The following is a 112,481-nucleotide window of genomic DNA, read 5'->3' on the forward strand; positions in this document are numbered from 1 at the left end:
GGCGGTCGGCTCGCGCTCCAGCACGTAGGCGTGCAGCTTGGTCGGCTCGCCGGCGATCTCTGGATAGGGATTGTCCTTCACCAGCCGCTCGAACCAGCCGGCGTCGCGCACCATGATGCGCGAGTTGAAACCCCATTTCTTCTCGAAGGCCGCTTCCAGTAGCCCGGTCAGCACCGCCGCGTCGCCCTTCTTCGCCCGGAACACGACATTGCCGCTCTGCACATAGGTCGCGACATCGGTGAAGCCGAGGTCTTCGAAGAAGGCTTTGAGCTCCGCCATCTTGACGATGCGGTTGCCACCGACATTGATGCCGGAAAACAGCGCGACGAAGACTGTACCCTTTGCGCTCATATGATGAACCCCGCCAGCGTCTCGTTGTCGGTGATGTCCTGATATTGCACGCCCTCGGCGTCGAAATTAGCTTTCAGCAGGTCGAAATTGCGCCGGTCCTTGGTCTCGATGCCGATCAGCACCGAACCGAAATTGCGCGCCGACTTCTTCAGATACTCGAAGCGCGCGATGTCGTCGTCGGGCCCGAGCATTTCGAGGAAATCGCGCAGCGCGCCCGGCCGCTGCGGGAAGCGGATAATGAAATACTTCTTCAAGCCCTCGAAGCGCAGCGCCCTCTCCTTGACGTCCGGCAGCCGTTCGAAGTCGAAATTGCCGCCGGAGACGACGGCGACAATCGTCTTGCCCCTGATCTCCTTGCGCGAAAAATCCTTGAGCGCGTCGATCGCCAATGCGCCGGCCGGCTCCAGCACCACGCCCTCGACATTGAGCATCTCGATCATCGTCGCGCAAAGCCGGTTCTCAGGGACGAGCCTGACGGCATCGGCGGTAAACTCCTTGAGATGGCGCAGCGGTTCGCGGCCGATTTCGGCCACCGCAGCGCCGTCGACGAAATTGTCGACCTTTGCGAGCTTGACCCGCTTGCCGCCGGCAAGGCTCTCGGCGAGGCTCGGCGCGCCCGCCGGCTCGCAGAACACGAAGCGCGGGTCGCGATGCTGGTCGGCGAAATAATGCGTCACTCCGGCAGCCAGGCCGCCGCCGCCCACGGGCAGCATGACGATGTCGGGCGCGCGGGCGCCCGGCATCTGGAACGCGATCTCGTAGGCGACCGTCGCCTGGCCCTCGATGATGTCCTTATGATCGAAAGGCGGCACCATATGCGCGCCGGCGGCCTCGGTGAATTCGAAGGCGGCGCGGTAGCAATCGTCGAAGAAGTCGCCGACTAGCCTGATCTCGACGAAGTCGCCGCCGAACAGCCGCGTCTTGTCGATCTTCTGCTGCGGCGTCGTCACCGGCATGAAGACAACGCCCTTTTTGCCGAAATGCCGGCAGACGAAAGCGAAGCCTTGCGCGTGATTGCCGGCCGAGGCGCACACGAACAATTCCGCATTGTTGCCGGCGGCGAGCGCCTTGCGGAAGAAGTTGAAGGCGCCCCTGATCTTGTAGGAGCGCACGGGCGTCAGGTCCTCACGCTTCAAAAGGATGCGGGCGCCAGTCTTCTTCGACAGATAGTCGTTCTCCTGCAGCGGCGTTTCCGGGAAGATTCCGCGGATCGCTTCGGCAGCCACGGCAACACGGGCGGAAAAACTGTTCACCGAAAATCCCTCGTTTCGATCGCCGGCACGCGGCGGAATGGCCATTGCCCGTGCCGGAAAACCTTCCTGCCGCCCTTTTGGCTTTCGCGCAACAGTGCGATGGCCGTCGCCCGACGCCGAGCCAATTTCCGCTGGACACGACTTACTTTAGCCGCACTTGGGCTGTCCGGGAGGTTTTCGCGGAGGTGGGCGGCCAATCGTGGCCGGAGTGGAAATGCCAGTGGAAGTGTCGACGTGCGGTTGAAGACAATTCTGATCATCGCCTTTGCCCTGCTGATGGCGGGCTGCGCGGGCCAACAGACGCAGGAAATCCTCGGCAGCGTCGTCGTGCCGACGCAGGCGACCGAGATCGCCGGCAACCACTCGATCTTCATCGCCACCACCCGCAAGCGCTCCGACGACCCGAACAAGGTCTTCGACGGCGAGCGCTCGGCGACGCTCAACTATGCGCGCGTCAACGTCACCGTTCCGCCGGTCCACCAGACCGGCCAGATCGAGCGCCGGTCGCGGGGCAAATCGGACGATCCGACGAAATATTTCATGGCCTCGGAAGTCGTCGGCTACGACGCGCAGCCGAAATTCGCCAGCGCCCTCAATGCCGATATCGACGCCCGCGGCGGCCGCGTCATGGTTTTTGTCCACGGCTACAACACCGGCTTCGACGATGCCGTCTACCGGCTGACCCAGATCGTCCATGATTCCGGTTATCCGGGCACACCGGTGCTGTTCTCATGGGCTTCCGGCGCCAAGACCACCGACTATGTCTATGACAAGGAAAGTGCGGCCGCCGCCCGCGACCAGTTGGAAGTGACGCTCAGGATGCTGGCGCAGACCGGCGCCCGGCGCATCGACATCGTCGCCCATTCGATGGGAACCTGGGTGACGATGGAGACGCTGCGCCAGCTCGCCATCACCGGCGACCGCGATCTCAGCGGCAAGCTCGGCGACGTCGTGCTTGCCTCGCCCGACATCGACGTCGACGTCTTCAAGAGCCAGATGCGCCGCTATGGCAAGCCGGACAAGCCCTTCATCCTGCTCCTGTCGGACGACGACCGGGCGCTGAGGCTCTCCGGCCTGATCGCCGGCTCGCGGCCGCGCGTCGGCGATTATCGGGATGCCGACGACCTCGCCTCCTACGGCGTCACGGTCGTCGACCTCTCCAAGATCAAGGGCAATGACAGCTTCAACCACACCAAATTCGCCGACAATCCGATGATGGTGCAGATGATCGGGCAGCGGCTGCGCGAGGACGACGGCTTCGCCAGCGATCGCGATGTGACGGACCGCATCCGCCAGTTGGCCGCGCAGTAACCCTATCGGTGCGGGTTTCCGCATCGCACGGACTTTGAACTGGACCCGGCAGCCCTCTGGCTTTATCGAAGTAATAGAGAGGTTTGCCACCCTTGGGGGACCCCGGGTGACTGTGCATGTGAAGATCGTTGTCGTCCTTGCATTCGCGCTCGCCCTCGCCGCCTGCGCCGGTCCCACGCACGATCTGCTCAACCGCAAACGTGTCTCCACGCCTGCCTCCGACATCGCCGCCAGGCATGAGATCTTCGTCGCCACGACCCGCCAGCAGGCGACCAAGGATCCGCGCCAGGTGTTCGACGGCGACCGTTCGCTGACCACCAGCTACGCCCGTGTCGACGTCACCGTGCCGAAGATCCACCAGGTCGGCGCGATCGAGCGCGCCAAGGGCTCGGCCGACGCCAACCCGGCCAAGCAATTCACCGCCACCGACGTCGTCCACTATGGCGACGCGCAGCAATTCGCCAAGGCCGTCGGCGCCGACATTTCCTTGCGCGGCGACCGCGCCCTGGTGTTCGTGCACGGCTTCAACAACGGTTTTGACGACGGCATCTACCGGCTGACGCAGATCGCGCACGACACCAACTATCCGGGCACCCCGGTGCTGTTCTCATGGGCATCGAGCGCCAAGGCGACCGGCTACATCTACGACAAGGACAGTTCGACCGCCGCGCGCGACGACCTCGAGGCGACGCTCAGGATGCTTGCCAGGACGAAGGTCAAGAGCATCGATATCATCGCCCATTCGATGGGCACCTGGCTGACGATGGAGGCGCTGCGCCAGCTCGCCATCACCGGCGACCGCGATCTCGGCGGCAAGCTCGGCTACGTCATCCTCGCCTCGCCCGACATCGACGTCGATGTCTTCAAGAAGCAGATGATCCGCTACGGCAAGCCCGACAAGCCTTTCGCCATCCTGCTTTCGGGCGACGACCGGGCGCTTAAGCTGTCGAGCTTCATTTCCGGCGACAAGCCGCGCGTCGGCGACTATGGCGATGCGGCCGACCTCGCCAATTACGGCGTGACGGTCGTCGACCTGACCAAGATCAAGGGTGGCGACGGCGGCCTGAACCATGCCAAGTTCGCCGACAATCCGATCCTGGTGCAATTGCTGGGCAACCGGCTGCGCACGCCGGCCGGGCTTGCCTCGGACGAGCCCGACCCGGCGCAGCTCAACAATATCGGCCAAGGCCTCGGCAAGGCGGTCGGCTCGGTCGCCGAGGTCGTCATCACGACGCCGTTCAAGGTCCTGACCATCGCCACCGGCGGATAGCCGGCGAACGCCTCAGATAAAAAGATCCACTTTCTGGAACGTCGTCACGTCGACAAGGCCGACGTCCGATATCCTGAGCTCCGGAATGACCACCAACGCCAGCAGCGAGTGCTGCATGTAGGCGTTGTTGAGCGAGCAGCCGACCTTGCGCATGGCCTCGGTCAGTTGCTCGGCCTTCGCCGCGACGATCTCGGCGCGTTCGTCGGACATCAGGCCGGCGATCGGCATCTCGACCAGCGCCAGTTCCTTGCCCTTGGAATAGAGCACCACGCCGCCGCCGACCTCGCTCAGCCGGTTGACGGCCAGGGCCATGTCTTCCTTGTTGGTGCCGACGACGATGATGTGGTGCGCGTCATGCGCCACGCTGGACGCCATCGCGCAGTCCTCCACATAGCCGAAGCCGGAGACGAAGGCGTTGGTGACGCCGCCCGTGCCGCGATGGCGCTCGACCAGGGCGATCTGGCAGATGTCGTTGCGCCGATCCATGGCGACCAGCCCGTCCTCGACGGCGAGATCGGCCTCCAGCGCCCGCGTCGGCGCCTGGTTCTCGATCACGCCGATCACCCGCGCGCGCACCTCGTTGGCGCCTTGCGGCGCGGAAATGTCAAAATCCTTCGCCGCGAGCGTCTTGCCGAGCTTGACCGTGTTCTTCGCCGATTGCGGATAGTCATAGGCGGGAATGTCGATCTCGAGCCTGCCGGCCTTCGCCAGCCGGACGCCGCGGGCATAGACCTCGTCTATGGTCATCTGGGCAAGGTCCGAAACGATCAGCAGATCCGCCAGCCGTCCAGGCGCGATGGAGCCGATCTCGCGTTCCAACCTGAAATGCTGCGCGGTGTTGAGCGTCGCCATCTGGATCGCCGTCACCGGCTTCAGGCCCTGGCCGATCGCATGCCGCACCACCCGGTCCATATGGCCTTCATGCACAAGCGTGCCGGAATGACTGTCATCGGTGCACAGGATGAAGTTGCGCGGGTCGATCCCGCCTTCGGTCACCGCCTTGATCTGCGCCGCGACATCGTACCAGGCCGAACCCAGCCTCAGCATCGCCTTCATCCCCTGGCGCACGCGCGCGATCGCGTCCTCGGCGCGCGTGCCTTCATGGTCGTCCTCCGCCCCGCCCGCGACATAGCCGTGGAACGGCAGGCCGAGATCGGGCGATGCATAATGCCCGCCGACCGTCTTGCCGGCCTTGACCGTCTCGGCGATCTCGCCCGACATCACCGGATTGTTGGCGGCGACCCCCGGGAAATTCATCACTTCGCCGAGCCCGATGATGTTTTCCCAGGTCATGGCCTCGGCCACGTCGGCGACCGTCAATTCGGCGCCGGCATGCTCCAGCCCCGGCGCCGAGGGCACGCAGGACGGCATCTGCACATGCACGTTGATCGGCATCGCGACCGCCTCGTCATGCATCAGCCGTACGCCCGGCAGCCCGAGCACATTGGCGATTTCGTGCGGATCGATGAACATCGAGGTGGTGCCGTGCGGGATGACCGCGCGGCAGAACTCCGTGACCGTCACCATGCCGCTCTCGACATGCATGTGCGCGTCGCAGAGGCCGGGCACCAGATAGCGCCCGCCGGCATCGACGACCTTCGTCCCCTGCCCGATGGCATGGCCGGCATTCGGCCCGCAATAGGCGAAGCGGCCGGCGGCAACAGCGATATCGGTGCCGGGGATGATCTCGCCCGAATGGACATTCACCCAGCGACCGTTGCGGATGACCAGGTCCGCGGGTTTTCGGCCCATCGCGACATCGACCAGATGTGTCGCCACCTCCGTCCACGGCTTTGGCTTTGCGGCGTTTATCGGCTTGGCGTTGGTCATTGGCTGAGTCCTCTATGTAGGCCAGTTTGGCAAATGTCGGCGCCCGGAGCCAGAGCCGTCCGCCGGGCATCCGGCGCTTGTTGACTATTCCAGGCAAAAGGCGATGCTGACCGCGGAGCCGTCCATCGGAGGGGAAGATGATCCGTTTCTGGAAAGCGTTCGCCACCATCGTCCTGTTGGTCGCGTCGACCGCTCTCGCCACCGCCGAAGAGCGCTGGCTGACCTTGCCGGAGCCGGCTGTGATGCCCAAGCCGGACGACAGCGGCTATGCGCCGGTCAACGGCATCCAGATGTACTACGCCGTGTTCGGCAAGGGCGACCCGGTGCTGCTCATCCACGGCGGCCTCGGCCACGCCGACATCTGGGCAAGCCAGGTGGCGACGCTCTCCAAGGCCCACCAGGTCATCGTTGCCGACAGCCGCGGCCATGGCCGCTCAACCCGCACCGAGGAACCCTTTGGCTACGATCTCATGGCGTCGGACTACCTGGCGCTGCTCGACCATCTCAAAATCGAAAAGACGGCGCTCGTCGGCTGGAGCGACGGCGGCATCATCGGCATCGACATCGCGCTTCATCATCCGGAGCGTCTGACGAGACTGTTCGCGCAGGCCGCCAACGTCACCACCGACGGCGTCGACCCAGGCGTGCTGACCAACAAGACTTTTGCCGCCTATATCGACCGCTGCGGCCGCGACTACAAGAAACTGTCGAAGACTCCCGATCAATATGAAGCCTTCGTCGCGCAGATCAGCCACATGTGGGAATCCCAGCCCTCCTGGACAAAGGAGGAGTTGGCCAAGATCACCACGCCGACAGCCATCGTTGCCGGCGATCATGACGAGGCGATCAAGCGGGCGCATACCGAATACATGGCCTCGGTCATCCCTGGCGCGAAGCTGATCATCCTGCCCAATGCAAGCCACTTCGCCATGCTGCAGGCGCCGGACGAGTACAGCCAGGCGGCGCTGGATTTCATCGACGCCAAATAGATAGCGTCTTGAGCAGTCATCGACATGCCCGCTCTCTGGCCACTCGGATCGGCGTGAGATGGCTCAGACCGTCAGGTTCATGATCTTCGTGCTGTCGGCGGCTCTTGCCGGCCTGGCGTTCTTTGCCCTGCATTCATTTTGGACGTGGGCCGCGCCGATCCTGGTCTTTGTCGCCGGCTCCATTATCGCCGAATTCGCCTTCAACAGGCTGGCCTCGCCGGCGCAGAAGCAGCGCGACCTGGAAGACCGCGCGCGACCAATGACGTAAACCACTGTTGCAGATATACAATTCCGTTTCGCGGCGATTGCGGCTAGTCTGCGCCGAGGAGTCTTTCGAAACCGCCATTTCGGAGCGCTCGATGCGTCGACTGACGCTTGCCAGTGCCGGCTTTCTTGCCCTGCTGTCCGGGTCTGCCCGGGCGGCGGATTTGGGTAGCGATCTGCCGATGACCGCGCCCGGATTCGACTGGACCGGTTATTATGCCGGCATGCAGGCCGGCTATGGCTGGGGCCGGTCCGAAATCACCGGCGACGATGGCGGCCCGTTTTCGGTGAAGCCCGACATCAACGGTGGTTTCGTCGGCGGCCATGTCGCGGGGCTATGGCAGTTTGACCAGGCCGTGCTCGGCGCCGAGGCCGACCTCAACCACGCTTCGATCGACGGCACCGCCAACGCCGGTCCGGCAAACACGTTCGGCACGGACATCAAGTGGTTCGGATCGATCAATGCCAAAGCCGGCTACGCCATGGATCGCGTGCTGGTCTACGGCATAGGCGGCGTCGCTTTCGCCGGCATCGAGACCTCGCAGGCGGCAGGCTCGGCCTTTGCCCAAACGCGCACGAGCACCGGTTGGACGCTCGGCGCCGGCGTCGACTATGCCTTGACCAACAATGTCGTCGTCGGCGCGCAATACCGCTACTACGATTTCGGCAAGGAGCATTTCGACGCTTCGGACACTTTCACCGAGCGCGACCAGGACGTGAAGCTGCAAACGCTGGGCGTGAATTTCAGCTATAAATTCTGAGGCTTGCGGCGCCCTGTCGATGCGCAAGGCCTACCGCCTCATGTCTTGAAAATTCAGGTGGCCGGCGCCCGCAGGGGGCGGGGGAATGGGTAGGGGCCTGATAGACGCCGGCCACGGCGGATCGATCCGCCGCGTGCAAACATGAGCGTTCCCGCGGCAGACCGTAATTCCGCGATCGCGCCACTTTGCCACCCTATGGACGAACTTGGCCGATATGCTTCGCCGAAAGGTTGCGGCCGGTCGGTCAGGAGCCGAGCGAAACCTTCTTTCCCTCGGGCATCGCCTCGAGGCATTCCTCCAGCCGTCGAAGCCGCGCCTTTTGCCAGCGCAGCGCGTGCGCGACTTCATGCAGGTTCCATTTGGCCTTCGAATTGGCGGCCTCGATCAGGCCGCGTTCGAGCCGACCGATCTCGTTGCGCAGTTGCTGCGCCTCGGCCTCCCGCAGCCCCTTGATCCAACCTGCCCCGCGCATGGTTCCACCATCAAAGCCAACCAGATACTCGCACACAAACGCTAATGAGATCGGTTTGGAGTGCCTAGTATTTTAAATATCGCTAATATTACATTGCTCGGCGAAGGATCAGGACAGCGGCCATACAAAGTCCAACCGATCCGAAACATGGCTTGACGGCTCATATCAGGCGTCTGAAAAGGGCACGCCTGCGGACGTGGCGGAATTGGTAGACGCAAGGGACTTAAAATCCCTCGATCTCTGATCGTACGGGTTCGATTCCCGTCGTCCGCACCACCCCTTCGCTCTGTGAGCTTCGGGTGGCGGGCTGCAGCGTCTCGCCATTTCCGTAAATCGGTGAACCGCTCGCTCGCATCCGCGCAATGCCGTCAGGACTTGAGATAGCCCGCCGCAACCCGCGCCCTCGTCGTCTCAAACCTTCATCGGATTGAGCTTCAGGTGCTGAATCAGGATGATCGTCTTGGCATCGACGATGCGGCCGTCGGCGATACCGGCCAGCGCCTCGTCCAACGGCATTTCCAGAACCTCAATGTCCTCGCCCTCCTCCGGCGCGCCGCCGCCGTCGGAAATGCGGTCGGCCGGCGAATAGCACGCGGTGAAGAACCAGAGCCGTTCGGTCACGCTGCCCGGACTCATGAACGGCGCGAACAGCCGCTCGACGCCTTGGAGGCGGTAGCCCAGTTCCTCTTCCGCTTCCTTGCGAATGGCGGTTTCGGGATCGTTTTCGTCGAGCAGCCCGGCGCAGGCCTCGATCAGCGGCTCGCGGTGGCCCACGGCGTAAGCCGGGAAGCGGAATTGACGCACCAGGAGCACGGTCCGGCGCTCAGGATCGAAGGGCAGGATCACCGCGCCGTCGCCGCGATCGTAGGTCTGGCGGGTCTGCGTCTCCCATCGTCCGTCGCGGCGGCGATAGTCGAGCACTGTCTTCTTCAGCACCGCCCAGTCGTCCGAAAGGACCTCCTCCGAACGGATGCGAATGCGATCTTCCATGACGACCTCCGTGTTGGCGGCAAAGGGGTAACGACGAAAGCCGACCGGCGCAATCCTCGAAAACGACTGCCTGGGAAACCGACTGGTCCAGCAGGAGTTTCACCGGCTCGTGTCTGGCGCGACGCGCCACGACTGCCTAGATAGCGGTATCTTCCCAGGAGCCCGTTTCATGACGTCATCGCTTTTCCAGCCGATCACCCTCGGCGGCCTCACCTTCCCCAACCGCATCGCGGTCGCCCCCATGTGCCAGTATTCGGCCGAGGACGGCTCGGCCAGCGACTGGCATCTGTATCATTGGATGAACCTGGCAATGTCGGGCGCCGGCATGGTTACCGTCGAGATGACCGATGTCGAGCGGCGCGGACGCATCTCGCATGGCTGTCTCGGGCTCTATTCCGACGACAACGAGGCGGCCGCCAGGCGTACGCTCGACGCCGCCCGGCGCGTCGCCGCGCCCGGCACGAAATTCGGCGTCCAGCTTGCCCATGCCGGCCGCAAGGCCTCCAACCGCAAACCTTGGGAGGGCGGCGGTCCGCTGCAGCCTGGCGAAGATCCCTGGCAGACGGTTTCGGCCTCGGCCGTCGCCTATGACACGGGCTGGAATGTGCCGCATGCGCTGGAAGATGACGAGATCCTTGAGCTTATTGCGCGTTTTGCGCAGTCGGCCGTGCGCGCCGAACGCGCCGGCTTCGACTTTGCCGAGCTGCACGCCGCGCATGGCTATCTGATCTTCCAGTTCCTTTCGCCGCTCTCCAACCAGCGCACCGACCGCTGGGGCGGGTCGCTGGAAAACCGCATGCGCTTCGCCCTCGAAATCGCAAGGGCGGTGAGGAAGGCCGCCCCGTCCATAATGCTGGGGGCGCGCCTTTCGGTGAAGGAATGGGTCGACGGCGGTTTCGACGTCGAGGACGCGATCGAGGTGGCCAAGGCGCTGAAGGCCGAAGGCGTCGCCTATCTGTGCTGCTCCAGCGGCGGCAATTCGCCCCTGCAGCAGGTGCCGCCCGGCCCCGGCTACCAGGTGCATCTGGCGGAAGCCGTGCGCAAGGGTGCCGGCATCCCGACGCGCGCCGTGGGATTGATCGACGACCCGAGCCAGGCCGAGGCGATCGTCGCCGACGGTCGTGCCGACATGGTGGCGCTGGCGCGCGCCTTCCTCGCCGACCCGCGCTGGGGCTGGCGCGCGGCGGCGGCCTTCGGCGAGGAAATCCATCCGGCGCCGCAGCTGGCGCGTTCAGTGACGACGATGCGGCATTGGATGAAGGCCGCCGGCTAGAGCATGATCCCGAAAGGTGGGCACCGGTTTTCGGAGAAAGATCATGCTCCGACAAAGGGTTAGATCGTGATGGCGATTCAACGAAACGCCATCACGGTCTAGAGCAATTCCAGGAAAGGTGTGACATGGTTAGGCTCGGCGACTTCGCCGTAGCCTGCCGTCCGGAATTGCGTCAAAACAGACCGGAAATCAGCGGGGTCCTGAGACGTTTGGGCGCAGGATCCTCGCCACAACTGCAACCAATTTGGCCGCTCTACGTTGCGGCCATGATGGACAACAAACCCTTTGAAAAGCCGGTGGTGGTCGAGCTCGGCCATGTCGGCAAATACCGCCAGATAAGCAGCACCCGCGAGGCCGCCGAGTGCCTGATGACAGTTTGGCCGCTCAATCGCGGCGATCGGCATCGTGATGCTCTCGACACTTGCCTCAAAGCCCTAGAAGGTTATCGTTCGACAGCGGACGCGCGTCGCGCCCTCGTCGAGGCGGCCAGGGAATCGGAAGTTCTGGTTCCCGAAGACAGGCTGCCCGACGGCAAGCTGCATTGAGCATGCGTCTTAACCGGAGGATTCCATGGCGAAGCTGACTTACAAGATCGTCGAGCATGATGGCGGCTGGGCCTACAAGGTCGGCTCGACGTTTTCCGAGACTTTCCGCACCCACCAGGAGGCGCTGCGCGCCGCCGAGATTGCCTCGTCCGAGCAACAGGTCGCCGGCGCCACCGATGGCATCCAGTACGAGGATGCCGAAGGCAAGTGGCATGACGAACTTGCCGACGGCCGCGACCGCCCGCAGACCGAGGTCTCCGACTAGGAATTGGAACCGCCCCGCGACCGGCAAAGCCTTGAAGCTTCATGCCGGCTGCCGCGACCGTCGGCTGAAATCAATTCACGCCGGCGAAGGCGCGCGCAGCGATCCGTTGGACAAAGGCGACGACCCGTTCGGGCTCCGCAAATTGCGGCATGTGGCCGAGACCTTCGATCCGTTCAAAGTCGAGGCCCTCGATCTTGTCCAGCATCGGTTCGCCATGCACGGCCTCGCCGATCACCTGGTCGCCGGTGCCGAACAGAATGCCTGCCGGCATCGTTATTTCGCGGTAACGCTTTTCGATTTGGCCAAGGTCCCGTTCGACGGCCACGACATCGGTGGACGTGGCGAAATAGTGGGGCGGACGCAACCCGAGCCAGCCGCCGCCGCTGATCATGTAATCCGCCGGAACCGCTTGCGGCGCGAAAATGAAACGCAGCGTCGGCTGCGCGTAACGAAGGCTGAGCGGTATCGCCACCGTATGGGCCAGGACACGGCGCAGCAGCCGTGACGGAACATAGAGCAGGTCAAATCCCTGACGCCCCGTCGCTTCCAGATGCGTCAGCGGCGAAACCAGCGCAATACCGGAAATCGCTGTCGGATGCCCGGTCGCCAGCGCGAGCGCGATGGCCCCGCCGAGCGAATGGCCGACAACCAAGGGCCGCTCCAGGCGCAATTCCTCGATGAAGCGCCGCACGACATCCGCCTGTTCGGGCAGCCGTCCGGTGGCGCCGCTTGCCTGAACCGAATAGCCCGAGCCCGGCCGGTCGAGCGCGATCAGCCGGTAGCCGGCGCCGAAGCGGCCGAACAGCGTGTGGCGGAAATGGTGGAGCTGGGCGCCGAGCCCGTGCACGAAGACGATCGGCCTGCCGTCGCCCTCTTCCACATAGTGGATGCGGTTGCCGTCGATCTCGACGAATTTCCCGCAAGCCGGCACCAGTCTTTCGGCCTTTGCCGCGATGCGCCAGGTCGCAATCATCAGGGCAAGCACGACGATGGCCACCGCAACGAGCAAGCCGGCAAGCAGCCACGAGACAACCGATATCAGCACGCTTTCACCTCAGGCCGACCGACCGCACCATATCCGCAACGGCCGCCGCCACAAGCGGCTATCCTGCTTTCGCATTGCGGCCGGCCGCCGGCCGCGTTATCTCAGGCGACCTTTTGCGCCGGAGCCCGTCATGCCTGAAATCGTCACCGCCGCCATGCTCGTCATCGGCGACGAGATCCTCTCCGGCCGCACCAAGGACAAGAATATCGGCCACCTCGCCGACATCATGACGGCGATCGGCATCGACCTGAAGGAAGTGCGCATCGTCCCCGACGAGGAGGACGAGATCGTCGCGGCGGTGAATGCCGTGCGCGCCCGCTATACCTATGTCTTCACCACCGGCGGCATCGGCCCCACGCATGACGACATCACCGCCGACTCCATCGCCAAGGCCTTCGGCGTGCCTTGCGAATACGACGCCAAGGCCTACGCGCTGCTCGAAGCAAGCTATGCCGGGCGCGGCATCGAATTCACCGGAGCGCGCAAGCGCATGGCGCGCATGCCGCGCGGCGCCGACCTCATCGACAATCCCGTCTCCGTCGCGCCGGGCTTCCGCATCGGCAACGTCCATGTGATGGCCGGCGTGCCGTCGATCTTTCAGGCTATGCTCGACAATGTCGTGCCGACGCTCAAGGCCGGCACCAAAATGCTGTCGGCCACCGTGCATTGCCCGTTCGGCGAAGGCCTGATCGGCGGGCCGCTGGCCGATATCCAGAAAGCGCATCCCGACACCATCATCGGCTCGTACCCCAAATATGGCGACGGCAAGTTCTGGACCGAGCTCGTCGTCCGGACCCGCAGCGAGGAAGCCCTCGAGGCCGCCCGCAAGGACGTCGAGGCGATGGTGGCGGGGTTCACCGAGGCGGGCTGACAGGCGGTTCGGCTGGAACCAGTCAACGCGCTGAGGCGTTCCCTTTGCCGCGCGGATGCGCAGGGCAACAATTGAGGGACCGGTCATGCGCTTCAAGACAATCGTCGCCATCTTGCAGAACGAACAGGACGCCGAGCGCGTCCTCGATTGCGCCCTTCCGCTTGCCGACAAGTTCGAGAGCCATCTCGTCGGCATCCACGCCGAGGCGCTTCCGGTGCCCTACACGTCGGCCACCGGCTTCCCGGATACCGAATTCCTGCAGGTCTCGGCCGAGATGAACAAGGAACGCGCCGACAAATTGCAGGCCTATTTCCTGCAGCGGATCGAGGAATCCGGCCTGTCCTTCGAATGGCGAAGCTTGGAAAGCTTCTCCGGCGACAGCGCGCTGACCGGCATATCGAGCGTGCGCGCCGCCGATCTGATCATCGCCGCGCAGCGTGACACCGGCGGCGACCCGAGCGCCGACGTCGACACGCTGGTCTACGATGCCGGCCGGCCGGTGCTGGTCGTGCCGCATGGCGGACCGCTGGTCACCACCTTCAGACGTGTGCTGCTTGCCTGGAACGGCAGCAAGGAAGCGGCGCGCGCCGCGTTCGATGCCCTGCCCTTCATCGCCGAGGCCGACAAGACGGACATTCTCGTCATCGATCCGCCCGAGACGCTGGATGAATCTCCGGAAGCCGCCGGCGCCGAGATCGCCGCGGCGTTGTCCCGCCACGGCGCCAATGTCAGCGTCTGCGTGCAGAAATCCGGCGGCGCTTCGGTCGACGACATGATTCAGGCCAGGATCGTCGAATCCGGCGCCGATCTTCTGGTGCTCGGCGCCTACAGCCATTCCTGGCTGCGCCAGCTTCTGTTTGGCGGCGTCACCCGCACGGTGCTGCGCACCACGAACGTGGCGGCTTTCCTGTCGCGCTGATTCATTTTGGCGCGGCGCAGCTTAAGTCCACAGCCATCGCCGGTCCCTGCCCTTGCCAAGCCTGGCGCTTTCCGGCTAATTCCGCCTGCATTCCAGTGTTTTCTGCGCGCCGACGGCGCGCCTTGCGGAGTGCGCGAACCATGTCCCTTCCCGAAAAAGCCTTTCCCGTCTCCTGGGACCAGTTCCATCGCGACGCCCGCGCGCTTTCCTGGCGGCTGTCCGGCGCCAACAAGGGACAATGGAAAGCGATCGTCTGCATCACGCGCGGCGGCCTGGTGCCCGCCGCCATCATCGCGCGCGAACTCGGCATCCGCGTCATCGAGACGGTGTGCGTCGCCTCCTACCATGATTACACCAGCCAGGGTCAGTTGCAGGTCCTGAAGGAGATTTCGCCTCCACTGCTTGCCGATGATGGAGCCGGCGTGCTGATCATCGACGATTTGACCGATACCGGCAAGACGGCGGGCATTGTGCGCGCCATGATGCCGAAGGCGCACTTCGCGACGGTCTATGCCAAGCCGAAGGGCCGCCCGCTGGTCGACACGTTCGTCACCGAAGTCAGCCAGGACACCTGGATCTACTTTCCCTGGGACATGGGCTTCACTTACCAGAAGCCGATCGCGGACGATCACGCCGGCTGAACGGCCATCATATCTTCCAGAGAATCTGCCTTGAACCTTGGTCGCGCAGCCGATCTGAAGGGCACGACTACTTGCGAGATCGACTTTTTCTGGTGGGGTTTTCCGGCGGAGTGAAGTTTTTTACTTTTAAAGTCCATAATTCGCCGTAAGATTCGTAAGGTGGCAAACGATTCTGGAGGCTGGGGCAGCTTCTTACCATGTTGACGAGGCCGACGACGCACAATCAGATGGCTGAAAGGGTCAGGCGGCTCTTCGGCGTCGCGCCTTGTCGCCTGCAGGTTGCCGCCTTGCCTTGGCGCGAGGGCGACAACGGCGTCGAGATCATGCTGATCACCAGCCGCGACACCGGCCGCTGGGTGCTGCCCAAGGGGTGGCCGGAAGCCAGGGAACCGCTTTGTAAGGCGGCCGCTCGCGAAGCAGGCGAGGAAGCCGGATTGCGCGGCTCCGTCTCGCATCTTGAGGCCGGCCGCTATTTCTATGCCAAGGTCCTCGCCTCCGGCGAGGAAGTGCCTTGCGAGGTGCTGGTCTTTCCGCTGCATGTCGACCGTGTCGCGGATCGCTGGAAGGAAAAGCGCGCACGAACGCGCAAATGGGTTGGCCCGAACGAAGCCGTCCGGATGGTCAACGAACCCGATCTTTGCCAGATCATTGCCGACTTCTGCGCCGCGCCGCACAAATTCGCCTGATTCAAAGCAATTCCAGTAAGCTCGGCGACTTCGCCGCAGCCCTTGGTCCGCGTCATATCGGATGATCGTCAGACGCGGCCGAAATCGTCGGAACTGAGCCGGGTCCAGCGATCGCCCATCAACCCGCCGATGAAGATGTCGCCCGCGCGGACCGCTTCCCTGACCTCGGCGATGCGTGAACGCACCATCGTGCCCCCGGCATAGCGGAAGAAGAGACCGTTGTAGTTGAAGAGTTGCGGCATGACCGTGCTCTGGGTCTGCCCGGTAATGCCCGCACAACCCATATCCCGCGCCGCCGCGATGAGGGCGTCCAGCGTCGCGCCCCAGAGGGATCCAGACGCCTGGATCTGCAGCAGGTTCGCTATGCCGCCGGCTTGGCCATAAAAGGCATAGCAGCCCAGCATCTTGCCCGTTTCGTCGTAAGTTCCGCCGAATCGAAGTGGACCGTCGGCCCGCTTCTCGGCCGCCAGCGCGAGCAGCCGCGGCAACTCGCCGTCCCGCCAACTCGGCCGCAGCGAGTAATCGGTCATGAGGACAGGCAGTTGCTGCGCAAATCGGGCCGCGTCGATCGGCTCGCGGTGGATCCGTTGGGATGAATGCTGGGACGATGGCTCGAACCTTTTTCTTGCAAGAGCGTCAAAGGCTTTCGCGCCAGGGTCGAGAGCCAGGCGAGGCAGCCCCGGCCATTTGCGGCGCAGCATGGCGGCGGCCATGGCGCCGGGTCGGAAAACGCAGGTCCATTCCAGGCAGTGCACCGGCAGGAGCTGATACTTCATCGGACGCGCGAAGGCCAAGGATGTCCGATTGGCGGAATCGGTCAGGTAGAGATCAAATTCGCCTTGATGCAGGGTGCGCAGCAATTGCGGCCCGGCCCAACCGTGATCGGTGCTGGAATCGGTCATGAAGGGACCGATGATGGCCGCGTTCAATGCCGTTCCGTTGAGCTCGTAGCGGGCTTTCAGAACACCCATGAAGCCACCCAGGCGGCCCTGCGGGTTGATCTGGACAAGAGCCTTGCTCTCATCCCCGTCAAGGTAGAGCTTCCTCATATAGTCCGCCGTCTGCGCGATCGCGCGATCGCGCAGGTGGCGACGATGGCGAAACTTCCTCAGGAAGAGCGCGGCGACGTGCTCGAGGTCCTCGACGGCTAGAGGCCGAACCGAGCCATGCTGGGTTTCCAGCGCCGACGGCGCAGCCATCTTTCCCGGGCCGGTCATGCGTCCCAACGAAAATCTCCGTTCAACCGGCATTCCTACAGAAACGAGAAATCCTGGAGGCCATCGCCTACCATATCCGATTTGCTTTTCTGTAAATATACAACGAACGTTGCTTCAAAAAGTGGGCGACGATCAAATTTAATAGAACAAATACTAAAATATTCAATGTATAGAAAGAAAATTGAATAGCAGATTACGCAGACCTATCCGCATAACGCGAAGGCGGTTGCAAACGTCGAAATGGCAGGCCTGGGTCGCTCCGAAGACCATGCCCTGACTGCGGCCGGCCGGAGCCGGGCGCCATCCTTTCCTCAGGCAACGAGGCCCTTGGTCAACTCGAGCGCCTGACGCTCGAACAGCCGCCGGTAGATGCCGCCGTTCAGCCGGATCAGCTCGTCATGCGAACCCTCCTCGGCGATACGCCCGCGATCGAAGACCAGCAGCCGGTCGAGCGCCCGCACCGTCGAGAGCCGGTGCGCGATGACAAGGGTCGTGCGCCCGACCATCAGCCGCTCCATCGCCTTCTGGATCAGCACTTCCGATTCCGAATCGAGGCTCGACGTTGCCTCGTCCAGGATCAGAATGCGCGCGTCGGCCAGGAAGGCGCGGGCGATCGCCACGCGCTGGCGCTCGCCGCCCGACAGTTTCACGCCACGCTCGCCGACCAGGGTTCCATAGCCCTTGGGCAGGCTGGTGATGAAGTCATGCGCGCTGGCAAGCTTGGCCGCGTGCTCGATCTCGGCCTGGCTGGCGCCGGGCCTGGCATAGGCGATGTTCTCGGCAAGCGAGCGGTGGAACAGGATCGGCTCCTGCTGGACGATGGCGATCTGGCCGCGCAGCGAGGCCTGCTCGACCTGCGCGATGTCCTGCCCGTCGATCAGGATCCGCCCGGCGTTCACGTCATAGAGCCGCTGGATCAGCTTGACGAAGGTCGTCTTGCCCGAGCCCGAATGCCCGACCAGTCCGATGCGCTCGCCGGCCTCGATATCGACCGAGAAATCGCGGTAGAGCGGCAGAAGGTGATTGCCGTAGTGGAACGTCACCTTGTCGAACGCGATATGCCCATCGGTGATCCGGATCGGCTGAGCGCCGGGCCGATCCTCGATGCCGAGCGGCTCGGACTGGAAGTCGACCAGTTCCTCCATGTCGTTGATCGAGCGCTGCAGGTTGCGGATATGCGTGCCGATGTCGCGCAGATAGCCCTGCAGCACGAAGAACGAGGTCAGCACAAAGGCGACATCGCCGGCGCTCGCCTGGCCCCAGGCCCACAATAGGAGGGCAAGACCGATCACCGCAGCCCGCATCAGGAGCAGCAGCGCCCCTTGCGTGGTGCCGTTGGCGGTGCCGCGCATCCAGGTGCGGCCAGTGCGCAGGCGCCATTTAGCGACGACGCGCGCCAGCCGCGCTTCCTCGCGAGCCTCCGCGCCGAACCCTTTGACGACGGCATTGCAGCTCACCGCGTCGGCCAGCGAGCCTCCGAGGCGCGTGTCCCAGCTGTTGGCGAGCCGCGCGGCGGGCGCGACATAGCCGAGCGACAGCATCGCCGTGACAGCGATGAACAGCACCGAGCCGGCGGCCACGACGGCCCCCATCAGCGGCCAGAACCAGCCGAGCAGCAGCGTCGATCCGACAAGCATGACGACCGACGGCAAAAGCGCGATCAGGATCGTGTCGTTGAGCAGGTCCAGCGCCCACATGCCGCGCGTTATCTTGCGCACCGTCGATCCGGCGAAGCTGTTGGCGTGCCAGTCCGTCGAGAAACGCTGCACCCGATGGAAGGCATCGGCGGCGATGTCCGACATCATCTTCAGCGTCAGCTCGACGATCCACAGGAAGGCGACATTGCGCAGCACGATCCCGGCTAGCGCCAACGCCATCAGCATCGAGAACGCCGTCATTGCCGCGTTCCAGGCAACCTCATCGGTTCCGGCGCCGTTGGCGACCGCATCGACGAGGCGGCCAGAGTAAAAAGGTGTCAGCACGTCGGCTAGCGTCGACAGCAGGAAGGCGCCCATGATGAGCGAAAGCCGCCACGGCTGGTGGCGCCAGTGGCCGAATGTAAAGCCAAGCACGCTGCGAAAGGCGCTCGCGCGCAGGTCGATCTTGAAACGAGCCATGATGTCATCCGGGCGCAAACGAGCCCGGTCCCGGTAAAATCAAATTGGAAAACCCGCGTCCGCGCCTGCGGCGCTCCAGAGAACGGGAGGTTCAGTATGGTAGGCCGCCTGCCCTGAGGCGGCGACCGGCAGCGGCAAATGCCTGTCCTGCGTCTGGCTCTCCGAGAAACTCAGAGCGCCGGCGCCGACCTAGGCTTCGCGGCCTCGCATAACGATGTCAAATCCTGCCATACGGTCCTCCCGGAAGGGAATCGCGGAGAAGCTCTTATAGGGAGGCATCAGCCGATCGCCAAGCCGGCCTATCGCCAAAACGACATCTGGTCCAAGCACTGAGACGAATTTGCAACAACGGCGTTGCCCTCGCGTCCCAGGTCAGACTGCCGGCTTGCGCTCCAAGCGCATGTAGTGCCCATCGGTCGACGCCTTGAAGCCGAACTTCTCGTAGAGGCTATGGGCGTCGTCGGTCGACAGGCTCCAATGCGCCACCGACGCGACCTCCGGGTGATCGATCAACGCCTGGACGAGCCGCTTGCCGATTCCCCGCCCGCGATGTTCGGGCCAGATAATGACATCGGCGACATAGGCAAATACCGTATAGTCGGTGATCGCGCGGGCGAAGCCGACCTGCCTGCCGTCGAGATAGGCGCCGACGCAAAGCGAATTGTCGAAGGCGCGATGGTTGGCATCGTCGTTTCGTGACGCTCCCCAATAGCTTTGCATGAGTTGGTCGGAGGTCGCCCGGAAATCCATCCGCGACAGGTCGAAACTGATTTCAATATCCTGCATGCTCGGCACTGCAGCAATCTCAGGGTCGAGGACTAGCCACGATCCCGGAACCGGTTGGTGATCGGATAGCGGCGGTCGCGGCCGAAATTTTTCCGCGTGATCTTCACGCCGGGCGCCGCCTGGCGGCGCTTATATTCGGCGATGTAGAGCAAGTGCTCGACGCGTGTCACCGTCGCCCGGTCGTGGCCGCGCGCGACGATGTCGTCGACGCTCATCTCGTTCTCCACCAGGCATTCGAGAATGTCGTCCAGCGCCGGATAGGGCGGCAGCGAATCCTGATCGGTCTGGTTCTCGCGCAGCTCCGCCGACGGAGCCTTGTCGATGATGTTCTTCGGGATGACCTCGCCGGACGGTCCGAGCGCGCCCGGCGGCACATGCGAATTGCGCCAGCGCGACAGCGCATAGACCTGCATCTTGTAGAGGTCCTTGATCGGATTGAAGCCGCCATTCATGTCGCCGTAAAGCGTGGCATAGCCGACCGACATCTCGCTCTTGTTGCCGGTGGTGACCACCATCGAGCCGAACTTGTTCGAGATCGCCATCAGGATCGTGCCGCGCGCGCGGCTCTGCAGGTTCTCCTCGGTGATGCCTTCCTGGGTGCCTTCGAAGAGCTGGGTCAGCGCATGCTTGAAGCCTTCGACCGGCTCGGAGATCGGCACGATGTCGTAACGGCAGCCGAGCGCCCTGGCGCAGTCCTCGGCGTCCTTCAGCGAATCCTTCGACGTATAGCGGTAGGGCATCATGACGGTCCGCAACCGCTCTTCGCCCAGCGCGTCGACGGCCAAGGCCGCGCAGATCGCCGAGTCGATGCCGCCGGAAAGGCCGAGCACGACGTTCTTGAAACCGTTCTTGTTGACGTAGTCGCGCAGGCCGAGCATGCAGGCCCGGTAGTCCGCCTCTTCGCGCTCCGGTATCTTCGACATGGGGCCTTCCGAGCAGACCCAGGTCTCCCCCTTTCTTTTCCAGGTGGTGACGTCGACCGCGTCCTCGAACTGGCTCATCTGGAAAGCCAGCGTCTTGTCGGCCCCGATGGCGAACGAGGCGCCGTCGAAGATCAGCTCGTCCTGGCCGCCGAGCTGGTTGGCGTAGATCATCGGCAGCCCGGTTTCGATGACTTGGCGGATCACGACCTGGTGGCGGACGTCGATCTTGGCGCGATAGTAGGGCGAGCCGTTCGGCACCAGCAGGATCTCGGCGCCGCTTTCGGCCAGCGTCTCGCAGACGGCGATGTCGCCCCAGATGTCCTCGCAGATCGGAACGCCGATGCGCACGCCGCGGAAATTGACCGGGCCCTGCAGTTCCGGTCCGGCCTGGAACACGCGCTTCTCGTCGAACTCGCCATAATTCGGCAGATCGAGCTTGTAGCGCTCGGCGATGATCTTGCCGCCGTCGGCGAAGACGATGGAGTTATGCGTACCGGTCTTGCGCTTCAGCGGCGTGCCGATGATCACGCCTGGACCACCGTCGGCCGTATCCTTGGCGAAATCCTGCGCCGCCTTCTCGCAAGCCATCAGGAAGGAAGGCTTCAGCACCAGGTCTTCCGGCGGATAACCGGCGAGAAAGAGCTCGGTGTAGAGCACCAGATCGGCGCCCTGCCGCGCCGCGTCCGCCCTCGCCTCGCGGGCTTTCGCCAGATTGCCGGCGACGTCGCCGACGGTCGGGTTGAGCTGGGCAACGGCGATGCGCAGGATATCGGGAGCGGTCTTGGTCATGCAACGGATTTAGCGTGGCTGAAATCGCCCCGCAATGGCGATTGCTTGTACCAAATAGGACTAATCGGCAAAGCCGATTATGTCCCTGATCGATCGAAGATCGTATCCCGACTAATCAGCAAAGCCGATTATGTCCCTTATCGATCGATTGTGGCAGGCCTAGTCGCCCATATACTCGCGCAACGCCTCTGCCGAACGGTTCTCGCCGATCGACATCGCCAGGATGCGCGAGATGTGGCGGCGCGGCAGGCCGCTCTCGGCCGACCATCGGTTGATCTGCGCCTGGATCTTGTCGAGGTCCCGTTTCGAGGTCGGGCTTTCGGCGATATCGAGGCCGGCGTCGCGCAACGCCGCCGCCATGTCGGTGGAGATCACAAACGTGTCCCATTCCAGCCAGCGCAGGAAATACTGGCCGGTGTTGCCGCCGAGCCGGCTGCCATGCTTGGCGAGATAGGCGGTCAGGCCGACCTGATCGTCCGCCGGCCACCCGGCAATGAATTTGCCGAAGCTGCCATGCTCCTTCGAGACGCGATCGACGAAAGCGGCATTGTCGCGCACCGACTTGATCTTCTGCGGGTTGCGCACGATGCGGCTGTCGGACGCGAGTTCGTGCCAGAAGTCGTCCGGCTGGAACAAGAGCCGCTTCGGCTCGAAGCCGAGGAACGCTTCCTCGAACCCCGGCCATTTCTGCTCGATGACGCGCCACACGAAGCCGGCGGCGAAAATGCGCTCGGCCATGGTGGAGAGAATGCGGTCGTCGGGGATCTTCGCTACCGCCGTGTTGTCGGGCGCCGGGCCGAGCAACGGCGCCAACACGGCATCGCCGCCCTTGCGCTTTGCCGCCCGTGCGTGGATTTTCTTGAAATCGAGCATCGTTGTCCCTCGCCTGTCACAGCAATCTATCACTTCACGTCCGGCCCGGCAGCCTCTACCTCTATCGAGGCGTGCTGGTGATGGAGAGGACGATGAACAAGACGGTCGAGGATCTGGCGAACCGCTGGCTGAGGCGAAAGCCTGACGGCCTTAGTGCCCTGGAAAGCCGGGTGCTGCAAAGCGCTATCGATCGCACAACCGTCACCAGAGATACCAACAAGGCCGTGGCCTTCCACGAGACCTATGGCGACCGCATCGCCGACAGCATTGCCAGGGTCGGCGGTTCCTGGTCCTTCATCCTCGCCTTCCTGGCCTTTTTGGTTGTTTGGACCGCCGGCAATGCCTGGCTGCTCACGCGCGACGCCTTCGACCCCTACCCTTTCATCTTCCTCAACCTTGTGCTGTCGATGCTGGCGGCGATCCAGGCGCCCGTGATCATGATGTCGCAGAACCGCCAGACCGAGCGCGACCGCATCGACGCTGCGCATGACTACGAGGTCAATTTGAAGGCCGAGATCGAGATCATGGCCCTGCATGAGAAGCTCGACGAGTTGCGCCACAGCGAGATCATCGGCATGCGGGATGAAATCCTGCGCATGGCCGAGCAGATCAGGCGTATCGACGAGAAGCTGTCGGCGCGACCCGTAACAGAATGAACGAGACCATCCACCATCTCATCGAGCAATATGGGCTGATCGCGGTCTTTCTGGGCTGCGTGGCCGAAGGTGAAAGCGCCGCAATCCTCGGCGGCTTCTTCGCCCATCAGCATGTTTTCGTGCTGTGGCAGACTTTCCTGGCGGCCTTTGTCGGCGCCTTCGCCGGCGACACGTTCTTCTTCACCCTGGGGCGCAGCTTCGCCGAGCATCGCTATGTGAGAAGGCTGCGCAGGCGTCCGGGCTTCAGCCGCGCCTATCGCCTGCTCAACACCCATCCCAACATTTTCGTGCTGACCAACCGCTACATCTACGGCATGCGCCTGGTCGGCGGTGTCGCCGCCGGTCTGTCGACGGTGCCAGTGCCCCGTTTCGTCGTCCTGAATGCCATCTCTTCCGCGGTCTGGGCGGCCCTGTTCAGCGGCATCGGCTATGTCTTCGGCCTGGGCGCGGAGCAGATGGTTGGCCAGGCGTTCGCCCGGCATGAACGCCTGCTCATCGCCCTTGGCGTCGGCGCGGTCGTGGCGATTGTTGCCTGGCTGGTCGGCCATCACTTTGCCAGCCGCGAACGCGCCAAGGAAGACCGGGCGGGACCCTGACCCGCGAGAGCGTTTCACCGCTTCACGGAAACGGCGAACCGCTCTAACCCTTTGTTTTTACGCAATTCCCGACGGAAGGTTACGGCGAAGGCGCCGAACCCAACCGCTCACACTTTTCCTGGAATTGCTCCAGGATCAGATCGGCGCGCCGATAAGGCGTTCGATGAGGGCGATGCCCCAGACGCCGCCGGCGATCACGATCGAGATAAGCACCGCCAGCGAGCCGCAATCCTTGGCGAGTTGGATCTCGATGTGGAATTCGCGCGAGATCGCGTCGCAGGCGGCCTCGATGCCGGTGTTGAGCACTTCGACCATGATCAGGAGCAGCACCGCGCCGATCAGCAGGGCATAGCCGCGCCAGGAGACCGAGATGAACCAGCCAGCCGGCAAGGCAAGAGCAAGCAACAGCAATTCCTGCTGGAACGCCTTTTCGTGGGCGGCCAACTTGCGGAAGGCCCGCACTGAATTGATGAACGCATCGATCAGCCGCTGCATGCCTCTGCCCCTTTGCGAGTCACCGGCTGGGGATATCGCAATGGCGGGATCAAGGGAATAAGGCCGCCGCCGCAAAATTCATCCGTCCGCGACCTTTATCGACGGTGTCGATTTCTCGAACTGCGGCAACCCGTCCTCGATCGAATAGTAATCGCCCTTGTCGCCGACGAAGATGTGGCTTTCCGCGGACAGACCGCTCGGCCTCTCGAAGGAGCCGGCCATGATCGAGATCGTGTCCAGTTCATTGTGCTTCCAGAACAGCAGCGAACCGCAGGTGCGGCAAAAGCCGCGTTTCGCTATGTCGGACGCGCCGTACCAGTTGAGCGCGTCGGTGCCTTCTATGACGATATCGACGTCCTTGGAGGCGGTTGCCGCGACGAAATGGCCGGTTTGCCGGCGGCACTGCGAGCAGTGGCAGTAGACGACGCCGCGTAGCGGCCCGCTCGTCCTGAACCGCACCGCCCCGCACAGGCACGATCCGCTGTGGTTGTCGTCCATTCCGGCCTCCGTCGACATCATGCGCCCCGTTCATTGCGGAATAGAATTTCAGTTTTGAGATGGCCGGGCACCGGCAAATGCGACACCGAGGCGACGCGTTTCAGAAGCCGCGCCCTGCACCGCCTTGCACCCTGTGGTAGCAAGGACAATGAGGAAATGCGGGCTATTAAGGAAACTTTAGCGGGACTGCATTTATGATTCCCACAAGCGATGGTCGTGTTGGGGACGCGCCGTTGCATCCGCATTTCTGATTCCAATCCCCGCGCGAGCGACTCCCGGCGGTGGCAGGTCTCCGGTCGCACTGAAGGGGTAGTGAACACAACATGCAGCCGGCAGCCATTCCGACCGACAGGAATACCGACATCGCCAGCACGGTAGTGGCGACGATGCGACAGCTCGGCGTGCTCGGCCTGCCGCGCAACTATGAAATCTTCTACGAGGCGCTCAGCGGCAGCAATCACGAACTCAGCCTTGCCGTCGTCTCGTTGAGCAACCGCCCGACCCAGGAGGACCTCGACCGCATCGGGCGGGCCTTCTTTCCGCAACACCACGGCCCCGCCATTGTCGAGCACGCCCGCGAGATGATCGCCAAGGAGCTTGAGGATATCGCCACGCTGCTACGCAGCGAGCACTCGCATATCGAGAAATACGGCCGCATCCTCGACGAGACCTCGATCGGCCTCAGCAATCGCAGCCTGCTCTCGCAGGAGCTCCTGCAGAAGATCGCCGGCGCCATGTCGGCCGCCACCAGCTCGACGATCGACCACGGCCGCCAGATCGCCAGCACGCTCAGCGAAAAGACGGCCGAGCTTGAAAGCGTCAAGTCGAAGCTCGAGGAGTACAAGCGGCTCGCCGACACCGACCCGCTCACGCAGTTGTGGAACCGCCGCGCCTTCGACAAGGAGATCACCCGGATCTACAACAGCAATCGCGGTATCCTGTTCAACGCCTTGATCCTTGCCGATATCGACCATTTCAAGGACATAAACGATCGCTACGGCCACCCGGTCGGCGACAGGATCCTGCAGATCATCGCAGAGATCTTCCAGTCCAGCGTGCGTTCCGACATGTTTGTCGCGCGCACCGGCGGCGAGGAGTTTGCGCTTATCGTCGAGGGCGCCAGCGAGGATGCCACTTACGAGATCGCCGAGCGCATCCGCGCGCTGATCGAGCAGACCCCGTTCGCCAGCAGCCAGAGTGGCATCAACTACGGCACCGTTACCGTATCGCTGGGTATCTGCATGGCTTCGGAGGCGGAAAACCCCGAAGACCTCTACACCAAGGCGGACCGCGCGCTTTATCGCTCCAAGGTCGGCGGCCGCAACCGGGTCACCAGGCATTCGACGACGGCGGGGCGCCCCGCCAAGGGCTGGCTGCTTTACAAGAAAGACTGACACGCCCCTTTCCAGAAGAATTTTTGTGGACTATATTTTCCACAGAAATGAAAGGGTGCGCTTATGCAACGTCCAGTCGCGGCCGCGACGGCGGCCGAAAACGCCGTCATCACCAAGGCCACGCTGCGCGCGGCCGACCTGCTCGACATCACCGCCAGGACCCTCGCTTTGGTCATCGGCGTGTCGGAGGCGACGGTCTCGCGCATGCGCAAGCAGGAATTCCTGCTTGAACGCGGCACCAAGCCGTTCGAACTGGCGGTGCTGTTCGTTCGCCTGTTCCGCTCGCTCGACGCCATCGTCGGCGGCGACGAGACCGTTGCCCGGGCGTGGCTGAAGAACCCCAACACCACGCTCGACGGCACGCCGATCGAGAAAATCCTGACGATTGCCGGACTTGTCGATGTCATTGCCTACCTGGACTCCCGACGCGCTCTCGTCTGAGGCCGTCAGGCTCGAAGGCAAGTACTGGCGCATGGTCGAGGCGCAGCACCGTGTCTCCACCCTCAAGCTCATCGACACGCTCGATGAGCAGGCGTTGCTGGAGGACCTTATCGAGGACACCAAGCCGCAGATCCCGCTGGAATGCCGCCATCTCCATTACCTGCTGGCTACGCCCTTTCGTTACGGCTCGGTCTATCCGTACGGCTCGCGCTTCCGCCGCGCCGGCAAGACGAAAGGCGTCTATTATGCCGCCGAGACGGTGCTGACGGCGGTTGCGGAAATGGCTTTCTACCGCTTGTTGTTCTTCGCGGAATCGCCGGCGACGCCATGGCCGAACGACGCTGCGGAATACACCGCCTTCGTGGCGGCGATCAGATGCGACCGCGCGATCGACCTGACGCGGCCGCCGCTCGATCGCGACGAGAAGGCCTGGACGCACGCCACCGACTACACCGCCTGCCAGGCGATCGCCGACGTCGCGCGTGAGGCAGAGTTGCAGGCGATCCGCTATCGCTCGGTGCGCGATCCCAAAGGCGCCAACATCGCGCTGTTGACGTGCAAGGGCTTTGCCAAGGCAAAACCGCTGGAGCCGCAGACCTGGCGCATCCGGATAGGCTCCTTCGGCCTCCAGGCGATCGGCGAATTCCCGGATAGGAGGCTGGAATTCTCACGCACCGCCTTTGCCGATCCAAGGCTGGCGGGAATGCGCTGGGAGCGAACCACCTGACAAGTGCGATGAGCTGTGTTGAGATTCAGGTCAGGCCGAGCCGAAAATGGCGATTTTCGAGAACCGGCCTACGCCGGCCGTAGCCTTCATAGGGCGGAGAGCTTATGAGGGCTTCGGCCGGCGAAGGCCGGAGCGGAGCGTACTTGAAGTACGTGAGCACCGGCCTATGCCGGCCGAAGCCTAATCTGCTCACCCGTCACTATCATGATTGCTTCGGCCGGCGAAGGCCGGAAGCGCAGGAAGCCGCCATTTGCAGGCCGGCCTCACCTGAATATCGATGCAGTTTTAGGCCAGGATGTTGACCGCCCGCGCAGCCACCAGCGCGATCGTCAACAGCGAGATCATCGCTTCGGCCATCATCAGGAGCTTGGCGCGCTGCGTGAGCGGCAAGGTGTCGGTCGGCGAGAACGCCGTGGCATTGGTGAAAGCCAGGAAGAAATAGTCGACGAAGCCCGGCAGCCAGCCCTGGATCTCCCGATCGGGCAGCGTCATTTGCGGGAATAGAAAGTCTGCCTGCGCGCGCTTGACCAGGCCGCAGGTCGGCGGGCCGCCGCGGTCGGTGCTCCAGAACCACAGCGCGAAGACGATCACGTTGGTGACCCAGATGTTGAGCGCGTCGACGAGCAGCGTCGTGCCGGCGCCGGCATGGCCTTCCAGCAGCGCCCGCACCAGGAGAACCAGCGATCCGCAATTCATGATGCTGATGACCCCGGTCATCACCAGTGCCGTGCGGCGGATGTAGAGGCGCAATTGGCCGATCGCGTACCAATGCTCGTGATCGACTGCCTTGCGCGTCGCCATTTGCGTCCAGGCCGTCGCGATCGACAAGGGCACGAGCAGCGCTGCCTCCACCGTCGGGGCAAGCCAGCGCGGACCGAAGGACAGGTTGTTGATGACCAGAAGCTGCAGGCAGATGATGACGAGAACCGCGGCGCGCGCCGACCAGAAATCGAGCCCACGGTGATGAATGACGGCATGCTGATGGCGCATGGAGGCACCTGTATTGCTGGAACCGCGGCGCCGTGGGCCGTCTCCGGCAACGATCGGCCGGCCGATCCTGCCCAAAGCGCCAGCGACGGGTTCCATCGCAATCTTGGTTTTACAATGTTGCGGCAGCATACATTTTCGTAAGCTTTTGCTATCGGACTGTTCAGCAATCCACCGGTGTGATTTTAGGCCCGCATGTCGAGAACCAGCGAATCCGTGCATGTCTGGCCCGCCGCGGCCGCGGCTGAAGGCGATCTGTCTTCGATCTGGAACGGCCTGGTCCGGCACCCATGGCGATTGCTGGCGCTTTTGTGCCTGATCCAGATCGCTTGCTGGACCGTCATGCCGGCGCTCGTCAACGTTGGGCCGCCCCGCGACGTCGTCGAAGGCTTCATGTGGGGTCGCGAATGGATGCTGTTGACCTACAAGCATCCGCAGCTGCCGTGCTGGCTGCTCGAGATCAGCCATCTCCTGACCGGCTCATTCCGCTGGCCGCAATATATGCTGTCGCAGCTTATGGTTTCGACGACCTTCGTCCTGGTCTATCTGCTTGCGCGCGACATAATGGGCTCGACCCGCGCGCTCGCCGCCGTGCTGCTGATGCCCGCGATCTATTTCTTCGGCTGGCCGACCCCGCAATTCAATCATGACTACGCGCAGATGCCGTTCTGGGCCGGCATTTCATGGTTGCTGTGGCGCGCGGCGCGCGACGGACGACCGGGCTGGTGGCTCGCCCTCGGCCTCGTTTCCGGCCTGGGGCTCTATGCCAAGTTCTCGACGGCTCTGCTGCTGGCCTTCGGCGGCCTCTGGATCTTATACGACGCGCGTGCCCGAAGCCGGCTCGCCACCCCATGGCCGTGGCTCGGCCTCGCGGTTTTTCTTGGCGTCGTGGCGCCGTTGGCGGTGGAGCTTGTCCGCCTCGATTTCCTGCCGTTCACCTATGCCGCGCATCGCAACGCCTGGGTGATCGCCCACCGCGCCCGGCTTTACTATATCGGCGTTCAGCTTGCCGGGCTTGCCGCCGTTCCCGTCGTGCTCGCTATTTCCGGCCTGTTGCGCCGGCAGCCCGGGCCCGGACGCGAACCCCCGCCGGCCTACCCTGCTCCCGAGCGGCGCGCTGTTGTCTACCTGGCATGGATGGGCCTGGGGCCGGCACTCTTGATCATGGTCGCCTCGCTGTTTACCGGCACTGGCGAGTCCTGGGGCGCGACGATGTACAATCTCGTCGGCGCCCTGGCGATTGCGCTTCTGGGCCAGCGACTGGGACAAAAGGAATTGCGCCGACTGACGGTGCTGGCGCTGCTTTGCGTGGTCGGCGTGTCGAGCGCCTATGCGGCGACCCGCTGGACAGGTTGCAACGTCCTCGGCCACCTGCAGCCGAGTTGCTGGCCGGCGCGATCAATCTCGCAGACGGCCCAGGCGATCTGGCATGAGACGGTGCCGGGACCATTGGGTATTGTCGGCGGCGAGGACGGCGTGGCTCAGCTTGCCGGGCTGGAAGCTGCGGACCAGCCCTCCATCTTCACGAACCTCGACAGGCGCCTCGCCCCCTGGATCACGGACCAGCGCCTGCGGGATCAGGGCATGCTGTTTGTATGGCCGCACGGCTGGAAACTCTCCCCGCAACAGCAGGCCTGGATTGCTGGCCTGCCGGTCAAGACGGTGCCATTCGACTGGTCGCTCAAAGCACCGCCCTTGGAGATCAGCTTTGCCGTCATTCCGCCCGGGCGAACCAGTTTCCCGGGCGACCCGCCCGGGCCGCCCGATCCGGAATGACCCGCGATCCGAATGATTGCCAGCCCACGTCAAAAGGCGCAGGCGTCGCCGCCAGCGCCTCTAATAATGGATATCAAGCCCCCATTCAGGCGTTGGCGGCCTGCTTGTGCTGCACCGGGTGGCTCTTCTTGAGCAGGTCCGAGACCAGGAAGGCGAGCTCGATCGCCTGATCGGCGTTAAGGCGCGGGTCGCAATGAGTGTGGTAGCGGTCCTGCAGGTCTTCCGCCGTGATAGCGCGGGCGCCGCCCGTGCACTCTGTGACGTTCTTGCCGGTCATCTCCACATGGATGCCGCCCGGATGCGTGCCTTCGGCGCGGTGCACCTCGAAGAAGGTCTGTACTTCCTTGAGGATGCGGTCGAATGGCCGCGTCTTGTAGCCCGCCGCCTCGATCGTGTTGCCATGCATCGGATCGGACGACCAGACGACGCTGCGGCCTTCCTTCTTCACCGCACGCACCAGCTTCGGAAGATGCTCGGCGACCTTGTCCGAGCCGAAGCGGGCGATCAGCGTCAGGCGGCCCGGCTCGTTCTCGGGATTGAGCAGGTCGATCAACTCGATCAGCCCGTCCGGCGTCAGCGACGGCCCGCATTTCAGGCCGAGCGGATTCTTGATGCCGCGGCAATATTCGATATGCGCGTGATCCGGCTGGCGTGTGCGGTCGCCGACCCAGATCATGTGGCCCGAGGTCGCGTACCAGTCGCCGGAGGTCGAATCGACGCGCGTCAGCGCCTCCTCATAGCCAAGCAGCAGCGCCTCGTGGCTGGTGTAGAAATCCGTCTCGCGCAGCGCGAAATTGGTTTCCGAGGTGATGCCCACCGCACGCATGAATTCCATCGTCTCGGTGATGCGGTTGGCGAGCGATTCGTATTTCTCGCCTTGCGGGCTGTCGGCGACAAAGCCCAGCATCCAGCGATGCACATTCTCCAGGCTGGCATAGCCGCCCTGCGCGAAGGCGCGCAGAAGGTTGAGCGTCGCGGCCGACTGGCGGTAGGCCATTTCCTGACGGGCGGGGTCCGGAATGCGCGACTTGGCGTCGAACTCGATGCCGTTGATGATATCGCCGCGATAGCTCGGCAGCGTCACGCCGTTCTTGGTCTCGTTGTCGGACGAGCGCGGCTTGGCGAACTGGCCAGCGACGCGGCCGACCTTCACCACCGGCTGCGCGCCGGCGAAGGTGAGCACCACCGACATCTGCAGGAAGACGCGGAAGAAGTCGCGGATGTTGTCGGCGCCGTGCTCGGCAAAGCTCTCGGCGCAATCGCCGCCCTGGAGCAGGAAGGCTTCGCCGGCGGCGACCGCCGCCAGTTGCTTCTTCAGCTTGCGCGCCTCGCCGGCAAAAACCAGCGGCGGGAAGGTGGCAAGCTGTGCTTCCGTGGCCTTCAGAGCGGCAAGGTCCGGATAGGCCGGGACCTGCTTGATCGGCTTTGCTCTCCACGAATTCGGCGACCATTTCGTCATCGCTGCACCCAAACGCCCTTTCGGAGCAACTCCAGGGAAAACTATGAAATTTCCGTCGGAATTGCGTCAAAACAAACCGGCGAACGCGCTTGCCCGCCATTCCAGCCTCGATACGAGGTCGCGGCTCCTTACACGAAGCCGATTACCTATTCTAGCCGGGTTTTTCAGCAGTGGCGAATACCCTGAGCTCCTCGACATCCAGATGTGGACGTCGTTAGGCGGCTTTATCCACCAACCGTGCCAATTGGGTCATGACAACAGCCGAGCCTGCCAGCCGCTTCTCCGCATTCGGCCAGTCGCGGATAAAGACGACGCTGTGGTCGGCCCTGATCTTGGCCAGCGAGCCCTGTTCGCCGATGAATTTCACCAGCCCGACCGGATTGGGGAACTCGCGCTTGCGGAAATGGATGACGACGCCCTTCGGTCCAGCGTCAAGCTTCTCGACATTGGCCTTGCGGCACAGCGCCTTGATGAAGACGATCTTCAGCAGGTGCGTCACCTCTTCCGGCAGCGGCCCGAACCGGTCGATCAGCTCGGCGCCGAAACCGTCGATCTCCTCGGTGCTTTCGAGGTCGCCGAGGCGCCGGTAGAGCGCCATACGGAGCTGCAGGTCAGGCACGTAGCTTTCCGGGATCATCACGGCGGTGCCGACCGCGATCTGCGGCGACCAGCCGCCGTCCTGCGCCTCGCCGGTATCCTTCACTTCTGCCACCGCCTCTTCCAGCATCTGCTGGTAGAGCTCGAAGCCGACCTCCTTGATATGGCCGGACTGCTCTTCGCCGAGCAGATTGCCGGCACCACGGATGTCGAGGTCGTGGCTGGCGAGCTGGAACCCGGCGCCCAGCGTGTCGAGCGACTGCAACACCTTCAGCCGGCGCTCGGCCGTATCGGTCAGCTTGCGGTTGGCCGGCAGCGTGAACAGCGCGTAGGCGCGCACCTTCGAGCGGCCGACGCGGCCGCGCAGCTGGTAGAGCTGCGCCAGGCCGAACATGTCGGCGCGATGGATGATCAGCGTGTTGGCCGTCGGGATGTCGAGCCCGGATTCGACGATGGTCGTCGACAGGAGCACGTCGTATTGGCCATCGTAGAAAGCGTTCATGATGTCGTCGAGCTCGCCCGGCGGCATCTGGCCATGCGCCACCGCCACCTTCAGCTCCGGCACGGATTCCCGAAGGAAATCATGGATTTCCGAAAGGTCACTGATGCGCGGCACGACGTAGAAGGATTGGCCGCCGCGATAGCGCTCGCGCAGCAGCGTCTCGCGGATGACCAGCGGATCGAAGGGCGAGATGAAGGTGCGCACCGCCATGCGGTCGACCGGCGGCGTCGCGATCAACGACAGCTCGCGAACGCCGGTCAGCGCCAGTTGCAGCGTGCGCGGGATCGGCGTCGCCGACAGCGTCAGCACGTGCACGTCGGACTTCAGATCCTTCAGCCGCTCCTTGTGCTTGACGCCGAAATGCTGCTCCTCGTCGATGATCAAAAGGCCGAGTTGCTTGAACGAGATCGAGCTGCCGAGCAGCGCGTGCGTGCCGACGACGACGTCGATCGTGCCCTCGGCAATGCCCTTCTTGGTCTCCGCCAGTTCTTTTGAACCGACCAGGCGCGAGGCCTGCGCGATGCGGATCGGCAGGCCCGAGAAGCGCTGCGAGAAGGTCTTGAAATGCTGGCGTGACAGCAAGGTCGTCGGCACCACCACTGCGACCTGGAACCCTTCCATCGCCGCGATGAAAGCGGCGCGCAGCGCCACTTCCGTCTTGCCGAAGCCGACATCGCCGCAGACCAGCCTGTCCATCGGCTTGCCGGCGCCGAGATCGTCCATGACGGAATCGATCGCCGTCTGCTGGTCGTCGGTTTCCTCGTAAGGGAAACGCGCCGCGAACTCTCCGTAGAGCCCTTCCGCGGGAATCATCGTTGGCGCCGAACGCATCTGCCGCTCGGCGGCGATGCGGATCAGTTGGCCCGCCATGTCGAGCAGGCGTCGCTTCAGCCGCGCCTTGCGCGCCTGCCAGGCGCCGCCGCCCAGTTTGTCGAGCGTCGCTTCGGCCGAATCCGAGCCGTAGCGCGACAAAAGCTCGATGTTCTCGACCGGCAGGAACAGCCGGTCGTCGCCGGCATAGTGGATTTCGAGGCAGTCATGCGGCGCGCCGACCGCCTCGATGGTGCGCAGCCCGATGAAACGGCCAATGCCGTGATCGGCGTGGACGACGATGTCGCCGGACGACAGCGACGAGGCTTCGGCGATGAAATCGGAAGCCTTCTTCTTTCGCTTCGAACGCCGGATCAGCCGGTCGCCGAGGATGTCCTGCTCGGCGACGACCACCATCTGGTCGGTCTCGAAACCGGATTCGAGCGGTAGCACGGCAAGACCCGCCTGCCCCGGCTCGAGCTTTTCGACCTCGGCAAGGGTTGCGACGGGCTTCAGGTTGCCGAGGTGATGTTCGGCGAGGATCTGGCCGAGGCGGTCGAGCGAGCCTTCCGTCCAGCCGGCGACGATGACGCGCCGGCGCGCGGCACGCTCGTCCGCAATGTGTTTTACGACGACGTCGAAGACATTGATATTTGGATCGGCGCGTTCCTCGGCAAAACTGCGACCATGGCGCGAACCGGCATGGAAAACCTTCTTGGCTCCCACATCGGGGGCGTCGAAGACGGTGAAGTCGATGTCTTCGCGCGGACCGAGCGAGGCCTTGAGATTGTCCGGTGAGAGATAAAGCAGATCCGGCGCGACGGGCTTGTAGGGCACGGCGTCCTTCAACGCGCTATCGGCCTGTTTCCGCCGCGCCTCGTAGTGGTCGAGGATCAGCGTGTGCCGCTCGGCCAGCGCTTCATGCGCCAGATGGTCGAAGACGACAGGCGCGTCCGGCAGATAGTCGAACACCGTCTCCAGCCGCTCATAGAAGAAGGGCAGCCAGTGCTCCATGCCGGCGAAGCGCCGGCCTTCGCTGACCGCCGCATAGAGCGCATCGTCGCGCGACGGCGCGCCGAAAGCCTCGATATAGGAGCGGCGGAAGCGGCTGATCGTCTCCGGCGTCAGCGCCACCTCGCTCATCGCCTGCAACGACATCGACTTGCGCTGGCCGGTGGTACGCTGGGTGGCTACGTCGAAGACGCGGATCGATTCCAGCGTGTCGCCGAAGAAGTCGAGGCGCAGCGCCTCACTCCAGCCCGGGGCGAAAAGGTCGAGGATGCCGCCGCGCACCGCGAATTCGCCGAGGCCGCGCACCGTGGGCACGCGCTCGAAGCCGGAGGTCTCCAGCCGCGCGATCAGCGCGTTCATGTCGATCTGGTTGCCGGGCCTGGCGTGGAAAGTCTGCGCCTCGATCAATTCGGCCGGCGGGATGCGCTGCAACAACGCATTGGCGGTGGTGAGGATCACGGCGCGGTGCGGTTTCTTCGCCAGCGCGATCATGGCGGAAAGCGCGTCGAGCCGCCGCGCGGCGGCATCGGCGCCGGGCGAAACGCGGTCGTAAGGCAGGCAGTCCCAGGCCGGCAGCTCCAGCACCGGCAGGCCGGGCGCTGCAAAGGCGAGCGCCTCGATGATCGCCGGCAGGCGCTGGCCGTCGCGCGCGACGAACAGCACCGGCTTGTCGGGCGCGATCTCCTGCGCCGTCTGTATCAGCGCGAAGGCTTCGTAGCCGTCGGCGACGCCGTCGACGATAAACTGGCCGGCGCGGCCCTTGGGCAGGCCTATTGTGGGGATAAGGCTCATGGATATGCTTTTTTAAAATGTCATGGCCCGGCGCGACGCCAGGATCTTGCGCAGCACCGCGCAGTCGATATCGGGCGGGATCGGGCTCTCGCCGGTGACCATCGGCAGGAATTCGGTGTCGGGGATTTCGAGAAGCCTCTCATATTGGTCGATTTCATCGTCGGTCAAGGCGCCGATCTCGGCGTCGGCGAAGGAACCGAGGATGAGGTCCATCTCGCGCATGCCGCGATGCCAGGAGCGGAACAGGAGCTTGCGGCGGCGGGCATCCAGCCCCTCGCTTGATCGCTGTGTTCCGGTCATGGCGCCGCATCCCTCCAAAGCGGCGCATATAGCGTGGATAGAGGGCGGTGTCAGCCTTTGCGCTGCCGCCGTCGCGACATAAGCTGACAAGATGCGTCCCACCATCCTCGATCCCCTGTTCGTTCCGATCACCTCGCTTGCCGGCGTCGGCCCGAAAGTCGGCTTGCTGATCGAGCGCGTCGTGCCGGCCGATCTCGGCGATCGCGCCGCGCGCGCGGCCGACCTTCTGTTCGTGCTGCCCAACAGTGTGATCGACCGCCGCAACCGGCCCGGCATCGCGCTGTCGGCCGAGGGCCAGATCGTCACCCTCGAAGTGCGGGTCGACCGGCACCAGCCGCCGCCGCGCGGCAACAGGTCGGTGCCTTACCGGGTCTATGCCCATGACGACACCGGGGAGATCGCGCTGACCTTCTTCCATGCCCATGCCGCCTATCTGGAAAAGGCGATGCCCGAAGGCGAGCGCGTCGTCGTCTCCGGCCGGATGGAATGGTTCAATGGCCGCCCGAGCATGGTCCATCCCGACCATATCGCGCTGGCCAGCGAGGCGGAAAACCTGCCCCTCGTCGAGCCGGTGTACCCGCTGACCGCGGGCCTGTCGTCCAAGGTGCTGCGCCGCGCCATAGGCCAGGCGCTGGGGCGCCTGCCGGAATTGCCGGAATGGCAGGACGACGCCTTCATGCGCCGCCAAACTTTCGCGCCCTTCGGCGACGCGCTTGCCCGTGTCCACCATCCGGCCGATCCGATCGATGTCGCCGTCGAAGGCCCGGCTTGGCGACGCCTCGCCTATGACGAGCTGCTGGCCGGGCAGGTTTCGCTGGCGCTGGTGCGGGCCAGAATTCGCCGCCTGTCGGGCCGGCCGCTCACCGGCGACGGCAGCATCGTCGAGAAGCTGCGCGCCGCCCTGCCCTACAAGCTCACCCCCAGCCAGGAATTCGCGCTGGGCGAAATCAACGCCGACCTCGCCGATCCCGAACGCATGCTGCGTCTGCTGCAAGGCGATGTCGGCTCCGGCAAGACGGTGGTGGCGCTGCTCGCCATGGCGCGCGCGGTCGAGGCCGGCGGCCAGGCGGCGCTGATGGCGCCGACCGAGATTCTCGCGCGCCAGCATCTGGCGACCATCGCGCCGCTGGCGGAGAAAGTCGGCCTGCGCCTCGCCATCCTGACCGGGCGCGAGAAGGGGCGTGAGCGCACAGGGACGCTCGAGGGCCTTGCCAGCGGTGAGATCGACATCGTCGTCGGCACGCATGCGCTGTTCCAGGAAACCGTGACGTTTCACGACCTTGTGCTGGCCGTCGTCGACGAGCAGCACCGGTTCGGCGTCCATCAGCGTCTCGCCATCACCGCCAAGGGCGATGCACCCGACATGCTGGTGATGACGGCCACACCCATCCCGCGCACGCTGGTGCTGACCGCCTTCGGCGACATGGATGTCTCGAAACTGACCGAGAAGCCGGCCGGCCGGCAGCCGATCCGCACCGTGACCTTGCCCATGGAACGGCTGGACGAACTGGTCGGCCGCATGCGCGATGCGGTCGCCGACGGCCAGAAGATCTACTGGATCTGCCCGCTCGTCGAGGAATCCGAGGAAATAAAACTGATGTCGGCGGAGGACCGTTTCGCTTCACTGAAACCGTTGTTCGGCGACCGGATCGGCCTCGTGCACGGCCGCATGAAAGGCGCGGAGAAAGACGAGGCGATGCGCGCCTTCAAGCAGGGCGAAACGCGCATCCTGATCGCCACCACCGTCATCGAGGTCGGCGTCGACGTGCCGGATGCGACCATCATGGTCATCGAGCATGCCGAGCGCTTCGGTCTTGCCCAGTTGCACCAGTTGCGCGGTCGCGTCGGGCGCGGCGACAAGCCGTCCTCCTGCGTGCTGCTTTACAAGGACCCGCTCGGCGAAACGGCCAAACGCCGGCTTTCGGTGATGCGCGAGACCGAGGACGGCTTCAAGATCGCCGAGGAGGACCTGAAGCTGCGCGGCGAAGGCGAGCTGCTGGGCACACGCCAATCAGGTACGCCCGGCTTTCAGGTCGCGCGCCTCGAGTTTCATGCCGACCTGTTGGAAGCGGCGCGCGACGACGCGCGGCTGATCCTGTCGCGCGACCCGGAACTGCAATCGGAACGCGGCGAAGCGCTGCGGTTGTTGCTTTACCTGTTCGGGCGCGACGAGGCGGTGCGGCTGCTGCGCGCAGGCTGAGCGCCAAGCGCCGGGTTGGCTAAAGCCCCTTCGATCGGTTCGCCGTTCAGCGTCACAAGCTTGGCCTTGACCTCCGGCGCCACCATGCCGGCCGAGACGATCAGCTTGGCGCCGTCCTCGATCGACATGTCGAGCAGCACGATCTCGGATTTGTGCACATACATCAGGAAGCCGGTGGTCGGATTGGGCGTGCAAGGCATGAACACGGCGATCAGCGGATCGCCTTCCTGGTCGAGCTTCTGGTTGATCTCGGTTTCCTTCTCGCTGGCGACGAAGACCAGCGACCAGACGCCTTTGCGCGGATATTCGACCAGCCCGACCTGGCGGAACATGTCGCCCTTGTTGGACAGCACCGTCTCGAAAATCTGCTTCAGCGAGCCGTAGATGCCACGCACCAGCGGCATGCGGCCAAGCAGCCGCTCGCCGAAATTGACGATGGCGCGGCCGACGATGTTGGCCGTCAGGAAACCGATCAGCGTGATCAGCACCAGCGCCACGATCAGCCCGAAACCCGGAACCGGGAACGGCAGATAGGTGTCGGGATTGTAGCGCACCGGGATGTAGGGCTTCACCCAGGAATCGACCCAGCCGATCAGCGACCAGGCGATATAGGCCGTGATCGCCAGAGGCGCGCAGACGACGAAGCCGGTCAGGAAATAATTCCTCAGCCGGGTCATGCCAGAGGTCTTCAGGGCGTCGGACATGGATTCACCGCGGCGCAGGTTGCGTCGCCAAGATTAGTGAACCGCAAGCCGGTTTGGAACTGCGAAGTTTTTAAAGAGCGATCGTCATGCCGCTGTATCCAGCGGCACGATCTTCTCGAGCTCCGGCGCTATTTTCCTCGCTTCGGTTTCCAACTCGTAGGCCTTCTGGAAGTTCATCCAGAACCCGGGCGTGGTGTTGAAGAACCTGGCGAGGCGAAGGGCTGTATCCGGCGTAAGACCAACCTCCTCCTTGACGATGCGCTCAATCCGGGTGCGCGGAAGATTAAGCTTCTTTGCAAGCGCACCAGCACTCATGCCGAGCGGCACAAGATACTCCTCGCGCAGGAATTCTCCGGGGTGGATCGGGCGTGCGAACTTGAGCATAGCTCAATATCCTCAAAGGGTTAGGGCGAGTTCTGTTTAATGATAATCGACAATTTCCACATCTTCGGCTCCGGCGGCTGTCCATCTGAAACAGATGCGCCATTGGTCGTTGATGCGTATGGAATGTTGCCCGGCACGATCCCGCTTCAGAGCCTCCAAGTGGTTTCCGGGTGGCGACCGAAGGTCATTCAGCTGAACGGCATTATCAATCGCCCGCAGCCGCCTTTCCGCCCTGGCTACCAAATCCGGCGGAAATCCCTTGGGGGCCCTGCCGGCCGCGACCTCTTCGACCGTCTTGCCTTTGAATGAAACGATCAACAGCCTTCCCCACGCGATGTATCATACTCTGATACGCAGTCGGCCGCAAGATCATGTATCATCAATTGATACAGACCGATCGTGGGAAGGCAGCCTACTCCACCGTGACCGACTTCGCGAGGTTGCGCGGCTGATCGACGTCGGTGCCCATGAAGACGGCGGTGAAATAGGCCAGCATCTGGATCGGCAGGGCGTAGATGATGGGCGAGATGATCTCCGGCACTTCGGGCAGGATGATCGTCTCCATCGTCTTGATGCCGGCTTGCGCCGCGCCCTTGGCATCGGTGATCAGGATGATCTTGCCGCCGCGCGCCGCCACTTCCTGCATGTTCGAGACCGTCTTTTCGAAGATGCGGTCATGCGGCGCGATCACGATCACCGGCATGTTCTCGTCGATCAGCGCGATCGGCCCGTGCTTCAGCTCGCCGCCGGCATAGCCCTCGGCGTGGATGTAGGAAATCTCCTTGAGCTTCAGCGCCCCTTCCATGGCCAGCGGGAAGTTGGTGTCGCGGCCGAGATAGAGCACGTCCTTGTAGCGCGACAGCTCGCGCGCGATGCGCTCGATCTGCTCGTCGAGCTTCAGCACCTGGGTGGCGAAGCGCGGCGCTTCGGAAAGCTCGCGCACCAGCCGCTTTTCCTCGTCGCGCGAGATCGTGCCGCGCGCCACGCCGGCGCGGACCGCAAGTGCTGCCAGGACGGAGAGCTGACACGTGAATGCCTTGGTCGAGGCGACGCCGATCTCCGGCCCGGCAAGCGTCGGCAGCACGACGTCGGATTCGCGCGCCATGGTCGATTCGCGCACATTGACCACCGCGCCGATCTTCATGCCGGCCTGGCGGCAATAGCGCAGCGAAGCCAGCGTGTCGGCGGTCTCGCCCGACTGCGAGATGAAGAAGGCCGCGTCGTTGGCCGACAGCGGCATCTCGCGATAGCGGAATTCGGAGGCGACATCGATGTCGACCGGCAGCCGCGCATAGCGTTCGAACCAGTATTTCGAGATCAGCCCGGCGAGATAGGCGGTGCCGCAGGCCGACAGCGCCAGCCGGCCGATCCTGGCGAAGTCGAACGGCAGGTCGAGCGGCTTCGACACGCCCGAGACGAAATCTACGTAATGCGCCAGCGTGTGCGAGATCACCTCCGGCTGCTCGTGGATTTCCTTTTCCATGAAATGCCGGCGGTTGCCCTTGTCGACCATGAAGCTGGTCGACAGCGATTGCTGGCGCTTGCGGTCGACCTTGTTGCCGTCGATGTCGTAGATGGTCACGCCGTCGCGCCGCACGACCGCCCAGTCGCCGTCCTCAAGATAGGTGATCGAGTTGGTGAAGGGCGCCAGCGCAATCGCGTCCGAACCCAAGAACATCTCGCCCTCGCCATGGCCGACGGCCAAAGGCGGACCGTTGCGGGCGCCGACGATCAGGTCCTCGTCGCCCTTGAACATGATTGCCAGCGCGAAGGCGCCGGACAGCCGCTTCAGCGCCGCATGCGCGGCCTCCACCGGCTTCAGCCCCCTGGCGAACTCGCGCGCCACCAGATGCGCGACGACCTCGGTGTCGGTCTGCGAGGCGAATTTATAGCCGTCGCGGGTGAGCTCGTCGCGCAGCTCGGCGAAATTCTCGATGATGCCGTTGTGGACGATGGCGACGCCGTTGGAAAAATGCGGATGCGCGTTGGTCTCGTTGGGCACGCCATGCGTTGCCCAGCGCGTGTGACCGATGCCGATCGTGCCGTCGAGCGGCTCTTCCTTCAGCCGGCGTTCGAGATTGATGAGCTTGCCCTCGGCGCGGCGCCGGCCAAGCTCACCCTTCTCAATGGTGGCGACACCGGCCGAGTCGTAGCCGCGGTATTCGAGCCGCTTCAACGCATCGACGATGAGCGGCGCGACTTGGCTTCGGCCAACGATTCCAACGATACCGCACATGGCGCTTGCCCCCGATTCCCAGCGGAAAATCCGGCGTTATCTAGGGACTGCCGGCCTGCCGCGAAAGTCACTTTGCGTTTCGTTCCATGTCAGCGGAACGGTTCTTTGCCAAGGCACAATGCCAGACTGCGCTTGCAATCCGGTTACCTGAACCGCTCGGGTTTTCAGGGCCCAGGTTTTCCACTCGTTCATATCTGATCGAGCAGCGACCGCCTCCCGAAGGAGGCGCTGAAGATCATTCCGCGGCCTTCTTCTTCGCCGCGGCGGCCGAGGCGAACCGCTCGCGCAGCTCCTTGCCCTTGCCGGGGATAGTCTTCTGGCGGGCACGACCGAAGGCCAGAGCGTCGTCGGGCACGCTCTCGGTGATCACGCTGCCGGAGGCGATATACCCGCCCTTGCCGATCGTGACCGGCGCCACCAGCGAGGAGTTCGAGCCGACAAAGGCCCCCTCGCCGATATCGGTGAAGAATTTCGAGTAGCCGTCATAATTGCAGGTGATGGTGCCGGCGCCGATATTGGCCGCGGCCCCGACCCGCGCATCGCCGATATAGGTCAGATGGTTGACCTTGGCGCCCTCCTCGATCGTCGCCTGCTTGACCTCGCAGAAATTGCCGACCTTTGCCTTGTTGCGAAGATCAGCGCCCGGCCTGAGCCGCGCGAAGGGCCCGACATCGCAATTGGACGCGATCGTCGCGCCCTCGATATGGCTGAAGGCGTGGATCTTGGCGGCCGAAGCGATCCTGACGCCCGGCCCGAACCAGACATTCGGCTCGACGATCGTGTCGGCGCCGATCTCGGTATCGTGCGAGAAATAGACGGTCTCGGGCGCGATCAGCGTCACGCCCGCAAGCATAGCCTCGCGCCGCCGGCGTGCCTGCCAGACCCGCTCCGCCTCGGCGAGTTCGGCCCGGTTGTTGATGCCGAGCGCGTTTTCGAAACTGGCTTCCGTCGCCACCACGCTGAGGCCTTGCGCGCCGGCGATCTCGACGATGTCGGTCAGGTAGAACTCACCCTTGGCATTGTCGTTGCCGACTTTTTCGAGCAATTGCAGCGCCTGGTCGCCGGCAATGGCCATCATTCCCGCATTGCAGAAGGTGATCTTCTTCTCGTCCTCGCTGCAATCCTTCTCCTCGATGATGGCAACGAGCTTTCCGCGTCTTTCGATCAGGCGCCCGTATCCGGTTGGGTTTGGAGTGCGAAAGCCGATGACGACGACGGCCGCGCCCTCTGCCAGCTTCTGCCGCGCGGCTGCCAGCGCTTGCGCATCGATCAGCGGTGTGTCGCCGAACATGACGAGAATATCGTCATAACCCTTTGATATCGCTTCGCGAGCGGCGAGCACCGCATGCGCGGTGCCGAGCCGCTTCTCCTGCACGAAAGTCTCCGCCTTCGGCGCGAATTTCTGCGCCGCCTTGCGCATCTCGTCGGCGCCGTGGCCGATCACCAGCGCCAGGCCGGTTGCACCGGCGGCCTCCGCCGCCTTCACGACATGCGCCACCATAGGCAGGCCGGCAATGGCGTGCAGCACCTTGGGCATGGCGCTTTTCATGCGCGTGCCTTCGCCGGCGGCGAGGATGACGGACAGGCAGGATCTCTGGCTCATATAAAGGCAACCATGTGAAAGGGCTTGAATCAACGCATGCTAGCAGCGGGGTGATGCTGCACCAATGCGGTTAAATTCCGGTGAGGTGGAAGAGCAGCTGACTCTTAATGAGCGGGTCCGCCATTCGATCTGGTGCTACGCGCCCGGCTCTACCCCAGCCGTCCCAGCACCGGAAAATTCTCCAGAAGCCAATAGGACGCGCTCTGCACGCCGCCGGTCAGGAAGAACACGCCGGCGACGACCAGCAGCGCGCCGATCGCTTTTTCGACACGACCGAGATGGACGCGGAATTTGCCGAGGAAGCGCATGAAGGCGCCGGAAAACAGCGCCGCGATCAGGAACGGAATGCCGAGGCCGAGCGAATAGGCGGCAAGCAGCAGCGCGCCCTCGCCCACCGTCTCGCGTCCGCCGGCCAAAGTCAGGATCGGTCCCAGCACCGGGCCGATGCAGGGCGTCCAGCCAAAGGCGAAGGCCAGCCCCATGACATAGGCGGCGACCATGCTGGCGGGCTTGCCCTGCGACTGGAAGCGCGCCTCGCGCGAGAGCAGCGGAATGCGCAGGATGCCGAGGAAGTTGAGGCCCATGACGATGATCAGCGCGCCGGCGACCATCGCCAGCGGCTCCTGCCAGACCCTCAGCAGGTGGCCGATGGTCGAGGCGCCGGCGCCGAGCGCAACGAAGACGGTCGAGAAGCCGAGCACGAAAGCGAGCGAAGCATAGAGCAGCGCGCCGCGCGCGCCTTCCTTTGCCGTCACACTTTGATTACCGCGGAAATCGTCGACCGAAACGCCGGCCATGTAGCAGAGATAGGGCGGCACCAGCGGCAGCACGCATGGCGACAGGAACGAGATCGCCCCTGCCCCGACCGCGCTGACATAGCCGATGTCCAATGCCATTTCGTCCGCCCTGCTTGTGCTGGCGACGATATAGCGACGCGGATGGCGCTTCGCCAATCACCATTGTGTGGCACGTCGCCGCTTCGCCAAGGAAGAAACAGCCGCGCCAACGCGTTGACATAGCCAGCGCGGAACTTCCGCGCGTGTTCTCAGGGAGATTGTCATGAAATCGATCGCACTCGGGTTTGCCGCACTTCTGCTCGGCACCGTCGCGTCCCATGCCGCCCAAGCGTGGAAGGAAGCCGAAGTCGGCGGCACCAAGATCTACACCGATGCCAAGGGCATGACGCTTTACACTTTCGACAAGGACGAAAAGGGCAAGTCCACCTGCTACGACAAATGCGCCGCCAACTGGCCGCCGCTGAAGGCCGAAGCCGGCGCCAAGCCAGACGATGAATGGACTGTTATCGACCGCACGGACGGCTCCAAGATGTGGGCCTATGACGGCAAACCGGTCTACACCTTCGTCAAGGACAAGAAGGCCGGTGACATGGCCGGAGAAGGCGTCGCCGGCGCCTGGCACGTCGTCAAGGCCGATTGAACCTGCCCTCGCCACCGCCCGGCTGGAGGGTGGCTGCCGGGTCTCTCTCGACTCGGCAGCCGGCAATCCCTTTCCGATCCGAGCCGGTTCGACGATCGTCTTGCGACAAGAGCGCACGACCGTATCTCATGTGATCGAGACGCGGACCTCGCCATCCCCAAAAAATGTGATCTTTGCCATACACTCTAAGAGTGTATCGCCGATCGCCGCTTCCCAAATTGCCCGCCTCCCCTTGACCGATTGCAAAAGCGCGGCCATGTGAGCGACGAAAAGAGTGGGATTTCGTCGCGCGTCGCGGAGTTCTTCCGCCACCTCACAGCTGATTAAGAGACCTCATGGACGTCGTCGTCGTCGAATCGCCGGCCAAGGCGAAGACAATCAACAAATATCTCGGCAAGAACTATAAGGTTCTGGCCTCGTTCGGCCATGTCCGCGATCTGCCGGCCAAGGACGGCTCGGTGCGCCCCGACGAGGACTTCGCCATGTCCTGGTCGGTCGACACCGCGTCGGGCAAGCGCCTGGCCGACATCGCCAAGGCGGTCAAGGATGCCGACGGCCTGATCCTCGCCACCGACCCCGATCGCGAGGGCGAGGCGATTTCCTGGCACGTGCTCGAAGTCCTGAAGCAGAAGCGTGCGCTGAAGGACAAGCCGGTCAGCCGCGTTGTCTTCAACGCCATCACCAAGGCTTCGGTGCTGGATGCGATGGCCAATCCCCGCCAGATCGACGCGCCGCTGGTCGACGCCTATCTCGCCCGCCGTGCGCTCGACTATCTCGTCGGCTTCACGCTGTCGCCGGTGCTGTGGCGCAAGCTGCCGGGCGCCCGTTCGGCCGGCCGCGTGCAGTCGGTGGCGCTGCGCCTGGTCAGCGACCGCGAATCCGAGATCGAGCGCTTCATCCGCGAGGAATACTGGCAGATCGCCGCCATCCTCAACACGCCCCGCAACGATAGCTTCGAGGCGCGGCTGACCGCCTTCACCGGCAAGAAGCTGCAGAAGCTCGACATCGCCAACAAGGCGCAGGCCGACGACATCAAGGCCATGCTCGAAGGCGCGACCTTCAAGGCTTTGTCGGTCGAGGCCAAGCCGACAAAACGCAATCCCGGCCCGCCCTTCACCACCTCGACGCTGCAGCAGGCAGCATCGTCTGGGCTCGGCTTCTCGGCCACCCGCACCATGCAGGTGGCGCAGAAACTCTATGAAGGCATGGATGTCGGCGGCGAGACCGCCGGCCTCATCACCTATATGCGTACCGACGGCGTGCAGATGGCGCCGGAGGCGATCGAAGCCGCCCGCGACGCCATCGTCAGCGAGTTCGGCGCGAAATACCTGCCGGAAAAGCCGCGTTTCTACACCACCAAGGCCAAGAACGCCCAGGAAGCCCATGAGGCGATCCGCCCGACCGATTTCAGGCGCACGCCTCAATCGGTCAGGCAATATCTCGATGCCGACCAGGCGCGCCTCTACGAGCTGATCTGGAAGCGCGCCATCGCCAGCCAGATGCAGCCGGCCGAGATCGAACGCACCACGGTCGAGATCGAGGCGGTCAATGGCGCCCGCACCGCGGAGCTGCGCGCGATCGGCTCGGTCATCCGTTTCGACGGCTTCATTGCCGCCTATACCGACCAGAAGGACGAGGACGCGGAGGACGAGGAGAGCCGCCGTCTGCCCGAGATCCGTTCCGGCGAGCAGCTTGCCCGCCAGGCGATCAACGCCACCCAGCACACCACCGAGCCGCCGCCGCGCTATTCCGAGGCGTCGCTGATCAAGAAGCTGGAGGAGCTCGGCATCGGCCGGCCGTCGACCTACACGGCGATCCTGAAGACGCTCGAGGACCGCGACTACGTCACCATCGACCGGCGCCGGCTGGTGCCGCAGGCCAAGGGCCGGCTGCTCTCGGCCTTCCTCGAAAGCTTCTTCGAGCGTTACGTCGAATATGACTTCACCGCCTCGCTCGAGGAAAAGCTCGACGAGATTTCCGACGGCAAGCTCGCCTGGAAGGACGTTCTGCGCGACTTCTGGAAGGATTTCTCCGGCGCCGTCGACGACATCAAGGAACTGCGTGTCACCGACGTGCTCGACGCGCTCAATGAGGAACTTGCGCCGCTTGTCTTCCCGGAACGCGAGGACGGCTCCAACCCGCGTATCTGCCCGAAATGCGGCTCGGGAAACCTCTCGCTGAAGCTCGGCAAGTTCGGCGCCTTCGTCGGCTGCTCGAACTATCCGGAGTGTTCCTATACCCGCCAGCTCGGCGACGCCGCCAACCCCAATGGCGAGAACGGCAATGGCGACGACGGCGTCAAGCTGCTCGGCAAGGACCCCTACACCGCCGAGGAAATCACGCTGAGGAGCGGCCGTTTCGGTCCCTATATCCAGCGCGGCGAAGGCAAGGAGGCCAAGCGCTCGAGCCTGCCCAAAGGCTGGACGCCGGAGTCGATCGACCACGAGAAGGCGCTGGCTCTGTTGGCCCTGCCGCGCGACGTCGGCAAGCATCCGGAGACTGGCAAGATGATCTCGGCCGGCCTCGGACGCTACGGGCCGTTCGTGCTGCATGACGGCACCTATGCCAATCTGGAAAGCATCGAGGACGTGTTCTCGATCGGCTTGAACCGCGCTGTCTCGGTGATTGCCGAGAAGCAGCAGAAGGGCAAGGGCGGCCGCAACGGCGCCACGCCGGCGGCGTTGAAGGAACTTGGCGACCATCCCGATGGCGGCGGCAAGATCGTCGTGCGCGACGGCAAATACGGTCCCTATGTCAATTACGGCAAGGTCAATGCGACGCTGCCCAAGGGCAAGGACCCGCAATCGGTGACGATGGAAGAAGCGCTCGCCCTGATTGCCGAAAAGGAAGCCAAGGGCGGAGGCGGCAAGAAGCCCTTCCGTCGGGGCGCGAAGAAGGGGTAGCGAGACGTGGCGCGCAGGATCTCCGGAAGAAGCCACGGCGATCCGCGACACGCCGACACGAGGGCCAAGGTCAAGGACGATTACCGGCCCTCGCGTGACGAGTTGCTGCGCTACATCGCCGAAAATCCCGACCGGTCCGGCAAGCGCGAGATCGCCAAGGCCTTCGCGCTGCGCGGCGACGACCGCATCTGGCTCAAGGATATGCTGCGCGACCTGCAGGATGAAGGCCTGCTCAACAAGGAGCGCAAGCGGCTCAGCCGCGCCGGCGCCGTGCCTCACGTCGCCGTGCTCGACATTTTCGGCCGCGACGATGACGGTGTGCTGCTGGCGCATCCGAACGAATACACCGGCAATGGCTCGCCACCCGTCATCGCCATCCGCATTTCGCGCGGCGCCAGCGGTCCCGTGCCCGGCATCGGCGACCGCGTTTTAGCCAAGACCTTCCCGACCGACGATCCGTCAGGCCCCGCCTATACCGGTCGGGTGATGAAGATCTTCGAGAAGCGCAGCGACGCGGTGCTCGGCGTCTTCCGCGTGCTGAAGGACGGCACGTTCCGCATTGAGCCCGTCGAACGGCGGCAGCCGGAACTGATCGTCGACAAGGAATTCCAGAACGGCGCCAAGAACGGCGATCTCGTCGAGGTCGAGCCGGCGCGGGCATCCCGTTACGGACTGCCCAGGGCAAAGGTGCTGGCGGTGCTGGGATCGCTGAGCAGCGAGAAGGCGGTCTCGATGATCGCCATCCACGCCCACGACATTCCCCATGTTTTTCCGGCGGACGTGATCGCCGAGGCCGAAGCGGTGAAGCCGGCGACGCTCGATCACCGCGAGGATTGGCGCGATCTGCCGCTGGTGACCATCGATCCGGCCGACGCGAAGGACCATGACGACGCCGTCTTCGCCGCTCCCGATGCGGACGAGAAGAATCCCGGAGGCGTCGTCGTCACCGTGGCGATCGCCGATGTCGCCGCCTATGTTCGCTACGGCACGCCGCTCGACCGCGAGGCCTTGAAGCGCGGCAATTCGGTCTATTTTCCGGACCGCGTCGTGCCGATGCTTCCCGAACGCATCTCCAACAACCTCTGCTCGCTGCGCGAGGGCGAGGACCGGCCGGCCATCGCCGTGCGCATGACCTTCTCCTCGGAAGGCCGCAAGCTCAGGCATTCGTTCCACCGCGTGATGATGAAGTCGGCCGCCAAGCTCGCCTATCCGCAGGCGCAGGCCGCGATCGACGGCACGCCCGACGACAAGACGAAGCCGATCCTCGATAGCGTCCTGAAGCCGCTTTGGGATGCCTATTCGGTCCTCAGACGCGGCCGCGACTCCCGCCAGCCACTGGAACTCGACCTGCCGGAGCGCAAGATCCTGCTGAAACCCGACGGCACGGTCGACCGCGTCACCGTGCCAGAGCGACTCGATGCGCACAAGCTCATCGAGGAGTTCATGATCCAGGCCAATGTCGCGGCCGCCGAGACATTGGAGGGCAGGAAAGAACCCCTCGTCTACCGCATCCACGACGCGCCGTCGCTGGCCAAGCAGGAATCGCTGCGCGAGTTCCTGCAGACACTCAGCCTGTCGCTGGCGCGCGGCGTGCAGATGCGGCCCAGCCAATTCAACGGCATTCTGGAGCGGGTGCGCGGCGCCGACAACGAGGCGCTGGTCAACGAAGTGGTGCTGCGCTCGCAGAGCCAGGCCGAGTACTCGCCGAAGAACATCGGCCATTTCGGTCTCAACCTCAGGCGCTACGCGCATTTCACCTCGCCAATCCGCCGCTATGCCGATCTGATCGTGCACCGCGGGCTGATCGCCGCACTTGGTCTGGGTCCCGGTGGCTTGACGCAGCAGGAGGCGGACAGGCTGGAAGAGGTCGCCGCGCTGATCTCGGCCACGGAACGCCGCGCCATGGCCGCCGAGCGCGACACGGTCGACCGGCTGATCGCCGCCTATCTGGCCGAGCGCGTCAACGACACGTTCGACGCGCGCATCTCCGGCGTCACCAAGGCGGGGCTCTTTGTCCAATTGCCGCAGTACGGCGCCGATGGCTTTATTCCGGTGTCAAGTTTGGGCGGCGACTACTATATCTACGACGAAACCGCCCGATCGCTGTTCGGGGAACGCACCGGCAAAGGCTATCAGCTTGCCGACCGCGTCGAAGTCCGGCTGGTCGAGGTCGCGCCAATGGCCGGCGCGATGCGTTTCGAGATGCTGACCGACCCGAAGCCCCTGCCCGGCTCGAAGCGGTCGTTCCACAAGGCCAAGGGCCGCGCCCGTGCGTCGCAATCGCGCACCGGTCCGCGCGGCAGGAGAAGATGATGCCAGGCGATATGCGCGTGGAAAAACAGGTTTTCGGCGGCGAGCATCACTCCGGCCGCGTCGCGCGTCCGCTGTGGACGGCGATCAAGCGCGGCTTGCTCGGCCGCTGCCCGCATTGCGGCAAAGGGAAGCTGTTCAGCGCCTTCGTGAAGCCCGTGGACAAGTGCGAGGTCTGCGGCGAGGAACTGCACCACCATCGCGCCGACGACCTGCCTGCCTATCTGGTCATCGTCATTGTCGGCCATATCGTGGTTGGCTCGTTCATGGCCGTGGAGGCCGCCACCACGCTGTCGACATGGCAGCACGCGCTGATCTGGGTGCCGCTGACCATCATTCTCGCTCTCGTGCTGCTGCAGCCGGTCAAGGGCGCCGTCATCGGCCTGCAATGGGCGCTGTATATGCACGGCTTCGGCGACGAGAAGGACGAATTCGAGAGCCATTGATAAGCCAGGTCTCGCCGCTGCCCGGCCCTGGTGCAAAGGCAGCGACGAGCAAGCCACTTTCGCATCCGGGAAGTTTCCGCTAGGTCGAGCGCATGGAACGAATGACCAAGGCGGATGTCGACAAGCTCGATAGGGGCCTGGCCGTGCGCAGCGGCCGGGCGCTGCGTCCGCGCGATGCCGCGACCCTCATTCTCCTCGACCGCAAGGGCAAGGACGTTCTGGTGCTGATGGGCCGGCGCCACGCCCGCCATGCCTTCATGCCCGGGAAATTCGTCTTCCCCGGCGGCCGCACCGACCCGGCGGACAGCCGCATTTACGTCGGCGCCCCTCTGCCCGGCGAAGAAGAGAAAAAGCTGCTCGCGGGTCCTGGCCGCGCGAGCGCGGCGCGGGCGCGGGCAATCGCCCTGTCGGCGATTCGCGAGACCTATGAGGAAGCCGGCCTGCTGATCGGCCGCAAGGGCGCCTTCTCGACCGTAAAGCGCGACTGGCAGGGTTTCGCCGAACATGGCGTGGTCCCGTCGCTGGACGTGCTTCGCTTCATCGCCCGCGCCATCACCCCGCCCAACCGCGTGCGCCGTTTCGATACGCGTTTCTTCAGCGCATGGCGCCACGACGTTGCCGTGGAGTTGCCCGGCGGCGGTCCGACCAACGAGTTGGAGGAACTCGTCTGGCTGCCGCTCGCCGATGCCCGCAAGGCCGACATCCCCGACATTACCGGCATGATCCTGGAAGAACTGCAAAGTCGGCTTGCCGACGATCCCTTGCTGCGGCCGGGGGGCGCCGTGCCGTTCTTCCGGCTCGTCCGCAACCGCTTTGTCCGCGAAGTCCTTTAGAAGCAGAGCATTTTGATCCCATGACGGTCGATACCCAACAACAGGGCGACGAACGCGTACACTGGCTGCCGATGATCGCGGCGATCTCCTCGATCAGCGTCGTCGGCATCGCCATCGGCCTCGGCATGCCACTGCTCAGTGTCATCCTGGAGACACGCGGCCACTCGGCCTCGATGATCGGCCTCAACACGGCGGTTGCTGGCCTGGCCTCGATCGCCGGTGCGCCGCTCGCCACGCCTTTAGCCATGCGGCTCGGCGTCGCCTGGACCATGCTGTCGATGATTGCCATCGGCGCGCTGGCCTTTGTCGGCTTCCACTTCGCGCCAGATTTCTGGATGTGGTTTCCGCTCCGCGTCGTGCTGCACATTTCGCTCACGGTGCTGTTCATCCTGTCGGAGTTCTGGATCAGCACCTCCGCGCCGCCGCACCGGCGCGGCCTCGTGCTCGGCATATACGCCACGGTGCTGTCGCTCGGCTTTGCCGCCGGGCCGTGGCTGTTCGCTCATCTCGGAAGCTCGGGGTTCAGACCCTTTGGCGTCATCATCGCCCTGGTGACGCTGGCCGCGATTCCCGTGCTGGCGGCACGCAAGGAGAGTCCGACCATCGTCGCCGACAGCGAGACCAGCCACTTCCTGCGCTACATCTGGCTGGTGCCGACCGCCACTTTCGCCGTGCTGGTCTTCGGCGCGGTCGAGACCGGCGGCTTCGCGCTCTTCCCGGTCTATGGCAACCGCATCGGTTATTCAGAAGCCGACGCGGCGCTGCTTTTGACCATGATCGGTCTCGGCAATGTGCTGCTGCAGATCCCGATCGGCATGATCAGCGACCGCATTTCAGACCGGCGCTACCTGCTCCTGATCTGCGCCACGGTAGGGCTGATCGGAACCGCCTTCATGCCGTTCTTCGCCCAGAACTGGCATCTGATGGCGGCGCTTCTGTTCGTTTGGGGCGGCGTCGTGGCGGCCATGTACACGATCGGCCTTGCCCATCTCGGCTCGCAGCTTTCCGGCCATGAGCTTGCCTCCGCCAACGCGGCCTTCGTGCTTTGCTATGGCGTCGGCATGGTGCTGGGTCCGCAGGCGATCGGCATCGGCATGGATGCGTTCGGCCCCTCGGGCTTCGGCTGGTCGCTGGCGATCTTCTTCGCCGCCTACATGCTTCTGGTCCTGGTCAGGCTGGTGCGCAAGATTCTGTAGAAGAACGTAGCCGAAGCGTCGGGCATCCTGACATCACCATGTCAGCAGCACCCCTGCTATACCCTGTCTCCAACGCGAGGTAGGAGAATTGCTATGATCGACAGCGGCTTTGAAACCAGATCCCTCAGGATGGAATTGCTTCTGCTCGTCACATTCCAGGCGCCGGCCGCCGATGTCGAGCGCATCATGGAGGCAGTGGTGGCGATCACGCCGCTGCGCATGGGCAAATATGACAGCAACGCCTATCAGTCGGCGCAAGGCGTCGAGCGCTATCGGCCGCTCGAAGGCGCCGCCGCTGGCGCCGAGACGGAATTGCGCCGGCGGCCCGGCACCGTCGAAGTGTCGTTCGAGATCGCCGACGACCAGGCGCTCGCCGCTCGTGTCGTCGAGGCGATATTCCAGGCCCACTCCTATCAGGAGCCCGTCATCCGCATCCAACCGCTGCTCGCCAGCCGTTCCAAGGGTCTTGACGACCATGCCAATCCCAACCGCTGGTGGAACACCACGGGCGACTGGAAAAAAACCGCTCAGCGGATCGAGGAGAACGCCTGAAGCAGCGAAATCAGCCGTGCCGAGATGAGGCAAGGACGGCGCCCGGGCTTGACTTTCCGGGCGCGTTCTTTATGTGTCGCGCCAAGTTTCCCGCGTCCGGGTGTTTTCCCCGTGCTCCAGCGGCCAAAACTCCACGAACATTAACGGACGAAAATCATGGCCAAAGCCGCAAACATCAAGATCAAGCTTCTGTCGACCGCCGACACCGGGTTCTTCTACGTCACCAGCAAGAACAGCCGTACCAAGACGGACAAGCTCTCGTTCCGCAAGTACGATCCGGTTGCCAAGAAGCACGTCGAGTTCAAGGAAACCAAGATCAAGTAATCTGGTTATCCTGAGAAATCAAAACGCCGCCTTCCGGGCGGCGTTTTTGTTTTTGGAAAGACCCCAGGAAAAGTCGGACACGGCTTTCCGACAAGGGGAAGCCGCGCGGCTGTCCGCGCAAGCTTCCGATGTCGGTTTTGAGAAAAAGGGGGCCGGTCGGCGTTTGGCAGCGGTACGAGGAGGCCACTATGTGCCAGCGCCGGCCGGCCGACCCCACGGACCCAGGAGATGCGGCGGACCTGAGCATCATGGGGTATTTTCTGGATCGAGCCGGCTAGTCTACCCTCGTGCCGGCCTCGTCTTCGGTCTATGCATCGCAGATTTGCGCAAGACCTTATAAAAATCAACCATTTCTTAACCACCGCTCGCGAATCGCTTGGGTTAAGGTAAATTCGTAACCCTGTCGGGACGGCCGGGAATCAGCGCCTTTTGCAGGGCATGTCTCCGAAAGTGGGAACATGCGCAAAAGCTAAACCTAAAGCATAAACAGCAAATCTGAAAGATCGCGGCGGCGCGCCTCAGGCAGCCTTGGCGACCACCCGGTTGCGACCGCCGCTTTTGGCCTCATAGAGCGCCAGGTCGGCACGCTTCATCAGAGCGGCGACGCTGTCCGTCCCTTTCAGGACCGAGGATACGCCGACACTGACCGTGACCTCGATCGCCTTGCCGTCGGCACCGATGGCAAAAGGCGCCTGCGCGATCTCGGCGCGAATGCGCTCGGCCACCTTCTCGGCCACCGCGCCGTCGGTATCCGGCATGACCACGACGAACTCCTCGCCGCCGAAACGACAGGCGAGATCGATGCCACGCACATTCTTGCGCAGCCGCCGGGCGAACTCGCGCAGCACGTCGTCGCCGCCATCATGGCCGTGGGTATCATTGATCGACTTGAAGCGGTCGAGATCGGTGATCATCACCGACAGTGGCCGCCGCCGCGCCACGGCGCGATCGAACAGCGTCTGCAGATGGCTGTCGAGATAGCGTCGGTTGTGCAGCCCTGTCAGCCCGTCGATCACCGCCATCTCGATCGTCTGGGCGACGCTGGCGCGCAATTGGTCGTTGTAGCGCTTGCGCCGCACCTGGGTGCGCAGCCGCGCCGTCAGCTCGTGCTGGTCGATCGGCCGCATCAGGTAATCGTTGATGCCGAGCTCCAGCCCGCGCAGGATGCGGCCCTCCTCGCCCTCGTCGGCCAAAAGCATGATTGGCAGGAAGCGGGTGCGGTCGAGCGAACGTAGCTGCGAGCAGAGCCTCAGCGCATCGAAGTCGGAGAAGGCGGTCGACACCAGCACGCATTCATACGGCGTCTCGGCCGCCTGGAAGAACCCGGCATGGGGATCGGTCGCGACATCCAGCTCGGCGCTGTTGCGCAGCATCTTCTGGATGCGTTCGACCGAAGATTGGCGCTCGTCGACAAGCAGTACCCTCGGCTTGGTGTCCTCAGTCGCGAAATCGCGGCTCAGAAGTTCTTCGATGCCGATATTGCGCGTGGTCGAGGCGCGCAGCCGTAATTCGTCGGTCAACGATTTCAACCTGACTAGGCTCTTCACGCGCGTCATCAGTTGCAGGTCGTTGACCGGCTTGGTCAGGAAATCGTCGGCGCCCGCCTCGAGGCCGCGCACCCGGTCCGACACCTGGTCGAGCGCGGTGATCATGACGACGGGGATATGCGAGGTCGCCGGATCGCTCTTCAGGCGCTTGCAGACCTCGAACCCGTCCATGTCCGGCATCATCACGTCGAGCAGCACGACGTCGACCTTGCCGTTCTCGCAGGTCTCGATCGCATCCGGGCCGTTGCTGGCCGTCAGCACCTCGAAATACTCGGCAAGCAGCCGAACCTCCAGCAGCCGCACATTGGCGGGGATATCGTCGACGACGAGGATCCGCGCTGTCATCTCAAAAAACTCCGGTTCTGCTGGTCTTGGGCATCAGGCGTCGCCCAGATAGGATTTGATCGTCTCGATGAAACGCGGCACCGAAATCGGCTTGGAGATATAGGCCTCGCAGCCGCCCTGGCGGATGCGCTCCTCGTCGCCCTTCATGGCGAAGGCGGTGACGGCGATGACCGGGATCGAATGCAATTCGTCGTCTTCCTTCAGCCACTTGGTCACTTCCAGGCCGGAGACCTCGGGCAGTTGGATGTCCATCAGGATGAGGTCCGGGCGGTGCTGGCGCGCAAGATCCAGCGCCTCCAGCCCGTTGCGCGTGCGAACCGTCTCGTAACCGCTGGCTTCGATGAGGTCCCGAAAGAGCTTCATGTTGAGCTCATTGTCCTCGACGATCATGACCTTCTTAGCCATCAGTTTCCCGTCCCGACCGCCCTCGAAGCCGAAGGCCGTCGCAATGCGTCCCCCTCGGACCGCACCCAACCCTTTTCCACCCTAGCCCAATATGATTGACGAAACGGAAACCGAAGGTTGGAAAAGCTGCACGGATTCCACCTTCGGACGTTGCACGGGGAGAGAGCGGAGGCTTGCCGCAAGCGACGCTTGCCGTTACTGCGGAAGGAGACTCGAAAATCCACCATTCAAAGGTAATGATGGCGAACGCAGCGTCAATGCGCGAGGAAGCGGAAACCATTGCCGTCAAGGCGCTGGGCTTCATTGCCGCGGATCCCGAACTTCTGCCCCGCTTCCTGGCGATCACCGGCATCGACGTGCAGTCGATCCGCAAAGCCGCCGCCGAGCCCGGCTTCCTTGCCGGCGTCCTGCAATTCATCCTTGCCCACGAGCCGACGCTGCTGCGCTTCGCCGAGGAAACCGGCACCCCGCCAGCCGCCGTCGGCAAGGCACTGCGCGGGCTTCCGCTCGGCAACGACGACCACGAGCGTTCGATATGAGCGACGATCCTGAGACGGCGCGGCAGATCGAAGAGCTTGCCGCCGATGACCGGCCGCTGCTGGTGCTCGACGTCGACGATGTCGTGCTCGAATTCATCCGGCCTTTTCCGCACTATCTGAAGTCGCGTGGTTTCGGCCTGACACTCGCTTCCTTCCGGCTTACCGGCAACATCGCCGAGACGGCAACCGGCCGGCTGATCGAGCAACCCGAGGTGACGGCGCTCTTGGGCGAATTCTTCGATGCCCAGGCGGATTGGCAAAGCATCGCCGACGGCGCCGCGGACGCGCTCGCAATGCTCGGACGAGGCGCCGAGATCGTCATGCTGACCGCCATGCCGCACAAGCACCGCGCCGTGCGCCGCGCGCACCTCGATGCGCTGGGGCTCAATTATCCGCTGCTGACGACGGAAATGGCCAAGGGACCTGCCATCGCGAAACTGCGCGGCGTCAAGGGCCGTCCCGTCGCCTTCGTCGACGACCAGCCCTCCAACCTGGTCTCGGCGCGCAATTCCGTGGCGGATGCCCATCTCTTCCACTTGATGGCCGACAACGCGTTGCGCGCCTTCCTGCCGCCGACGTCCGGAGACATCGTCTCGGTTGAGGACTGGCGCGAGGCGACGCCAAAGATCGCGGCGGCGCTTGGGCTCTAACTCAAGTGCTCAGGGCTGCAGCTTCGCGCCAGCCCCGCCATTGTCGCCGCCGTCAGAATCGTCGCCTCCGGTGGAATCATCCGTTCCGTTGGCGCCGTCATTGCCCGAATTGTCATCCTGGCCGGCGCTGTCATCCTGGACTTCATCCGGGCCCTTCAGCATGGCGCCATTGACTGTGACGGATCCATCGGCCTTGGTGTTGATCATCCATTCCAGCCGGCCGTCCGGCAGCGTCTTGCCAAAACCTTTGACCGCCAAGGCGAACGGGAAGGCCTGCGCCATCTGCTCATCGCTCTTGGCCGCTTCCTTCAGGGCATCGACGATCTTGTCATAGCCGGCGACGTCGATGGTCACGGTCGCATCGGGTTTTTCGCCGGGGAAGGTCATCTCACCTTCCATCGCGACCTCGATGGCGCCGTTCTTCAGCGTGCTGTGCCCGATCACGACCTTCGGGTTCTTGGCCTTGAAATCGGCGACCAGAGCCTTGCCGAATTCATCCGACAGCGGCGGATTCTTATTGAGATCAAAGGCTTCGATCGCTTTCTTGGCCATCGTATCGAGATCGATATTGGCGCCGCCGAAGTTCAGATCGATGTCGGTTGGCAGCAATGCGGCGGTCCATTCCGGAAGGGTCTGCCGCGGGATCGTCAGGCCGGTTGCCTTGATCGAGTAGTCGAGCTTGCCGTTCTGGGAGACACCGTCCATGCCGAAGGCGGTGCTGAATTGCGCGGCCCCGAACTTGCCGACGGGGCTCTCCACCTCGAAATCCTTGAAGCCGTAGTTGCCGTCGACCCGTTCCCAAACGGGCAGCGCAGCCAGCATGAGCGATTTGAGCTCCGCCTGGTTCGCCTTGAGCTTGGTTTCGTCCTCATTGGCCACGGCGAAGGCAAGCAGGTCGAGCAAGGGCTTCGTGCGCACGCCTTTGCCCTTTGCGTCCACCGAAAGTTCCGGCGTTTTCAAGGTGAGTGGGAAATTCATTCCGCTGTTGGGATCATCGATCTTGATCTTCTCGACGAAGTCCGAAACTTTCTGGGTGGCGGTGAAGTCGACGCCGCCATTGGCTGACTTGGTCGCCGTAACGGTGGCGGTGCCGGCGCCGGTCGAGACATCGGCCTGCTGCTTGGCTTCCCGGGACGTCATGGTCATCCCGGCCAACGAGCTGGTGGCGTTGGTGAAGGCGGCAAGCGCCGGATCGTAGACACTGGTCAGCTTGCCGTCCTTGATCGTGAACTCCATGCTCTGACGGCCTTCCGGCCCATCGAACTCGAAGGACGCGCCCTGCGAGAAATTCGACGAGACGTCCCAGGACCCGTCGCTGCGCGGTTTCACCATCAGGGCGTATGGCGCCATGTCGAATTTCAGGAGCTTCTGCTCCGGCAGCGCATTGACGAGCGCCTTGATGTCGAGCGCGATCTTGTAGGCGCCACCCTCGACCGAAACCTTGAGCACTCCCTTGTCGAAGGCCTGCTTGCCGAAATAGCGCGACAGATTGTCGGACAGCTCCTTTGCGCCCTGGTTGTCGACGGTCTGGGCAAAGGCTGGCGCGCTGAGCGCAAGGGCAAAGGCAAGTGGCAAAATACGCTTCACGTCGGTTCTCCGTTGGTCTCGGAAGACGAAATATTTGTGCTTCTGGTAGGCAAGAAGCGTTACAGCCGCAAGACACCGACTGTAGGCCAAAAACGCATCCGGCTAAAGCACAAGTCGCATCAGCGGCCGGCCGGGCTTGCGCTCCACAAGCCTTTCGAAGCCGGCCTTCTCGAACACCCGCGACGAGCCGACGAAAAGCCCGATCGAACGCGAATCGCGCGACAGGTCGATCGGGCAGGCTTCCAGCAGCCTCGCGCCGTTCTCACGCGCAAAGGCGATGCCGCCCTCGACAAGGCGGTGCGTGACGCCGCGGCCCCTCGCCTTGACGCGGATGAAGAAGCAGGAGATCGCCCAGACATCCGGATCGCCGGCATCGGCAGGATCGACCGGCGCCGAGCCCCTGCCCTGATTGTTCCACTCGGGCACGTCGGCGCGCGGACCGATCTGCATCCAGCCGACGGCCTTGCCGTCCTCGAAGGCTAGAAGCCCAGGTGGCGGGCCGGCCTCGATTCGCGCCTTGATGTGGTCCTTGTTGCGCTCCTTGTCGCTGGCGCGGCGCTCCGCCGGCGCCAGCCGGAAATGGGTGCACCAGCAGCCGTAACAGGCGCCCTGCTTGCCGAAGAGGTCCTCGAAATCGGTCCAGCGCTCAGGGGTCAGCGGTGCTATGGTTGTGCTCATGCGTTCTCCCCAGGCCAAGCTTGTTGCCAGCCTTGCGCTGTCGTACCATTGCATTTGTTCTCTTTATGTTCGCAGCGATGGCGGCTCCTGTCAACAATCCCGAACACGGTTTTTGCCGTGACTGCCTGGCTCTCCAGCGCTCGCAGACGCGTCGCTGCGATCGCTGCGGCAGCCCGCGCCTTGTCCGTCACGCCGAGCTCTACCGGCTCAAGATCGCCCATATCGATTGCGACGCCTTCTACGCGGCGATCGAAAAGCGCGACAACCCGGCGCTGAAGGACAGGCCGGTGATCGTCGGCGGCGGCCGGCGCGGCGTCGTCTCCACGGCCTGCTATATCGCCCGCATCCAGGGCGTGCGCTCGGCCATGCCGATGTTCAAGGCGCTCGAACTGTGCCCTGAAGCGGTGGTGATCCCGCCCAACATGGAGAAATATGTCGGCGTCGGGCGCGAAGTCCGCGCGTTGATGCTGGCGCTGACGCCGCAGGTCGAGCCGCTGTCGATCGACGAGGCCTTTCTCGACCTCGCCGGCACCGAGCGGCTGCACGGCATGCCCCCGGCGCTGGTGCTGGCGCGCTTCGCCCAGACGGTGGAAAAGGAGCTCGGCATCACCGTTTCGGCCGGCCTCTCCTACTGCAAGTTCCTGGCCAAGATCGCCTCGGATTTCCGCAAGCCGCGCGGCTTTTCGGTGATCGGCGAAGCAGAGGCGCCGAGCTTCCTCGCCGCGCAGCCGGTGACGATGATCTGGGGCGTCGGCAAGGCGCTGGCCGCGACGCTGGAGCGCGACGGCATCCGCATGATCGCGCAATTGCAGCGCATGGATCGCGGCGACCTGATGCGCCGCTACGGCGTGATGGGCGACCGGCTCTATCGCCTTTCGCGTGGCGAGGACGACCGCCCGGTCGACCCCGGCGGCGATGCCAAGAGCGTCTCGGCCGAAACCACCTTCGACACCGACATCGCCGCCCTGGCGGAACTGGTGCCGGTGCTGCGCGGGCTCTCGGAAAAGGTCTCGGCGCGGCTGAAGAAATCAGGCATTGCCGGGCGCACCGTGGTGCTGAAGCTGAAGACGCAGGATTTCAAGCTCCGCACCCGCAACCGCCAGCTTGGCGATCCGACTCGGCTGGCAGACCGAATCTTTCAGACAGGGCTCGATTTGTTGCGCCGCGAAGCCGACGGCACCAGATTCCGCCTGCTCGGCATCGGCGTCAGCGACCTTTCGGACGACGAAAAGGCCGATCCGCCGGATCTGGTCGACGTACAGTCGCGCAAGCGCGCGCTGGCTGAAGGCGCGATGGACACGCTGCGCGACAAGTTCGGCAGGAAAGCCGTCGAGACCGGCTACACATTCGGCAAGGGCCGGGCCGCCAATCCGCCCGAGCCGCTGGAAGATTGAGGGGTCAGGTCCGCTTGAGGTCGATCCGGCTCGTCACCACCATCTTGCCGGTCGCCGGATCCATGTCGGTCACCGTCATGCGCATATTGTCCGGCCCGACCTTCTCGACCGTCAGCTCCGCGTCGCGGTCGCCATTGACGATTTTCGCCCAGTGGATGTCGAGATTGATCGCATCGCCCTCGCGGCTTCCGCTGAGCCCGGCGGGTCCGCTGCGCGAGCCGATATAGGTGCCGGTGTAGCTCGCCCCGCTGACTTTCAGGTCGGCGCGGATTTCGCGCGACATGATCAGCAGCGCGCGGCAGGTGCCGTCGAGCGACAGCGAGTCCGCCGTCGCGTCCGAGGTGAAGGTGCAGTTGATGTTCATCACCGGCGTGTTGGTTCGGATCCTGACCGTTCCCTTGCCGGAGAACTTGCCCTGCAGCGAGCGCAGGAAGGCCGCCTCGTCGGCATGTGCGCCCGTCGAGCAGAAAAGACAGGCGGCGGCCAGCAAAGCAGCGGTCGATTTCATCAAGACGTCCCCTCTTGCGATTATGGCCTTCCGACGGGAAGGCGTGGACTTAACGGGTGCCCAGGCAGCAGGTTCCGACGCCGCTATGACGGTTTTTTGACACCCGATCCGCTGGCCCAGTGAAATGACGCCGCTAGCGGTTGCGGCCCGGGTCCGGGCTTGCGACATAGGCCCCCAAATGGCGCCCGCTCCCTCGATCCCAAAAGCCGCGTTCTGGATGGCTCTGTCAATCGCCTCGATGCTGGCGATGTCGGTTGCCGGTCGCGAGACGACCGCCGAGCTCAACGTCTTCCAGGTGCTGGAGCTGCGCTCGGTGATCGGCTTCTTCATCCTTTTGCCGCTGGTGATGATGAACGGCGGTTTTGCGGCGATGCGAACCGAGCGTCCGTTCGCCCATATCGCCCGCAACATCATCCACTATACCGGCCAGGCCGCCTGGCTCTATGCGCTCACCGTCATTCCGCTCGCCGTGCTGATCTCGATCGAGTTCACCACGCCGATCTGGACGGCGATTCTCGCGGTCAGCTTTCTGGGGGAAAGACTGTCGCGGTCGAGGCTCACGGCGATCGTGCTCGGCCTGATCGGCGTGGTCGTCATCGTGCGCCCAAGCGCGGGTTCCATGGACCCCGGCCACCTCGTCGTCCTGGGCGCCGCGGTCTGCTTCGGCATCTCGATGGTGCTGGTCAAGTCGATGACCAAGACCGAAAGCGTGGTGCGCATCATCTTCTGGATGCTGATCATCCAGTCGGTGGTCGGCCTGATCCCGGCTCTCTCCAGCTGGCACACCCCCTCGCCCGGTCTCTGGCCGTGGATCTTCATCATCGCTTTCACAGGCATGTCGTCGCATTTCTGCCTGGCCCGCGCGCTCACCCACGCCGACGCCACCATCATCTCGCCGATGGACTTTTTGCGCGTGCCGCTGTCGGCGCTGGTCGGGTGGCTGCTCTATCACGAGCAGGTCGACGTCTTCACCGCCGGCGGCGCTGCCTTGATCCTCGCCGGCAACCTGCTCAATTTGCAGCGCAAGGCGCCACGGGTGGTGGAGGTCGCCACCCCCTAAGGCCAACGTCCGTCATACCGCGATCGTCAGGCCGTCGATCGAAGCGGCATTCGGCTCATATTAGTCATAGACGCCGTCAAACAGAAGATCGTTGTCCTTGCCGGGCTTGAAACGTCCGGCATAGGAACCGGTCGGCAGCAGCAATGCTTCGCCTGCTGGATCGTGCAAGATCACGGTCTTTGGTCCGGTCGAAAATTGAACTGGCGGCGCAAGCACTTTGCCGTCGACCTCGACCCGCCCCGACAACTGAGAACCATCCTCGTTGTAGAGCGCATAGCTTCCAGCGATCGGAACGTCGAAAATCTTGCGCTCGCCCGACTGGAGGAGGACGCCGGCTATCCTGAGATTCGGCGCGATCCTGACATAGCTGTTCAAGATGAGAGGCGCGACCACCGGATAGATGTAGTCCATCCTGTAAGACCAGAGGATCAGCTTCGGCGGGGACTTGCTCAAGACACTATACGCTTCGGAGCGGCCGCTTTCGCGCAAGGTCTTGAGCACATAATGCACGTCGAGCCACAAGGTTGTCGGTTCCATCCGGTTGGGCAGGATTCCTATGCCGTCGAAATACCGTTCGTCCGGTGCCAGCAGCGACTCCGCGCGCGCCACCAGCTCGAGTTGGGCTGCATTGTCGATGCGAAGGTAAAGCAGATTGGCAACGAAGCTTATGGATACGGCCGTGGCCAGCGCTATCCACGCAATGCGCAGGTAACGCACGCGGTTTGCGATGCCGTCGAGCAGTGCCAACGACCATAGCGACATGAACGGCAACGCCATGATGAACACGTAAGGCCACGGCTGGTCGTGCGCGAAGACCAGCACCGTGATGACGACGGAGAAGATGAGCGCAATTCGCCTTCGTTCGTCGAGCTTCATGATCTGCGCCAGCGCCAGGGCCATGCCGGCGAAACAGAAGACATAAAGAACATAGTTGCGTGCCAGCGTCTGCAACACAAAGCGCCTCAGCCCGCCATAATCAGCGCCCCCGCGCGTCGCAATCTCAATCGGGCCGAAGAAGAGGTTCCTGGCGACCGGAACAGGGTCGGCCCCACCGAAGATGAAGCAATAGACAACAATGGGGACAGTCCATCCCAGTATCAGCCATGTGCCGCGAGCCACACCTGCTGCATAGCGTCCCCTCAAAGCTGCATCGCCGACCAAACCGAGGCCAAGCGCAAAATTGAAATAGACCGCCTTCTGAGTGGCGAGGAACGACAGGCCACTGAGGATACCAGAAGCGACAAGCGGCCAACCCTTCAATTCGCGCGCTCGCAGGACGACCAGCAGCGCCGCCACGGCAAAAAACACCGCCAGTGGTTCGGCGATGGTGCGAAAGATGCGCTCCATGAAATTCGAGAAGCACAGCAGGACGAGGACGATCGCGAGGGTGCGCGCGCGGTTTTCTCCGAGACTGCGCGCGGATGCATAGACAAATCCAATGGTCAGGCACGCCAGCAGCGCAGTCTGCATGCGGCCGACAAACAGGATCGACCTGGCGTCCCAGCCGATCAGGTGCGCGATCTCGAAAAACATCGCATAACCAACCGCCTTGGGATGCCAGATCGTATCGAAGAGGCCGTTCGAGAAATATTTTGCCCATCCGAGCTGAACGAATTCGTCCATCACGAACCGGCTTTCATATGCAAATACAAACAGAATTATAATCTTTAGTGCGACAGCAATGCTTATATATACAGTCGCGGATCGGGGGAGAATTTTCTCCCCACTGGATTGAACCGCTTCTGTTTTCATTAAATATACGGTGCCAAACACTTCGCAGCCACAGAAGCCTGAATCGCTTTAGGGGGCGCATTGTACACGCGGAATGCGGGCTCACAAGGCAGCTCGGGCGATTGCATTGGCCGTGGCGAGCAGTTGAATGGAATGTTGATATTTGCCTGCCAAGCTCAGTTACGACGCACAGTCAAGGAGTGTTCCGAATGATCTGCCTTGGTGATGGTTCGGAGGCCTGCCAGTATATTTCCCTTGGCAAATTCCTGGATCGTAGCGGCAAAGTCGACCACGTCGAGGTTGTACGTTGCCTGCGTTGTGGTCACGGCGTTTCCTTGCCGCCACTGCCGAATGTTGCTTTTCTCTACCAAGATCGTGAAAGCCAGGATTTTCAGCCCGACGCCAAGGGTCTCTCACACGAAATCAAGGATATTGCCTTCCGCTCGCAGGCCAGAAAGCTCTTGCGGCAAGCTGGCGGCGCGCGGGGAACGATACTTGATTTTGGTTGCGGAAGCGGACAGTTCACAAGGGTCCTTGGTGAAATGGTTGGCAGCGCATCGGAAGTCATTGGTGCCGACATGCACTCCGAACCTCCCGCCGAACTCGCCGAAAGGCCGTATCTCGGTCCTGAGGAGCTCGGCTCCCGCAAGGATAGCTTCGACATCGTCATTGCCTTGCACGTCTTGGAACATGATGACGATGCCGATGGACTGCTCAGGACTATATCCGGATACGCCCGCCACGGAGGCAAGGTCGTGATCGAGGTTCCCAACGTCGATTGTGTTTGGGCCAGGATATTCGGAAAGTTCTGGGACGCTTGGTACCTGCCGTATCACAGGCACCATTTTACCCGTAACTCCCTGGTCAGATTGATGCAGCGCAACGGCCTTCAGATCGAATCCGTTCACGGGGTGACGGTTCCAACGATGGGCAGATCATTCGCCGACATTGCAGGAGGAACTAACAATCTGTTCTGGCTGCTGCTGGGTATCTTGGCGCACCCATTGCAGGTCCTAGGGGAAGTCCTGACACGCAATTCGTCTGCAATACGGGTGATTGCCGTCAGGAAATAGCGGCAAACGCCTGCTCTCCGTTTGCAAAAATCGGGAACGGCGAGGATGCGGCAGTCTTGATCGCGTGCCTGATGACGCCATTAGGACGTGGCTTTAGACCCCCATTCCATACGGGACCGTCACCGCCGCCGCAGGTAGAGCCGTGGCACGATGGCCCAATGCGCAGCGATAAAATTCCAGACGAACAGGGCCAATGTGCCGATCGGTGTGGCAACGGGAACGCTGAGCCCGAAACCGGAACAGAGGACGATCATCATGGCGACCGAGACTGGATACGCCGTGGCGACGCCTCCGACAAAACGCATGAGAGCTTTCCATCGAAGCGGCTCGGCAAAGGTGAACCGGCTGTGCAGTACATATCCGAGTGGCGTCACCATAACGAACGATATTACGGTGCCTAGCAGGTAGTGTACTCCCACGTAGTCGGCCGCGATCATGATGGCGTTGTGCGCAATTGCGCAGACCGCTCCCACCAGGGTGTATCGCCATCCCCGCTCCAAAAGCGGTCTTTCGTTCGCAGGACGCTCCCGCCGCGCCCGCTCATCGGTATTCATGACAGGACTAGGCATCGGCGTCAGAAGGCTCCTGTCCATTTCGCGCGAAGCCGGCACGTGACGCGCTCACGCAACCGCGAGTCGCGCAAATAGCGCCTCGTGCCGCGCGGGCCAAGCGACAGTACAGCACGAGCCGCTCGAACCAATGCCTTCAAGTCGCCGCCCGACGCGGCGGCAAGCGATACGTTGACGCTGATCGATGCCCTGGCAGCCGGTTCAACCCAGCGTCGGCTGCTCGCAGGGAGCCGAGGCAGATGGCGCTCCAGGACGATCTGCATTTGCGACTGGAACTCGCTCGCGTCTCGCGATCCGGTAACGGTAAGCGAACTGCCGTGAACCCGAAAGGCCGTCGTGATCTCGTCGTGATAGATAACCGGCGCGGCGACGGCAAGCTTCGCCCAGATATCCCAATCGGCCGTGTACCAGAGTTTCTCATCCATGCCTCCGCATGCCAGCCATGCGGTTCGGGCGAATATCGGAGCGGGCACCGAGACAAAATTCTGGACAAGCAGCCGTTCAAGCAGAAACTGAGCCCCTAGGACCTCGTCGGCCGGCAGCGGGCAGTTCCAGCGCCCCACGCGGCGGCCGTGGCGGTCGATAACAGCAGTCGGCGCCAAATGAAGTCCGACTTCGGGCGCATCGGCAAGCCAGCGACGAGCCGCTGCAACGCGGTCCGGCAGCCAAAGGTCATCCTGGTGGAGAATGCAGACGTGATCGGCGGCAGCCAGTTCCACGCCCAAATTGGTCTTGGTCTGCCACAGCCCAAGGTCCCGCCGCTCCAGCAGCCGAAGAGGCAATCGGTGGGCAAACCGCTCGACGATGGCGGCAGTGGCGCCCGTCGGGCTGCTGTCGATAACGAGTACTTCCAGGTCCCCGGCGGGCTCGTCGGCCAGCGAGTCGAGTGTCGCTGCAATCCATGCCTCTCCTGCATGGACAGGCATGATGACGGAAAGAAGCGGCTTCTCGTCCACACTGCCACCTGCCCGAGTTTCAGCTCTGGGGGCATTCAGACGGTCAGAACGCACGCCTGTCACCGAGATTATCCAGCAGCAACTTGAGCACGAAGCCGGACAGCACCATGGACATGCCGGCCACGCAGGCAGTGGTGGTCACAAACGTCAGGTGCACCGACTGCTCCATCGGGCCGCCGACAAAAATCCAATGCAGCGCAAGTAGCACATCGGCGACAAAGCCAGCCACCGCAAGCATGCCACCGGAAAAGACCAGCCATTCCAGTGGACGACCACGCATCAGCCAGGGCACGATTCGACCTTCGTGGACTGGGTGGTAAATGGCGATCGCCACCTTGGCCAGCATACCGAAAAGGATCGCCAAAAGACCAATCAGCGTCGCCATGGCAGAGAGCGCGACGAAATGAATTCCGAAATACCACCCACCCACCCGGACAGGTCCCGCAGCAAGCATTGCAAGGCCAGCAATGCCAACAACCAGCAAGGTCACTCCCGGTATTAGGTACATGGTATCTGGTGCGTGGGCTATGATCAGCCGCAGGTGTCGCCAACCGTCTCGGAATGAACGCAGATGGGGTGGGCGGCCGCGTTTGTCCGGATAGAGCTTGATCGGCACCTCGCGGATCACGAGGCCCGCGCGATGCGCGTTTATGATCATCTCCGAGGCGAATTCCATGCCCGGCGAGCGTGCGCCCATCCTGCGGAACGCATCGCGAGTGAATCCGCGCATACCGCAATGAAAATCGTGTATCGGGGAGTGGTGGAGCCAGCGGGCGATCGTTGAAAGCACCGGATTGCCGAGATATCGGTGCAGCGCAGGCATAGCGCCGGGTTGGATACCGCCCGCGAACCGGTCACCCATCACCAGTTCGGCGCCATCCTCCAACGCGTCGATGAAATCCCCGAGGCTGCTCCAGTCGTAGGAATCGTCCGCGTCCGCCATGATGAGGTATTTGCCCCGCGCGGCTTCGGCCGCCGCGCTGATCGCCGCGCCATATCCCTTGACCCGCTGGTGTACGACACGCGCGCCGAGGGATTCGGCAATCTCGACCGACCGGTCACTCGACCCGTTGTCTCCCACGACCACCTCGCCGTTGAGGCCCCGCTTCGCAAAAACGTCAAAGGCCTTGCGGATGCAGATGCCGAGCGTACGCTCTTCGTTCAGGCAGGGGATAATAGCCGACACGAGAGGCGCCTCCACCTCATCCGAGCACTGGCTATCGCGATCCGTCTGGACCGCCCCGAAATCCAACGTCTCGACCATGATGCCCACCCCGGCCCAATCGTCAGCCTTCCGGGCGACGCAGACATGTGCCTCCGCCGCCTGTTCCAACACTAAAACAAGTTAGCTAACAATAATATACGAGTCGCGTGTCGTCGGGCCGGGGCAAATGGAGCGTATTCGCTGGAATCTCCTCACCGCGCTACATGTGACGACTGGCGGGTCAAACCAACTCCACTTCCACCACGCCGGGCACCGCGCGCATCGCCGACGCGACCTGCGGCGAGATGCGGTAGCGGTTGGGCAGTTCGATCTCCACCTCGCCCTGCCCGGCTTCCTTGATAAGCACGAAGCTTACCTGGCCTTCGCCCTTCACCGCAAGCTGGTTGGCAAGGGTGTTGATCGGCTGGGCGTCGCGCACGAAGATGCGCAGCGCCTTCTGGATGCGGCTTGCCTCGTCCTCCAGCGACTGTACCGTCTGGATACGCAGGTTGATGCCCTCCGGCCGGTCTTCCGCCGAGACTGTGATCACCACCGAACTGCCGGGTTCCAGCATGTCGCGATACTGCGCCAGACCTTCGGAAAACAGCACAGCCTCATACTGTCCCGTCGTGTCGGAAAACTGCACCACGCCCATCTTGTTGCCGGTGCGGGTCTTGCGCTCCTGCTTGGAAGTGACCGTGCCGGCGAGGCGTCCGGCCGCTGCGCCGCGTTTGACCGCAGCCGAGAATTCCGCCCAGTTCTGCACCCGCATCTTTTGCAGTGCGGCCTTGTACTCGTCGAGCGGATGCGCCGACAGGTAGAAGCCGACCACCTGGAATTCACGGTGCAGCTTGTCGGCCGCAAGCCACGGATCGGTCGCGGGCAGGTTGAGCGCCTGCGACTGGCTCCCAAGTGATGCACCGAAAATGTCCGCCTGGCCGGAGATGGCGTTCTGCTGCGCCAGTGAGGCCAGGCCCATCATGCGCTCGACGCCGGCCATCATCTGGGCGCGGTCGTGGCCGAAGCAATCGAGCGCGCCGGCCATGATCAGGCTTTCGAAGACGCGCTTGCCGACGATCTTCGGATCGACGCGCTCGCAGAAATCGGCAAGGTTCTTGAACGGCTTTTCGCCGCGCTTCTCGACGATGTGCTCGACCGCCGCGTCGCCGACGCCTTTCAGCGCTGCCAGCGAATAGAAGATCTTGTTCTCGCCGACCTCGAAGGGACGGAAGCTCGACATCACCGACGGCGCCACCACCTCGATGCCGAGGCGCATGGCGTCCTGGCGGAAATCGGCCAGCTTGTCGGTATTGCTCATGTCGAGCGTCATCGACGCCGCCAGGAACTCGACCGGGTAATGCGCCTTGAGATAGGCGGTCTGGTAGGACACGACCGCATAGGCCGCCGCGTGTGATTTGTTGAAGCCGTAGTCGGCGAACTTGGCCAGGAGGTCGAAGATGAAGTCGGCCTGCGGCTTGCTGACACCGCGCTCGACCGCGCCCGTGACGAAACGCTCGCGCTGCTTGTCCATCTCGGCGCGGATCTTCTTGCCCATGGCGCGGCGCAGAAGGTCGGCTTCGCCAAGCGAATAGCCGGACAGCTCCTGCGCGATCTGCATCACCTGTTCCTGGTAGACGATGACGCCCTGCGTCTCCTTCACCAGGTGGTCGATCTTGGGATGGATCGAGGCCATCTCCTCCTCGCCATGCTTTCTGGCGTTGTAGGTCGGAATGTTCTCCATCGGGCCGGGACGATAGAGTGCGACCAGCGCGATGATGTCCTCGATGCAGTCCGGCCGCATGCCGATCAGCGCCTTGCGCATGCCCGCACTTTCAACCTGGAACACGCCGACCACCTCGCCGCGCGACAGCATCGCGTAAGTGTCGGGGTCGTCGAGCGGGATCGTCGCGAGATCGATGTCGACGCCGCGCCGGCGGATCAGCTTCACCGCCGTTTCCAGCACGGTCAGCGTCTTCAGGCCGAGGAAGTCGAATTTCACCAGCCCGGCCTGCTCGACATATTTCATGTTGAACTGGGTAACCGGCATGTCCGAGCGCGGATCGCGGTACATCGGCACCAGCTCGGACAGCGGCCGGTCGCCGATGACGATGCCCGCGGCATGCGTCGAGGCATGGCGGTAGAGGCCTTCGAGCTTCTGCGCCGTATCGAGCAGCGTCTGCACGATCGGCTCCTTCTCCGCCTCCTCGGCGAACCGCGGCTCGTTGGCGATGGCGTCCGCTAGCTTGACCGGATTGGCCGGATTCTGCGGCACCATCTTGCTCAGCTTGTCGACCTGGCCGTAAGGCATCTGCAGCACGCGGCCGACATCGCGCAGCACCGCGCGCGCCTGCAGCGTACCGAAGGTGATGATCTGCCCGACCTGGTCGCGGCCATACTTCTGCTGGACGTAGCGGATCACCTCCTCGCGCCGGTCCTGGCAGAAGTCGATGTCGAAGTCGGGCATCGAGACGCGGTCCGGATTGAGGAAGCGCTCGAACAGCAGCGAGAAACGCAGCGGGTCGATATCGGTGATGGTGGTCGAATAGGCGACCAGCGATCCGGCGCCCGAACCGCGGCCCGGCCCGACCGGAATGCCTTGCGCCTTCGCCCATTTGATGAAGTCGGCAACGATGAGGAAGTAGCCGGGGAACTTCATCTTCTCGATGATGCCGAGCTCGAATTCGAGCCGCTCGCGATATTGCTCGACCGTGTAGCCCGGCGTCGGCCCATGCGCGGCAAGCCGCGCCTCCAGCCCTTCGCGCGCCTGCCGTGCAAGCTCCGCCGCCTCCGCCTTCTCGGCTGCGTCCTTGTCGGCCGCATCGGCGCCGGTGAAGCGCGGCAGGATCGGGCTGCGGTTCTTCGGATAGTAGGAGCAGCGCATGGCGATCTCGACCGTGTTGTCGATCGCTTCCGGCAGGTCCGAGAACAACCGCGCCATGTCGGCCTGGCTGCGCAGGAAATTGTCCGGCGCAAGCCGCCGGCGGTTGTCGGCGGCCACCACCGACCCTTCGGCGATGGCGATCAGCGCGTCATGCGCCTCGTAGTCGTCGCGCTTGGAGAAGAACGCCTCGTTGGTGGCGACCAGCGGCAGTTTATGGGTGTAAGCGAGATCGACGGTTGATTTCTCGACCATGCGGTCATAGCCCGTGACCCGCTCGAGCTCGATATAGAGCCTGTCGCCGAACAGGCCTTTGAGGAACAGCAGTCGCTGTTCGGCAAGGTCGCGCCGATCGGCCTTCAAGGCAGAGCCGATCGGCCCGCGCGGCCCGCCGGTCAGGCAGATCAGGCCGTCGCTTTTGCCTTCCAGCATGGCGCTGGTCAGATGCACCGGCTCGCCGGGCGGTGTCTCCAGATAGACCTTGCTGATCAGCCGCACGAGATTGGCATAGCCGGCCTCGCTCGCGGCGATCAGCACGACCGGCGACATCTCCGGCCCATGCCGGCGGCGGTCGCGCTGGCCGTCGCTCGCCTCCCCGGAAAAGGCGAGATCGACCTGGCACCCGATGATCGGCTGGATGCCGTCCTTGACCGCCTTCTGGGCGAATTCGAGCGCGCCGAACAAATTGTTGGTGTCGGTGACCGCGATCGCCGGCGCCTCGTCCTTGACCGCATGCCCGACGATCGCGCCAAGCTGCAAGGCGCCCTCGAGCAGCGAATAGGCCGAATGCACGCGCAGATGGATGAAGGTCCGCGCCGGCGCTTCCGGACGCGCGGCCTTCACGGCAGCTTCACGCTGCAAGGGGTCGCGGGGAAGTCGTTCATCCGCCATGTTTTTTCGCGCTATCCCAAAGACTCAAAATCTATGCAGATGTATTGTCCCGGACGGGGTCATGCCAGTCCAGCACAATCGACCCACAGACCACAGGCTTGCGGCCGCGTATCGCCTCGTCTCAGGCGAACTCCATGATCACCGCGTCGACCGCCAGGCTGTCGCCAGGCTTGGCGTTGAGTTTGGCTATAGTAAGGTCGCGCTCGGCGCGCAGCACGTTCTCCATTTTCATCGCCTCGACCACGGCCAGCGTCTCGCCGGCCTTGACCTCCTGCCCTTCCGCGACGGCGATCGAGACGACGAGCCCAGGCATCGGGCAGAGCAGCATCTTCGAGGTGTCGGGCGGCAGCTTCTCCGGCATCAGCCTTTCGAGCTCCGCGGTGCGCGGCAGCATGGCGCGCGCCATCACCGACATGCCTTTCCAGGCGATGTGCAAACCGTTCAGCGCCGGACGGATCTGCGCCGTGACCCTGTCGGCGCCGACCGTGCCCTGCCAGATCGCGTCGCCCGGCCGCCAGTCCGAAGCGACCGTCAACGGCTTGCCGCCGTCGATTGACAAATCGACCTCCATCGGAATGGAAATCATCCCGTCGACGATCGCGACCGGAAAATAGTCGGCGCCGATCTTCGCCACCCAATCGCGCTTGAGATGGCCGGAATGCGGCGCCAGCCTGCCGTCGAGACGATCGAGCCGGTCGCGGCGCAGCAGTTCGATCGCCGTTGCGACAGCGGCGAACACGGCCCTCTCCGCGCCATCGGGCTCGACCGGCGCGAAGCCGTCCGGATATTCCTCGGCGATGAAGCCGGTCGACAGCCGCCCCTCGCGCCAGCGCGGGTGCTGCATCAGCGCCGCCAGGAACGGAATGTTGTGCTCGATGCCATCGACGACAAAGCTGTCCAGCGCCTCCGACATGGCGTCGATCGCCTCGAGCCTGGTCGGCGCCCAGGTGCAGAGCTTGGCCACCATGGGGTCGTAGAACATCGAGATTTCCGACCCTTCGGCGACGCCGGTGTCGTTGCGGATGACGATGTCGCCGAACGTGCCCTCCTGGGGCGGCCGGTAACGGGTCAGCCGGCCGATCGACGGCAGGAAATTGCGGAAAGGATCTTCCGCGTAGAGGCGGCTTTCCACCGCCCAGCCGTTGAGCTTCACGTCGCTCTGCTTGATGCCGAGCTTCTCGCCGGCGGCGACGCGGATCATCTGTTCGACCAGGTCGATGCCGGTGACAAGCTCGGTCACCGGGTGCTCGACCTGCAATCGCGTATTCATTTCAAGGAAATAGAAGTTCTTGTCCTTGTCGACGATGAACTCCACGGTGCCGGCGCTCTGGTAGTCGACGGCCTTGGCCAGGGCCACCGCCTGCTCGCCCATCGCCTTTCTGGTCTTGGCGTCGAGGAATGGCGACGGCGCCTCCTCGACCACTTTCTGGTTGCGGCGCTGGATCGAGCATTCGCGCTCGCCGAGATAGAGCGCGGTGCCATGCGCGTCGGCCAGCACCTGGATCTCGATATGACGCGGGTCGACGACGAATTTTTCGATAAAGACGCGGTCGTCACCGAAGGAGCTTTTCGCTTCCGAGCGAGCCCTGTCGAAGCCGTCGCGCACTTCCGATTTGCTCCAGGCGATGCGCATGCCCTTGCCGCCACCGCCGGCCGAGGCCTTGATCATCACCGGGTAGCCGATCTCGCCGGCGATCTTTTCGGCATGGTCGGCGTCTTCGATGACACCCAGCCATCCGGGCACGGTGGAGACTTTGGCTTCGCTGGCGAATTTCTTCGATTCGATCTTGTCGCCCATCGCCTTGATGGCCTTGGGCTTCGGCCCGATGAAGACGATGCCTTCCTTCTCCAGCGCCTCGCAGAATGAGGCACGTTCCGAAAGAAAACCATAGCCCGGATGCACGGCTTCCGCCCCTGTCTCCTTGCAAGCGGCGATGATCTTCTCCGGCAGCAGATAGCTCTGCGCGGCGGGCGGCGGTCCGATATGCACCGCCTCGTCGGCCATTTCGACATGCAGGGCATCGCGATCGGCATCCGAATAGACCGCAACGGTGGCAATCCCCATCTTGCGCGCCGTCTTGATGACGCGACAGGCGATCTCGCCGCGATTGGCGACCAGGATCTTCTTGAACATTCGGATGTCGTTCCTCCGGCGAAGCGGTCCAGTTCTATGGACAATTCCGGCGCGCCTCAAGTGCCCACGGGCCAGCTCCCACGGCTGGCGCCGATTACGGAAACCGCGCCGAAAAACGTCGCAACAGACGTTGGCCGCCAGCCCGGAACTCGCTAAGCTTGCCTGTAACGCCGGAGGGATGGCAGGCTGGCATTCGCCATAAACAGCTTGCCGTTAGCCAAAACTTACAGATTGCTTGGGAGGAGTGCCTCATGAAAACGCGTGCCGCCGTAGCCGTTGCCGCCGGAAAGCCGCTGGAGATCATGGAGGTGGACCTCGAAGGGCCGCGCGATGGCGAGGTGCTGGTCGAGGTCAAGGCGACCGGCATCTGCCACACCGACGAGTTCACGCTGTCGGGCGCCGATCCGGAAGGCCTGTTTCCGGCGATCCTCGGCCATGAGGGCGCCGGCATCGTCGTCGACGTCGGCAAGGGCGTGACCTCGGTCAGGAAGGGCGACCACGTCATCCCGCTCTACACGCCCGAATGCCGGCAGTGCCCGTCCTGCCTGTCGCGCAAGACCAATCTGTGCACTGCCATCCGCGCCACGCAGGGGCAAGGCCTGATGCCCGACGGCACCTCGCGCTTCTCGATGGGCAAGGACAAGCTCTTTCATTACATGGGCTGCTCGACCTTCTCCAACTTCACCGTGCTGCCCGAGATCGCTGTCGCCAAGGTCAATCCCGACGCCCCCTTCGACAAGATCTGCTACATCGGCTGCGGGGTCACGACCGGCATCGGCGCCGTCATCAACACCGCCAAGGTCGAGCAGGGCGCGACGGCGGTCGTCTTCGGCCTCGGCGGCATTGGCTTGAACGTCATCCAGGGGCTTCGCCTTGCCGGCGCCGACATGATCATCGGCGTCGATCTGAACAACGACAAGAAGGCCTGGGGCGAGAAGTTCGGCATGACGCATTTCGTCAATCCGAAGGAGATCGACGGCGACATCGTGGCTTACCTGGTCAACCTGACCAAGCGCGGCGCCGACCAGATCGGCGGCGCCGACTACACCTTCGACTGCACCGGCAACACCAAGGTGATGCGCCAGGCGCTGGAGGCCTCGCATCGCGGCTGGGGCAAGTCGGTCGTCATCGGCGTCGCCGGCGCCGGCCAGGAGATTTCGACCAGGCCGTTCCAGCTGGTCACCGGCCGCAGCTGGATGGGCACCGCCTTTGGCGGCGCGCGCGGCCGCACCGATGTGCCGAGGATCGTCGACTGGTACATGGAGAAGAAGATCCAGATCGACCCGATGATCACGCACACGTTGAAGCTGGAGGACATCAACAAGGGCTTCGACCTGATGCATGAGGGCAAGTCGATCCGGAGTGTCGTGGTTTATTGAGGAAAGCCACCAGGCCGCAGGCCGGAATGCCCGCGACCTCTGTGGTCAAACATGGGAGGAAGTGTAAATGGCCGAAAAACTGCATCCGAAGATCGACAATGGCTTGCCGAAGGAGAGCGCATCCTTCGCCGGGGGCACGCTGGTCTGCCTCTGCACCAGCAATCCGGTGAAGGTGAAGGTCAAGGGCCAGATCGCCCACAACCATGCCTGCGGCTGCACCAAATGCTGGAAGCCGGACGGCGCGATCTTCTCGGTGGTGGCCGTTGCCGGCACTGGCGACGTCACCGTCACCGAAAACGGCGACAAGCTGAAGGTGGTCGATCCGGCAGCGCTCATCCAGCGCCACGCCTGCACCGGCTGCGGCGTGCACATGTACGGGCCGGTCGAGCGCGACCATGCGTTCAAGGGCCTGTCCTTCATCCATCCCGAGCGTTTCGAGGAGGACGGCTGGTCGCCGCCGGGCTTCACCGCCTTCGTCTCCTCGATCATCGAATCCGGTGTCGACCCCAAGCGCATGGACGGCATTCGCGGCCAGCTGAAGTCGATCGGGCTGGAGCCTTATGACTGCCTCAACCCCGGCCTGATGGACTACATCGCCACCTGGACGGCGAAGAAGTCGGGCGCGCTTCCGGCCTGACTTTGTGCGAGATTTATGCGAAGGGCCGGCCAGCGCCGGCCCTTTTGCGCATTTGGAGGCACGATTGCCCGCACCCATCATCTATGTCGACGCCGACGCCTGCCCGGTCAAGGCCGAGGTCGAGAAGGTTGCGGAACGCCTGGGCGTGGTGGTCACCTACGTCTCCAATGGCGGCCTGCGCCCGTCGCGCGATCCGATGATCCGCAACGTTGTCGTCTCCAAGGGCGCGGACGCGGCGGACGACTGGATCGTCGAGAATGCCAGGGTCAACGACGTCGTGGTGACGTCCGACATTCCGCTTGCCGCGCGCACGGTGGCGCTCGGCGCGCATGTGCTCGGCCCCACCGGTCGCCCGTTCACGCCGGAAACCATCGGCATGGCGGTGGCGATGCGCGATCTCAAGCAGCATCTGCGCGAAACCGGCGAGAGCCGGGGCTTCAATGCCTCCTTCACGCAGAAGGACCGCTCGCAGTTTCTCGGCGAGCTCGACCGCATCTTGCGGCGCGCGCTCAAATCCGTCACACCGGACTGATCCAACGTCTTCAGGGCTCGGGCCATGGGTGAGGATCTCAAGACGCCGATGCATCGGCACATGCAGTTCGCCCTCGCCGCGGCCATCGGCATCGTAGCACTGCTGCTTGCCCTGCTGCTGCGCGCGCCGCTTCCCTACTCGATCGGCGCCAACGTGTTCTTTGTCAGCTATATCGCCCTGGTGCTGGCCCTGATGCCGAGCCTTACCGGCCGCTATCTCAGCAAGAACGCGCGCGCCACCGACCTGCCGGTACTGCTAATCTTTGCCGTCACGCTCTTTGTCGTCGGCGCGGCCATCGTATCGCTGTTCCTGCTCATCAACCAGAAGGATGCCGCGCATCCCCTGCAGCTCGCCTTCGCCATGTTGTCGATCCCGCTTGGCTGGTTCACCATCCACGCCATGGCGTCGCTGCACTATGCGCATCTCTATTGGAAAGACGGCGACGAGATCGACGAGAAAACCCAGAAGAAGATGCCGGTCGGCGGCCTTGATTTTCCCGGCGGCAAAAGGCCGAAAGGCTGGGACTTCCTTTATTTCGCGACGGTCATCGGCATGACGGCGCAGACGGCGGACACGGCCGTCACCACCTCGCAGATGCGGCTGGTCGTGCTTGTCCACTCGATCCTGACCTTTTTCTTCAACACGGTGATCGTTGCCGCGGCGGTCAATCTCGCGGTCAGCCTGGGCGCTCCGTAATAAATCCGTGATTGCATGAAACATTGCCTTGTGCGGCGACGTATTGAGGGGAAGACAATGATCTGAGAAGCCGCCTGCAGGAGGCGGCCGGAGGCAAGATGGACACTGTTGCCAACGACCAATCCGCCCCCGCGGCGGACGGCAAGGACGCGACCCTTATCTACCGGCAGTCGCGCTGGACGCGGTTGACCCACTGGATCTGGGCCTTCTCGCTGTTCTTCATGCTGCTTTCCGGCCTGCAGATCTTCAACGCACGGCCGCAGCTCTATATCGGCAAGCAGTCCGGCTTCGAGTTCAACAACACCATTCTCCAGATCGGCGCCGAAAACACCGCCAACGGCCCGCGCGGTTTCACCGAAATCTTCGGCCATCGCTTCGACACCACCGGCGTGCTCGGCTGGTCAGGCCCGCCGGGACAGGAGACGCCGCGCGGCTTCCCGGCCTGGGCGACGATCCCGTCCTACTACGATCTCGGCACCGCCCGCGTCGTGCATTTCTTCTTCGCCTGGATCCTGACTTCAACGCTGCTCGTCTGGCTGATCGCCGGGCTGATCAATGGCCATATCCGCCGCGACCTCGCCCCTCGCGTGTCGGACCTGCGCAAGCTCCCACGCGACATCGTCGATCACGCGAAGCTGAAGTTCCACCACACGCGCGAATACAACACGCTGCAGAAAATGGCCTATGGCGGCGTGCTCTTCGTGCTTCTGCCGCTGATGATCATCACCGGCCTCGCCATGTCGCCGAGCATGGATTCGGTATTGCCCTGGCTCAACGAAATCCTCGGCGGCAGGCAGACGGCGCGCACCATCCACTTCACCGTCATGGTGCTGCTCGTGCTTTTCTTTGTCATCCACATCGTGATGATCCTGGCCGCCGGCCCGATCAACGAGCTGCGCTCGATCATCACCGGCTGGTACCGCACCGACCCGCCTGCGAAGCACGACCAGCCGACCGAGAGGAGCGCCTGACATGGCAAAATTCCAGATCAGCCCCAAGCTCCAAATGAGTCGAAGAAAGTTCCTCACCGCCAGCAGCCTTGGCCTGTCCGGCATCGCGCTGTCGGGCTGCGACGCCTTCGACAGCGGCCTGGGCATCGGCGGCGGCTTGCGCAACTTCCTCGAAAACGCCAATGGCCTGACATACCGCGCGCAACGCCTGCTCGCCGGCCGCGACGCGCTGGCGCCGGAATTCACCGAGGCCGATATCCGCCAGCCACAGCGGCCGAATGGCAGCACGGCGCCCGATGACGACACCTACAAGGGTCTGCTCGCCAACAATTTCGCCGACTGGCGCCTGGAAGTTTCAGGCCTCGTTGAAAAACCGTTGTCGCTGACCCGCGAGCAGCTCCAGAACATGCCGAGCCGCACCCAGATCACCCGCCACGACTGCGTCGAAGGCTGGAGCTGCATCGCCAAATGGACCGGCACGCCGCTGTCGCTGGTGCTGGACCAGGCGGTGGTCAAGCCGCAGGCCCGCTACGTCATGTTCCACTGCCTCGACACGATCGAGCAGAGCCTGTCCGGCGACATCAAATATTACGGGACGATCGACCTGATCGACGCCCGCCATCCGCAAACGATCCTGGCATATGGCCTGAACGGCAAGCCGCTGCCGGTCGAAAACGGCGCGCCGCTGCGCGTGCGGGTCGAGCGCCAGCTCGGCTACAAGATGCCGAAATACGTCTACAAGATCGAGCTGGTCGACAGTTTTGCCAATGTCGGCGGCGGGCGCGGCGGCTATTGGGAGGACAATGGCTACGACTGGTATGGCGGGATTTGATGGCCCCTCGCCCGCAGGCCGAGCATGATCTTGCGGCGGCAGGGCTGGATGCCATCGAGCAGCGTCTCGACAATGACAACCGGCGGCTGACAGGCCGTAGCGACGACCGTGCCCTCGTCTTTACGCTGCGGGATGATGAAGGGCGCGCGGTCGGGGCCGCCGCCGGCTATTCCTGGGCCGGCATTGCCGAGCTCACGCTGATGTGGGTCGACGAGGCCTATCGAGGCCTCGGCCACGGCAGGAAGCTGCTCGATGCCTTCGTCGTGGAGGCCGCCGCGCGCGGCTCGCTGCGGATATGGGTTTCGACCCATGACTTCCAGGCGCCCGGCCTTTACGAGAAAGCCGGTTTCGACCGCATGGCCGAATTGACCGGGTGGCCCGAAGGCTATTCCAACATCATCCTCTGCAAGACGGTCGCTGCCTAAGCCACCTTCTCAAGCAGCGGCTTCAGCGCCGGATGGATTTCCGGCGAAGCGTGCCTGATCAGCGTCAGCAGCGCGCGCTCGTTGTCGCGCAGCGGCCGCTGGCCGCCGCCGACGCGCTCGGCCAGCCATTCGGCCTCGCTGGCATCGATCGTCTCGGCGCGGCGGGCAAGCGCCTCGGTGGCCCGGTTCCTGGCTTCCCATTCGGCCTCGATATCGCCGGGCGAATGATAGGCTTCGAGGATCGCGGCGAATCCGCCCGAGACCATCCGGCTGAAGAAGCCGCCAAGCGTCGGGCCTGCCTCGTCGAGGAAAGTCTCGTGGCGCAGCGCCACTTCCCGCGTCGGCGGTTCGTAGCCGGTCGAGCACATGACATAGTTGGCGATCGCCTTGACGAAGAGGTCGTTCCAGGACGGATCGTTGTCGGCGGTCGCGGTCCGGTCGTTGATCTTGAACAGGACCTCAGCCTCGGCCTTGCTGATGGCGATGTTGCCGTCGCCGCCGTAGGCATAGAGAATGCGCCGCAACAGATCGACCTCGGCCTTGGCGATTAGCCCTGGCACGAGATCGCCGCCGAGCATCAACGGGCCTTTGCCGTCGATCACCGCATGCGCGACCTGTTCCAGCGCATAGGCCGAGAGCTGGCCGGGCGAGGATTTCGCTTCCTCCAGCACATGAACCAGCAGCTCCAGCTCAGTTCGGCTGTCGACCATGCCGTCGCGCGAGATCGTGCGGACCAGCCAGTCGGCATTCTCCTCAGAGATATAGCCTTCCGGCTTTTCCTGATGGACGATGTAATCGGTCACCGCCTCGACGAAGAACGACGCCCATTCGCCGCATTTGTCGCGCGCCGTCTGGTCGAGCGCGAACAGGGCCTCGGCCTCGCCGCGGCTCACCACGCCGTCCGCGAAAACCTCGCGCCGCAGCATCGTCACGTCCTCGGCCGTGATCTTGTTCTTCGAGGTCAGCCCCGCCACCGGAGCGCTCATGATCAATTCGCCCATTTGCCGCCCCTGCCCGTCGCCCGTTGCCGGCGTTATCCCGTCAGGTTTATCAGCATTGTCTTGAGAAACCGGCAAATGGAGTGGTTAGCGAAGCCTTGCCAGTGCGGAGGATCTGGTCCAATAGCGCCCCGCGCCTGAAAATGTCGCTGGGAGGTGACAAGGTGTCGCCGACGGGCTATGGATGGCGCGTCGAGGACTCAGGTGACTGAGTCCTACCTGTTTGCGGGAGAGAGCAGCGTAAGCTGTCGCCGAAGGGGAAATCGCCCGAAATCTCTCAGGCAAAAGAACCGTGGACGGGAAAGACAACTCTGGAAAGTCGGGAATCTTCCCGCGCCGAAGGTGTAAGCGCTGCCGACAGAGTTACGGGGCGCGAGTCTCTCAGGCTTCAGACAGAGGGGCACGACTAGGCCGCCATTGGCGGTCGATTGGCGTGCGACTCTGGAGAAGACATGACAGGCGACGACACCAGACATCTACCCCTCGAGGATTTGCATCAGGCCGAGGGTGCGCGTTTCGGCGCCTTCGCCGGCTGGTCGATGCCGCTCACCTACCCGCCCGGCGTGATGAAGGAGCATCTTCACTCACGCGAGCATGCCGGCCTGTTCGACATCTCGCATATGAAGCTGTTCGAGGTCGCCGGTCCGGGAGCCATCGCGTTGTTGAACCGCGCCTGCCCGCTCGATGCCGGCGCGCTGGACATCTCGCAGTCCAAATACACCTTCTTCCTCAACGAGGCGGCAGGCATCATCGATGACCTGATCGTGACGCGCCTGGGCGATGACCGGTTCATGGTGGTGGCCAATGCCGGCAACGCGGTGGAGGACGAGAAGCATCTGCGCGACCTCTGCGCCGATTTCGACGCCAGGGTCGACCCGCTCGACCGGGTTTTCCTGGCGATCCAGGGACCGGACGCCTGGGCAGCCCTGGCGCGGGCCGGCATCGAAACCGGCTCGCTGCTCTTCATGCATGGGGTCGAGCCGCGGCAAAACTGGTTCATGAGCCGTTCCGGCTACACCGGCGAGGACGGTTTCGAAATCGGCTTGCCGGAGAAGGATGCCCGCGATCTCGTCGCCAGACTCCTGGAAGACGAGCGCGTGCAGTGGATCGGCCTTGCCGCCCGCGACAGCCTGCGGCTCGAGGCTGGGCTTTGCCTGCACGGCCAGGACCTGACGCCCGAGATTGATCCGGCAAGCGCCGGACTGATGTGGGCAATTCCCAAGGAGGTCCGGGTCTCGGGTCATTTCATCGGCGCCGACGCGCTGCGCTCTATCCTCGAGCGCGGGCCGTCGCAGAAGCGCGTCGGCCTGAAGCCCGACGGACGCCAGCCGGTGCGCGCGGGCGCGGCGTTGATCGATGCCGACGGCAATCCGGCCGGCCACGTCACATCCGGCGGCTTCGGCCCTTCGGCCGGGCACCCGGTCGCCATGGGCTACGTCAACACGCCGCTGTCCAAGCCCGGCACGAAACTCTTCGCCGACGTCCGCGGGACGAAAATCCCGGTCGACGTCACGTCCCTGCCCTTCACGCCGCATCGCTACCGCAAAGGATAAGTCCCGATGGCAAAGACCTATTTCACCGAAGACCATGAATGGTTGCGCGTCGAGGGCGGCGTCGCCACCGTCGGCATCACCGACTATGCGCAGGAACAGCTCGGCGATCTCGTTTTCGTCGAGCTGCCGGAAATCGGCCGCAAGCTCGCCAAGGGCGACACCGCCGTCGTCGTCGAATCCGTCAAGGCGGCGTCGGACGTCTACGCGCCGGCCGACGGCGAGATCACCGAGGCCAACGCCTCGCTGTCGGCCGATCCCTCGCTGGTCAACTCGGCCGCGACCGGCGACGGCTGGCTCTGGAAGATGAAGCTCGCCAACGAAAGCCAGCTCGACAGCCTGATGGATGAGACCGCCTACAAAGCCCATATTGGCTGATATCAGGACATAAAGACATGACCGCAGCGCTTACTCCCTTCTCGGCCCGCCACATCGGCCCGGGCGTCAACGATGTCAGAGCCATGCTTGCCGTGCTCGGCGTTCCGTCCGTCGAAACGCTGATCAGCCAGGCCGTGCCGAGATCGATCCGCCTCGACCAGCCGCTCGACCTGCCGGCTCCGGCCAGCGAAGCGGAAGCGCTGGCCGAACTGTCTGCGATCATGGCGAAGAACACGGTGCTGAAGAGCTTCATCGGCGCCGGCTATCATGGCGTCTTCGTGCCGCCGGTCATCCAGCGCAACCTGTTCGAGAATCCGGCCTGGTACACGGCCTACACGCCCTACCAGGCCGAGATCAGCCAGGGCCGGCTGGAAATGCTGTTCAACTTCCAGACATTGGTGACGGAACTGACAGGCCTGCCGGTGGCGTCCGCCTCGCTGCTCGATGAAGCCACCGCCGTCGCCGAAGCCGTCGGCATCGCGCTGCGCCACCACCGCGACAAGCGCACCAAGGTGGCGCTTGCCGGCACGCCGCATCCGCAGACGCTGGACGTCGTGCGCACCCGCGCCGAACCGCTCGACATCGAGGTCGATGGCGAGACGATCGACGACAACACCGCCGCCCTGCTCGTCTCCTGGCCGGACACCTTCGGCGTCTACGGCGACCACAAGGCGGCAATCGAGAAGGCCCGCACGACCGGCGCGCTCGTCGTCTTCATCGCCGACCCGCTGGCGCTCACGCTGACGGACGCGCCGGCAAAACTTGGTGCCGACATCGCCGTCGGCCCGATGCAGCGTTTCGGCGTGCCGATGGGCTTTGGCGGTCCGCATGCCGCCTATTGCGCCGTCTCCGACAAGCTGACCCGCCTGATGCCCGGCCGCCTCGTCGGTCAGTCGACGGACACGATGGGCCGCCCGGGCTACCGGCTGGCGCTGCAGACGCGCGAGCAGCACATCCGCCGCGACAAGGCGACCTCCAACATCTGCACCGCACAGGCGCTGCTGGCCAACATGGCGACGGCCTATGCGATCTGGCACGGCCCCGCCGGGCTGCAGGCAATTGCCGGTCAGATCCACGGGTTGGCCGGCCGTCTTGCCTCGGGTCTCAAGGCAGCCGGTGTATCCGTCCTCGGCGCAAGCCGCTTCGACACGGTGACGGCCGAGGTGAAGGGCAAGGCCGGCGCTATCGCCGCTGCCGCCGAAAACACCGGCCGGCTGTTGCGCGTCATCGACGCCGACCGCGTCAGTATCGCCTTCGACGAGACCTCCACGCAAGCCGATCTCGAGGCGATCGCCGCCTTGTTCGGGGCCAAGCCCGGCGCGGCGGAAGGCGGCTCCATGCCTGGCAAGCCGCGCGGCAAGGAATTCCTCACCCAGCCGGTCTTCCGCGACAACCATTCCGAAACCGAGATGATGCGCTTCCTGCGCAGGCTGGCCGACAAGGACCTCGCGCTCGATCGCACCATGATCCCGCTCGGATCCTGCACCATGAAGCTCAACGCCGCCGCCGAGATGATGCCGGTGAGTTGGCCGAGCGTCGCCAACCTGCACCCCTTCGCGCCGGCCGGTCATTCAGAGGGCTATCTCAAGATGATCGGCGACTTGGAAGCCTGGCTGTCGGAGATCACCGGTTTCGACGCCGTCAGCCTGCAGCCCAATGCCGGCAGCCAGGGCGAATATGCAGGCCTGCTCGCCATCCGCGCCTATCACCGCGCGCGCGGTGAAGGCCACCGCACCATCTGCCTGATCCCGTCCTCAGCGCACGGCACCAATCCGGCGAGCGCCGCGATGGCCGGCATGAGTGTCGTCGTCGTGCGTTGCCTGGACGACGGCAACATCGACATGGACGACCTGCGCGCGAAGGCCAACGAGCATTCCAAGGACCTCGCGGCGCTGATGTTCACCTACCCTTCGACGCATGGCGTTTACGAGGAAGGCGCGCGCCATCTCTGCGCGCTGATCCACGAGCATGGCGGCCAGGTCTATTTCGACGGCGCCAACCTCAACGCGCTCGTCGGCCTCGCCCGCCCCGGCGACATCGGCGCCGACGTCTGCCACATGAACCTGCACAAGACCTTCTGCATTCCGCATGGCGGCGGCGGTCCGGGCGTCGGCCCGATCGGCGTCAGGGCGCATCTGAAGCCCTATCTGCCGGGCCATGTCACGGAAGGCTCGGCGCATGCCGTTGCCGCCGCTCCCTTCGGCAGCGCTTCAATCCTGCCGATCACCTGGATGTACATCCGCATGATGGGCGGCTCCGGCCTGAAGCAGGCGACCGAGACGGCGATCGTTTCGGCCAACTATGTGGCGACGCGGCTGGCACCACACTACCCGCTGCTCTACAAAGGCAGGAGCGACCGCATCGCGCATGAATGCATCCTCGACACGCGCGTGCTCAAGGAAAGCGCCGGCATCAGCGTCGACGACATCGCCAAGCGCCTGATCGACTACGGCTTCCACGCGCCGACCATGTCGTTCCCGGTCGCCGGCACGCTGATGGTCGAGCCGACCGAGTCCGAACCCAAGCGTGAGCTCGACCGCTTCTGCGAGGCGATGATCGCCATCGCCGGCGAGGCGGCGAAAGTGGCGAAGGGCGAGTGGCCGTCCAACGACAACCCGCTGGTCAACGCCCCGCACACCGCGGCGGAAGCGCTTGCCGGTGAGTGGAAGCATCCCTATTCGCGGCTGGAGGCGGCCTATCCGGCGGGCGACGCCGATCTGGCGGCGAAATACTGGCCGCCGGTCTCGCGCATCGACAACGTCGCCGGCGACCGCAACCTGGTCTGCTCCTGCCCACCGCTGTCGGAATATCTCGGCGCAGCGGAGTAGACGCTGACGTTTGCTCAGGCGGTTCTCAGGGCCGGCCCGGCATCGGGCTGGTCCGCTTCGACCTGAGCGATGACGCGGTTGCGCCCGGCGCGCTTGGCCGCGTAAAGCGCGGCGTCCGCTTGCGCCAGCACCTCGTGCAGGGGACGGCCCGCGGCCGAGCCGAAGCCCATGCCGCCGCTGACGCTGCTGCGCAGCGGGCCGCGATGGGTAGGCACGATCTCCGTGCCGAACGCGACGCCGATCCGGCTTGCCATGTCATGCGCCTTTTCCGGTGTCACGCGCGACATGACGAGCGCGAATTCCTCGCCGCCCAACCGGAAGGCGTCGACCCCTGCCCTGCCGTATTTCTTGATCACCGCCGCGAAGCGGCAAAGGACCTGGTCGCCGACGGGGTGGCCGAAGACGTCGTTGGTCATCTTGAAATGGTCGAGATCGAACATCGCGATCGCCATGAACGGACCGAAGCTGCGATCGCCGTAAAGCTCGTTGAGCGCCCTGCGGTTCATCAGGCCGGTCAGCGGATCGGTCATGGTTTCGGCCTTGAGCTCGATCTGCGCCTGCAGGTGGTGCAGCGAAAGCGTCAGCGCGCCGAGCCCGGTCATGCAGGCGACCGCGACGACAGAGTTCAGCCGCTCCGCCCAATTGTCGGGCGCGGCGCCGAGGGCCCATTGCCCTTGCGCCAGCAACGTCAGGCCGCACAGCGCGAAGGACAGGCCGCAGGCGCCGCTGAGGAACGAAACGACGAGCAGGATCTGGCGATCGTGATCCCCCTTCATCCAGAACATCGTCCCGATCGCCACGAGCAGCGCCGTCACGGCCGCATAGGTGATCTGGAAGCCGATCCCGTCGAAACCGAGAAAGGTGACGATCGCGCAGGCCGCAATCGCGGCCAGCGTCGGCACGATCGCGCGACGGTAGTCGCGAAAGCCGAGATACTGCATGGCCGACAGGCAGATGATCAGGAAACCCAGGGTCAGCAGCGCCAGCACGATCTGGCACAGCCAGGGTTCGGGATCCTTGGTATAGCGCCAGAACGCGACGACATGGGCGACGAGCACCAAGATGCCGCAGGCGACCGTGAGCACGAAGCGCGCCCGCGGCGTGGTGAGCCAGATTGCAAACATGGTGATGCTGAGGCATGTGCCCGACAGCGCCGCGGCGAGCAGGAGCGAACTGAAATCCAACATCGGTGAAGAACTGCCTCTAGCGAGTGCCCGTCGTCCCTCAATGTAGGCTGGCGGCGGCCGGCGCAAACCGTTTTCGGCGAATGCCCAACGCTACCTCGGCAAAGGGTTTACAAAGCGTCGACATCAGAGGCGAAGTCCCTCGACGGCACACGGGAAACGGGAACCCGCAGAGGGATCAGCCCTTGTTGAGCAGCGCCAGATTGGCGTTGACCACCGTCTGGTCGGCCATGCCGGCCTTGGCCTCGAGCAGCAGCGCGCGCGCCTTTTTCTTGTTGCCGCGCAGAAGCTGCGAATAACCCATGTTGTTGACGATCTGCGGCTTGCGCCCGGCGACCTTCAGCAGCTGCGCATAGGCGCGGTCGGCGAAGTCGAAGCGGCCAAGCTCGTCATAGGACGCGGCAAGCCCCATCCACGCCTCGGCATTATCGGATTTGAGCTCGACCGCCTTGCGGAAATGCTGTTCGGCAAGGCCGAAATTCGCCTCGCGGAACTGCGCCTTGCCTTCGACGAGGTCGTTGGCGCTGATATCCTTGGCCACCGGCTGGATCGCCGTGGTCTTGGTCGTGTCGACGTTGTTGTTCGTCGTGCAGCCGGTGATCATCAAGACGGCCGCCAACGCCGCCGCTGCCCTGGGAAGTCTCTGACGCATGCCCCTGCCCCATCGCCCGATTTGCCGGGTCGTTCTTCAGGAAAAGACGATACAGGAGAGCGATTAAGCTTCGGTGCCGAAATGCAGCTAAAATTCGGTTGCGCGCCAAGGGTGCGTTAACCAGTGCTCCTGAGATGCCGCCCATTCAGGGCAGGCCGAGTCGAAAACGGTAGCCACCGAGAACCGGCCTACGCCGGCCGTAGCCTTCCTGGAGCGAAGACCCTTATGAGGGCTTCGGCCGGCGAAGGCCGGAGCGGAGCGTACTTGAAGTACGTGAGCACCGGAAGCGCAGGAGGCTGCCGTTTGCAGGCCGGCCTCACCTGAATCCTCAGTGGGCGGTCAGCTTCACGATGATCGGTATGATGGCGATCATCAGCACCACCGGCAGGATGCAGACCGTCACCGGCACCGACATCTTGGCCGGCAGGGCATGCGCCTTCTCCTCGGCCAGCGACATGCGCTTGTGCCGCATTTCGTCGGAAAAGACGCGCAGCGAACCCGACAGGCTGGTGCCGAGTTCCTTGGATTGCTGCAAGAGCGTCGCGAAGGAGCGAACCTCGTCGAGGCTGAGGCGGTCGGCAAGCGCCTTCAGCGCGTCGTCGAGGCTGCGCCCGGCCCGCAACTCCAGCGACACCAGGATCAGGTTCTGGCTGAGCGACGGATAGGTCCTGGCAAGCTCCTTGGAGACCCGCTCGATGCCGGCCTCCATGCTCATGCCCGCATCGGAGCAGACGATCATCAAATCCATGAAATCGGGAAAGCCGTTGCGGTATTCGCGCATCTTTTCCCGAACCTTCTGCGCCAGCACGAGGCCAGGCAGGAAATAGCCGCCGGCCCCCGACAGGATGATGAAGGTCCAGCGGCTGGTCATGGTCGACTCGGCGCTGGCCGCCCAGTGGTTGACCAGGAATGCGCCGAGCGCCGCTCCGACCAGCGCGGCGAAACGGATCAGGAAGAACATGCCGACCGCGCGCGGCTCCATATAGCCGGCCTGGATGAGCCTCAGGCGCAGCCGCGCGACATTTTCCGGGTCGCTCTTGGCGTAGAACTCCTGCGCCCGTTTCACCGCCTTCTCGCGCACGGCATTGGTGCTCTTCTTGGGCGCGGGCTCCACCTGCTCGACCGGCTGCAATATCTCCACCTTCAGCCGGCGCTTGACATCGCCGCGATCGCCCTTGGCGAGCACCAGCGGCCAGGCGACGGCGCCGCCGCCCAGCACCAGGAGCAGCACGGCGATCGGCATCAGCGAGGTCGGCGCGAGCGAAGCAAGGAAGCGGATGACGTCTTCCATCTCAGAACCTGAAATTCGACATCTTGAACATGATGGCGTTGCCGAGCAGCAGCCAGATGATGGAGCCGCTCAGCATGTACCAGGTCTTCGGCACGTCCCAGACATCCTGGTAGAACTGTGGCATCAGCACCATGATGGCGGTGAACAGGAGCACCGGGACCGCGGTCAGGATGTAGGCCGACATGCGCCCTTCCGTCGAAATGGCGCGCACCTTGCGGCGCAGCTTGCCACGGTCGCGGATCGTCGCCGACAGGCCGTCGAGGATCTCGCGCAGATTGCCGCCCGAGCTGCTCTGGATCGACACCGCCGTGACGAACAGCGGCAGGTCCTCGTGCCCCACCCGGTCGAAAAGGTTGTTGAGCGCCGAGACCAGGTCCGAGCCGTAGGTCACCTCGTCGGCAACGACGCCGAACTCGGTGCCGATCGGATCGGCCATTTCGCGCGAAACCATGGCAATAGCCACCGGCACCGGATGGCCGGCCTTCAGGCCGCGCGTGATCAATTCAAGCGCCTCGGGCAGTTGCATGCCGAACCGCTTGTGCCGGCGCTTGCGCATGAAGCGCATGACCATCACCGGCAGCACCGGCAACAACACGAGAAGCAGGATGAGGCCGAACAGGAGCGGCAAGCCCTTCCAGATGCCGACAAGCGCCAAAGCGAGAGCGATCCCCGATGTGATCATGAGGAACTTCGGCAGCGGCGTGGTCATGCCGGACTGCGTGCGCAGGGCGCGGAAGCGGTCGAGGGAAAAGATGGAGCTGCCGCCGTCGATCCCGCGCTCCTTGCGCAGCTGGATCAGCACCTGCTCCTGGCTGATCTTGTTCTCCGCGAGCTTCATGCGGCGGTTGATGGCCGTGCGCTTTTCGCTGCGCCCGGCATAGAGCAAATAAAGGCCCTCGGCGATCATGATGCCGGTGAGCGCCGCCGCGGCGTAAACGACGTAGACCGGGCTGAATCCCTCGAACACCGGCCTAGTCCTGCGGCCGGCCGGGTTCGAAATACTTGCCCGGGAATTCGATGCCCATGTTGCGCAGGTCCTCGAGGAAGCGTGGGCGGATGCCGGTTGCTTCGAAGTGGCCGAGGATCTTTCCGTCAGCCTCCATGCCGGTGCGCACGAAGCGGAATATCTCCTGCATCTGGATGACGTCGCCTTCCATGCCGGTCACTTCGGCGACGCTGGTCACCTTGCGCTTGCCGTCGGACAGGCGCGTCAACTGGACGATGATGTCGATGGCGCTGGAGATCTGGCTGCGGATCGACTGCACGGTCATCGGCATGCCGGTCATGCCGAGCATCTGTTCCAGGCGCGAGATGGCATCGCGCGGCGTGTTGGCATGGATGGTGGCCATCGAGCCTTCATGGCCGGTGTTCATCGCTTGCAGCATGTCGAAGGCTTCCTCGCCGCGGCACTCGCCGAGGATGACGCGGTCGGGGCGCATGCGCAGCGCGTTCTTGACAAGGTCGCGCTGCTTCAATTCGCCGTGGCCCTCGATATTGGCCGGGCGCGTCTCCATGCGCGCGACATGCGGCTGCTGCAATTGCAGCTCCGCCGCATCCTCGATGGTGATCAGGCGCTCGTCTTCCGGAATGAAGGCCGACAAGGCGTTGAGCATCGTCGTCTTGCCCGTGCCGGTGCCGCCGGAGATGATCGTGGTCTTGCGGGCATGCACCGCCGCCGCCAGCACTTCGGCCATGTTCTGGGTGATGGCGCCGAATTCGACCAGCTTGTGCAGGCCGAGCTTGTTCTTGGAGAATTTGCGGATCGACACCAGCGGCCCATCGACGCCGACCGGGCGGATCGCGGCGTTGAAGCGCGAACCGTCGAGCATGCGGGCGTCGACCATCGGCTGTGATTCATCGACGCGGCGGCCGACCGCCGCGACGATTTTATTAATGATTCGAAGCAGATGCGCCTCATCCTTGAACGGGATGTGGACCTGCTGCAGCTTGCCGCGCTTTTCAACGAAGCAATTCTCGTGGCCGTTGATCAGGATATCGTTGATCTCGGGGTCCTTGAGCAGCGGCTCCAGCGGGCCGAGGCCGACCATCTCGTCGACGATGTCGTCGACGAGCGCGTCAAGTTCGGCGTTGTTGATCGCCATCCGCTCATTGCGCGTCTTCTCGGAGACGAATTCATGCACCTGACGGCGCATTTCATCCTTGGGCAGCCGCTCCAGCGCCACGAGGTTGATCTCTTCGAGCAGCATGCGATGGATGCGCACGCGCGCATCGAGCACCTTGTTGGCGCTTTTTGCGGGCGTGGCTTCAGGCTTCGGCGGCGCCGGCTTGCGGGTCGTCGGGATGATGACCGCATTGTGCGTGACGGGCGCGGGTTCCGGCGCACGCTGCGGACGGACGTCGCGACTCTGCAGGTTGGAAAAGCGGCTGTTCATCCTGCTTTCCTCTTCAGCAAGCCCTTGCCCAGGCCGAACAGCGACTTCGACTTGGCCATGGTCTGGACGGCCTCTTCCGGAAGGATGATCTTCTTCAGGTCGTTGACGACATTGGCGTTGGGGTCGATGGCGTGCAGCGGCACACCGCGGTCGACCGCCTCGCGCACCAGCCGGTAATTGTTGGAGATGCCGCCAACGAAATGCTCGCCGAGTATCTCCTGGACGTCGGCCTGCTTGATGCCGCTGTCGAACATCTTCTGCTCGAAGCGGTTGACGATGACGTTCGGCTTCACTTCCTTGCCGGCGGTCTCATAGACGGCCTGGATGAGACGCTGCGTATGGCGCAGGCAGGGCACCGTCATCTCGGCGACGATATAGAGCTTGTTGGAACCCAGCAGCACCGTCTCGGTCCAGGGGAACCACGTGCGCGGCAAGTCGATGACGACATTGTCGAAATAGGCCGCCACGAGGTCGAGCATGCGCACCACGACATCGGTCTTGAACGAACGCATGTCGGACGGGCGCGTGGGAGCGGCAAGCACGCACAGCCCGCTTGCATGCTTGGACAGCATCACGTCAAGCAACTGCCGGTCGAGGCGCTCCGGCTGGTTCTCGATTTCCGTGATGTCGAAGCGCGGTTCCAGGTCGAGATATTCGGCGCAGGCGCCTTGCTGGAAATTGAGGTCGACGACGCATGTCGAGGCGCCGCGCGTCACCGAATGATGCAGCTGGAAGGCCGTCTGCAGGGCGAGCGTGGTGGTGCCGACGCCACCGGCGGCCGGCATGAAGGTGTAGATGTGCGATTCGGTGTTCTCTTCCCGCCCCGGCCCTTGCAGCGCACGGATGACGGAACGCACCAGGTCGGCCGTCGTAATCGGCTTGACCAGGAAATCGGCCACCTTGAGCTGCACCAGGATGCGCACCGCCGCCGCATTGAATTCCTGGGTGACGACGACCACCGGAACGCTGCCTTCCAGCCGCCGCATGACGCGCTGCAGCGACTCGATCTCTTCGAGCTTCGCCGCATCCATGTCGACGATGACGGTGCCGAAATCCGCCTCAACGGCCTCGCCGCGCAGCTCATTGACGCTCTTTTCCACCGTCAAAAGCTCGATCACCTCGGAAGCGGCGAAGGCCGTCCGCGTGTCCTGCACAAACACTTTGTCGGTGGAAACGAGCAGGATCTTCTTGGTCTTGCTACCAGATGCCATCGTCGTCAGCCCATCAGTTCGATGTCGTTGATGATGATGTCACCGGCGCCGGCCCGGAGCCGGCTTTCGCACCGACGGCAGCGCTTTCGGAACCCGGGCGCTGGGCCGGCACCAGGAGTTTTGTGTTCTGCACGCCGTATTTCCAGGGATCGACCATCTGCATGGCGGTGTTGGACGCCTGCGCGTTGCCGGCCGCCAGTGTCACCCCTTCGGCGCGAATGTAGTCGTCGCTGGTGCAACCGCCGGCGAAGCCGGCCAGCAGCAGAGCGATGCAAACGGGGATGCGCATGGCCTTAGTCCTTTGGCAGGTCGAGGAAGTGGCCGGACGTGGTGGCGGCCACCGGCCGGGCGGCGCTGCCGTCCGCCAGAGCCATCGGACGCTTCGACGCCGAGGCGTCCACTTCCTCGGTGTTGTTCAGGAAATAGTCGGCGGGACTTGCCGGCTGGGTGCCGTCGGTCGGCTCGACCATCTTCTTCGAGGGATCGACCGGCTTGACCAGGTAAGGCGTGACGATGATGACCAGGTCGGTCTCGCGCCGCTGATAGGATTTCGAGGAAAACAGCGGACCGAGCACCGGCAGCTTGCCGATCCCCGGCACCCGCGATGTCGTGATGTCGTTCTGCGACTGCAGGAGGCCGGCGATCATGAAGCTCTGGCCGTTCTTGAGGTCAATCGATGTCCTGGCGCGGCGCACGATGAAGGCCGGAATGGAAATGCCGCTGCTGACCTGGATGGAAGCGGACGGGTCGATCGAGGACACTTCCGGCGCGATGTCGAGGCTCACCAGCCCGTCCTTCAGCACCGTCGGCGTGAAGTCCAGGCCGACGCCGTACTTCTTGTAGGTGACGCTGATCTTGCCATTGTCCTCGGAGACCGGGATCGGGAATTCGCCGCCGGCAAGGAAGCTCGCCGTCTGGCCCGAACGCGCAATCAGGTTCGGTTCCGCAAGCCGCCGCGCCAGGCCGCGTTCCTCCAGCGCCTTGATGGCGATATCGATCGAAACGCCGTTCGACAAAAGGCTGCCGATGATCTCACCGGTTCCGGCCCCCGTCACGCTCCCCCCGTCCGGGTTCAGCACGACTTTGCGATTGCCGATGCCATAGGCGAAATTGGCGGAGTATTTGGCGCCGAGGTCCTGGCCGGCCTGACGGTTGATCTCGACGAAGCGGACGTTGAGCTGCACCTGCTGCGAGGACGAGATGTTGACCGAGTTGATGACCTCCTCATTGCCGGAAAAGCGCGACGCGATCTTGCTGGCCTTGTCGGCGGCGACCGCATCGTCGGCCTCGCCCGACAGCACGACGCGGCCGTTCGCCGAACCGACCTTGATCTTGGCGTCGGGCACGCTGGCGCGGATGGTGCTGGCCAGCTGGTCGGTATCCAGCGTCACCTCGATGTCGATGGTGCCGACAAGCTGTTTGTTCTGGTCGAAGAGCGCAATGCCGGTGGTGCCCAGATTGTTGCCGAGCACGTAGAAGGACTTGTCGGTCAGCGGATTGACGTTGGCGATCTCAGGATCGCCGATGACGATCTGGTAGAAGGCGGCGCTCGTCATGATCGTCTTGGGCTTGCCCTTGGCAACCTTGATCGAGGCGTTCTTGTTCGCCGAGACATAGACGATTTCATTGTCCGCCCTTGCCGGCCCGGTGACGCCAAGCATTGCCGCCGCCAGCGCTATCGCGCCGAGAAGACGCCATCCCCCGGTCGTCCGAAATGCATCAAACCCGAACATCTTGCCCCGTCCCCGCCGGTCCCCACCGGCTATTGCTGCAGTTCCTGCGGCGGTTCCCGTGAAGGAACCTTGTATTCCTCGACCTTGTCGCCGCGCGTCACGATCACCGTCTTGAATTTCGGCTTGTCCTCATCCTTCGTCATCGCGTTGACGAGCGAGGCGGCGCTCGCCTGCGCGTTTGCGGCAACCGACCCTCCGAAGGAGGAGATGGTCGTAAGCCCGCCTTTGCTGGCGCTGGCGTCGGCCGCGGAACGCAAGGACAGCGACAAGGAGCCGACGGTGCGAGCGAGCGCCACTTTCTGCGCCCCTTCATTGGTCACCTCGAGGGTCACGGAATTGGCGACCTGCGGCTCGGTCTTGCGTTCGTCGGCGCCCTGTCCGACCGAAAGCACCTTGGCGTCGGACACGACGATCTCGGACGTAACGGTCGAGCCGGCGGCGCCCTGCGCATTCTTGGACACTTCCTGGATATCCCCTGCGTCGCGCGTCAGCACGACGTCGACGCGGTCTCCCGGCGTGATGAAGCCGCCGACGCCGGCGATCTCATCGGTACGGATGGTGACGGCCCGCATTCCCGGCGACAGCATGTTGGAAAGGGTGGCGCGGCCGTTTGGCCCCGACAGCTTGGCGAGCAGCACCGGTTCGTTGACCTCGATCGGCGACAGCACCACCCGGCTGCCGTCCGCAAGCAGTTTGTCGATGGTCGGGAAAGCGCCCTGCGGCAGGGAATCTTGCGGCCACGGAATCTCGGCGAGCTGCGGCCGTCCGAGCTCCATGCCGTAGCGCAGCGGCGCTTGAGCCACCACGATGGTCTTGAACTCGACCTTGGGTTGCTGCGGGGCTTCGACCGTGACGACCTTGACCTCGGGCTGAGCCTTCGCCTGGCTCTTGACCCAGAAATCCGCCGCAAAGATCGAGATCGCGCCGAAAACGGCGGCGATGCCGATCATGGGTATGGCCCTGCCCCTCACAACGAAACCCCTGACGCCCGTGGTCTTTTGTTGGTTGGGCCTCACGCTAGGCATTAATGTTAAAGAATAAGGAACACCGGGCCTCACGGACCGCCCTATTTCGGCCGGCTTGGTTATCGAATGGTTTTGGAATAAGAGACAGTTTGATCCCTGAACGGAACAGGAACTCGTTCGCCCGTCAAAAGCGTGGCAGTATCGAGACGTGATTCGCATTACCGGACGCTAGGCCCAGCATGGACGACAGCAACGACCTCTTCGGCAAGATGGAAAAGCCGGCACAGCCGGTGCGCGCGCCCTCGCGCCCGGCCGATCCGCTGGTTCAGGCCGCGAAGCGCTCGACCGCCGCCCGTGATGGCAGCGAGGGCTACAGCGCCGCCGACATCGAGGTTCTGGAAGGGCTGGAACCGGTACGCCGCCGTCCGGGCATGTATATCGGCGGCACCGACGACAAGGCGATGCATCACCTGTTCGCCGAGGTCATCGACAATTCGATGGACGAGGCGGTGGCCGGTCACGCCACTTTCATCGACGTCGAGCTTTCCGCCGACGGCTTCCTGACCGTCACCGACAACGGCCGCGGCATCCCGGTCGATCCGCATCCGAAATTCAAGAAGCCGGCGCTCGAAGTCATCATGACGACGCTGCATTCGGGCGGCAAGTTCGACTCCAAGGTCTACGAGACTTCCGGCGGCTTGCACGGCGTCGGCGTTTCGGTCGTCAACGCGCTGTCCGACCACCTCGAGGTCGAGGTCGCGCGGGGTCGTCAGCTCTACCGCCAGCGTTTTTCCCGCGGCGTCCCGGTCAGCGGTCTTGAGCATCTCGGCGAGGTCCACAATCGCCGCGGCACCAGGACCCGCTTCCATCCCGACGAGCAGATTTTCGGCAAGGGCGCCGCCTTCGAACCGGCGCGGCTTTACCGCATGACGCGCTCGAAGGCCTATCTGTTCGGCGGCGTCGAGATCCGCTGGACCTGCGATCCGTCGCTGATCAAGGACAAGGACCAGACGCCGGCCAAGGCCGAGTTCCATTTCCCAGGCGGCCTGAAGGACTATCTCAAGGCGACGCTCGGCGACGAATTCCAGGTCACGCGCGAGGTCTTCGCCGGCAAAGGCGACAAGCAGGGCGGCCACGGTTCGCTCGAATGGGCGGTGACCTGGTTCGGCGGCGACGGTTTCCTCAACTCCTATTGCAACACCATTCCGACCCCAGAAGGCGGCACGCATGAGGCCGGCTTCCGCAATGTACTGACGCGCGGGCTGCGCGCTTATGCCGACCTGATCGGCAACAAGCGCGCCTCGATCATCACCACCGACGACGTGATGATCTCGGCCGCCGGCATGCTGTCGGTGTTCATCCGCGAGCCGGAATTCGTCGGCCAGACCAAGGACAGGCTGGCGACGATCGAGGCGATGCGCATCGTCGAAAACGCCCTTCGCGACCCGTTCGACCACTGGCTGGCCGACAATCCGCAGGAAGCCTCGAAGCTTCTGGAGTGGGTCATCGCGCGCGCCGATGAGCGCGTGCGCCGCCGCCAGGAAAAGGAAGTCTCGCGCAAGAGCGCGGTGCGCAAGCTGCGCCTTCCGGGCAAGCTCGCCGACTGCACGCAGAACGCCGCCGCCGGCGCCGAGATCTTCATCGTCGAGGGTGACTCGGCCGGCGGCTCGGCCAAGCAGGCGCGCGACCGCGCCAGCCAGGCGGTGCTGCCGCTGCGCGGCAAGATCCTCAACGTCGCCTCCGCCGGCAACGACAAGCTCGCCGCCAACCAGCAGATTTCCGACCTGATCCAGGCGCTCGGTTGCGGCACGCGCTCGAAATACCGCGACGAGGACCTGCGCTACGACCGCGTGATCATCATGACCGACGCCGACGTCGACGGCGCGCACATCGCTTCGCTGTTGATCACCTTCTTCTATCAGGAGATGCCGAACCTGATCCGCGGCGGCCATCTCTACATGGCCGTGCCGCCGCTCTATTCGATCAGGCAGGGCGGCAAGGTCGGCTACGCCCGCGACGACGCGCACAAGGACGAATTGCTGCGCACCGAGTTCACCGGGCGCGGCAAGGTCGAGATCGGCCGCTTCAAGGGCCTGGGCGAGATGATGGCCTCGCAGCTCAAGGAGACCACGATGGATCCGAGGAAACGCACGCTTCTGAGGGTCGATGTGATCGACGCCGAGCAGGCCACCAAGGATGCCGTCGACGCGCTGATGGGCACCAAGCCCGAGGCGCGCTTCCGCTTCATCCAGGAACGTGCCGAATTCGCCGAGGCGGACGTGCTGGATATCTGATCGCCTGCTGGTCCATAACAGTCTCCGGCACGGAGAACCGATGTGACCTGGACGCGGTTGAAAGAGCTTGTCGAGACGCCGCTGAGCGGCCTGACGCAGCCGACCCGTTCGGACTGGATTTTTGCCCTGCGCACGGTTTCGGCCGGACTGATCGCGCTGCTTGTCGCCTACGCGCTGAAGCTCGACCATCCGCAATGGGCGATGATGACGGTGTTCATCGTCGCGCAACCAGTCGCCGGCATGGTGCTGGCAAAGGGCTTCTACCGGCTGCTCGGCACTCTGGCCGGCGGCTTGGCCGCGGTCGGCATCACATTCCTGTCCGGCGCCAATCCCTGGGTGCTGGTCACTATCCTGGCGCTCTGGATCGGCATCTGCACGCTTGTATCCTCGCTGCTGCGCAACCCGGAGGCCTATGGCGCGGCGCTTGCCGGCTACACGGCGATGATCATCAGCCTGCCGGCGCTCGGACAGCCGCATATCGTCGTCGACCTTGCGATCGCGCGCTGCGCGGAAATCGTGCTCGGCATCGTCTGCGCCGGCGTCACCAGCCGGCTGATCCTGCCGAAGCTCGCGGCCGACGCCATCATTTCCAGGTTGAAGCGCAGCATCCTCGATCTCGCCGAATATGCCGGCGGCGCCTTTTCCGGCGGCGATCCGGCAAGCCTCGCCGCGCTTCAGCGCAAGCTGATCACCGATGCTCAGACGCTCGCCGAAATGCGCACCTACGCGCGCCTGGAGGCGCCGAGCTTCGCCACGCGCGCACACCCGGTGCGGCGCACGATCGGTCAGCTTCTATGGGCGCTTTCGGCGGCGCGCGCGCTGCACAGCCACCGCAGGCCGAAGAACGCGGCGCTCATTCCCATGCGCAGCGAATTGAAAGCCTTCGTCGGCGAGCTGGCGGCGACGCCCGGCGCGCTCGACGACACGGCCCCCTGGGTGGCCCGGCTTGACGCGATCGCGGGCAAGGCCAGGGAGATGCCCGACCTGCCCAAGGATACCGGCCCGAACGATAGCGGCCCCGACGATAGTGGCGAAGACAAGGTCGGCACCATCACCCGCCTGACCATTGCCGGCGATTTCGCCGAGGCGCTGAAGCAGGTGATGCGCGGCCTTGACGCGCTTCGCTCGCCTGTCTCGCGGAAGTCGAGCGAGCGAGCCCAGCCGGCGCTGGTCGTCCACCGCGACTATCAGGCCGCATGGCGCAACGCCGTGCGCGCGGCGCTCGCGACCTTGCTCGTGGCGATCTTCTGGCTGACGACCAAATGGTCGGAAGCGGCCGGCACCGTCATCCTCGTCGCCGTCGTCTCCAGCCTGTTCGCGGCGCGCCCTGATCCCGTGCAATCCGCCTTGGGCTTCTTCACCGGAACGCTGATCGCGCTGCCTTTTGCCTTCCTGGTCGGCCAGGTCGCGCTGCCGGCGCTGCCCGGCTTCGGCTGGTTCACGCTCTTCGTCGTGCCGATCATGGTGCCCGCGGCGCTCGGCATGGCCAATCCCCGCCATGTCGGCGTCGCCACCGCTTTCGCCATCAACTTCCTCGCCTTCCTCAGCCCGCATCAGCAGATGATCTACGATCCCGGGCCGTTCTTCGCCGGCTCGGCCTCGATCCTGGTCGGCATCCTGATTGCCATCGGCGTCTTCATCGTCGTGCTGCCCGCCGATCCCTGGGGCACCGTGGAGCGCATCTCGCAGGCGATGCGCGAGGATCTGGCGCGGCTTTGCCTGCATGAGCGCATTCCCCGGCGCTCGGCCTTCGAAAGCCTCGCCTATGACCGGATCAACCAGTTGATGCCGCAGGTGCAGCAGACCGGCCGCAAGGGCGATCCCATTCTTGGCGGAAGCATCGCCGCCGTCACCGTCGGGCTGGAGGTGCTGCGGCTGCGCCACGCGCAACTGAACTCCACCGTCCCGCACGAAACAGTCGAGTCCATCGGCAACTTCCTGCGCGGCCTGGCGCGCGAATTGCTGTTCAGGCGGCCGGGTGAGCCACAGACCGCGACCGTCGCGGTGGCGAGGCAATATGCGGCCAGCATCGCCCAGCGCAGCGACCGGCTCGACATGCTGCAGATCGCCGCCTCGCTGCGCATCATCGCCGCGGCGATGGAGGATTACCCGGATTTCTTTGCGAAGGGTCGCGCTTGAACCATTCGGGCGTATCGCGTTTCAGGTCGGACCGTTTCGGAATGGTTCCTTGATAACTGGTCGACACTTTATAGGGTGACACATGGCGCTCAAACGGATGGACAACATAGGAATCGTCGTCGAGGACCTCGACGCGACGATTGATTTCTTTCGCGAGCTCGGCCTCGAGTTCGAGGGGCGCGCCATGATCCAGGGAGAATGGGCCGGACGTGTCACCGGCCTCGGCGATCAGCACGTCGAGATTGCGATGATGCGCACGCCGGACGGTCACAGCCGGCTCGAGCTGTCCCGCTTCATCAAGCCGCCTGTCGTCGCCGATCACCGCAACGCGCCGGTGAACGCCCTGGGCTATCTCCGCGTCATGTTCGCCGTGGACGATATCGACGAGACGCTTGAGAGGCTTCGCAAGCGCGGCGCCGAGCTCGTCGGCGAAGTGGTCCGGTATCAGGACGTGTATCGGCTCTGCTACATCCGCGGGCCTGAAGGGCTTCTCATCGGCCTCGCCCAGGAGCTCGGATGAGCCTTGAACATGCGCTTTAGGCCGCTGCGATGGCCAATGCATGCCCGCGCGCATTTTCCCGCAGGGCGTCGAGGTGGATCGACTTAACCAGCCCGGCAAGATCGCCCTCGGCCGATTGGCCTCCGAGTTCCTTCAGCATCAGCCAGCTCACTTCCTGCACGCCGGCGACACGCCGGCCGTTGGCGACCTCGCGCCATACTTTCAGCGCGCGCAGGATTATGCCATGCGTCGCCGGCGCAAGTCCGGCGCTGCGGAACAGCGCCTGCAGCGCAACGTCATGCCCGCCGGCGAGAAGCGCCGTCACCCGCTGCTCGGACTGCTGGGCCAAAGCCACCAGCGTCGAGCCGAAGAAGTCCACCTTGCCATGCGCGATGGTGCGGATGATGAAACTTGCCGTGAGGTCGCCGCGCAGTCTCAGATGCTCGATCAGCGCGGCATGCTCTTCCATGCGCGTCCCCTCGATCAGCGTGACCGAGGCTTTCACGCAGGCGTCGCGCATCACGCGATCGGCGCGCGCCGCCCCCATCATCGCCAGCACCAGCGGCGAACCTTTCAGGGTCTCGCCGAGCTTGACCAAAAGCATGTGCCGGCAATCGGCGGGCAGGCGCTGATCGGCAATCAGCGCCTCGCGCACCAGCGGCAGTTGGCCGTGGCGCTCGGCCATGCGGCGGAAACTCAGCGAAGCGATCTCGGCGCCGCTGTTGCCGACCAGCGCGGCACAGGCTTCCGGCTCCCCGATCTCGGCGATCGCCGCCGCCAGCGACATCGAGACGACCGGACGGTTGGCGATCAGCTTTTGCGTCGCCTTCTGGCCACAGGCGACGCGTTCGACCAGATCGGCATCGGTAAGCAGCGGCGAACGCGCCAGCACCAGCGCCGCCACTTCCGGCTGGTCGGCAGCCAGGGCGCTGATCACCTGCGGCGGCGCGTGATGGCTCATCGACAGCGCCTCGGCAAGCGCCTGGCGAACCTTGGAGGAAGCGTCGTCCAGAAGCAGCGTGAGGGCCGCCTCGGCGGCGCAGCGGTCCTCGAACGGCAGATCGGAATTGACATAGGCGCGCGCCAGCGCGCTCGCGGCGGCGGCCCGCTCGGAAACCCTTGCCGTATCAATCCACTTTAGAAAGTGCGAAACAACCATACCGACCAGCTACGCCCTCGCCGGAATATTTCCGGCCCCGTTGTGAACGGTAGGCCGGAAATGGTTTACGAACGGTTCACCATGTTTCTTAACCGGCTTGATGGCAGCGCGGCCAACGCCTATCAAGCACGGGCATTGGAGGAGATCGAACCATGGCCGGGCTTTATCTGGAAGAGTTTGTCGTCGGCCATGTCTTTCGCCACACGCTGCGCAAGACGGTGACCGAGAGCGACAACATGCTGTTTTCGGTGATGACGCTGAATCCGCAGCCTCTGCACATCGATTTCGACTTCGCCGCGAAAACCGAATGGGGCAAGCCGCTGGTGAATTCGCTGTTCACGCTCGGCCTGATGATCGGCATTTCGGTGAACGACATAACCGTCGGCACCACTGTCGCCAATCTCGGCATGAAGGAAACGGTGTTCCCACACCCCGTCTTCCACGGCGACACCATCCGGGTGGAGACCACGGTCGTCTCGTTGCGCGAATCCAAGTCGAAGCCTGATCGCGGCATCGTCGAGTTCGAGCACCGCGCCTACAATCAGAATGATGTTCTCGTCGCCAGATGCACAAGGCAGGCGATGATGCTGAAAAAGGCGGCCTGATGCGCTCGCTGCTGTTCGTGCCCGGCGATTCCGAGCGGAAGCTGGAAAAAGGGTTTGGCGCCGGCGCCGACGTGGTCATCGTCGATCTCGAGGATTCCGTTGCCGCCGCCAACAAGAGTGCGGCACGCGACGTTGCGGCGCGCTTCATCTCCAGCCAAAAGCAGCAGACGAGCTCCGCCATCTACGTCCGGGTCAACGACCTGTCCACCGGCTTTACCGACGCCGACCTCGCGGCGCTCGTCCCTGCGAAGCCCGACGGCATCATGCTGCCGAAGTCGAACAGCGGGCAGGACGTCCAGCAACTGGCGGTGAAGCTTCGGGTGCATGAAGCCGAAAGCGGGCTGCCGGACGGCGGCATCAAAATCCTGCCGATCATCACCGAAACCGCGACGGGCGTGCTGGCAGCGGCCAGCTATGCCGGAACGAGCGCGCGGCTCGCCGGCGTGACCTGGGGCGCCGAGGACTTGTCGGCCGCGATCGGCGCGCGCACGACCCGCGACGAGAGCGGCTGCTACACCGACGTGTTTCGCCTGGCGCGCGCCATGACCATCCTGGCGGCAAGCGCTGCGGAAGTCGCTGCCATCGACACCGTCTTTCCCGATTTCCGCGACATGGCCGCCTTCGAGAAGGAATGCCGCGAGGCCGAGCGCGACGGCTTCACGGGCAAGATGGCGATCCATCCGGCGCAGGTGCCGGTCATCAACGCCGCCTTCACGCCGTCCGCTGAAGCGGTCGGGCTATCGCAGGCGATCGTCGACGCCTTCGCGGCGGCGGGAAACCCGGGCGTCGTCGGCATCGGCGGCAAGATGTACGACCGGCCGCATCTGCGGCTGGCCGAACGGCTGCTCGCGCGCGCCAGGGCCGCAGGCGTATCCGCCTGACCGCTACCAGACCATCGGGATCAGTTTGTAGCGAACGCGCGCGGCGTAATCGTCATAGCCCCGCAGGCCGGTCCGCAAGGTCTTTTCCTCGATGAAGGTGCGGATGGCGAGCAGGACGATGAAGACGAGCACCGATGCCAGCCCCCACCAGGAGCCGAGAAGCAGCGCCGTGCCGGCGAAATAGAGTATGGCGCCCGCATACATAGGGTGGCGGACATAGGCGTACGGCCCGGTGGTGATCACCTTCTGCCCGCGCTCGTCCTGGATCTTCACGACAGGCGCCGCGAAGCTGTTTTCCAGCATTGTGAGATAGCAGATCCAGATGCCGACGAGCAGGATCAGCATGCCGATCGCCTGCACCCAGACGGGAGCTGCCGACCAGCCGAAACGGGCATCGAATCCCATCAGGGCCAGCCAGGCGAAGATGCCGAGCAGCAATATGCTCAGCAGGATCTTGTCGGCCCCTGTCTGGGTCTTCTGGATCGGGGGACGGAGGCGTTCATTCATCAGGCCTGGATCGCGCCGGGCCAGTGCCACCCCCATGGTAAGACTCAGCCCGACCATCACGACCATGTACACCCAGGCGCCGATCCAGTGCAGGGTGCCGGCCGACAGGAACAGCAGCACGCCCATGACGCCGAACCATATGAATGTCTGGAAAACCAACCTCGAGATCATGACCAACCTTCCGTGACGTGCCCCCGCCGCTATTGGTCGAATCCGACCAGTGGTCTATTATACCGACCGACGGTCTACTCTCAAGTGCAATCGGCGCCGGGCATCTGGACGAAAACGGCCGCCGCGTGCACAAGGTTTCGTCATGCCACGTATCATCAAGCACCCGGAGCTTAGGCGAGAAGAGCTGCTGGACCATGCCCAGGCACTGTTCCTGACACATGGCTACGACAGAGCGAGCCTCAACGACGTCATCGCCGCCGCCGGCATCTCGAAGGGCGCCTTCTATCACTACTTCGCCTCCAAGGAGGCCCTGCTGGAGGCGCTCGCCGAGCGTTTCGCAAGGCAAGCGCTCGCCGGCGTTCAGGATGTGCTCCGCGATCCGGCGCTCGATCCGCTTGGACGCCTCAATGCCTTGCTCGCGAAGTCACGGCAGGCCAAGGTCGAGACCGCGGCGGAAGCCTGGGCGCTGTTCGAGACAATGTTCCGGCCCGAAAACCTGGTGCTGTTTCACCGCATCAACCTGGCGGCCAGCGCGGCCTTTTCGCCCTTGCTGGTCGAAATCATCAGGCAGGGTGTCGAGGACGGGACGTTCCGCACCTTCGATCCGGAAGGCGTCGCCGACATCGTCATGCAATTCGGCATGGCCACGCACGATGTGATCGCCAAGGCATTCGCCGGCGGCAGCGATGCCGATATGGACATTGCGATCGAAACCCTGGAAAGGCGCGTCAGGCTCTACGAGATCGCGCTCGACCGCATTCTGGGGCTTCCCGACGGCAGCATCCGGATCGGCGAGCCTGGCTATGTCCGTGCCGTCATGACGGCGCGTCGCGCTAATCCTTCCGTCGGCACGGATGCACGGCCTTCGAAGAATCGTTAGCCAGGCCGCGCTTCTTTGCAGCGTCCGTAGATCGCGCTACCCGGCCCAGGGGCCGGCATAGTCTGCATAGAGCTTTGCCGGATCGGGCCGCGGCCGCTCCGGCGCCGGCCCCTGGTACGAGCCGATATGGACGAAGCCGACGACGCGCTCCTGCGGCGACAGCCCGAGGATCGCCCTGCCCTCGGCGACGTCGGAGTACCAGTTGCTGATCATGTTGGTGCCATAGCCGAGCGCGTTGGCCGCGATCATCAGGTTCATCGCCGCCATGCCGCCCGACAGGAACATCTCCCATTGCGGGATCTTCGGATTTTCCTTCGGCACCGACACGACGCCGATTACCAGCGGCGCGCGCGAGAAGCGCGCCAGCTCCTGGTTGCGCCGGCCTTCCGGCAACGGCCCCTCGCGCTGCTCGGCAAGTGCGGCCAGCTTCCTGCCGATCTCGATGCGCGCCTCGCCGCGATAGAGGATGAAGCGCCAGGGCTCCAGCCTGCCGTGGTCGGGAACGCGCGAGGCCGCCGCGATCATCGTCGCGATCTCGGCGTCGCTCGGCGCCGGTTCCTTGAGGTCGGGGATCGGCGCGGAATTGCGGGTGAGCAGGAAATCGATGATCGGCGACGCCATGGGCGCAAGTCTCCTGGAAGGCATTCGATTTTGAGCTGAAGCACGCCATCGGGAGGTCGGGCGGCTCGGGCGGTGGCGTTTTGCGCCGGATAAGAAGCAGCCGAAGGAAAGCAGCGCGCTCCTAGGCCTTGAAATTGCCACCGCCTTGGGCTTCAACGCAAGGCATGTTTGAGGGGACTCTGCGCCTTTTCGTGATCGCACTCGTCGCTGCGTTGTTCGCGGTGCCGGTTTCCTTCGCGTTGGCCCAGAACGCCAACGATGTCGGCGACCTCAAGCTTCCAGGCATTTCGAGCTACGCGACGCCGAAGGCGGAAGGACCGCTGTCGCTTGGCAGTGGCGGCGCCGTCACCCTGTCGGCCCAGCTGACCGACAAGGGCGCGGACATCTCCCGCGGCATCGTCTGGCGCGTCTTCAAGCCGGAACCGACCGGCGACGGCAAACTGCCGATGGTGGCGTCCGCCCATGGCGGCACGGCTGTTTTCCAGCTCGCCCCCGGCAGCTATCTCGTCCATGCCTCCTATGGGCGCGCCGGCGCCACCAAGCGCATCACCGTCGGCAAGGAAGCCAAGCGCGAAAGCCTTGTGCTCGATGCCGGCGGCCTGAAGCTCGACGCGGTGACGTCCGGCGGCGCCCCGATCCAGTCGAAGAAATTGCGCTTCTCGATCTATGAAGGCGAGGCCGCGGCCAATGGCGACCGCGCGCTGATCGCCCCTGACGTCGCGCCGAACACCGTGGTGCGGCTGAATGCCGGCACCTACCATGTCGTGTCCACCTACGGCGCGGTCAACGCCGTCATCCGCTCGGACATCCGTGTCGAGGCCGGCAAGCTGACCGAGGCGACCGTCGAGCACCGTGCCGCCGAGCTGACGATGAAGCTGGTGCGCGAGCCCGGCGGCGAAGCCATCGCCGACACGTCCTGGTCGCTGCTCAACGAAAGCGGCGATCCGATCAAGGAAGCGGTCGGCGCCTTCGCCTCGATGGTGCTGGCCGAGGGCCAGTACACCATCATCGCCAAGAACCGCGACCGCATCTACCAGAAGGACTTCACGGTCGTCGCCGGCCAGAACCAGGAAATCGAGGTTGTGGCCAACGAATCGGCCGCCATCGATCCCAACGAAGGCGCCGATTAGAGCGTTTCACCGTTTCACGGAAACGGCGAACCGCTCTATCTCTTTGTTTTTACGCAATTCCAGACGGAAAACCGCCCACTCTTTTCCTGGAATTGCTCTAATCTCGTTAGTCAGGCCGCCTTGCGCATCCGCTTGGGCAGGAACGGCACGCGGCCACGCGGTGCGGCCGGGATCGCCAGGTCGAAGACCGCGCGGTAGAGTCGGTCGAGCAGCGCTTTGCGCTCGCGCAGCTGTTCGAGGTCGCTCCATCTCAGCACGTCGCCTATCCGCACCTCGATTGTCCTGCCTGACAGGCGTGCGAACTCGCGGATGAGCAGGGAAAGACGCAGCGTCAACGATGCCTTGCCGATGAACTTGGCCACGCGGTTGTCGCGCTCGGCCATGTTCATCGGACCGCTGACGAGGTGGAACAGACGCCCGTTCTGGCCGGAAAAGTGCATCGGGATGACAGAGGCCTTGGCCTCCTGAACCAGCTTGGCCGGAAACATCTTCCATGGCAGGTCGATGGCGCGGCCAAAGACCTTGGGCGCCGTGGCGACACCGCCAGCGGGAAAGATCACGATGGTGACGCCTTCCTTCAACAGCCGCACCGCTTCATGGCGCACCGCCATATTGTTCTTCAGCGCCTCTTTAGTTTCGGAAAAGTCGATCGGCAGCGAATAGGGCTCCATCTCGCGGATCCGGAGCAGATCCTTGTGGATCATGACCCGGAACGGCCGACCGAGCTGCTCGACAAGCGACAGCACCGCAATACCGTCGCCGATGCCGAAGGGATGGTTCGCGACGATGACCAGCGGCGTGTCCGGCAACTCCGCCGGCGGCCATTGCACGGCGTTGCGGACCTTGACGTCGATCAATTCCAGCATGCGGCTGAACACGCGGTCGCCGGTCGGCACCACGTGGCGGCGCCAGAAATCGTAAAGCACGGCGAAGCGGTCGCGGCCCGACAGGCCCTCGACGGAATGGATGAACCAGCGCGTCAGCACCGGCTGATGCGGGTTGGCGTAGGACAGCTCGGGGAAACGTCTTTCCCGCAGTTTCAATTTGAGCATGGCGGTTGGTTACAAGGCAGGCGTGACAGGCGTGTGAAAATGGCGGTGGACACGCCACCGCCATTCAGAAAGTGCCGCTATGTCAGGCGGCGCGGCGCTTGCGGTCGGGCGAAACCGCTTCATCGCAAAGCTGCTTCACCGCATCGTCGAGCTTCAGCGATTCCTGGTCGCGGGAGCCCAGCCGGCGGATATTGACGGTTTCCTCTTCGGCTTCGCGCTTGCCGCAGACGAGGATGACCGGCACCTTGGCCAGGGAATGCTCGCGCACCTTGTAATTGATCTTCTCGTTGCGCAGATCGGTCTCGGCCAGCAGCCCCGCGGCCTTCAGCCGCTCGACGACCTTGATGGCGTATTCGTCCGCATCCGAGGTGATCGTCGCCACCACCACCTGCAGCGGCGCGAACCACAGCGGGAAATGGCCGGAATAGTTCTCGATCAGGATGCCGAGGAACCGCTCCATCGAGCCGCACACCGCGCGATGCACCATCACCGGCTGCTTCTTCTCCGAATCCGAGCCGATATAGAAGGCGCCGAAACGTTCTGGCAGGTTGAAGTCGACCTGCGTGGTGCCGCATTGCCATTCGCGGCCGATGGCGTCCTTCAGCACATATTCGAATTTCGGCCCGTAAAAGGCGCCCTCGCCCGGATTGATCGAGGTCTTGATGCGGTTGCCGGAGCGCGTGCGTATCGTCTCCAGCACGTTGCTCATGATCGCTTCGGCATGGTCCCAGGCCTCGTCGGTGCCGACGCGCTTGTCCGGGCGCGTCGACAGCTTCACGCTGACCTCGTCGAAGCCGAAATCGGCATAGGTCGACAGGATCAGGTCGTTGATGCGCAGGCATTCGGCCGCGAGCTGCTCCTCGGTGCAGAAGATATGCGCGTCGTCCTGCGTGAAGCCGCGCACGCGCATCAGCCCGTGCAGCGCGCCGGACGGCTCGTAGCGATGCACATTGCCGAACTCCGCAAGCTTGACGGGCAGTTCGCGGTAAGACTTCAACCCATGCTTGAAGATCTGCACATGGCCGGGACAGTTCATCGGCTTCAGCGCGAAGACGCGGTCGTCATCGGTATCGTCGCCGGCAACGGTGACCTTGAACATCGCATCGCGATACCAGCCCCAGTGGCCCGACGTCTCCCACAGGCTCTTGTCCAGCACCTGCGGCGCGTTGACTTCCTGATAGCCATGCTCGTCGAGGCGGCGGCGCATGTAGTTGATCAGGTTCTGCACCATCTTCCAGCCCTTGGCGTGCCAGAAGACAACGCCCGGCCCTTCTTCCTGGAAATGGAACAGATCCATCTCACGGCCGAGCTTGCGGTGGTCGCGCTTCTCGGCCTCTTCCAGCAGCGTCTGGTAGGCATCGAGCTGCGCCTGGTCGGCAAAGGCAGTGCCATAGATGCGCGTCAGCATCGGGTTGTTGGAATCGCCGCGCCAATAGGCGCCCGCCACCTTCATCAACTTGAAGGCATTGCCGATCTGCCCTGTCGAGGCCATGTGCGGACCGCGGCAGAGATCGAACCAGTCGCCCTGCGCGTAGATCTTGAGATCCTGGTCTTCCGGAATGGCGTCGATCAGCTCGAGCTTGTAGCGCTCGCCCTTGTCGGAAAAGACCTTCTTCGCCTTCTCGCGCGACCAGACTTCCTTGGTGAACGGCTTGTTGCGCGCGATGATCTCGCGCATCTTCTTCTCGATCACCGGGAAATCGTCCGGCGTGAACGGCTCGTTGCGCGCGAAGTCGTAATAGAACCCGTTCTCGATCACCGGCCCGATCGTCACCTGCGTTCCAGGCCACAGCTCCTGCACGGCCTCTGCCAGCACATGCGCCGTATCGTGGCGGATGAGCTCCAACGCGCGCGGATCCTCGCGGGTGATGATCTCGACCTTGCCGGACGTGCCGAGCGGATCGGAAAGATCGCGAACGGTGCCGTCGAGGCTGTAGGCGACGGCCTTCTTGGCCAGCGACTTGGAGATCGATTCGGCAAGACCCGCGCCGGTCAGCGCCGCGTCATATTCGCGGACGGAACCATCGGGAAATGTCAGGGAAACGGAATTCGGCATCAGGGTTCTCCTATCCAGTCCCGCAAACGAGCGCGGGTGGTGAAATGCAGGTCGCAGGATGCATTGCGGCATGCAGAGGTTTAGCCGGAGGCGCCAATCAAGGGGATGATGGCCAGCGGCGCGGTTTTAGAGGCAGTGCCGCGTCAGGTAAAGAGCGGCCGTCAGGAAATGTCGTGAGCGATGTCGCAGGCCAGTCGCGCAGGCTTGTGAACAAAGCGCGACGCAGCTTGTATAGCCGCATGGAAGACGCATCCCCCAGCCGAACCGCCCTGCGCGTCGCGCGCCTGAGGGCTCTTCATCAGTTCTCGCCGCAGGCAGAGCTGTTTCGCGATCCTTATGCGAGCGCAATCCTGGGCGATGCTGCGCCCGGCGCGCAGGAGCTGCAGCGGGAAGACGAACATGACCGTCGCATGCGGCTGTTCGTGGCGTCACGCGCCCGCCTCGCTGAGGATTGGCTGGCGGCAGCGGTGCGGAGCGGCATCCACCAGGTCGTGGTGCTCGGTGCCGGCCTCGACACCTTTTCGCTGCGCAATCCGTATCCGGACATCGCGGTGTTCGAGGTTGATCATCCGGCCACACAGGCCTGGAAGCGCCAACGTATCGCCGAGGCCGGTCTTGCCGAGCCGGCCGGCGTAACCTTCGTGCCGGTCAATTTCGAACGCCAGAGTCTGGCAGGGGAATTGGCGGCGGCGGGTTTGAAGCCGACCGAACCGGGCTTCTTCATCTGGCTGGGGGTCGTGCCCTATCTGACGCGCGACGCGATTTTTGCCACGCTTGCCTATATCGCCCACATCCCTGGCTCCGAAGTGGTCTTCGACTACAGCGAACCGGCCGAGAACCGCGACGAGGCGGCTCGGGCAACGCTTGCCTTTTACGCGGCGCGTGTCGCGGCTATCGGCGAGCCCTGGATCAGTTTCTTCGATCCCATTGAGTTGGCGAAGTCCCTCACCGAGCTCGGCTTCGACGAAATCGAGGATCTCGAGAGCGGCGAGATCGCCGCGCGTTTTGCCAGGTCTCCCGCTACCGCCCGAAGCAATTCCGGCGGGCACATCTTGCGCGCCCGCCGCAGCGCCTGAGACCAACTACTTCACCAGTTGCGGCAGATCCTTCAGAAACGCCGCCCGCGTCGCCAGGCCCTTCGGCTTGTCGGTACGCTTGGCGTCGACGACCAGCCTGGCAAAGACGACGCGGCGGCCATTCTTCTCGGCCCAGCCGACGAACCAGCCGAGCGAGTGCTTGCCGTCCTGGCCGAGCCTGATGCTGCCGGTCTTGCCTTGCACGGTCCAGTCCCCTGCCGGGAAGATCGGCAGGATCGCCCTGGTCATCTCATGCGCCTTCGCCGACACCGGCATCTTGCCGGCGAGCAGTTGGCGCAGGAAAGCCGTCTGTTCGACCGGCGATATCTCGAGCGAGGAATTGATCCAGGATTGCGTCAGCCCGTTGTCCTTGCCGGCATCGCCCGAAACGTCCTTGTTGCCATAGCCGAATTTCGACACGTAGGAGGCGAACTTCTCCGCCCCGAGACGCCGCGTGACCTCGCGCGAGTACCAGACGATGGAATCGCGTTCCCAGACAGTCGGATCGACGGTCTTCTGGTCGCGCTTCGCCGCCTTGAACTCCGGCTTGTAGTCCCAGCTCGGCGTGTGCTGGTCGCTCAGGATGCCGGCATCGTAGCCGATCAGCGCGAGCGGCACCTTGAACGTCGAGGCCGGGCTGACGCGCTTGTCGCATTCGCCGTCCTGGTAAAGCGTCTCGCCGCTCTGTGAGTCCTGGACCAGCGTGCAGTGGATATCTTCGAGCGGCGCCGATTGCGCCCGCACCGGCAAACCCAGCATCCAGGCCAAAAGGAAGAGGACGATGGCAAAAATGAAGGGATAGCGGTCCATCTGGCGCATGGCGAAGTCACTCCGGAATGAGATTACGGCAGCGGCTTAGCGAGGCGACTTGTCTCGATTTTGTCTCAAATTCGCAGTGTTTGTGCAGCCTCGCGTTAACCCTACCAGATCGTAAAATTCGACGATCATGGTCGCTCGGTTATCAGACTTCGGCTTCGCCGCTCTTCTTGCCGATCCGCCAGTAGCGCCAGGGCATGAACCAGACATAGCGCTGGGCAAGTGTCTCCGGCACGCGGTCGATGCCGTGCGTTCCGAACGGCCCGCAGCGTGAGATTCGGAACAGCCCCATCCAGCCGCCGGCCCACAAGCCATGGCGGGCGATCGCCTCATGCACGTATTCGGAGCAGGTCGGCAGGTGCCGGCAGCTGTTGCCGACGAAGCCTGAGAGCGTCAGCTGATAGAGGCGCACGAGCGATGTGCCGAGCACGCGCCCGGGCGTCTTGCGCCATGGCCCCGGCCAGTTGCGCCCGCGCTGCACCGGCCGGACGCCATGTGTATGCCCGGAATGGTCGCCCATTGCTCCGCAGCCTGTTTCACTGCGCGATAGATGTGGGCTCCGACGCCGAAACGCAATGGATTTCACCCTCAAGGCCTCGAGCGCCGGATGGGATTGCTGCCGGTCCATGGGCGATGGTGAGAGGCAAGATCGCGACAGTTATGGTGGCCACCGCGCACGACTTCGCCGTGCCACTGGAAGGTCGCTATCCGTATCACGTCGCTGAAAATGGCCAGGAACTCGTTCATGGCAGGTCTCCTTCGAAACGGATTAGACTGCCGCTGGCCTTCCTTCTCAAACGAGTATAATTTCCGCTTCGGATAACTTGAGGTTATGCGAAATGAAGCGAGGACGGCTGCCGCTGACGGCGCTCAGGAGTTTTGAGACGGCCGGCCGGCATTTGAGCTTCAGCCGCGCGGCCGAGGAGCTTTATGTTTCGCAAGCCGCGATCAGCCGGCAGATCCGCGAGCTCGAAGCCTTCCTGCGCCAACCGCTGTTTGTTCGCCTCCACCGCCGCGTCGAACTGACGGATGCGGGACAAAGGCTGCTCGACCGATTGGTCAGAAGCTTCGACGACATCGACCGCGTGCTTTCCGAGCTGACGGCCTCGCCGGCGCAATCGGTGGTCCGCGTCAGCGTCGAGCCATCGCTGGCAGCCGTCTGGCTGGTGCCGCGGCTTAACCGCTTTCGCCAATTGCGACCCGACATCGACGTGTCCCTCGAAGTCGATCCGCGTCCGATCGAGTTCCGCAGCGACCAGCCCGAGCTCGCCTTGCGTTTCAGCGCGCACGCCACCTCATGGCCGCGCAGCGAGGCCGAGCGCCTGGCCTCGACCGTCGATTCTCCGGTTCTGTCCCCGGCGCTGCTGGCCGCTGGCCCTCCGCTGGAAAAGCCGATCGACCTTCGCCATTACACGCTGCTGCATGAGGAAAACCGCCAGGGTTGGGCGCGCTGGTTCCAGGCCGCCGGCGTGCCCGCCGACGCGGTCCCCGCGCGTGGCCCGATGCTGGCCGACGTCTCGCTTTCCAAGCAGGCCGCGCTGCTTGGCCACGGCGTGGCGCTTGGCGATCTCTTGCAGATCGGCGAGGAACTCGCGTCAGGCACTTTGATCAAACCGTTCGATATCGATGTCGCTTCCGGCGCCTACTGGCTGGTGGCGAGGAGCTTGGCGGATCTGCCGGAACCCGCCAAGGCGTTCGCCGACTGGATACGAAGCGAATTCGCCGTGACCAGAAGGGCTGCCTAGCCCTATCCTTAGGCCGCCTGTCCGGCGCGCTTCTTCTCGATCTGGCCGATCGCCTCGACCACCGCGTCGAAGGTCAGCATGGTCGAGGCGTGGCGCGCCTTGTAGTCGCGCACCGGCTCCAGATATTTGAGGTCGGCGAAACGGCCTTCCGGCGGCGCGCCGTTCTCCTTGAGCATCTTCAGCATGGTTTCGCGCACGGCGCGCAGTTCGTCGGCGCGGGCGCCGACCACATGCTGGGCCATGATCGACGACGAGGCCTGGCCGAGCGCGCAGGCCTTCACGTCATGGGCGAAATCGGTCACCACGTCGCCGTCCATCTTGAGGTCGACGGTCACCGTCGATCCGCACAATTTGGAATGCGCCCTGGCCGTCGCGTCGGCATCGTCGAGCCGGCCGATCCGCCCTATGTTTCCGGCAAAGCCGAGAATTTTCGCATTGTAGACGTCGTCGATCATATTTTTCCAATCCGTCGCCGCCCAGCGAACAGGCTTTGCCGCTCTCGCGTCTTCCTTTCGCTCCGCTGTAACCATATATAATGGTCGCAGTCGGGCATCGACAAGGCGATCAAAAGCCGCTGTCTTTGCTCATATGTTCACGCCGCTTGCGGGATGGAAATGGGCGATTTTCACCCAAAAGGTCGTGGTCCGTTCAACTCGTCCCACCTTTGAGTGGGACTACGGGAGACGCCTTTATGGATGCCGTCATCAAGAAAATCATGCCCCCCTCCGAATACTTGGAAAAGCCAGTCACCGACCGGCCGACCGAGGCGGAGGTCGAAGCTGCCGTGCGCACGCTTTTGCGCTGGACCGGCGACAATCCTGAACGCGAAGGCCTGATCGATACGCCGAAGCGTGTCACCAAAGCCTTCCGCGAAATGTTCAACGGCTACGACATGTGCCCGGCCGACGAGCTTGGCCGCACCTTCGAGGAGGTCGCCGGCTATGACGACCTCGTCATCGTCAGGGACATAAAGTTCCATTCGCATTGCGAGCACCACATGGTGCCGATCATCGGCAAGGCGCATGTCGGCTATCTGCCGGACGGCAAGGTCGTTGGCCTGTCGAAGATCGCGCGTGTCGTCGACATCTTCGCGCATCGCCTGCAGACGCAGGAAGCGATGACAGCGCAGATCGCCGGCGTCATCCAGGACGTGCTCAACCCGCGCGGCGTCGCCGTCATGCTCGAGGCCGAGCATATGTGCATGGCCATGCGCGGCATCCGCAAGCAGGGCTCGACCACGCTGACCTCGACCTTCACCGGCGTCTTCAAGGACACGCCGGAGGAGCAGATCCGCTTCGTCACCATGGTGCGCGCCGGCGGCTGATTGCCGGCCCTCGCCGGCCCAAACACATAAGGACCGGCGATGTCGGCACTGCAATTCCCGAAAGCCCCATCTGACAAGAAGGCGCTGGAGGAAGGTTCTGTCCTTTCTCCGCGCTTCGATGCCGCGGGCCTCG

The 112,481-nt window shown here is 63.9% G+C and carries 106 protein-coding genes, 1 tRNA gene and 1 riboswitch (2 of these 108 running past the window's edge); of the genes, 54 read left to right on the top strand and 53 right to left on the bottom strand.

Annotation, left to right across the window (positions count from 1 at the left end):
* Both WDX12_RS29365 and ilvA read right to left on the bottom strand, forming a co-directional pair.
* Window positions 1–351, bottom strand: the 5' portion of a protein-coding gene (locus tag WDX12_RS29365) for a DUF1697 domain-containing protein (RefSeq protein ID WP_434722945.1). The gene continues 207 nt to the left of window position 1, outside the view; the window shows 351 of its 558 coding nt (coding positions 1–351); its start codon is at window positions 349–351; its stop codon lies off the left edge, out of view.
* Window positions 348–1,604, bottom strand: a complete 1,257-nt coding sequence (gene ilvA / locus WDX12_RS29370; protein ID WP_434722946.1) for a threonine ammonia-lyase IlvA — start codon at window positions 1,602–1,604, stop codon at window positions 348–350. The genes WDX12_RS29365 and ilvA overlap by 4 nt, the downstream gene beginning before the upstream one ends.
* 276 nt (window positions 1,605–1,880) lie before the next feature.
* On the opposite strand from ilvA, the gene WDX12_RS29375 reads away from it, so the two are divergent.
* Both WDX12_RS29375 and WDX12_RS29380 read left to right on the top strand, forming a co-directional pair.
* Window positions 1,881–2,915, top strand: coding sequence for an alpha/beta hydrolase (locus WDX12_RS29375; RefSeq protein WP_434725727.1), 1,035 nt, complete (start codon window positions 1,881–1,883; stop codon window positions 2,913–2,915).
* A gap of 106 nt (window positions 2,916–3,021) precedes the next feature.
* Window positions 3,022–4,185: an alpha/beta hydrolase gene (locus WDX12_RS29380; RefSeq protein WP_434722947.1), complete on the top strand. Its 1,164-nt coding sequence runs from the start codon at window positions 3,022–3,024 to the stop codon at window positions 4,183–4,185.
* Window positions 4,186–4,197: 12 nt separating this feature from the next.
* On the opposite strand, the gene ade is transcribed toward WDX12_RS29380, so the two are convergent.
* A complete protein-coding gene (gene ade / locus WDX12_RS29385) occupies window positions 4,198–6,015 on the bottom strand; it encodes an adenine deaminase (protein ID WP_434722948.1) in 1,818 nt (605 codons plus the stop codon).
* Between the two features lie 137 nt (window positions 6,016–6,152).
* Between ade and WDX12_RS29390 the strand changes: the two genes are divergently transcribed.
* The 3 genes from WDX12_RS29390 (at window position 6,153) to WDX12_RS29400 (ending at window position 8,029) form a co-directional block, all read left to right on the top strand.
* Window positions 6,153–7,004 (top strand): alpha/beta fold hydrolase, encoded by an 852-nt coding sequence (locus WDX12_RS29390; RefSeq protein WP_434722949.1) that lies wholly within the window; start codon window positions 6,153–6,155, stop codon window positions 7,002–7,004.
* A gap of 58 nt (window positions 7,005–7,062) precedes the next feature.
* On the top strand, window positions 7,063–7,272 hold the full coding sequence (locus WDX12_RS29395; protein WP_434722950.1) for a hypothetical protein: 210 nt from the start codon (window positions 7,063–7,065) through the stop codon (window positions 7,270–7,272).
* A 91-nt stretch (window positions 7,273–7,363) separates the two neighbouring features.
* On the top strand, window positions 7,364–8,029 hold the full coding sequence (locus WDX12_RS29400; protein ID WP_434722951.1) for an outer membrane protein: 666 nt from the start codon (window positions 7,364–7,366) through the stop codon (window positions 8,027–8,029).
* Window positions 8,030–8,273: 244 nt separating this feature from the next.
* Here the strand turns inward: WDX12_RS29400 and WDX12_RS29405 are convergent, their stop codons facing one another.
* Window positions 8,274–8,501: a hypothetical protein gene (locus tag WDX12_RS29405; protein ID WP_320295927.1), complete on the bottom strand. Its 228-nt coding sequence runs from the start codon at window positions 8,499–8,501 to the stop codon at window positions 8,274–8,276.
* 190 nt (window positions 8,502–8,691) lie between these two features.
* Here WDX12_RS29405 and WDX12_RS29410 point away from each other — a divergent pair.
* A tRNA-Leu gene (locus WDX12_RS29410) sits at window positions 8,692–8,777 on the top strand.
* 135 nt (window positions 8,778–8,912) lie between these two features.
* Here the strand turns inward: WDX12_RS29410 and WDX12_RS29415 are convergent.
* Window positions 8,913–9,491 (bottom strand): NUDIX domain-containing protein, encoded by a 579-nt coding sequence (locus WDX12_RS29415; RefSeq protein WP_434722952.1) that lies wholly within the window; start codon window positions 9,489–9,491, stop codon window positions 8,913–8,915.
* Between the two features lie 169 nt (window positions 9,492–9,660).
* Here WDX12_RS29415 and WDX12_RS29420 point away from each other — a divergent pair, with 169 nt between their 5' ends.
* From WDX12_RS29420 to WDX12_RS29430, 3 genes are all read left to right on the top strand, one after another.
* Complete coding sequence (locus tag WDX12_RS29420; protein ID WP_320295929.1) at window positions 9,661–10,764, top strand: NADH:flavin oxidoreductase/NADH oxidase; 1,104 nt, start codon at window positions 9,661–9,663, stop codon at window positions 10,762–10,764.
* A 125-nt stretch (window positions 10,765–10,889) separates the two neighbouring features.
* Complete coding sequence (locus tag WDX12_RS29425; protein WP_430699253.1) at window positions 10,890–11,309, top strand: DUF982 domain-containing protein; 420 nt, start codon at window positions 10,890–10,892, stop codon at window positions 11,307–11,309.
* A gap of 25 nt (window positions 11,310–11,334) precedes the next feature.
* The gene (locus tag WDX12_RS29430) at window positions 11,335–11,574 is read left to right on the top strand and encodes a DUF2188 domain-containing protein (RefSeq protein ID WP_320295930.1); all 240 of its coding nucleotides are present in this window, start codon (window positions 11,335–11,337) and stop codon (window positions 11,572–11,574) included.
* 70 nt (window positions 11,575–11,644) lie between these two features.
* Here WDX12_RS29430 and WDX12_RS29435 read toward each other — a convergent pair whose 3' ends face one another.
* Window positions 11,645–12,619 carry an alpha/beta fold hydrolase gene (locus WDX12_RS29435; RefSeq protein ID WP_434722953.1) on the bottom strand — a complete coding sequence of 325 codons (975 nt, stop codon included), beginning with the start codon at window positions 12,617–12,619 and terminating at the stop codon, window positions 11,645–11,647.
* A gap of 130 nt (window positions 12,620–12,749) precedes the next feature.
* Between WDX12_RS29435 and WDX12_RS29440 the strand changes: the two genes are divergently transcribed.
* The 4 genes from WDX12_RS29440 to WDX12_RS29455 all read left to right on the top strand — a co-directional run bounded on the left by WDX12_RS29440 (window position 12,750) and on the right by WDX12_RS29455 (window position 15,736).
* Window positions 12,750–13,490, top strand: coding sequence for a competence/damage-inducible protein A (locus tag WDX12_RS29440; RefSeq protein ID WP_434722954.1), 741 nt, complete (start codon window positions 12,750–12,752; stop codon window positions 13,488–13,490).
* Between the two features lie 85 nt (window positions 13,491–13,575).
* Complete coding sequence (locus WDX12_RS29445) at window positions 13,576–14,409, top strand: universal stress protein (RefSeq protein ID WP_434722955.1); 834 nt, start codon at window positions 13,576–13,578, stop codon at window positions 14,407–14,409.
* A 140-nt stretch (window positions 14,410–14,549) separates the two neighbouring features.
* Window positions 14,550–15,050 carry a xanthine phosphoribosyltransferase gene (gpt, locus tag WDX12_RS29450; RefSeq protein WP_095765134.1) on the top strand — a complete coding sequence of 167 codons (501 nt, stop codon included), beginning with the start codon at window positions 14,550–14,552 and terminating at the stop codon, window positions 15,048–15,050.
* Between the two features lie 197 nt (window positions 15,051–15,247).
* A complete protein-coding gene (locus WDX12_RS29455) occupies window positions 15,248–15,736 on the top strand; it encodes an NUDIX hydrolase (RefSeq protein ID WP_434722956.1) in 489 nt (162 codons plus the stop codon).
* 68 nt (window positions 15,737–15,804) lie between these two features.
* Here the strand turns inward: WDX12_RS29455 and WDX12_RS29460 are convergent, their stop codons facing one another.
* The 5 genes from WDX12_RS29460 to WDX12_RS29480 form a co-directional block, all read right to left on the bottom strand.
* Entirely contained in the window at window positions 15,805–16,953 is a 1,149-nt protein-coding gene (locus WDX12_RS29460; protein WP_434725728.1) for a hypothetical protein, read from the bottom strand.
* Window positions 16,954–17,264: 311 nt separating this feature from the next.
* Window positions 17,265–19,070 (bottom strand): ABC transporter ATP-binding protein, encoded by a 1,806-nt coding sequence (locus tag WDX12_RS29465; RefSeq protein ID WP_434722957.1) that lies wholly within the window; start codon window positions 19,068–19,070, stop codon window positions 17,265–17,267.
* Between the two features lie 372 nt (window positions 19,071–19,442).
* Window positions 19,443–19,856 carry a GNAT family N-acetyltransferase gene (locus tag WDX12_RS29470; RefSeq protein ID WP_320295937.1) on the bottom strand — a complete coding sequence of 138 codons (414 nt, stop codon included), beginning with the start codon at window positions 19,854–19,856 and terminating at the stop codon, window positions 19,443–19,445.
* A 32-nt stretch (window positions 19,857–19,888) separates the two neighbouring features.
* Window positions 19,889–21,568 (bottom strand): NAD+ synthase, encoded by a 1,680-nt coding sequence (locus WDX12_RS29475; protein WP_320295938.1) that lies wholly within the window; start codon window positions 21,566–21,568, stop codon window positions 19,889–19,891.
* A gap of 159 nt (window positions 21,569–21,727) precedes the next feature.
* On the bottom strand, window positions 21,728–22,441 hold the full coding sequence (locus tag WDX12_RS29480; RefSeq protein ID WP_434722958.1) for a DNA-3-methyladenine glycosylase I: 714 nt from the start codon (window positions 22,439–22,441) through the stop codon (window positions 21,728–21,730).
* 92 nt (window positions 22,442–22,533) lie between these two features.
* On the opposite strand from WDX12_RS29480, the gene WDX12_RS29485 reads away from it, so the two are divergent.
* The gene (locus WDX12_RS29485; RefSeq protein ID WP_434722959.1) at window positions 22,534–23,097 is read left to right on the top strand and encodes a DUF1003 domain-containing protein; all 564 of its coding nucleotides are present in this window, start codon (window positions 22,534–22,536) and stop codon (window positions 23,095–23,097) included.
* Window positions 23,094–23,693: a DedA family protein gene (locus WDX12_RS29490; protein WP_434722960.1), complete on the top strand. Its 600-nt coding sequence runs from the start codon at window positions 23,094–23,096 to the stop codon at window positions 23,691–23,693. Before WDX12_RS29485 ends, WDX12_RS29490 begins: the two co-directional genes overlap by 4 nt.
* 135 nt (window positions 23,694–23,828) lie before the next feature.
* Here WDX12_RS29490 and WDX12_RS29495 read toward each other — a convergent pair whose 3' ends face one another.
* A complete protein-coding gene (locus tag WDX12_RS29495) occupies window positions 23,829–24,188 on the bottom strand; it encodes a diacylglycerol kinase (protein WP_042644382.1) in 360 nt (119 codons plus the stop codon).
* 78 nt (window positions 24,189–24,266) lie between these two features.
* On the bottom strand, window positions 24,267–24,686 hold the full coding sequence (locus tag WDX12_RS29500) for a GFA family protein (RefSeq protein WP_320295942.1): 420 nt from the start codon (window positions 24,684–24,686) through the stop codon (window positions 24,267–24,269).
* A 323-nt stretch (window positions 24,687–25,009) separates the two neighbouring features.
* Between WDX12_RS29500 and WDX12_RS29505 the strand changes: the two genes are divergently transcribed.
* The 3 genes from WDX12_RS29505 (at window position 25,010) to WDX12_RS29515 (ending at window position 27,248) form a co-directional block, all read left to right on the top strand.
* Window positions 25,010–26,080, top strand: coding sequence for a GGDEF domain-containing protein (locus tag WDX12_RS29505; RefSeq protein WP_434722961.1), 1,071 nt, complete (start codon window positions 25,010–25,012; stop codon window positions 26,078–26,080).
* Between the two features lie 63 nt (window positions 26,081–26,143).
* A complete protein-coding gene (locus WDX12_RS29510; RefSeq protein ID WP_320295944.1) occupies window positions 26,144–26,521 on the top strand; it encodes an antitoxin Xre/MbcA/ParS toxin-binding domain-containing protein in 378 nt (125 codons plus the stop codon).
* A complete protein-coding gene (locus WDX12_RS29515) occupies window positions 26,481–27,248 on the top strand; it encodes an RES family NAD+ phosphorylase (protein WP_434722962.1) in 768 nt (255 codons plus the stop codon). Before WDX12_RS29510 ends, WDX12_RS29515 begins: the two co-directional genes overlap by 41 nt.
* 285 nt (window positions 27,249–27,533) lie before the next feature.
* On the opposite strand, the gene WDX12_RS29520 is transcribed toward WDX12_RS29515, so the two are convergent.
* A complete protein-coding gene (locus WDX12_RS29520) occupies window positions 27,534–28,238 on the bottom strand; it encodes a hypothetical protein (RefSeq protein WP_320295946.1) in 705 nt (234 codons plus the stop codon).
* Between the two features lie 192 nt (window positions 28,239–28,430).
* Between WDX12_RS29520 and WDX12_RS29525 the strand changes: the two genes are divergently transcribed.
* On the top strand, window positions 28,431–30,011 hold the full coding sequence (locus WDX12_RS29525) for a glycosyltransferase family 39 protein (protein ID WP_434722963.1): 1,581 nt from the start codon (window positions 28,431–28,433) through the stop codon (window positions 30,009–30,011).
* Between the two features lie 85 nt (window positions 30,012–30,096).
* On the opposite strand, the gene WDX12_RS29530 is transcribed toward WDX12_RS29525, so the two are convergent.
* The 3 genes from WDX12_RS29530 to WDX12_RS29540 all read right to left on the bottom strand — a co-directional run bounded on the left by WDX12_RS29530 (window position 30,097) and on the right by WDX12_RS29540 (window position 35,482).
* A complete protein-coding gene (locus tag WDX12_RS29530; protein WP_320295948.1) occupies window positions 30,097–31,470 on the bottom strand; it encodes a class II 3-deoxy-7-phosphoheptulonate synthase in 1,374 nt (457 codons plus the stop codon).
* Between the two features lie 214 nt (window positions 31,471–31,684).
* Window positions 31,685–35,182, bottom strand: coding sequence for a transcription-repair coupling factor (mfd, locus tag WDX12_RS29535; RefSeq protein ID WP_434722964.1), 3,498 nt, complete (start codon window positions 35,180–35,182; stop codon window positions 31,685–31,687).
* 12 nt (window positions 35,183–35,194) lie between these two features.
* On the bottom strand, window positions 35,195–35,482 hold the full coding sequence (locus tag WDX12_RS29540) for a succinate dehydrogenase assembly factor 2 (RefSeq protein ID WP_434722965.1): 288 nt from the start codon (window positions 35,480–35,482) through the stop codon (window positions 35,195–35,197).
* A gap of 91 nt (window positions 35,483–35,573) precedes the next feature.
* Here WDX12_RS29540 and recG point away from each other — a divergent pair, with 91 nt between their 5' ends.
* Window positions 35,574–37,682 (top strand): ATP-dependent DNA helicase RecG, encoded by a 2,109-nt coding sequence (gene recG, locus WDX12_RS29545; protein ID WP_434722966.1) that lies wholly within the window; start codon window positions 35,574–35,576, stop codon window positions 37,680–37,682.
* On the opposite strand, the gene WDX12_RS29550 is transcribed toward recG, so the two are convergent.
* The 6 genes from WDX12_RS29550 to WDX12_RS29575 all read right to left on the bottom strand — a co-directional run bounded on the left by WDX12_RS29550 (window position 37,634) and on the right by WDX12_RS29575 (window position 43,505).
* Window positions 37,634–38,386 carry a DUF502 domain-containing protein gene (locus tag WDX12_RS29550; RefSeq protein WP_320295952.1) on the bottom strand — a complete coding sequence of 251 codons (753 nt, stop codon included), beginning with the start codon at window positions 38,384–38,386 and terminating at the stop codon, window positions 37,634–37,636. The genes recG and WDX12_RS29550 overlap by 49 nt on opposite strands.
* Window positions 38,387–38,470: 84 nt before the next feature.
* A complete protein-coding gene (locus tag WDX12_RS29555; protein ID WP_320295953.1) occupies window positions 38,471–38,770 on the bottom strand; it encodes a HigA family addiction module antitoxin in 300 nt (99 codons plus the stop codon).
* A gap of 36 nt (window positions 38,771–38,806) precedes the next feature.
* A complete protein-coding gene (locus WDX12_RS29560) occupies window positions 38,807–39,088 on the bottom strand; it encodes a type II toxin-antitoxin system RelE/ParE family toxin (RefSeq protein WP_082037064.1) in 282 nt (93 codons plus the stop codon).
* A 94-nt stretch (window positions 39,089–39,182) separates the two neighbouring features.
* A complete protein-coding gene (glmS, locus tag WDX12_RS29565) occupies window positions 39,183–41,006 on the bottom strand; it encodes a glutamine--fructose-6-phosphate transaminase (isomerizing) (RefSeq protein WP_434722967.1) in 1,824 nt (607 codons plus the stop codon).
* A gap of 235 nt (window positions 41,007–41,241) precedes the next feature.
* Window positions 41,242–42,609, bottom strand: a complete 1,368-nt coding sequence (gene glmU / locus WDX12_RS29570) for a bifunctional UDP-N-acetylglucosamine diphosphorylase/glucosamine-1-phosphate N-acetyltransferase GlmU (RefSeq protein WP_434722968.1) — start codon at window positions 42,607–42,609, stop codon at window positions 41,242–41,244.
* 149 nt (window positions 42,610–42,758) lie between these two features.
* A complete protein-coding gene (locus tag WDX12_RS29575) occupies window positions 42,759–43,505 on the bottom strand; it encodes a cytochrome c biogenesis CcdA family protein (RefSeq protein ID WP_434722969.1) in 747 nt (248 codons plus the stop codon).
* Between the two features lie 163 nt (window positions 43,506–43,668).
* On the opposite strand from WDX12_RS29575, the gene WDX12_RS29580 reads away from it, so the two are divergent.
* From WDX12_RS29580 to rpmG, 8 genes are all read left to right on the top strand, one after another.
* A complete protein-coding gene (locus WDX12_RS29580; protein ID WP_434722970.1) occupies window positions 43,669–44,046 on the top strand; it encodes a COG4315 family predicted lipoprotein in 378 nt (125 codons plus the stop codon).
* A gap of 335 nt (window positions 44,047–44,381) precedes the next feature.
* On the top strand, window positions 44,382–46,949 hold the full coding sequence (topA, locus tag WDX12_RS29585) for a type I DNA topoisomerase (protein ID WP_434722971.1): 2,568 nt from the start codon (window positions 44,382–44,384) through the stop codon (window positions 46,947–46,949).
* A 6-nt stretch (window positions 46,950–46,955) separates the two neighbouring features.
* Window positions 46,956–49,262 (top strand): ribonuclease R, encoded by a 2,307-nt coding sequence (rnr, locus tag WDX12_RS29590; protein WP_434722972.1) that lies wholly within the window; start codon window positions 46,956–46,958, stop codon window positions 49,260–49,262.
* On the top strand, window positions 49,262–49,705 hold the full coding sequence (locus WDX12_RS29595; RefSeq protein WP_434722973.1) for a DUF983 domain-containing protein: 444 nt from the start codon (window positions 49,262–49,264) through the stop codon (window positions 49,703–49,705). Before rnr ends, WDX12_RS29595 begins: the two co-directional genes overlap by 1 nt.
* A 92-nt stretch (window positions 49,706–49,797) precedes the next feature.
* A complete protein-coding gene (locus tag WDX12_RS29600; protein ID WP_434722974.1) occupies window positions 49,798–50,538 on the top strand; it encodes an NUDIX hydrolase in 741 nt (246 codons plus the stop codon).
* Between the two features lie 20 nt (window positions 50,539–50,558).
* A complete protein-coding gene (locus tag WDX12_RS29605) occupies window positions 50,559–51,734 on the top strand; it encodes an MFS transporter (protein ID WP_320295542.1) in 1,176 nt (391 codons plus the stop codon).
* 93 nt (window positions 51,735–51,827) lie between these two features.
* A complete protein-coding gene (locus tag WDX12_RS29610; protein ID WP_434722975.1) occupies window positions 51,828–52,286 on the top strand; it encodes a hypothetical protein in 459 nt (152 codons plus the stop codon).
* 156 nt (window positions 52,287–52,442) lie between these two features.
* Window positions 52,443–52,610, top strand: coding sequence for a 50S ribosomal protein L33 (gene rpmG / locus WDX12_RS29615; RefSeq protein ID WP_006201775.1), 168 nt, complete (start codon window positions 52,443–52,445; stop codon window positions 52,608–52,610).
* Between the two features lie 518 nt (window positions 52,611–53,128).
* On the opposite strand, the gene WDX12_RS29620 is transcribed toward rpmG, so the two are convergent.
* Together WDX12_RS29620 and WDX12_RS29625 are read right to left on the bottom strand one after the other, a co-directional pair.
* Entirely contained in the window at window positions 53,129–54,502 is a 1,374-nt protein-coding gene (locus tag WDX12_RS29620) for a PleD family two-component system response regulator (protein ID WP_320295540.1), read from the bottom strand.
* 33 nt (window positions 54,503–54,535) lie between these two features.
* Window positions 54,536–54,907: a response regulator gene (locus tag WDX12_RS29625; RefSeq protein ID WP_027166515.1), complete on the bottom strand. Its 372-nt coding sequence runs from the start codon at window positions 54,905–54,907 to the stop codon at window positions 54,536–54,538.
* A 239-nt stretch (window positions 54,908–55,146) separates the two neighbouring features.
* Here WDX12_RS29625 and WDX12_RS29630 point away from each other — a divergent pair, with 239 nt between their 5' ends.
* Together WDX12_RS29630 and WDX12_RS29635 are read left to right on the top strand one after the other, a co-directional pair.
* Entirely contained in the window at window positions 55,147–55,446 is a 300-nt protein-coding gene (locus WDX12_RS29630; protein WP_434722976.1) for a DUF3572 domain-containing protein, read from the top strand.
* Entirely contained in the window at window positions 55,443–56,096 is a 654-nt protein-coding gene (locus tag WDX12_RS29635; RefSeq protein WP_434722977.1) for a hypothetical protein, read from the top strand. Before WDX12_RS29630 ends, WDX12_RS29635 begins: the two co-directional genes overlap by 4 nt.
* Window positions 56,097–56,105: 9 nt before the next feature.
* Here WDX12_RS29635 and WDX12_RS29640 read toward each other — a convergent pair whose 3' ends face one another.
* A complete protein-coding gene (locus tag WDX12_RS29640) occupies window positions 56,106–57,683 on the bottom strand; it encodes a hypothetical protein (protein ID WP_434722978.1) in 1,578 nt (525 codons plus the stop codon).
* A gap of 102 nt (window positions 57,684–57,785) precedes the next feature.
* On the bottom strand, window positions 57,786–58,361 hold the full coding sequence (locus WDX12_RS29645) for a GNAT family N-acetyltransferase (protein ID WP_320295537.1): 576 nt from the start codon (window positions 58,359–58,361) through the stop codon (window positions 57,786–57,788).
* Between the two features lie 65 nt (window positions 58,362–58,426).
* On the opposite strand from WDX12_RS29645, the gene WDX12_RS29650 reads away from it, so the two are divergent.
* Window positions 58,427–59,755, top strand: coding sequence for a DNA polymerase IV (locus WDX12_RS29650; protein WP_320295536.1), 1,329 nt, complete (start codon window positions 58,427–58,429; stop codon window positions 59,753–59,755).
* A gap of 4 nt (window positions 59,756–59,759) precedes the next feature.
* On the opposite strand, the gene WDX12_RS29655 is transcribed toward WDX12_RS29650, so the two are convergent.
* Entirely contained in the window at window positions 59,760–60,263 is a 504-nt protein-coding gene (locus tag WDX12_RS29655; protein WP_320295535.1) for a hypothetical protein, read from the bottom strand.
* A gap of 178 nt (window positions 60,264–60,441) precedes the next feature.
* Here WDX12_RS29655 and WDX12_RS29660 point away from each other — a divergent pair, with 178 nt between their 5' ends.
* Window positions 60,442–61,323 carry a DMT family transporter gene (locus WDX12_RS29660; protein ID WP_434722979.1) on the top strand — a complete coding sequence of 294 codons (882 nt, stop codon included), beginning with the start codon at window positions 60,442–60,444 and terminating at the stop codon, window positions 61,321–61,323.
* A gap of 60 nt (window positions 61,324–61,383) precedes the next feature.
* Here the strand turns inward: WDX12_RS29660 and WDX12_RS29665 are convergent, their stop codons facing one another.
* Entirely contained in the window at window positions 61,384–62,946 is a 1,563-nt protein-coding gene (locus WDX12_RS29665) for a DUF7055 domain-containing protein (protein ID WP_434722980.1), read from the bottom strand.
* Window positions 62,947–63,263: 317 nt separating this feature from the next.
* Here WDX12_RS29665 and WDX12_RS29670 point away from each other — a divergent pair, with 317 nt between their 5' ends.
* The gene (locus WDX12_RS29670) at window positions 63,264–64,127 is read left to right on the top strand and encodes a class I SAM-dependent methyltransferase (protein ID WP_320295532.1); all 864 of its coding nucleotides are present in this window, start codon (window positions 63,264–63,266) and stop codon (window positions 64,125–64,127) included.
* A 119-nt stretch (window positions 64,128–64,246) separates the two neighbouring features.
* On the opposite strand, the gene WDX12_RS29675 is transcribed toward WDX12_RS29670, so the two are convergent.
* From WDX12_RS29675 to WDX12_RS29695, 5 genes are all read right to left on the bottom strand, one after another.
* Window positions 64,247–64,681, bottom strand: coding sequence for a GtrA family protein (locus tag WDX12_RS29675; protein ID WP_320295531.1), 435 nt, complete (start codon window positions 64,679–64,681; stop codon window positions 64,247–64,249).
* 20 nt (window positions 64,682–64,701) lie between these two features.
* Window positions 64,702–65,652 (bottom strand): glycosyltransferase, encoded by a 951-nt coding sequence (locus WDX12_RS29680; protein ID WP_434722981.1) that lies wholly within the window; start codon window positions 65,650–65,652, stop codon window positions 64,702–64,704.
* A gap of 43 nt (window positions 65,653–65,695) precedes the next feature.
* A complete protein-coding gene (locus tag WDX12_RS29685) occupies window positions 65,696–66,916 on the bottom strand; it encodes a glycosyltransferase family 2 protein (RefSeq protein WP_320295529.1) in 1,221 nt (406 codons plus the stop codon).
* A 181-nt stretch (window positions 66,917–67,097) separates the two neighbouring features.
* Window positions 67,098–70,625, bottom strand: coding sequence for a DNA polymerase III subunit alpha (gene dnaE / locus WDX12_RS29690; RefSeq protein WP_434722982.1), 3,528 nt, complete (start codon window positions 70,623–70,625; stop codon window positions 67,098–67,100).
* A gap of 121 nt (window positions 70,626–70,746) precedes the next feature.
* Complete coding sequence (locus tag WDX12_RS29695; RefSeq protein ID WP_434722983.1) at window positions 70,747–72,759, bottom strand: acetyl-CoA carboxylase biotin carboxylase subunit; 2,013 nt, start codon at window positions 72,757–72,759, stop codon at window positions 70,747–70,749.
* Between the two features lie 251 nt (window positions 72,760–73,010).
* Between WDX12_RS29695 and WDX12_RS29700 the strand changes: the two genes are divergently transcribed.
* The 7 genes from WDX12_RS29700 (at window position 73,011) to WDX12_RS29730 (ending at window position 78,210) form a co-directional block, all read left to right on the top strand.
* Complete coding sequence (locus tag WDX12_RS29700; protein ID WP_434722984.1) at window positions 73,011–74,138, top strand: S-(hydroxymethyl)glutathione dehydrogenase/class III alcohol dehydrogenase; 1,128 nt, start codon at window positions 73,011–73,013, stop codon at window positions 74,136–74,138.
* Between the two features lie 67 nt (window positions 74,139–74,205).
* Window positions 74,206–74,775, top strand: coding sequence for an S-(hydroxymethyl)glutathione synthase (gfa, locus tag WDX12_RS29705; RefSeq protein ID WP_434722985.1), 570 nt, complete (start codon window positions 74,206–74,208; stop codon window positions 74,773–74,775).
* 64 nt (window positions 74,776–74,839) lie between these two features.
* On the top strand, window positions 74,840–75,307 hold the full coding sequence (locus WDX12_RS29710) for a YaiI/YqxD family protein (RefSeq protein WP_434722986.1): 468 nt from the start codon (window positions 74,840–74,842) through the stop codon (window positions 75,305–75,307).
* A 24-nt stretch (window positions 75,308–75,331) separates the two neighbouring features.
* A complete protein-coding gene (locus WDX12_RS29715) occupies window positions 75,332–76,003 on the top strand; it encodes a DUF1345 domain-containing protein (RefSeq protein WP_320295523.1) in 672 nt (223 codons plus the stop codon).
* Window positions 76,004–76,101: 98 nt separating this feature from the next.
* Entirely contained in the window at window positions 76,102–76,974 is an 873-nt protein-coding gene (locus tag WDX12_RS29720) for a cytochrome b/b6 domain-containing protein (RefSeq protein WP_434722987.1), read from the top strand.
* A 1-nt stretch (window position 76,975) separates the two neighbouring features.
* Window positions 76,976–77,785 carry a molybdopterin-binding protein gene (locus WDX12_RS29725; protein WP_434722988.1) on the top strand — a complete coding sequence of 270 codons (810 nt, stop codon included), beginning with the start codon at window positions 76,976–76,978 and terminating at the stop codon, window positions 77,783–77,785.
* A complete protein-coding gene (locus WDX12_RS29730; protein WP_434722989.1) occupies window positions 77,785–78,210 on the top strand; it encodes a GNAT family N-acetyltransferase in 426 nt (141 codons plus the stop codon). Before WDX12_RS29725 ends, WDX12_RS29730 begins: the two co-directional genes overlap by 1 nt.
* Here WDX12_RS29730 and WDX12_RS29735 read toward each other — a convergent pair.
* On the bottom strand, window positions 78,207–79,211 hold the full coding sequence (locus WDX12_RS29735) for a hypothetical protein (protein ID WP_434722990.1): 1,005 nt from the start codon (window positions 79,209–79,211) through the stop codon (window positions 78,207–78,209). The genes WDX12_RS29730 and WDX12_RS29735 overlap by 4 nt on opposite strands.
* A 213-nt stretch (window positions 79,212–79,424) precedes the next feature.
* Window positions 79,425–79,511, top strand: a riboswitch (glycine riboswitch).
* Window positions 79,512–79,660: 149 nt separating this feature from the next.
* Here WDX12_RS29735 and gcvT point away from each other — a divergent pair.
* Genes gcvT through gcvP form a run of 3 tightly spaced genes read left to right on the top strand, consistent with a single transcriptional unit; the run spans window position 79,661 to window position 83,964 of the window.
* Complete coding sequence (gcvT, locus tag WDX12_RS29740) at window positions 79,661–80,761, top strand: glycine cleavage system aminomethyltransferase GcvT (RefSeq protein ID WP_434722991.1); 1,101 nt, start codon at window positions 79,661–79,663, stop codon at window positions 80,759–80,761.
* Between the two features lie 6 nt (window positions 80,762–80,767).
* Window positions 80,768–81,136, top strand: a complete 369-nt coding sequence (gene gcvH, locus WDX12_RS29745; protein WP_434722992.1) for a glycine cleavage system protein GcvH — start codon at window positions 80,768–80,770, stop codon at window positions 81,134–81,136.
* A gap of 17 nt (window positions 81,137–81,153) precedes the next feature.
* Window positions 81,154–83,964: an aminomethyl-transferring glycine dehydrogenase gene (gene gcvP, locus WDX12_RS29750; RefSeq protein ID WP_434722993.1), complete on the top strand. Its 2,811-nt coding sequence runs from the start codon at window positions 81,154–81,156 to the stop codon at window positions 83,962–83,964.
* 14 nt (window positions 83,965–83,978) lie between these two features.
* Here the strand turns inward: gcvP and WDX12_RS29755 are convergent, their stop codons facing one another.
* From WDX12_RS29755 to cpaB, 9 genes are all read right to left on the bottom strand, one after another.
* Window positions 83,979–85,151, bottom strand: a complete 1,173-nt coding sequence (locus WDX12_RS29755) for a GGDEF domain-containing protein (RefSeq protein ID WP_434722994.1) — start codon at window positions 85,149–85,151, stop codon at window positions 83,979–83,981.
* 175 nt (window positions 85,152–85,326) lie between these two features.
* The gene (locus tag WDX12_RS29760) at window positions 85,327–85,800 is read right to left on the bottom strand and encodes a tetratricopeptide repeat protein (RefSeq protein WP_320295514.1); all 474 of its coding nucleotides are present in this window, start codon (window positions 85,798–85,800) and stop codon (window positions 85,327–85,329) included.
* Window positions 85,801–86,128: 328 nt separating this feature from the next.
* The gene (locus WDX12_RS29765) at window positions 86,129–87,091 is read right to left on the bottom strand and encodes a type II secretion system F family protein (RefSeq protein WP_434722995.1); all 963 of its coding nucleotides are present in this window, start codon (window positions 87,089–87,091) and stop codon (window positions 86,129–86,131) included.
* Between the two features lies 1 nt (window position 87,092).
* On the bottom strand, window positions 87,093–88,058 hold the full coding sequence (locus WDX12_RS29770) for a type II secretion system F family protein (RefSeq protein ID WP_434722996.1): 966 nt from the start codon (window positions 88,056–88,058) through the stop codon (window positions 87,093–87,095).
* 4 nt (window positions 88,059–88,062) lie between these two features.
* A complete protein-coding gene (locus WDX12_RS29775; protein WP_434722997.1) occupies window positions 88,063–89,484 on the bottom strand; it encodes a CpaF family protein in 1,422 nt (473 codons plus the stop codon).
* On the bottom strand, window positions 89,481–90,695 hold the full coding sequence (locus WDX12_RS29780; RefSeq protein WP_320295510.1) for an AAA family ATPase: 1,215 nt from the start codon (window positions 90,693–90,695) through the stop codon (window positions 89,481–89,483). The genes WDX12_RS29775 and WDX12_RS29780 overlap by 4 nt, the downstream gene beginning before the upstream one ends.
* Before the next feature lie 13 nt (window positions 90,696–90,708).
* On the bottom strand, window positions 90,709–90,984 hold the full coding sequence (locus tag WDX12_RS29785; protein ID WP_320295509.1) for a hypothetical protein: 276 nt from the start codon (window positions 90,982–90,984) through the stop codon (window positions 90,709–90,711).
* A gap of 4 nt (window positions 90,985–90,988) precedes the next feature.
* A complete protein-coding gene (locus WDX12_RS29790; protein WP_434722998.1) occupies window positions 90,989–92,428 on the bottom strand; it encodes a type II and III secretion system protein family protein in 1,440 nt (479 codons plus the stop codon).
* 29 nt (window positions 92,429–92,457) lie between these two features.
* On the bottom strand, window positions 92,458–93,378 hold the full coding sequence (cpaB, locus tag WDX12_RS29795) for a Flp pilus assembly protein CpaB (protein ID WP_434722999.1): 921 nt from the start codon (window positions 93,376–93,378) through the stop codon (window positions 92,458–92,460).
* 254 nt (window positions 93,379–93,632) lie between these two features.
* Between cpaB and parE the strand changes: the two genes are divergently transcribed.
* From parE to WDX12_RS29810, 3 genes are all read left to right on the top strand, one after another.
* A complete protein-coding gene (gene parE / locus WDX12_RS29800) occupies window positions 93,633–95,687 on the top strand; it encodes a DNA topoisomerase IV subunit B (protein WP_434723000.1) in 2,055 nt (684 codons plus the stop codon).
* 42 nt (window positions 95,688–95,729) lie between these two features.
* The gene (locus WDX12_RS29805; protein WP_320295505.1) at window positions 95,730–97,826 is read left to right on the top strand and encodes an FUSC family protein; all 2,097 of its coding nucleotides are present in this window, start codon (window positions 95,730–95,732) and stop codon (window positions 97,824–97,826) included.
* Between the two features lie 82 nt (window positions 97,827–97,908).
* Entirely contained in the window at window positions 97,909–98,346 is a 438-nt protein-coding gene (locus WDX12_RS29810; protein WP_434723001.1) for a VOC family protein, read from the top strand.
* Between the two features lie 16 nt (window positions 98,347–98,362).
* On the opposite strand, the gene WDX12_RS29815 is transcribed toward WDX12_RS29810, so the two are convergent.
* On the bottom strand, window positions 98,363–99,484 hold the full coding sequence (locus tag WDX12_RS29815; protein WP_434723002.1) for a DUF2336 domain-containing protein: 1,122 nt from the start codon (window positions 99,482–99,484) through the stop codon (window positions 98,363–98,365).
* A 152-nt stretch (window positions 99,485–99,636) separates the two neighbouring features.
* On the opposite strand from WDX12_RS29815, the gene WDX12_RS29820 reads away from it, so the two are divergent.
* The gene (locus tag WDX12_RS29820; protein WP_320295502.1) at window positions 99,637–100,089 is read left to right on the top strand and encodes a MaoC family dehydratase; all 453 of its coding nucleotides are present in this window, start codon (window positions 99,637–99,639) and stop codon (window positions 100,087–100,089) included.
* Complete coding sequence (locus WDX12_RS29825; protein WP_434723003.1) at window positions 100,089–100,970, top strand: HpcH/HpaI aldolase/citrate lyase family protein; 882 nt, start codon at window positions 100,089–100,091, stop codon at window positions 100,968–100,970. Before WDX12_RS29820 ends, WDX12_RS29825 begins: the two co-directional genes overlap by 1 nt.
* Before the next feature lie 3 nt (window positions 100,971–100,973).
* Here the strand turns inward: WDX12_RS29825 and WDX12_RS29830 are convergent, their stop codons facing one another.
* On the bottom strand, window positions 100,974–101,648 hold the full coding sequence (locus WDX12_RS29830) for a methyltransferase family protein (RefSeq protein ID WP_434723004.1): 675 nt from the start codon (window positions 101,646–101,648) through the stop codon (window positions 100,974–100,976).
* A 142-nt stretch (window positions 101,649–101,790) separates the two neighbouring features.
* Between WDX12_RS29830 and WDX12_RS29835 the strand changes: the two genes are divergently transcribed.
* A complete protein-coding gene (locus tag WDX12_RS29835; protein WP_434723005.1) occupies window positions 101,791–102,528 on the top strand; it encodes a TetR/AcrR family transcriptional regulator in 738 nt (245 codons plus the stop codon).
* Between the two features lie 36 nt (window positions 102,529–102,564).
* Here the strand turns inward: WDX12_RS29835 and WDX12_RS29840 are convergent, their stop codons facing one another.
* A complete protein-coding gene (locus WDX12_RS29840; RefSeq protein WP_434723006.1) occupies window positions 102,565–103,149 on the bottom strand; it encodes a nitroreductase family protein in 585 nt (194 codons plus the stop codon).
* A gap of 164 nt (window positions 103,150–103,313) precedes the next feature.
* Between WDX12_RS29840 and WDX12_RS29845 the strand changes: the two genes are divergently transcribed.
* Window positions 103,314–104,279, top strand: coding sequence for a hypothetical protein (locus WDX12_RS29845; protein ID WP_434723007.1), 966 nt, complete (start codon window positions 103,314–103,316; stop codon window positions 104,277–104,279).
* 110 nt (window positions 104,280–104,389) lie between these two features.
* On the opposite strand, the gene WDX12_RS29850 is transcribed toward WDX12_RS29845, so the two are convergent.
* The gene (locus WDX12_RS29850) at window positions 104,390–105,331 is read right to left on the bottom strand and encodes a lysophospholipid acyltransferase family protein (protein WP_434723008.1); all 942 of its coding nucleotides are present in this window, start codon (window positions 105,329–105,331) and stop codon (window positions 104,390–104,392) included.
* 82 nt (window positions 105,332–105,413) lie between these two features.
* The gene (gene thrS, locus WDX12_RS29855; protein ID WP_434723009.1) at window positions 105,414–107,387 is read right to left on the bottom strand and encodes a threonine--tRNA ligase; all 1,974 of its coding nucleotides are present in this window, start codon (window positions 107,385–107,387) and stop codon (window positions 105,414–105,416) included.
* 173 nt (window positions 107,388–107,560) lie between these two features.
* Here thrS and WDX12_RS29860 point away from each other — a divergent pair, with 173 nt between their 5' ends.
* Window positions 107,561–108,463, top strand: coding sequence for an SAM-dependent methyltransferase (locus WDX12_RS29860; protein WP_434723010.1), 903 nt, complete (start codon window positions 107,561–107,563; stop codon window positions 108,461–108,463).
* Window positions 108,464–108,469: 6 nt separating this feature from the next.
* On the opposite strand, the gene blaOXA is transcribed toward WDX12_RS29860, so the two are convergent.
* From blaOXA to WDX12_RS29875, 3 genes are all read right to left on the bottom strand, one after another.
* The gene (gene blaOXA / locus WDX12_RS29865) at window positions 108,470–109,282 is read right to left on the bottom strand and encodes a class D beta-lactamase (protein WP_434723011.1); all 813 of its coding nucleotides are present in this window, start codon (window positions 109,280–109,282) and stop codon (window positions 108,470–108,472) included.
* A gap of 142 nt (window positions 109,283–109,424) precedes the next feature.
* Complete coding sequence (gene yidD, locus WDX12_RS29870; protein WP_434723012.1) at window positions 109,425–109,799, bottom strand: membrane protein insertion efficiency factor YidD; 375 nt, start codon at window positions 109,797–109,799, stop codon at window positions 109,425–109,427.
* A gap of 68 nt (window positions 109,800–109,867) precedes the next feature.
* Window positions 109,868–110,026: a hypothetical protein gene (locus WDX12_RS29875; RefSeq protein WP_434723013.1), complete on the bottom strand. Its 159-nt coding sequence runs from the start codon at window positions 110,024–110,026 to the stop codon at window positions 109,868–109,870.
* Window positions 110,027–110,118: 92 nt separating this feature from the next.
* Between WDX12_RS29875 and WDX12_RS29880 the strand changes: the two genes are divergently transcribed.
* Window positions 110,119–111,024 (top strand): LysR substrate-binding domain-containing protein, encoded by a 906-nt coding sequence (locus WDX12_RS29880; RefSeq protein ID WP_434723014.1) that lies wholly within the window; start codon window positions 110,119–110,121, stop codon window positions 111,022–111,024.
* 8 nt (window positions 111,025–111,032) lie between these two features.
* On the opposite strand, the gene WDX12_RS29885 is transcribed toward WDX12_RS29880, so the two are convergent.
* On the bottom strand, window positions 111,033–111,479 hold the full coding sequence (locus WDX12_RS29885) for an iron-sulfur cluster assembly scaffold protein (RefSeq protein ID WP_434723015.1): 447 nt from the start codon (window positions 111,477–111,479) through the stop codon (window positions 111,033–111,035).
* 236 nt (window positions 111,480–111,715) lie between these two features.
* Here WDX12_RS29885 and folE point away from each other — a divergent pair, with 236 nt between their 5' ends.
* Together folE and hisI are read left to right on the top strand one after the other, a co-directional pair.
* Window positions 111,716–112,348 carry a GTP cyclohydrolase I FolE gene (gene folE, locus WDX12_RS29890; protein WP_320295491.1) on the top strand — a complete coding sequence of 211 codons (633 nt, stop codon included), beginning with the start codon at window positions 111,716–111,718 and terminating at the stop codon, window positions 112,346–112,348.
* Between the two features lie 39 nt (window positions 112,349–112,387).
* Window positions 112,388–112,481, top strand: partial view of a phosphoribosyl-AMP cyclohydrolase gene (gene hisI / locus WDX12_RS29895; RefSeq protein WP_434723016.1) — the start only. 365 nt of this gene lie beyond the right edge of the window; 94 of the gene's 459 nt are visible here — the first part of the coding sequence; its start codon is at window positions 112,388–112,390; the stop codon falls past the right edge of the window.

It is taken from the genome of Mesorhizobium sp. RIZ17 (assembly GCF_051127865.1).
Classification (GTDB): domain Bacteria; phylum Pseudomonadota; class Alphaproteobacteria; order Rhizobiales; family Rhizobiaceae; genus Mesorhizobium; species Mesorhizobium humile.

Bases quoted from the DNA above. Each gene is read 5' to 3' on its own strand.
- WDX12_RS29620 (WP_320295540.1), bottom strand. From the start codon at position 54,502: ATGACAGCGCGGATCCTCGTCGTCGACGATATCCCCGCCAATGTGCGG.
- WDX12_RS29695 (WP_434722983.1), bottom strand. From the start codon at position 72,759: ATGTTCAAGAAGATCCTGGTCGCCAATCGCGGCGAGATCGCCTGTCGC.
- WDX12_RS29665 (WP_434722980.1), bottom strand. From the start codon at position 62,946: ATGGACGAATTCGTTCAGCTCGGATGGGCAAAATATTTCTCGAACGGC.
- WDX12_RS29440 (WP_434722954.1), top strand. From the start codon at position 12,750: ATGCCTGAAATCGTCACCGCCGCCATGCTCGTCATCGGCGACGAGATC.
- WDX12_RS29850 (WP_434723008.1), bottom strand. From the start codon at position 105,331: ATGCTCAAATTGAAACTGCGGGAAAGACGTTTCCCCGAGCTGTCCTAC.
- WDX12_RS29830 (WP_434723004.1), bottom strand. From the start codon at position 101,648: ATGATCTCGAGGTTGGTTTTCCAGACATTCATATGGTTCGGCGTCATG.
- WDX12_RS29610 (WP_434722975.1), top strand. From the start codon at position 51,828: ATGATCGACAGCGGCTTTGAAACCAGATCCCTCAGGATGGAATTGCTT.
- gcvH (WP_434722992.1), top strand. From the start codon at position 80,768: ATGGCAAAGACCTATTTCACCGAAGACCATGAATGGTTGCGCGTCGAG.
- parE (WP_434723000.1), top strand. From the start codon at position 93,633: ATGGACGACAGCAACGACCTCTTCGGCAAGATGGAAAAGCCGGCACAG.
- WDX12_RS29715 (WP_320295523.1), top strand. From the start codon at position 75,332: ATGGGTGAGGATCTCAAGACGCCGATGCATCGGCACATGCAGTTCGCC.
- WDX12_RS29540 (WP_434722965.1), bottom strand. From the start codon at position 35,482: ATGACCGGAACACAGCGATCAAGCGAGGGGCTGGATGCCCGCCGCCGC.
- WDX12_RS29480 (WP_434722958.1), bottom strand. From the start codon at position 22,441: ATGCTCGATTTCAAGAAAATCCACGCACGGGCGGCAAAGCGCAAGGGC.
- rpmG (WP_006201775.1), top strand. From the start codon at position 52,443: ATGGCCAAAGCCGCAAACATCAAGATCAAGCTTCTGTCGACCGCCGAC.
- WDX12_RS29420 (WP_320295929.1), top strand. From the start codon at position 9,661: ATGACGTCATCGCTTTTCCAGCCGATCACCCTCGGCGGCCTCACCTTC.
- WDX12_RS29530 (WP_320295948.1), bottom strand. From the start codon at position 31,470: ATGACGAAATGGTCGCCGAATTCGTGGAGAGCAAAGCCGATCAAGCAG.
- WDX12_RS29455 (WP_434722956.1), top strand. From the start codon at position 15,248: ATGTTGACGAGGCCGACGACGCACAATCAGATGGCTGAAAGGGTCAGG.
- WDX12_RS29400 (WP_434722951.1), top strand. From the start codon at position 7,364: ATGCGTCGACTGACGCTTGCCAGTGCCGGCTTTCTTGCCCTGCTGTCC.
- WDX12_RS29485 (WP_434722959.1), top strand. From the start codon at position 22,534: ATGAACAAGACGGTCGAGGATCTGGCGAACCGCTGGCTGAGGCGAAAG.
- recG (WP_434722966.1), top strand. From the start codon at position 35,574: ATGCGTCCCACCATCCTCGATCCCCTGTTCGTTCCGATCACCTCGCTT.
- WDX12_RS29880 (WP_434723014.1), top strand. From the start codon at position 110,119: ATGAAGCGAGGACGGCTGCCGCTGACGGCGCTCAGGAGTTTTGAGACG.
- WDX12_RS29510 (WP_320295944.1), top strand. From the start codon at position 26,144: ATGCAACGTCCAGTCGCGGCCGCGACGGCGGCCGAAAACGCCGTCATC.
- WDX12_RS29760 (WP_320295514.1), bottom strand. From the start codon at position 85,800: ATGCGTCAGAGACTTCCCAGGGCAGCGGCGGCGTTGGCGGCCGTCTTG.
- WDX12_RS29845 (WP_434723007.1), top strand. From the start codon at position 103,314: ATGTTTGAGGGGACTCTGCGCCTTTTCGTGATCGCACTCGTCGCTGCG.
- WDX12_RS29810 (WP_434723001.1), top strand. From the start codon at position 97,909: ATGGCGCTCAAACGGATGGACAACATAGGAATCGTCGTCGAGGACCTC.
- WDX12_RS29725 (WP_434722988.1), top strand. From the start codon at position 76,976: ATGGCAAAATTCCAGATCAGCCCCAAGCTCCAAATGAGTCGAAGAAAG.
- WDX12_RS29815 (WP_434723002.1), bottom strand. From the start codon at position 99,484: ATGGTTGTTTCGCACTTTCTAAAGTGGATTGATACGGCAAGGGTTTCC.
- WDX12_RS29395 (WP_434722950.1), top strand. From the start codon at position 7,063: ATGGCTCAGACCGTCAGGTTCATGATCTTCGTGCTGTCGGCGGCTCTT.
- WDX12_RS29470 (WP_320295937.1), bottom strand. From the start codon at position 19,856: ATGCAGGATATTGAAATCAGTTTCGACCTGTCGCGGATGGATTTCCGG.
- WDX12_RS29755 (WP_434722994.1), bottom strand. From the start codon at position 85,151: ATGTTGGATTTCAGTTCGCTCCTGCTCGCCGCGGCGCTGTCGGGCACA.
- WDX12_RS29465 (WP_434722957.1), bottom strand. From the start codon at position 19,070: ATGGCTCGTTTCAAGATCGACCTGCGCGCGAGCGCCTTTCGCAGCGTG.
- WDX12_RS29785 (WP_320295509.1), bottom strand. From the start codon at position 90,984: ATGCGCATCCCCGTTTGCATCGCTCTGCTGCTGGCCGGCTTCGCCGGC.
- WDX12_RS29495 (WP_042644382.1), bottom strand. From the start codon at position 24,188: ATGCAGCGGCTGATCGATGCGTTCATCAATTCAGTGCGGGCCTTCCGC.
- WDX12_RS29515 (WP_434722962.1), top strand. From the start codon at position 26,481: ATGTCATTGCCTACCTGGACTCCCGACGCGCTCTCGTCTGAGGCCGTC.
- WDX12_RS29765 (WP_434722995.1), bottom strand. From the start codon at position 87,091: ATGGAAGACGTCATCCGCTTCCTTGCTTCGCTCGCGCCGACCTCGCTG.
- WDX12_RS29780 (WP_320295510.1), bottom strand. From the start codon at position 90,695: ATGGCATCTGGTAGCAAGACCAAGAAGATCCTGCTCGTTTCCACCGAC.
- WDX12_RS29415 (WP_434722952.1), bottom strand. From the start codon at position 9,491: ATGGAAGATCGCATTCGCATCCGTTCGGAGGAGGTCCTTTCGGACGAC.
- WDX12_RS29490 (WP_434722960.1), top strand. From the start codon at position 23,094: ATGAACGAGACCATCCACCATCTCATCGAGCAATATGGGCTGATCGCG.
- WDX12_RS29685 (WP_320295529.1), bottom strand. From the start codon at position 66,916: ATGGTCGAGACGTTGGATTTCGGGGCGGTCCAGACGGATCGCGATAGC.
- WDX12_RS29625 (WP_027166515.1), bottom strand. From the start codon at position 54,907: ATGGCTAAGAAGGTCATGATCGTCGAGGACAATGAGCTCAACATGAAG.
- WDX12_RS29405 (WP_320295927.1), bottom strand. From the start codon at position 8,501: ATGCGCGGGGCAGGTTGGATCAAGGGGCTGCGGGAGGCCGAGGCGCAG.
- thrS (WP_434723009.1), bottom strand. From the start codon at position 107,387: ATGCCGAATTCCGTTTCCCTGACATTTCCCGATGGTTCCGTCCGCGAA.
- WDX12_RS29790 (WP_434722998.1), bottom strand. From the start codon at position 92,428: ATGTTCGGGTTTGATGCATTTCGGACGACCGGGGGATGGCGTCTTCTC.
- topA (WP_434722971.1), top strand. From the start codon at position 44,382: ATGGACGTCGTCGTCGTCGAATCGCCGGCCAAGGCGAAGACAATCAAC.
- WDX12_RS29820 (WP_320295502.1), top strand. From the start codon at position 99,637: ATGGCCGGGCTTTATCTGGAAGAGTTTGTCGTCGGCCATGTCTTTCGC.
- WDX12_RS29595 (WP_434722973.1), top strand. From the start codon at position 49,262: ATGCCAGGCGATATGCGCGTGGAAAAACAGGTTTTCGGCGGCGAGCAT.
- WDX12_RS29875 (WP_434723013.1), bottom strand. From the start codon at position 110,026: ATGAACGAGTTCCTGGCCATTTTCAGCGACGTGATACGGATAGCGACC.
- WDX12_RS29600 (WP_434722974.1), top strand. From the start codon at position 49,798: ATGGAACGAATGACCAAGGCGGATGTCGACAAGCTCGATAGGGGCCTG.
- WDX12_RS29390 (WP_434722949.1), top strand. From the start codon at position 6,153: ATGATCCGTTTCTGGAAAGCGTTCGCCACCATCGTCCTGTTGGTCGCG.
- WDX12_RS29500 (WP_320295942.1), bottom strand. From the start codon at position 24,686: ATGGACGACAACCACAGCGGATCGTGCCTGTGCGGGGCGGTGCGGTTC.
- WDX12_RS29700 (WP_434722984.1), top strand. From the start codon at position 73,011: ATGAAAACGCGTGCCGCCGTAGCCGTTGCCGCCGGAAAGCCGCTGGAG.
- WDX12_RS29460 (WP_434725728.1), bottom strand. From the start codon at position 16,953: ATGACCGGCCCGGGAAAGATGGCTGCGCCGTCGGCGCTGGAAACCCAG.
- yidD (WP_434723012.1), bottom strand. From the start codon at position 109,799: ATGGGCGACCATTCCGGGCATACACATGGCGTCCGGCCGGTGCAGCGC.
- WDX12_RS29475 (WP_320295938.1), bottom strand. From the start codon at position 21,568: ATGACCAAGACCGCTCCCGATATCCTGCGCATCGCCGTTGCCCAGCTC.
- WDX12_RS29735 (WP_434722990.1), bottom strand. From the start codon at position 79,211: ATGGGCGAATTGATCATGAGCGCTCCGGTGGCGGGGCTGACCTCGAAG.
- glmU (WP_434722968.1), bottom strand. From the start codon at position 42,609: ATGAGCCAGAGATCCTGCCTGTCCGTCATCCTCGCCGCCGGCGAAGGC.
- glmS (WP_434722967.1), bottom strand. From the start codon at position 41,006: ATGTGCGGTATCGTTGGAATCGTTGGCCGAAGCCAAGTCGCGCCGCTC.
- gfa (WP_434722985.1), top strand. From the start codon at position 74,206: ATGGCCGAAAAACTGCATCCGAAGATCGACAATGGCTTGCCGAAGGAG.
- WDX12_RS29660 (WP_434722979.1), top strand. From the start codon at position 60,442: ATGGCGCCCGCTCCCTCGATCCCAAAAGCCGCGTTCTGGATGGCTCTG.
- ade (WP_434722948.1), bottom strand. From the start codon at position 6,015: ATGACCAACGCCAAGCCGATAAACGCCGCAAAGCCAAAGCCGTGGACG.
- cpaB (WP_434722999.1), bottom strand. From the start codon at position 93,378: ATGATCGGCATCGCCGCCGTTTTCGGCGCGATCTCGATCTTTGCGGCG.
- folE (WP_320295491.1), top strand. From the start codon at position 111,716: ATGGATGCCGTCATCAAGAAAATCATGCCCCCCTCCGAATACTTGGAA.
- WDX12_RS29630 (WP_434722976.1), top strand. From the start codon at position 55,147: ATGGCGAACGCAGCGTCAATGCGCGAGGAAGCGGAAACCATTGCCGTC.
- WDX12_RS29720 (WP_434722987.1), top strand. From the start codon at position 76,102: ATGGACACTGTTGCCAACGACCAATCCGCCCCCGCGGCGGACGGCAAG.
- blaOXA (WP_434723011.1), bottom strand. From the start codon at position 109,282: ATGCGCCAGATGGACCGCTATCCCTTCATTTTTGCCATCGTCCTCTTC.
- WDX12_RS29835 (WP_434723005.1), top strand. From the start codon at position 101,791: ATGCCACGTATCATCAAGCACCCGGAGCTTAGGCGAGAAGAGCTGCTG.
- WDX12_RS29505 (WP_434722961.1), top strand. From the start codon at position 25,010: ATGCAGCCGGCAGCCATTCCGACCGACAGGAATACCGACATCGCCAGC.
- WDX12_RS29650 (WP_320295536.1), top strand. From the start codon at position 58,427: ATGTTCGCAGCGATGGCGGCTCCTGTCAACAATCCCGAACACGGTTTT.
- WDX12_RS29580 (WP_434722970.1), top strand. From the start codon at position 43,669: ATGAAATCGATCGCACTCGGGTTTGCCGCACTTCTGCTCGGCACCGTC.
- mfd (WP_434722964.1), bottom strand. From the start codon at position 35,182: ATGAGCCTTATCCCCACAATAGGCCTGCCCAAGGGCCGCGCCGGCCAG.
- dnaE (WP_434722982.1), bottom strand. From the start codon at position 70,625: ATGGCGGATGAACGACTTCCCCGCGACCCCTTGCAGCGTGAAGCTGCC.
- WDX12_RS29675 (WP_320295531.1), bottom strand. From the start codon at position 64,681: ATGAATACCGATGAGCGGGCGCGGCGGGAGCGTCCTGCGAACGAAAGA.
- WDX12_RS29885 (WP_434723015.1), bottom strand. From the start codon at position 111,479: ATGATCGACGACGTCTACAATGCGAAAATTCTCGGCTTTGCCGGAAAC.
- WDX12_RS29425 (WP_430699253.1), top strand. From the start codon at position 10,890: ATGGTTAGGCTCGGCGACTTCGCCGTAGCCTGCCGTCCGGAATTGCGT.
- WDX12_RS29670 (WP_320295532.1), top strand. From the start codon at position 63,264: ATGATCTGCCTTGGTGATGGTTCGGAGGCCTGCCAGTATATTTCCCTT.
- WDX12_RS29375 (WP_434725727.1), top strand. From the start codon at position 1,881: ATGGCGGGCTGCGCGGGCCAACAGACGCAGGAAATCCTCGGCAGCGTC.
- WDX12_RS29645 (WP_320295537.1), bottom strand. From the start codon at position 58,361: ATGAGCACAACCATAGCACCGCTGACCCCTGAGCGCTGGACCGATTTC.
- WDX12_RS29575 (WP_434722969.1), bottom strand. From the start codon at position 43,505: ATGGCATTGGACATCGGCTATGTCAGCGCGGTCGGGGCAGGGGCGATC.
- gpt (WP_095765134.1), top strand. From the start codon at position 14,550: ATGTCCCTTCCCGAAAAAGCCTTTCCCGTCTCCTGGGACCAGTTCCAT.
- WDX12_RS29445 (WP_434722955.1), top strand. From the start codon at position 13,576: ATGCGCTTCAAGACAATCGTCGCCATCTTGCAGAACGAACAGGACGCC.
- WDX12_RS29525 (WP_434722963.1), top strand. From the start codon at position 28,431: ATGTCGAGAACCAGCGAATCCGTGCATGTCTGGCCCGCCGCGGCCGCG.
- WDX12_RS29430 (WP_320295930.1), top strand. From the start codon at position 11,335: ATGGCGAAGCTGACTTACAAGATCGTCGAGCATGATGGCGGCTGGGCC.
- WDX12_RS29550 (WP_320295952.1), bottom strand. From the start codon at position 38,386: ATGTCCGACGCCCTGAAGACCTCTGGCATGACCCGGCTGAGGAATTAT.
- gcvT (WP_434722991.1), top strand. From the start codon at position 79,661: ATGACAGGCGACGACACCAGACATCTACCCCTCGAGGATTTGCATCAG.
- WDX12_RS29840 (WP_434723006.1), bottom strand. From the start codon at position 103,149: ATGGCGTCGCCGATCATCGATTTCCTGCTCACCCGCAATTCCGCGCCG.
- WDX12_RS29520 (WP_320295946.1), bottom strand. From the start codon at position 28,238: ATGCGCCATCAGCATGCCGTCATTCATCACCGTGGGCTCGATTTCTGG.
- gcvP (WP_434722993.1), top strand. From the start codon at position 81,154: ATGACCGCAGCGCTTACTCCCTTCTCGGCCCGCCACATCGGCCCGGGC.
- WDX12_RS29730 (WP_434722989.1), top strand. From the start codon at position 77,785: ATGGCCCCTCGCCCGCAGGCCGAGCATGATCTTGCGGCGGCAGGGCTG.
- WDX12_RS29655 (WP_320295535.1), bottom strand. From the start codon at position 60,263: ATGAAATCGACCGCTGCTTTGCTGGCCGCCGCCTGTCTTTTCTGCTCG.
- WDX12_RS29605 (WP_320295542.1), top strand. From the start codon at position 50,559: ATGACGGTCGATACCCAACAACAGGGCGACGAACGCGTACACTGGCTG.
- WDX12_RS29775 (WP_434722997.1), bottom strand. From the start codon at position 89,484: ATGAACAGCCGCTTTTCCAACCTGCAGAGTCGCGACGTCCGTCCGCAG.
- WDX12_RS29635 (WP_434722977.1), top strand. From the start codon at position 55,443: ATGAGCGACGATCCTGAGACGGCGCGGCAGATCGAAGAGCTTGCCGCC.
- WDX12_RS29825 (WP_434723003.1), top strand. From the start codon at position 100,089: ATGCGCTCGCTGCTGTTCGTGCCCGGCGATTCCGAGCGGAAGCTGGAA.
- WDX12_RS29555 (WP_320295953.1), bottom strand. From the start codon at position 38,770: ATGCTCAAGTTCGCACGCCCGATCCACCCCGGAGAATTCCTGCGCGAG.